Source organism: Microbulbifer celer, assembly GCF_020991125.1.
Classification (GTDB): Bacteria; Pseudomonadota; Gammaproteobacteria; order Pseudomonadales; family Cellvibrionaceae; genus Microbulbifer; species Microbulbifer celer.
Genome location: NZ_CP087715.1, coordinates 1,705,869 through 1,821,211, shown reverse-complemented (window position 1 = coordinate 1,821,211; position 115,343 = coordinate 1,705,869). Strand labels below are relative to the sequence as shown.

Genomic DNA, 115,343 nt, shown 5'->3' with positions numbered 1-115,343 from the left:
CGCGCTTCGGCGTGGAGGAGTACGGCCGTATGGATTATGGCTCCGACAGCTATCCGCTGCTGGCGATCCGCAGCCGTGACTGGAACGACGACCTGCCGGTCGTGCTGGTGACGGGTGGCGTACACGGCTACGAAACCAGCGGCGTACACGGTGCGCTGCAGTTTGTGGATCAGCATGCATTGGAGTACGCGGACCGGGTCAATCTTCTGGTCGCGCCCTGCGTCAGCCCCTGGGCCTACGAGCGTATCCATCGCTGGAACCCGAACGCCATCGACCCGAACCGCTCATTCTACGAAAACAGTCCTGCGGAGGAGTCGGCGGCGCTGATGCAACTGGTGGCACCGATCCGCGATCGTGCGCTGATGCATATCGACCTGCACGAGACCACCGATACCGACGAAACCGAATTCCGCCCCGCACTGGCCGCCCGCGACGGCAAACCGTTCACGCCGGGTGGGATTCCCGATGGCTTCTACCTGGTGGACGACAGCGAGAACCCGCAGCCGGAATTTCAGCAGGCGGTGATCGCGGCGGTAGAGAAGGTCACCCATATCGCCCCGGCCGACGACAACAACGAAATCATCGGCTCACCGGTGGTTGCCCACGGCGTGATCGAATATCCGCTCAAGCAGCTGGGCTTATGCGCCAGCATCACCAACGCCCCCTACAAGACCACCACCGAAGTTTACCCCGACAGCCCCCGCGCAACGCCCGAGCAATGCAATACCGCGCAGGCGGTTGCGGTGTGTGCGGCGATTGACTATGTGCTGGCGCAATGGCAAGACAGTTAATCTCTGGCTGAGCTTGCAAAAGGAGCCCCGTGGTGATCACAGGTATTCTTGTAGTGGCACACTGAATTTGGCCACCTGACTTTGAGTGATATTATCATGCTCAACGAGATCAGGTGAAATAATGACCAAGTCAAAAAAGAAGCGATTTGACCCCGAGTTCAGGCTGGAGGCGGCGCAACTGGTAGTCGACCAGAATTACACAGTGAAAGAAGCTTGCGAAGCCATGGGAGTCAGTAAATCCACGATGGAGTCGTGGATACGGAAGCTGCGGGCGGAGCGAGGTGGAAAGGCCCCAGAAGGCAGGGCTATCACTCCAGAACAGATTCGCATCCAAGAACTAGAGCGGAAGCTGAAGAGGGTTGAAGAGGAGAAAGAAATCCTAAAAAAGGCTACAGCTCTCTTGATGTCGGACTCGCTGAACAGTTCAAAATAATCGAGCGATTGCAGGGGAGCTATGCCGTTCAGCGGTTGTGCGACGTATTTGATATACACCGGAGTAGCTATCGAAGCTGGCGTGACAGACCGTCGGAGCCAAAGCCAGAAGAGGTGCGACTACAGGCGCTGGTTAAGGCTGCCCATAAGGTTAGCAATGGTTCTGCCGGGGCAAGAAGCATCTCAAAGATCGTTACACAGGGCGGTACACCGCTCTGCCGGTACCGCGCTGCAAAGCGAATGAAGCTACTCAGTTTGGAGAGCACCCAGCTTCCAAATCATCGGTACAAGAAGGCTGAGCAACCACACGTTGATGTTCCGAATCATCTGGATCGGGAGTTTGACGTTGCTGCACCAAACAAGGCTTGGGCCGGCGATATCACGTATATCTGGACAGGCGCCCGGTGGGCGTATCTGGCGGTAGTTATAGATTTCTTTGCGCGTAAGCCGGTTGGTTGGGCGCTATCGTTATCGCCTGACACCGCCCTGGTTAAAAAGGCGCTTACGATGGCCTACGAATCACGAGGGCAACCGGAAGGCATCATGTTCCACTCGGACCAGGGATGTCAGTACACAAGCCTCGCGTTCCGACAACTACTGTGGCGCTACAGAATGACGCAGAGCCTGAGCCGTCGCGGCAACTGCTGGGACAACGCACCGACAGAGCGCTTTTTCCGGAGTCTCAAAACAGAGTGGGTTCCGGAAACCGGCTACAAGTCCTTCCCTGCGGCTAAACAGGGAATCACGAGTTACATCATTGGCTACTACAGCCAAATACGCCCCATCAGAAAAATGATGGAATGCCGCCGAATGTGGCGGAAGAGAAATATTGGAATGCTCAGAGTTCGGTGGCCAAAAAGAGTTGACGACTACAGTATTCCAAGTATAAGAAAAATGAGCCACAAAGGGCTATTGACATCAGCTAGATTTTTTAATGTTGATAATCGTGCCAAGTTTTATTTGTTTCCGTTAAAAATCATATGGTCTTATGAGGGTTTGATGATATAAATCTGCTGAGGCATTAAGCGCAAGTATTAGCTTCCTCCATTAAAGATACTTGAAGGCTGCTAAGATTTGGCGCATCTGTTTGTAAACTAAATGTCATGATTTTGAGAGGTTGCTGTTCTGAAAATCGCGTTAAGTGCCTATTGTTTTCTGCGGGGTTAAATGTTTTAACCGTAAAGGTTTAATTGAGTACTATATAGGGGGGGGGGATGCGGTTATTTTTTGTTGCATTATGTTTGGTCATATCTTCATGCGGAGCACTGGAAGATCCAAGGTCGGAAAGAGAAGCTCCTCCCAAGTATATAGTAAGTGTCTCAGCAAATCTAAAAGATCCAGCTTGTGGTTGTGAGCCTCAAAGTAAGTGGAAGTTGTACAATAACCACCCCCGGTTTTCTAAACAGGTTACTTTGAGGAGAGTTGTCACAGATAGAGATAGTGGTTTTGTGGTTTCGGAATCCATTGATCAGTATATTATTGAACCTGAGTTTGAAAGTCTTCTTTCGTGTAAATATGTCGAGTCAAGTAAGCCTTGCGATAGCTCTGTAGCTTACCAAAAAATCGACGAGAAGGTTCTCGGTAGAAACGAGTTAATCGCGGATAACAGCTACTGTGAGTCCGCCTGCTCAGATATCAACAATCCTTTTTGTTACCAGGTTCCTGTGCAGTCGAAGCCTCTCTTGGAGCCATTGTTTAAGTTTTTGGATAATCCTTCTCCAACCCTTCCAGGGCTTCTTGATGAGCTGGGGTCTGATATATCTTTGTCAGCTTGCCAAAGAGAGCAGAAAATCTCTTTTGATTATGAAGAAGGGGTGATTTCCAACTCTAGCAGTCTAGCCGGAAAGAGTTGTCTATTTTCATCAAGGGCATCAGTGTTCGACGTTTCGATGGCTTCTCATGTTGAGGCGAAGGCGATTAAAGCAACGGCGGTCTCACCCAAAAATTTTCTGTCTTTTAGAAATAATTATTCATCTTTTAAGATAAGTTTTGATGATGAGGAAATACTGAGTGATAGTGATTTTGGCGTAGAGAGTTATGAGGCTCTTTATGGTGGGTATGTAAGAAATGTGTCAGAAATGAATGGCGAGATGATAGTCGAGACTTCGAACGGTTGTTTGCGTGCTAAGCGGGGTGATACATGAGAGTCGAATTTTTATTTTTGTTGTTATTTTCTGGGGTCTCTATTGCAGAACCATTTCATTTTTCGATAGATAAACCTTTTTCTTCGGCAGCCTGTCTGGCTCAAGCTATACAAGCGGCTGACCCAAAAGGAGAATGGAGTCAAGATAAAGTTGGTGATTTTGCACAACAGCTGAGGTCGATTGAGTCCTACAGTTATTCTTCGACCGGGGAGAGATTTAATTGTAGCTACGACCAGTCTCGATCTTGCATCAGGGTAGAAAAAAATATATTGGTAGATGTGCAAAGTATAAGCGAAGAAGTTTCCGGGAGGCTCAGGTCGATCAGAAAGAGCGGGTGCTCCTTCTATAATAATGACGGAGTTAGAAGGACGGTGCGGTCGAAAGATGTTTATTTTAGCACGAAAATATCTGGTAAAAAAAGGACTTGCATGAAACTACCATTCGGGGGGGAGTTTAAAACAGATCTGGCTTCAATCTCTGGTAGTGCTTGGGGGAAGGTTGAGATGCTCTCCACCGACGCGAGGATCGAAAACGATAAGGTTGTTGATGGAAAAATGACTTTTGATGTCACAGGTGATGGGGAGGTTGATGCAAGGGTTCTTGGAATTTTTGATTTAAATTTTATAAATGAAATCGGAAAAATCGCTGGGGATGCTTTGACGTATTCATCTTTAGGATTGGTGAAATTTCAGATTAATGATATCACAGGAATAGATGAAATTTCAGATGTTCCTGGATTTGAAAGGCAGTGGAATTTTGGTACCGCGGACTCAAAAATAGATCGGTATGATTCGGCAAATTTAAATTTTTTGTATAGCGGGGAAGAATCAAGATTTTCTGAACGTAATAGTAAGTTGATGGTTGAAGTGAATTACCATTCGGAGTCGAATGAAATTCTTTACGAAGGGGCCAGAAATGCATTGCAAAAGGAAATCGATTTGCTTAATGACTGTAGGTGAACAATGGGTGGTTTCTTGATGGGTTTTGTTTCGGCGGTGATGGCAAGAACCCGAAACCCGAGTTCCAGAAAGCAGTGGACGTAGCGATGGAGAAGGTCATACATATTGCCCCGACCGATGACATTAACGAGATCACCCTGTGGTCAGGATGATTGTCGCTGTGGATAACTACCTTGATACATAGGGCATACGATACTGCTACCAAAACCATTAAAAATCAGAGCGCGCGTTCTTTGATGCGCCATGGGTTGATGCGAAATAGTTTTTTGTGTTCTGCAGGTTAAATTCTGCGATGCGAACATGTATTTGGCACAAGTGTCGTCACACATATGATCTTTTTGTGAGATATTTTAACTCGCACATCGGAATGTAGGGGGCGGCTTTATGTCATTTGCCATGCACTTAACTAACGAGTTTCAAAAGGCTTTGAATGCCTGCAATTCATATAGGCAACAAATTCAAGGGGATACGGAGTTTCTGATCTATCGCCTGAATAGCAGCAACCGGAGTATGGGGAATCTTTTCTCGATGGCCCATCAGACACCTATGCGTACTGGGTTTGGTGGTATAAAGGAGGCGGTTAAAGGAAAAGCAAAAAATAATAGAATAACTCGGCCTCATAGACACCAGGGTGGTGGTCATGCCGAAGAGATTTTTCTACGTTCTATGCATAAGTTTGAGAGTGTCTCGAAAGTTGAGATGTTCATTTCTCTCATCCCATGTGATAGATCTTCAGCTATGCAAATCAACCTAGATAACGAAGATGTATTTGTTCCATCAGGCTGTGGTGCGAAACTTAAATTTCTCGCTGAGCGTTATCCGAATATTTCTTGGGAGATCTGTTATGAAAGGATTTATGACGGGAATACCGGTCAGAGAACCCATCAGTATATGATTAAATTGAGCACATTTCATAACGCCAATGTGTATCGATATAATGCCGGTAGCATTTCATCAATTTCCAGTCCCGTTTAAGTAGAGTGGTTGATTAAGGGGCGGAGTTTCTAAGCTTGTTCTCTATTGGCGCTGACGCAGTCCAGAAAGTAAAGAGTGCAGCATTGACTGGTGCGTTTATCGCTCGTGATTCAGAAGGTCACGGTTGCGGTAATAGTGTCTTGATAGGTGCCGGGAGGCTTTGCGCTCTGTAATGGGGACCCGGCCATACACGGTGAGTGACTGGGCGGCGCCGTTGCCGGTACCGCCCACCAATGTACCGGGGGTATCGCGCCATATCACCGACAAACAGGTCGGCAAGGTGATGAAGGGCTCGCTGATGCGCATCGCGATGGAATACATCCTGAACCGGTGTCCTTAACTGGCGGGCTATCGTGACCATGGGTACCGGCACATCAGCAACGTGCTGGATCGGATCGGTGAGGCCGACACGCTAACGGCGCTTACGCTTTATCTATCAACAGCGCACTGGTCGCGATCTAAACCAGCTCTTAGATGGTCTCAATGTCTGGAGCCAAAACCCCACCTATCTATCCAGTTCGACTCGGTCACCAACGCTCCCTACAATACCACCACCGAGGTCTACCCTGGCAGCCCTCGAGCCATGCCCGAGCAATGCAATACCGCGGCGTGTGCGGCGACCTCCAACAAAACCCGAACCAGAGAGGGCTGATTACCAGCAACCATGAAAGTACCCAAGAGATTACAACCGCTGGTCGACGACGGCATGATCGATGAGGTCGTCGTCCAGTTGATGAGCGGTAAGGAAGCGCAGGTGTATGTGGTGCGCTGCGGCGATGACTTGCGCTGTGCCAAGGTTTTCAAGGAGGCCAGGAAGCGCAGCTTCAAACAGGCGGTGCAGTACCAGGAGGGCCGCAAGGGGCGTAACAGCCGCCGCGCGCGGGCGATGTCGAAGAAGACCCGCTATGGCCAGAAAGAGCAGGAACAGGCCTGGCTGAATGCCGAGGTGGATGCCCTGTATCGGCTGGCGTCGGCCGGCGTGCGCGTTCCCCAGCCTCACGGCTTTGTCGATGGCGTGCTGCTGATGGAGCTGGTGGCGGACGGCGAGGGCTATGCCGCTCCGCGGCTGGATGACGTTACACTGAGCGCGGAGCAGGCCCGCGATTACCACGGCCAGGTGATTGCCGACGTGGTGCGCATGCTGTGTGCCGGTCTGGTTCATGGCGACCTTTCTGAGTTCAACGTTCTGCTGGATCACCACGGCCCGGTGATCATCGATTTACCCCAGGCAGTGGATGCGGCCGGCAATAACAGCGCGGCGATGATGCTGGAGCGCGATGTCGACAATATGCGCGCGTATTTCGGCCGCTTCGCCCCGGAGCTGTTGACTACCGAATACGGTAAAGAGATCTGGGCACTTTATGAGGCGGGTAGATTGCACCCGGATAGCCCCCTTACCGGGCATTTCGAGCATGACACCACCAGTGCCGACGTCGACGACCTGATGGCCGTTATCGATGACGTTCGCGAAGAGCAGGCCGAGCGCATGGCGCCGGCTTGGGACGAGTAGGGCGATGAACTGTGGCCGGTTTGATAGGATAATCGGTCGCTGATGATATCTCTGCGCAGTGGTGCCGGAGATCGAGGCCATCGCTACCGACCTCTGGCCGAGCTGGAAGGGCGGGGGGCAAATATCGAACCGCCCCGATACGCAGCTACGCCTGTTCGGTAAACCGGAAGTATCCGACAAACGCCCGTTAGGTGTCGCCCTGGCGCGGGCCGACGATATCGAAACTGCGCGCGATGTGGCCAATGCGGTGATTGCCGATATTGAGATAAAGCTGTAGCAACAGTATTGGCTGGTGCGTTTATCTCTCGTAATTCAGAAGGTCACGGTTGCGGTAATGGTGTCTTGATAGGTGCCGGGGGGCTTTGCGCTCTGTAACGGAACCCGGCCATACACGGTGAGTGACTGGGCGGCGCCGTTGCCGGTACCGCCCACCAATGTAGCGGGGGTGTCGCCCCACGTCTGTGTACGCGCGGCATCCTGGTAGAGCTGGTAGTCGATGGTGTCCGGGCCCAGCTGCATCTTGCGGTCGTTGATGTCGCCGTTGTTGCCGCCATCCAGCGCGACGGTGTAGGCCCCATTCAATGTGCAGGTCACCGACAGATTGCTGCTGGCGTCTGTCTGTGTGATGTTGGTGACGGTGCCGAATTCGAGCGGGCTCGCGGATATGGTGCAGTTCGGTTCGATCTGTAATTGCGGGGTCATGGTATCGGGGAGGCTGTATACATTGCCCATCGAAGCGCAGCTTTCCAGGGTTGAGCCTTCGCGCACTTCGATACCGCTCAGTATTGACTGGTAGGATCCAACCGGTTTACCGGTTTGTCCCGCAAACAGTCGCCCGTATACCGTCGCCACCAATGTGCCACCGAGCAGTGGAAACTCCAGGATTCGCTGCTGGCCGCCAGCGACATTTCCCCACACCAGAGTGCGCGCGGCGTCGCGAAATAACTGATACTGGACGTCGAATGCGCCACTGGTCATACGCCTGTCGGCGATGGATATTCCTCCGCTGCCAATTGGCAGGCTAACGCATACGCGCCGCAATAAAAGGTTGCTTAGTGTTGGGCACTGGACGGTGATGCTCGCACTCACATCGACCTCGGGGGTTGGCAAGCCGGCGATAGTGCCGAAATCCAGCACCGGTGCCACCGTGTAGTTGCATGCCTGTCCCCAGGCGCTTCCTACTCCCATTAAAAAAAACAGTAACAGAGCACGCCTCGCCATCACGGTGTCTCCATACATTCATCTGGCAACAGCCGCAGGCGCGTGAAGGCCGATGCCGATTCAATATTCGGGCTGACGACATAGTTGCAGACGAGTGCGCGCTGCCGCACCTCGATACGCGCGCCACCAGAAATATCCTCTAGATAGACTTCACCATCAAAACCCACGGGAAGTGCGCGGCTTGAATTGTCTTGATACAGGGTTGCGTCGCTACCGGCATCCAGTGTACGACTGGATCGGTCGAGAAGGGTAATAATCGCGGGTTGCAATCGCGCTACCGGGAACACCACAAACTGACCCGCGTGATCGGCGGGGACCGCGAACTGCTCCAGCTCGTCGACCCGATAATTTGCCGCCAGTTGATCCGGGTCGATGCCGATGCGGTTGTGTTGCCAGCCGCGCAGGTCGGGAATCAGTAGATAGCCTTCGTCATCCGTGTGTCCATAGAGGCGATTTTCACTCAGCACGGGCATGTCCTCGACGCCGGTGTAGACCAGTGCGAAGGCATCGTGGATGCGGCGGCTGGCGATCAGCTGCCCGTCCATGACGGCGACGCTGCCGCCGGCTTCGAGAAAGTAACCGCGCTCGCCGCGATCCCAGTCGACGCCCGCGCGCGCTTCCAGATAACGGCCGCGGGTTTCCACTGCGGCCTGTCCGTAGTCGCCATCGGCGTCGCCCCCCTGTAGCCACCAGCCCCAGCCGCCGTCATACGGGGCGGTGCGCCGGAGTTGGGCTTTCGGTTCGTTATCGCCACCACTGCGGCGTTGCACGCCCACTGATGCGTAGGCCAGATGTTGCAGCGGAATGCTGAAGGTGAGGCTGCCACCGGAGCCGTTTTCATCGTCGTTGAACAGGGCAGCGGAGATCGATAACCGCCGGCCGATATTCTGCGTCCAGCTCAGGCTGTGGGTGCTGAAAAATTCCCGCGGCAACAATTGGTCGCGGTGGTCGCGTCGACGCAGGTAGCTGTAGGCCAGGCTGCCGCGGCCCACCTGTAGCCAGGCGGTGGCCCGGTCCTGGGCATTGAGCCAGCGCTCGGTCAGGGTGCGGTCGGTATCCAGATCCGCCAGGTCGCGATAACCGCGGGAGCGGCGCAGGGTCTGCAGGTCGAAACCGACAACGGGTCCGATCCACTGATAGCCGAGACTGTACTGATGCCCGGATTTGTCGCGCTCACCGGGGCCCTGACCGTCGCTGTAGGCGAGGGAGGCGGACACCAGGCCCCAGCGGTTGCCCGGCGACCAGACGCCGCCGATTCCCCCGACCCCGAGTTCCTCTGCCAGTTCGGCATGTGCCTCGAAGGTAAAGGCGCTGGTGATACCCTGCAACCAGCTGGCACTGGCCACCGGATGCTCGCCGTAGTCGTCCCAGCCGCCCTCGTAATTCGTGCGCAGGACCCCGGCCTCCAGGCTGAAGTCACTGAGGCCCGGCGCCAGGCGGCGGTGGTCTACATACAGGGGTGCGCTGGTTTCGGTGGTGCGCCCGAGTGCATCGGTCACCACCAGTGTGGCCATTCCGGCCCCGCCAATTCTGGGCAGGGCATCCAGTACGAAGGGACCCGGGTCCACCGCATCGTCGTACTGGAGGATATTGTTGACATACAGCTCCACGGTCGAGGGGAGCGCGGCGCTACCGTCGAAACGCGGTACCGGCAGGGTAATCAGGTCCGGGCGCACGCCGAAATTGCGTCGCCACTGGAGGCCCGCCATGCGCACCGGGCGATTCCAGCTGTGACCGCCACTGATCAGGTCGCCGGCGGTCCATGTCCACAATTGCTGCGGATCGCTGTAGGTCCAGTAACTGTCCAGGCGGCGGTAGCCGACGTTTTCATCTCCGCTGCGGCTGACGCCGGAAACCTGCAGGCTCCCATAGCGACCGAACCAGTTCAGCGAAGTGCCCAGAGAGGTATTGTTGCGCCCCTCCCACTGGCGACCGTAAAAATCGTAACTGAACAGCAGTCCGTGATCGCGGCGCACTTCAACCGGTGGCGGCGGCCGGTAGCCCAGGTGTTGGCCCTGGCGGAGGTGGGGCGGCGCGTGCAGTATCAGCGACTGGGTGGGGATGTCGTAGCGGTAGGCGAGCCCGGGTAAGGAGTCCAGCGCGATCCAGCTTGCGGGGTTTTCCTCCGGCAGCTCCATTCCGATTTCTTGCAGATCGCCTGCGATCACGAAAAGCCGATCGTCGCGAAGGCGCGCGTGCACAATCAGCCGGGTGGTGGTTTCGCCATAAAATGCTTCCAAGTACAAATCCTGCTCGCGGGGCGCTGCGGGCAGAAATGCATCGGCATCGTCGGCGGCCAGCAGTTCGCCATTGAGCGGCGGGCTCGCCTCTGCAGTGCTGGCGATTGCGCCGGCGAGCAGGCAGAGAAGCGAGCGTTTCGTGAGGTGGCCACAAAGATTAATGTTGCAGCGGAAGCGTGGTGGGCTGGCCATTGAGCAGTGTTTCCAGTCGCACGTCCCGCGTGAGGTCCGCAGCGGGAGAGACAGAATTTTCTGGCAACGGCCAGACCCTGCGGCTACCGGGTAACACATAACCGAACAGGCCTGCACTCAACGGCAGTGTCCACCCGGAATCATCCGTCAGTTGGCTGGCTCCCAGTTGGGCCGCACGCCCTCCGGAGTTGACACATTCCAGCAGCGCGGCGTCGTCGCGTACGCTGCAGGAAAGTTTAGGGGCGGCGGCATCTTTAGCCCGTACAAACAGGGGTAACACGTAGCGCATGCGCACATTTACCCGGCCATGCGCATCACCGTTTGCTGTTGGCAGTTCGTCCACTACCAGCCTAAAGCTGTGGTCATTGCCCGCGGCGGGCGGCCCGAGCTGCACGAGCCGCACTATTTGCTCCGCGCCGGGCATCAGCTCCACGATGGGTGGGCTGGCCACCACCGCGTCACTCGCCGTCAGTTGATCCTTTCCGTCCACCTGTTGCCAGGCGAACACCCGTACCTGGGCCGACAACTTCGCGTCGCCGCTGTTGGAGAGTCGCAGGCGTGAGGCCTTGTCACCTGCACCAATCTGCAGCAGTATCGGCCCGGCCTGCAGCTGCCCTTTGGCAAGGGCAGGGAGACAGAACAACAGGGCGATGGGAAACGCACACCACAAAGGGAGGTATCGCGTTACTCGCATATCAGAAGGTTGCCGTGGCGGTGATCGTAGAGTTGTAGGTGCCGGCGGGCTTCGGGTTTTGCCCGGGGCCGGTAAGGCCGTATACATCAAAACTGTCGGCACCACCGGTGCTGGTGAAGTCGATGGTGAAGGTACCGCCGCTGCCATCGCCCAGGATCTCTGTGTTCGCTGCGTCGCGGTAGAGGTTGTAGTCGATGGTGTTGGTGCCATCGTCCATCTGCCGGGTGGTAAAGGTACTGGTGCCGCCAGTCCCGGCGCTGAATGCAACGCTAACCGGTGCCAGGCCGGTGCACGTCACTGAGCCGGTGGAGGAACCGGAAATGGATGGGGTCAGGTCGTTGGCGGTCCCGAAATTCAAGTCGTTCACGGAGATGGTGCAATCGTTCTCGATGGTAATCGAGACCTCGAAGGTGGTGTCGTCGGTAGCAGAAAATACCGGTGTCGAAAGCAAGAGCGCAAACAGGGTGAGTGCCTTGTTCTTATTCACAGTAACCTCGGCTGTGGTGAGTGCTGCTGGAAAATTTTGTTCCGCCTAAAGCTAGTTCACTTTCGTAAAGCCGTATGGTTAGCGCGGAAGAAATGGCGGATAAAATACCCTTTGTTAAAATAACCTACGCCATTTTTGAGGTCTGATGACTTGGCTAAGTGGGAGCTGATTGGCGAAACCGTCGCTTTTTTCTACAGAGGGTATGGAAAGTACCGCCGGCGACATCCGTACGGTGTATCTCGGATCTGGCGATTACCATGGCTATTCTTGATGCAGTAATCGAACAGGAATCACAGCCATGGGAAATACGGTTACCCGCAATATCCGCCCGGACTATGATGAGGAAATTCGGAGCATTGCCGACTATGTGCTCGACTACCGCATCACTTCTGAAGAAGCCTTCGATACCGCCCGCTACTGCCTGATGGATACCCTCGGTTGTGGCCTGTTAGCGCTGCGATTTCCTGTATGCCGAAAACTTCTGGGGCCGATTGCCGAAGGCACGGTGGTGCCGCACGGTGCCCGTGTGCCGGGCACAGATTTTCGGCTGGATCCGGTGAAAGCCGCTTGGGATATCGGCTGCTGCGTGCGCTGGCTGGATTACAACGACACCTGGCTGGCGGCGGAGTGGGGGCACCCATCGGACAATCTGGGTGCGATTCTGGCGGTGACCGATTACCTCTCACAGAAACATCTCTCGGAAGGCGGGACGCCGTTCACCATGCGACATGTGCTGGATGCCATGATCCGTGCCCATGAGATTCAGGGCGTGCTGGCGCTGCAGAACAGTTTCAATCGGGTAGGGCTGGACCACGTGCTGCTGGTGAGGGTGGCCTCTACGGCGGTCGCTACAATGTTGATGGGCGGTGACCGAGAGCAGGTGATGGCGGCCGTGTCCCAGGCTTGGGTAGATGGTGGTGCTTTGCGCACCTACCGTCATGCGCCCAATGCTGGCCCCCGCAAATCCTGGGCGGCCGGCGACGCGACCAGTCGCGGTGTCCGGTTGGCGGATATCACCATGCGCGGTGAAATTGGGATTCCCGGGGCGCTCACCGCGAAGCAGTGGGGCTTCTACGATGTATTGTTCAGCAAGACCGTGGCGGATCAGAAACTGAAGCCTGAATCCGAGCGCCAGTTTCAGTGCCCGCGGAGCTACGGCAGCTATGTGATGGAAAACATCCTGTTCAAGCTCTCGTTCCCCGCGGAGTTTCACGCGCAGACTGCCTGCGAGGCTGCGGTGATTCTGCATCCCCAGGTGAAAGATCGAGTGGGAGAAATCGACCGCATCGTGATCACCACCCATGAATCCGCTATCCGCATCATTTCCAAATCCGGCCCGTTGGCCAATCCCGCCGACCGCGATCACTGCCTGCAGTACATGACAGCGGTGACGCTCATCTTTGGCGGTCTGCAGGCAGAACACTATGACGACAGCTTTCACCGCCGCCATCCAGAAATAGACCAGCTGCGGGAAAAGATGGTGGTGGTGGAAGAACCGGGGTACTCCGCCGATTACCTGGATCCGACCAAGCGCTCCATTGCCAATGCGTTACAGGTATTTTTTACCGACGGAACCGCTACCGAAAAGGTGGAAGTGGAGTACCCGGTGGGGCACCGGTATCGCAGGGAAATGGGTATTCCGCTATTGGAAGAGAAGTTCTGGGCCAATTTGGAGACACGCTTTCCAGCGCGGCGCTGTAAAGATATCTTCATGCTCTGCACAGACCAGCAAATCTTGCAGGAAACACCGGTGAATGCATTTATGGATCTATTTGTGATCTAGTTGCCCTCGGCGCTGATAGCGCACCACCACAATATCCCGTCCCGGTTTGTCGTATGTGTCACCGCACCTGCGATGCGGCAGCCGTTTTACCCACGAGCCCCTATCCCCAATTTGGGGGATGCGTGATCGGCCCATTTCGGGCTGAATACTCACTTCTGCTGTGCCTGGTACGTAGGAGAGTGCTCTTGTCTGGTATTCCCTACCGTCGCCAGCACTTCGCAACTCCCATGTTGAGTTTCCTTCAGAAGAAAGAGTGAATTTTATGAAGCATCCTTTTACCCAGGCTCTGTCTGCGCTCACGGCGGCATTAATTTTCAGTTCGCTTACTGCCTGTGGCGGTGGCGGCGGTGGCGGTGGCGACAATGGTGGTGGTAGTTCTAGCAGTAGCTCCAGTAGTGGTGGCGGCAGTTCCAGTAGCTCCAGTAGCAGTGGCGGGAGCGGCAGTAGCGGCGGTGGTGAAGCGCCTCCAACAGAAACCGGGGTTTTTGTTGATAGTTTAGTGGCGAATATTGGCTATCGCTCTTTGAGTAGCGAAGGCAATATCACCCACGAGGGGGTTACAGACGCTAACGGTGAATTTGGTTATGAGCCGGGCGACAGTGTCGTTTTCTTTATTGGTGACCTCGAATTTCCGGCTGTTGCAGCCTCTGAAGTCATTACTCCACTGGACATCGCCGGCACCACAGATACCTCAGATAATTCTGTCGTCAATATGGCACGCCTGTTACAGACCCTCGATACCGACGGGGACCCGAGTAATGGTATTTTGATTAGTGATGCTGCGGTTGGGAGTAAAGATCCGGCGCTGGACGCGGCGGCATTTTTCGACCAGTCGCCTGTAGATTTCGCGAGCTCTGCGGTAGTGAAGACACTGATCGAGAACGGTGGCCAGGATACACCGACTACGGAACTGGTCAGTGCCGATTCCGCTCAGGCTCACCTGGAAACCACGCTTGAAAGCGAAGAACTCGGCTATACCAACGAGACTTCATTGACAGGCGGTTGGGTACTGGACACCAGTGTTGAAACCGGTAACGGCGTTGAGCACTTTATTTTCCTGGCATTTGATGAGGCCACTGGTAACTACATCCATGTGGAAGAGAAGGAGAGTTCGTCAGAAACGGAAGAGGGGCTGGAGTGGGGCGCCTACAGTCTGGATGCCGGAAAGGTTCTGAAAGTGACCGCGAATTTCAGCGATGAGAACGGCGGCATTGGCTTGCACGATCCGGAAGATGGTATTTCCAGCGAGCTGCAAGGCGAATACCTCACCTTTGACGTTGAAGGCAATTCAGGCTCGGTTGATGTTTTTGAGGTTGCGCAGCAGGGCGGAGAGGACACCCTCCTGGAAAGTATTCCTGCTTCGCGTGTTGTGGCGAATGGGCTGCAAGGCGCTTGGGTCGGCGATGTTGCCAATTCAGATGTGCACGATGGTGATCTGCTGATGCTGGCCTTCTTGCCCGATGGAACCTATGTGCAGGCTGAAGACGATGGAGTTGAGGTTGGTAGCTATAGCCACGATATGGAAACTGGTGTGCTGAGCACATCGGGTACCATTGTCGACACTAATGGCTACGGTTTCTCCAGCTTTGTGGGCACTGCGAACCTGAAACTATTTGTTCGCGGTAATAGTATGACCATGCAGGTTATTGGAGAGGGGGAGATACAATTCAATCGCTTGGGCGCAGGCCCAGCAGGTATTCAGGGTAGTGCTAGCTCTGGTGGGGCCAGTAGTGAAGCCATTCTTATCCACGACATTTGGGATATCGGAACTGACCAAGTTGAGGAACACTGCGAGGAGATCCGCTGGGTCGGTGAAAATGAGATCGTTAAGGAGTCCGATGCGACGGGCGAATGGAAAACGGTCATAGAAACGATTGACGGGGAGGTGCACTCCTACCCTGACGCTGACTTTAGCTTTATTTCCGCTGGTTTGGGGAAATGCCCAGCAAGATTTCAAACCGAGTTTCGTTGCGCAGATGATAACTTCATCACCTACGAAGAAACTGCTGAGGCTTGTATCGCGATGGGCGGAGAGCTGCTATAAATCCTGGGGATATGTGTCGGGCACACCTCGCCATTGGGCGATGTTGTGCCCAAATAGTATCCATTTATCACGCCAAATCTTAGAGCTGCTAATTAAACATGTGGACCAAAAATCAAATTGCCTGCGTGGTTGCTGCGGGGACTATTCTGGGGGCGTCACCAGTGACTGCCGAAATTTTTTCCGGGCGCGGTACCGCCATGGCGGGCTCGGGGGTTGCCGGTGGTGACTACACTTACAGCGCACTGATCAATCCGGCAACCGCGACAAACTTCCAGGAAAACGACAATTTTGCTGCGACTTTCGACTTCGGCCTGATCGCCAATGACGAAAACGAATTTCTCGATACCAGCGAGGACCTGACGGATTTTCTCGACGACCTCGACGGCTACACGGCTGACCAGAACGATGCTGACTACATACTGTCGCAGCTGGAAACCCTGGATAACTCCGGCCTGACTCTGGACGCCGGTGCCCAGTTGACCGTCGCCATCCCCAACAACATTGCCTCTGGCCTGCTGTTTGTGCGCCAGTCCGCCTTTGTGGCCGCCGACATACAGCTGGCGGACTCTGATGTAGAGTTGCTGGAAACTTTCGGCGAGCAGATCTTCGACGAATATGGCCTGGAAAGCGTAGTTAGTGCTTTCGGCTATTCCATGCAGGAAATCGGCTTCGCTGCCGCGCGGGAATTCACCTTCGGCGGGCACCAGGTTTCCTTGGGGGCTACGCCTAAATACCAGCGCGTGGAAACTATCGAATACATTGAAGCCATCGCCAACTTCGACAGCGACGACTTCGAGGCGGACGACTACACCCAGGAGCACACCAACTTCAACATCGACTTCGGCGCTACCATCAACTGGGGCGAGCTACAGGGCGGTGTCTCCCTGCGTAATGCTATCGCTCAGGAGTACGAAACGGTTCAAGGCGGTGTGGATATCCAGCTGGATCCACAGTTGGCCGCGGGTGTCGGGTATACCGGAGAAATCTTTACGGTATTGGCAGATCTGGATCTGAATGCTGTTGAACTCTTCGATGGCGCTGGCAAAGTACAGATCGCCCGCGTCGGCGCAGAAGCGGACCTGTTTGACTGGGCACAGCTGCGTGTCGGTTACCGCCATGACCTGAAAGGCACCTATGACGGTGCCCTGACCGCGGGGATCGGTTTTACCCCGTTTGACGTGGTGCATTTCCACCTGTCAGCGATCAAATCCTCCGACGACACGTTGGGCGCGGCATTGCAGTTCGGTTTGGAGCTGTAAACGAGATTTCTGATCGGATGTACTTGGGGCCTTTACGGCCCCTTTTCCCCCAGGTTCAGCGGAAGCTTGCCGTCGCCCCCCCTCTCTACCTTTCAATCTTGCAGGATACACTCTGAACTCCGCGTATATCGTCTGCGCATCCGCCCACTTTCGTGCACTTGAACCACATCCGCGACTCCCCGCTACCGACCAAGGCCATTCATCTCGCTCCAGAGTCACTACTGGCGTTGTTTTGTGACCCATTTCCCATTTTTTGTGCAATCACTTATATTCTGTATCCGTATCGTCCGAACGGGGAATAGCTGTCGGAATACGGCATATCGCAAGATTGATCTCAACAAACAGCAGGATGTGATTCGCACTCTGCTATCCGGCGTCATGCAAGTCGGATAGCCAGGAAATACAACAATGACAATATTAACGCCGACGTTTGCGCCCCATCCCGATGAGGATGCCTGTCTTCCCCTCCCTTCTTTGGGGGGCAACGATTTGTATGCCTACAACCAGCTTGTCAGCACCCTCTACCGCTGCCTGCATGACAATGCCGGTTTCCAGCCCTTCTTCAGCGCCTTTCAACAACACTTCAAAGCACTGCAGGGCGGTATTCTGGGCGTCACCGCCAACCCCCAGCGCATGGTGTATGGCTGGACCTTCGGTTACCCGGAAGGCTTCGAGGAGTGGTATATCAACAGCGACCTGCCAGAACGGGACGAAGCCCTGACCCGTTATGTGCAGCTGCCACCGCGCCAGTTCGATTCCTTTCTGCGCGGTGATACCAGCCGTACCATTCTGGATATTCTCGGCCCGGAAAGCCGCGCCTGGGCGGAAGCCGTGGGCATGGGCGACAGTGCCGGCATGCTGGTCACCCGGGAAAACGGCACCAATGTGGTGTTCATGGCCAACCGCCACCAGGATTTTGGCCCTTATACCGACGACGAACTCCTGCAGATGAACCTGCTGGCCCCGCATATCGAAAATGCCGTCGCCCTGCACCTGAAGCTGTATCAGTCAAACAGTGACAACGAAAACCTGGCCATGGCGCTTAACCATGTGAACAAACCCCTGATGGTGTTCAATGCCCTGGGCAGCATTGCCCAGGCCAACGATGCCGCCCGCAACCTGCTCACTCACACCGGCAACCTCTTTATTGGTGAAGACCAGCGCCTGCACAGCAGCGATAAACGCCTGACCCGCAAACTGCACGACGCCATCTCCACCTGCATCGTGCACTCCCACAAGGGCCATCTGGATACCCGCACCCTGTTTGTCCGCAATGGCCATGAACGCCTGGCCATCTGTCTGACGCCACTGGTGGCGGAAAGCGTTGAAAACAACGGCGTTCTCGCGGAATTGTTCAGCTTTGATAGTGAGCTGGCGCCGGACCTGGAGCGACTCCAGACCCTGTTTCAATGCACCCCGGCAGAAGCTTCAGTGGCAGCCACATTGATCCAGGGCCTGAGCGCTAAGGAAATTGCCGAGGAGAAACAGATCTCCGTTCATACCGTACGCCAGTACATCAAGAACCTGCTGGCCAAAAATGGCTATCGCAAACAGACCGAGCTGGTGGCCATGATGGTCAGGGCGCTGGGGTGAGAATATTCTCCGCGCACAGGACGGGCCCCACCTCATCCCGGGCTTGCCCCGGGGATGACGTTCGTCATATTCAAGGCTTGGGGATAGAGGGTTCGCAAAGCGAATACCCGGTATGACACAGTCATCACAGGAAAAACCATGACTCTGGCACTGCAGAACGAACCCGGCCTGATTCAGGCCCTTTATCAGTCACTCACCGACCGGGAAGGCTTTCATACCTTCCTGGAAAAACTGACCGGTGCCATCAATGGTTGTGCTGCCCAGCTACTGGTAGTTCACCGTCAGCCATTGCGCATGGAGCACCTTTGGTATCATGGTCTGTCCGAGGAGTTCATCAATTGGTATCTCGAAAACAATATGATCGCCCAGGACGTGGTAACCAACCTGGCGGTCAAGCAGGCGCCGGGCCTGTTCCAGCCGGCTCTGCCACTGCTGTCAGACTTCCAGCCAGACGAAGACTATTCCAAATGGGAAAATGAGCAGGACATGCTGGATTCTGCCTGGCTGGTGATTGATAGCACACGAACCCACAGCTTCGTACTGACCATTCAGCGTACCGTTGCACAAGGCCCTTATCAGCAGGCCGAGCTGGATGCGCTCAATCGGCTGGTTCCGCATATCCGCCAGACGGTACACCTTTACCGGCAGCTGGAAACACGCAGTCAGGCCGCATCTTCACTGGCAGCTGTCATTGACGTCCTCCCCGACGCCACCTTTGTGCTCGACAGCCTGGCCACCATCCTCTACTCCAACAAGGCTGCCCGCGACCTGATCGCCCGCGAGCGATGCCTCGGCATTCGTGATGAGCGTTTTTGCTTTGCAGAGAACGATGTGCAAAGCGCCTTTTTTCGAGCCTCTGCCCAAGTGGTGCGGTCCAGCATGGGCAAGGAAGACTATTGCTGCGAGACCCTGTTTCTCAAGCGGGAAGGGCGTAGCCCACTGATCTTCGTTATTCGCCCCATTGAAAGCAGCGAATTGCTGGCTGGCGGCGCCCTGGTCAGCGTGTATGAACCGGACAACCGCTCCCTTCCCAGCGTGGAAAATATCGCTACCTATTTCGACCTGACCCCGGCCGAGGCGCAGGTTTGTGAACGGTTAGTTGCAGGACTGGACGTGCAGGCTATCGCCGAGCAACTGAGTCGCGGGGTTGCAACTGTACGATCCCATATCAAGCAGGTATTCCAGAAAACCGGCTGCTCGCGACAAGGAGAACTGATCAGCCGGATTATGTCGGCATTACTGCGATAGCATAAAAAAACACGCAACGATTCAACGCTCTCTGTCACTCCAGGCTCGCCCCGGAGCGTCACCCCTGCTTCCACTGGGGCATTGCGTATAGAGAACGCAGACTCTCAGGGGAAAGACAGTTATGGTGGTTAGACGGAGTAGTGCATCACCACAATATCCCGCCCCTGTTTTTCGTAGGTATGGAATCGATCGCTGATAGCCGAAGGCTGTCCCTCAGGCTCAACCTCCACGTATCCCAATGAAGTGTAAAATGGCACCAGATGTCGATAGGGGAAGGTGAAGGTCTGCTCGTCGTACTTCTCTGCCATACCGTTCAGCAACAACCGCGCCACACCGCGCCCCTGCCAGTCCGGCGCTACCGCCACTCCGGCCAACAGCTGGCTGTCCGTCAACTGACGCAGGCAACCACAGGCAATAATGCTATTCTGGACATCCCTGACCACCGCGCAGGGATCATGCCGCTTCGCCTTACCGCGAAATTTGTGCGCACGATAGAATTTGTTGGCCAGCGGCATTTCTGCATCCGTGAGCCAGTGCACCGACAAAGTGTCTGCCGAAAGATCATCAGTTACCATCTTCTATGCCACGCCAAATCTGTCCAACCTGCCAACGCCCACTCAAAGTCTGCTATTGCAGCGCGCTGGTCCATATCCCCAACCGAGTCAAGGTGCTGATCATACAGCACCCCATGGAGCAGAAGCATCCGTTCAATACCGGGCGCATGGCGCATCTGTGCCTGGACAACAGTGCGCTGGTGGTGGCTGAGAGCCTGTCAGACGAGGAGCTGGCAAAGCTGTTGAAGCCTCGATCGGTATTGCTCTATCCGTCCCTGAGTTGGTTGCCGGAAGTGGAGCAGGTTGAGCCCGGTGCGCCGCAGGCAGGGGTGTTGGAGCAGCTGGTGGTGATCGACGCTACTTGGCGGAAGTCCAAAAAAATGCTGCATTTGCACTCAGCGCTGCAACAGTTACCGCGGGTAAGCTTGGAGGGTGCGTTTAGATCGAACTATCAGATACGAAGGTCCTCGCTGGAAAACAGTCTCTCTACCGTCGAAAGCATCGTCATGGCGATGGCGGGGCTGGAGCCGGGCAAGGACTTCCAATCCATGCTGCAGCCCTTCGAAAAAATGATCGCGCTGCAATCCCGGTAGTAAACCGGGATCAATGCGTTTTACATCCACGGTTATGTTGGGAAATTGCGCTGGGCTTCCCTACAATACGCCGCTATTTCTCCAATCGAGCCTCCCTTGTGACCACTCCTGACAATAACCACCCCCGCGATTTCCAGTCCCTGCCGCTGGAGCAGGCCCTCCTGAAGAACCTGGAGGACCTGGGCTATACACGCCTGACCGAGATCCAGGCCGCTGCGTTGCCAGCGATTGTCGCCGGCAAGGATGTAATCGGCCAGGCGAAGACCGGCTCGGGCAAGACGGTAGCGTTTGGTCTGGGTCTGCTGCACAAGCTGCGGGTAGAGCGGTTCCGGGTGCAGTCGCTGGTGCTGTGTCCCACCCGCGAGCTGGCGGACCAGGTGGCGCGGGAGCTGCGCAAGCTGGCGCGGGCGATCCACAATATCAAGATCCTGACCCTGTGTGGGGGCATGCCGTTTGGACCGCAGATCGGTTCCCTCAAGCATGGTGCCCATATTGTGGTGGGCACGCCCGGGCGCATTGAAGACCACCTGCGCAAGGGTAATCTCGATCTGAGTAATGTGGAGACCCTGGTGCTGGATGAAGCGGACCGCATGCTGGACATGGGCTTCCAGGCGGTGCTGGACCAGATTCTGGCGGAACTGCCGCAGCAGCGGCAAACCCTGCTGTTCTCTGCTACCTATCCCAAAACCATTGATGCGCTGGCCGCGCGGGTACTGCGCGACCCGGTTACGGTGGAAGTAGCGGCCGGGCATACCCAGAGCACGATTGAGCAGAACTACTACCGCGTAGAGAACAACGAGGCTCGCCCGGCGGCTTTGTATCAGTTGCTGGCCAACTACGACGCGTCCTCCGCGCTGGTGTTCTGCAACACCAAGAAAGAGGCTGATGAAGCCGCCGAGACCCTGAAGCGTGCCGGCTTTGCCGCGCTCGCGCTGCACGGTGATATGGAGCAGAAAGACCGCGACCGCACCCTGGCACTCTTCGCCAACGGCAGCGCCTCGGTTCTGGTGGCAACCGACGTGGCTGCACGCGGGCTGGATATCGAAGAGCTGCCGGTGGTGGTGAACTACCACCTCTCCCGTGACCCGGAAGTGCATGTGCACCGAGTCGGCCGCACGGGGCGGGCAGGGCAGAAGGGCGTGGCGCTGTCACTGGTCAGCAAAAAAGAGATCTACAAGCTGGAGCGGCTGGAAGAGCTGATGCAGCAGAAGATCACCCTGCAGGAAGTGCCGCAACTGCCCAAAGGCTTCGCTCCCACAAAACCTGTGATGTCGACCCTGCAGATCGACGGCGGCAAGAAACAGAAAGTCCGTGCCGGTGATGTGGTGGGCGCGCTGACCGGCGACGGTGGCATCGACGGTTCACAGATCGGTAAGATTCAGTTATTTGATTTCTCTACCTTTGTTGCAGTACAGCGGCCGGTTGCCAAGAAGGCTTTGAACAAGCTCGCCAACGGCAAGCTGAAAGGTCGTAAATTCCGCTCGCGTATTGTGGGTGTGTGAACGCCCTGCGACAGTTAAATACTCCAATTGACCGGGCAATGCCGGATGCATTCGGTGTCACCGTATAGGTCCCCTCCAAAAAAACACCGGGTGCGATAGACTGATTGGCAGAACCAGCGATCAGTCAGCCCGGCAAACTATGAATAATGCCCTGATTCAGGCACAAAACCTCTCCCGCTCTTACCGCAATGGTCGCGAACAGATCAGCGTGCTGCACGGTTTGTCGCTGGAGCTGCGGGGCGGTGAAGCGGTGGCAGTTATCGGTCCTTCGGGATCGGGCAAGAGCACGCTGCTGAACCTGCTCAACGGGCTTTTGCTGCCAGACAGCGGCCAGCTGCAGGTATTCGGCCGGGCGCATTCCGATCTTACGGAAAACGACTGGGCCGAGCTCCGCCGTACCCGTATCGCCACACTGTTCCAGGATGGCAACCTGATCCCCACACTCACTGTTTCCCGCAACATCGCTTTCCGCGCCGGGCTTGCTGGCTTGCAAGCCCACGACGGCGAGGCGCTGCTCGCGCAGCTGGATATTGCGGACGTTGCGCACCGTTATCCCGATCAACTCTCCGGCGGCCAGCGACAGCGGGCGGCGCTGGCCTGTGCTTTTGCCATGCGGCCGGAATTGATCCTTACCGATGAACCCACCGGAAGTCTCGACTACGCCACTGCCCAGCGTGTGGTGCCGTTGTTTTTCGATGCGATCCGCGAGCGCGCGCTGGGCGCACTGATCGTTACTCACAATCCCGAACTGGCCCAGCGCTGCGACCGGATTCTGGAACTGCGGGAAGGAGCCCTGCGTCCATGGGACTCGGCAGTGTCTTCCTGAGCCATTATCTCCGTCATCCCGGTCAGTTGGTCGGGTTGCTGCTGATTCTGGTGTGTGCCGCCATGCTGTGGAGTGGGGTGCGTTCGTTGACGGGCTCGGCGGAGAGTGCGGTGGCAAAATCCCGCGCGACGCTGGAGCCGTTGCTGAGTGTGGTGCGCGAGGATGGCGCTGCCCTGGCGGTGGAGGACTTCACACGGCTGCGTCGTGCGGGTTTCTGTGTGTCGCCACGGTTGGAGGTGCGCTTTGCCGACCGCGACGCCCCTGCGGTGATTGGTATTGATCCGTTCACTGCTGGCTGCTTGCGGCAGTACCGCGAATCGGGAGAAGAAGGGGGTGTAGAAGAGGGTTCAGAGAATGGCGCCAACATCGCAGGAAAATTACTGTCGGCTCTCGACAGGCCATTGCTGCTTGGCAGCTCCCGGGATCTTGCCCGTTGGCAGGCACTGTCGTTACCTGGAGCGGAAGCCATTGAACTCGACGAAAGCGACGGCATTCCGCGCGGGCAGTTACTGACGGATATTTCCGTCGCTGCGGAACTGGCCAGCAGCGGGCGCAGCACGTTGCAGATACTGTTGCCCGCGGTAGAGACAGAGAAGAGCCCGCTCCCCGCGGGTTATCGCGGTGAAGTGGAAGACTACGGTGTGCAGCCGGATCCACTGGTGGAGGCTTTCCTGTTGAGCCTGGACGCACTGGGTGCACTCGCATTGCTAGTGGCGGCGTTGCTGGTGCGCAGCGTATACCGCTTTTCCATGGAGCAGCGGCGCCGGAGCCTGGAAATTCTGGTCCGGATCGGTGTGCCGCTCGTCAAGCTACGACTGGCGCTGCTTTTAGAAGTGTTATTGGTGGCGTTGATCGGCGGTATTGCAGGCGTGTGGCTGGGTGAACGGCTGGCGTCGGCGATGGCCGATGGCTTCCAGGGGACGCTCAGCGGGCTTTTCAGTATCGATACTTTGGCGAAGAGTGTACCGACCACACAAACCTGGCTCGGCATGGTGCTGATTCTGGCGGTGGTGGTGGGCTGGGCCTGCCTGGACCTGCTGATGTTGCGACGGGCACAGTGGGGCGGGGCCGAAGTGAATGGCGCACAAGCTGGCAGGTTGAAGGCCGGCTACTGGCGCTGGTTGGGCGCAATCGGGCTGGTGGCAGTATCCCTCGCGATATTGCTGTGGACGGACAAACTTTGGCTGGTGTTTGCCTCTGCCACCGGCTGTCTGCTCGGAGTAGGCCTGCTACTGCCAGAAATTCTGAACCGCTTGTTGGCGCGCGCAGAACACCACTGCCGGCAACCACTGCCGGAGTGGTCCTGCTCCGAAATGCGCGCGCTGTGCCGTTTGTTGAGCCTGCCGCTCACTGCACTGGCCTTTTCCATCGCCACCGCGATTGGCGTGCAGGCAATGGTCACAGGGTTCGAATCCACTTTTGCCCGCTGGCTCGATCAGCGCCTGCAGGGCGATCTATACGTCGATCCGGGCCGGCCGGTGGCCACTGATGAATGGCGTGCGCAGCTGCGGAACCTCCCGGATGTAACCAGCGTACTGCCCATGGTGCGCGGCCGCGCATTACTGGAACAGGAACCGCCGGCGGATGCAATGCCCGTGGATGTGCTGGCGATCGATCCGGGCTCACCGCTGTTGCAGGAATGGCCATTCAAGGCCGCCGCCCCAGACCTTTGGACTGAACTTTCAAACCGTGGCGTGCTGATCAATGAACAGCTGGCGCAACGGCAGTCGCTGGCAGTCGGCGACCGTATTCGGTTTCAATTGGGAGAAACCAAGCACGCCCGTGAGGTAGTCGGCATCTACGCCGATTACGGCCGGCCTCAGGGTGAACTGATGTTGCCACTGGCGCTGGTGCCGGATTCGCTGCCCAATCGTTATTCCACCTTTGTGCTGGACGTCAGTGACATCCAGCGCACCTCCTGGCAGGACTGGCCAGCACAATATACCTGGATGGCCGGCAGTCGACTGCGCGATCAAGTAGGATTGAAACAGGCGGCCAACGCTGCCTTTACCCGCACTTTCCAGCTGACCCAGCTGCTGAACGTGTTGACCCTGGCGCTGGCCGGTACCGCGCTCGCGCTGATGGGACTGGTGATTTTTCGCATGCGGCAGGGGAGTTATACCTTGTTGCATGTTTACGGTGTGCAGCGCCACAAATTGCGCGGTCGATTGATCGCACACAGTATGCTCGTGACCGGTCTGCTGGGGCTGTTGGCAATCCCGCTGGGCGTATTCCTGGGTTGGGTATTGGTGGCACGGGTAAATCCCGCGGCATTTGGCTGGACGCTGCCGTTGCACTTCTATCCGGGGTTCTGGTTGCAGGTTTGGCTGGTGTGTCTGCTGATTGGCGCGTTGGTGGGGGCATTGGTAGGCAATCCGGTGCGGCTGGAAACGCTGAAGAATGAATAGGAAACAATGAATAGCCTCGGCCGCACACTGTTAATTTCTCTCCTGTTGCTATCGGGTTGCGCCAAAGAGCCCGCCCCTCAGTCCTCTCTCGCTGCACTCAGCGATCCGCCGGCGGGCTTTCGCCAGGCTGCATCGGGTATGACCGTACAATTACCACAGGATCTCGGTCCACACCCGCAGTACCGCCTGGAATGGTGGTATCTCACCGCCAACCTGAAGAGTGCCGACGGCGAACCTTTTGGTGTGCAGTGGACCCTGTTCCGCAATGGTATTCACCCCGGCCCGTTCAAAAACAGAGAGCCGGGCTGGGACCGCAATGAAGTCTGGCTCGCGCACGCTGCCCTGAGCCGCCCCAACGATCACCACTTCGCCGATCGCGCCGCCCGCGGTGGCACCGGCCAGGCCGGCGTCACCGCAAAACCCTTCAAAGCCTGGATCGACCACTGGCTGCTCGAGAGCCTCGATACCGATACCTGGCTGCTAGCGGTGGACGGTGAGGACTTTCGTTACCGCCTGCAGGTTCAGCCCCAGCTACCTGCAGTGTTAAATGGTGAACGGGGCTTCAGTGCCAAGTCTGCAGGCGGCGGAGGCTCGATGTATTTCAGTTATCCACTGCGGGTTGTCGGTGGTGATATCGAAATGAATGGCGAAAAATACCAGGTTAGCGGGCAGGGGTGGTTCGACCGCGAATGGAGCAGTCAATACCTGAAGCTGGACCAACAGGGCTGGGACTGGATGGCCCTGCACCTCGACGATGGACGCCACCTGATGGTATTTCGGGTGCGCGGTGCAGAGGACTTCTATTCGGGGACCCTGGTGGCTGTGGATGGCAGTGCAGAAACACTGGGAGCCAGCGACTTCAGCCTGCGTCCCGTCCGGTATCGCAATAGTCGTTACGGTAGAGTTCCCGTGGCCTGGCAATTGCGTGTGCCGGCGCAGGCGTTAAACCTCAGCATACAGTCCTGGCCGGGTGACTACTGGAGCGCCGGGGTATGGCGATACTGGGAAGGCCCGGTTTCAGTCGGCGGAAGCCATCGTGGTGAAGGTTATCTGGAGATGACTGGATATGAAAACTGAGATACGCGAGTGGGATGCTGAAAAGTGAGATGCAGAGAAAGGACGCTCCTGCTTTTCCTGTCGCACATTTGAAGCATTTTGTTGGCAAACTGTGTTCTTTATTGATGTCTGATTTACCGGTGTATGTTTGTGAGTAAATGCATTCAGTTCTGTAAAACGGTGGTGCTTGCGGGTCTTTGTTTCTCGGCTGTTTCAGTTTCCCACTTGGCTGAGGCGAGTGATGGGGCAAGGTCTTGTGTTCTGGGCGACCGCGGTGGAAATGATCCTGGAGACGTCATCCGCGTGGCCACCTTCAATGCCTTCCTCAACCGCACGAATGAGGGTGACCTGCTGAAGGAGCTGGCGGAACGCGACAGTCCGCAGATCCGTGCGGTGAGTGAAATCATCCAACGGGTTCGGCCCGATATCCTGCTGCTCAATGAAGTGGATCGCGATAGCGAGGGTGAGGCCGCGGCGCTTCTGCAGAAAAATTACCTTGCTGTACCGCAGCGTCAACAACACGCCATCGAGTATCCATACCGCTATTTTGCCCCGGTGAATACCGGTGTCGACAGCGGTTTGGACCTCAACAACGATGGCCGGCTGGGCACTCCTGAAGACGCTTTCGGCTACGGTACCTTTCCCGGTCAATATGGAATGCTGTTGCTGTCGAAATATCCTCTACAGACAGCGAGCGTCCGCACTTTCCAGAATTTTTTATGGAAAGATATGCCCGGCGCCCTGATACCCAACGAATACTACCCGCCGGAGGTATCGGGGCAATTGCGGTTGTCCAGCAAAAGCCACTGGGACATCCCGCTCAATATCCAGGGCAAAACCCTCCATATTCTTGCGGCCCACCCGACGCCGCCGGTATTTGATGGCCCCGAAGATCGTAATGGCCGGCGCAATCACGATGAAATCCGCTTCTGGGCCGACTATATCCGAGGAGAAGACTATTTCTACGATGACCAGGGGAGAGCAGGCGCGTTAGCGCCCGGCGCGCGCTTTGTGATCCTTGGCGATTACAATGCGGATCCCCACGACGGAGATTCATTGAACAATGCCATCGGGCAATTGCTGCAACATCCAGCCGTTGCTGAAGACCGCCCCCCTGCGAGTGACGGAGCCCTGCAGGATGCGGCATCCGCTGGTCAGGTAAATGACCAGCACCGCGGTAATGCCGCTTTTGACACCGGTGCTTTCAACCCGAAAGGTTCTGGCAACCTGCGGCTGGATTATGTGCTGCCATCCCGCCGGGGGATCACTCCGCAGTGTGCTTCGGTGTTCTGGCCCGCAGAGGGGCAGGCGGGAAGGGAGCTGGTCGGGAAAGGACACCCGGTTGTTTCGTCCGATCATCATCTCGTATGGATGGATCTGACGCTGGACGACCTGGATAGCGATTCCGCGGGCGAGGTCCGATAAGCACGACACCCCTGGCACAGATAGATCAGGTAGACAGAAACACCGTGTGAGGTATTGCCGGAGGCAGCGGCAGCTTTATGGTGTAAAAATATCCTCTATCGCTGCCCCAAAACACTTCGCTATTTTAAAGGCCAATGGCAGGCTGGGGTCGTATTTTCCGGACTCGATCGATATTACCGTTTGGCGACTGACGTCCAGAATGTCGGCCAGTTGCTGCTGCGTCAGTTGTTGATTTTTTCGATATTCTCTCAAGCGGTTTTTCATCGTACGTCTCTTGGGCCGCTATATTCACTCGCGGACGAGCTTGTCGGATAACAGCTGCGCTACATGGTCATTCAGCGTTTTGGCTGGGGCATTGTAGGTAAGGTTGAGTTGGTTGCGACTGGACTGGTTATCAAATGCCAGAGGGTAGTTTACGTTATCGGCAATATAGCGCCGGCGCATGCCAATAAGTGGGGCGATAAGCCACAGCAACCATTTTGGCGCTTCACCGGTTGGTAATTTCTGCTCAAGATTGAAGCGCTCAGTGTCAATCAGCCGGGCAATATCCAGTAAGCGGAGGCTTTCTGCCACCGCAATATAGCGGCTCCCACTTTCTCCCCGTAACGCGGCCGTCACATGGGCCTCGGCCGCATCCCGTACATCGACCAGCCCGAGCCACAGTCTGGGTACGCCGCGACGGAAGGAGCCGTTAAGAAACTGTCGCATCATCGTGACGCTGGTACTGTCCATTCGCCGGGACAGCGAGGGGCCAAAGATGGCGCCGGGGTGAATGGTAACCAGGCTCCAGCGTTGCTGCTGTTGCTGTAATTCCCAGGCCAGCGCTTCGGCGCGGGTTTTGGCATAAGCATAAGGGTTGTTTTCAGGCGTGGCGCTGTGGTTGATGTTTTCAGTGTTGACTGCGCGGGCCTTCGCTGCGTGGATTTCGCGCGCACTGTTATACAGCGCGACGATACTGCTTGTCAGTACCACTCGCTGTACTGACGGGGTCCGTTCTACACTGCTGATTACATTCCGTGTGCCTTCCATGGCCGGGCGTAGTAACTGCTCTTCCGGGGACTTTGGTTGTTCAAATAAATAGGGGGATGCACTATGGATAACCAGGTCGCACCCGACGATGGCCCGATCAAAGCTCCGCGGCTTCAGCAGGTCGGCTTCGAATAGTTTTAACTTGCCCGGATATTCTGTTCCGAGCTTTAGCAGGTGGTCGATTTTTTCCTGGTCATGCAGATTACGCACGGTGCCATGCACTTCCATTCCCCGGTTGAGCAGGGAATACACAATCCACGATGCCAGATAGCCGCTGGCGCCGGTTACCAATACTCTTTCTTGCATGATGCGACTTCCTGTCGATATTGATGTTTCCTAGGAACGGTAACCGTGATCGCGGAAGGACAGGCTCAGCGACCACGCCACAAGTGTGATCAGCATCATCCAGAATCCGTTAAAAAGCGGTAGCAGCTGGTTGACCTGTAGTATGCCGATGATTGTGAATAGGGAAAAAAGGAGGGGTAGTGCAATGGCGCAGGCCTGACGGTATAAACTCTGGTGAAACTCGTCACTGCGGCGGTAAAAGAAATACACCAGAAGCACCACACCAAGCGCTGCCAGCAGCAAACCGCTGATAACCAGCCCGCGACTGTTTGGTGTTTCCAGGTACAACGGTGTGAATGACGCTAGAACGCCTGCTCCCAGTAGAATAAGCCCGCTTACGATTCGGATGAGATAGGGCAGGTTTAGCCCCATCACATTTTCGCCTTCCTTGGCCATACAGTGCCTGCCTTTCGGTTTCCCTGATTTCTGGTTGTAAAGTGTGCTTTACATGCTATGGCTGATACGGGGAGTGGTCAAGGCTGCTTTACATTTTAGTGGTGATTTAGGCGCCTGATTTTAAGGCCCCATGGACCACTAGAATCGAATGCGAAGCCCAAGCGCCCCATCTACGCCAAAACCTTCGTCACGGTCGTTGTCACTGAACGCAAAATGCGGCACCGCCTGAATATAGACTTGCAGGTTTGGGGCGAGGCCGAAGTTCAGGCCAACGGGCAGGCGGACACCGGCCCTGTCATCGTGGTGGTGGTTATCTGCTCCCTCAAAAAAACCACCCAGATCAACATAGCCGTTCAGCGTGCCGCGATCGTTGTGGAAGTTCTGAATTCGCATGTCTACTGCCAGGGCATCGCTGTTCACAAAAACCGAGGTGCCGTGATACTGCGCAGTCACACCAGCGCCCAGATCGTAGGCAACGCCGAGACCGAGCTCTGAGTTGCTGTTTGCTTGTGATTGCGCGCTGAAAACTGTCGCCGCAATGGCCAGGGGAACCCATTTAAACTGCATAAATACCTCATGGTGGGCTTGTTGGTGGGCGTGAAAGATCGGGGAGTTTATCGTTATGGGCGCCGCTTGCTTTGTCGCAGGTCACAGGAATGCAACGAATCTGCCTCTGATCTCTCGCATTTATTTGAAACGGGCGAGACGCAGCGCGGCAGAATCTGGATAATGCCGCGCACTCAGCCCTTGTGCCGACAGCGTCTTGTAAACCCGAGCGGCGAAAACCTCCAAACCCGGTAGTCTCCATGGAAATCAACGTCAACTTCCTCGATAACCTGCGCCTTGAAGCCAAATTTGACGACTTCACGGTCATTACCGATCAGCCCATCCGCTATAAGGGCGATGGTTCGGCGCCGAGCCCGTTTGACTACTTCCTGGCCTCTTCCGCCCTCTGTGCGGCGTATTTTGTTCGTGTCTATTGCCTGGCACGGGATATTTCGACCCACAACATTCGTTTATCGCAGAACAATATTGTCGATCCGGAGAACCGCTATAACCAGATTTTCAAAATCCAGGTAGAGCTGCCGGAGGATATTTCGGAAAAGGACCGGCAAGGCATCCTGCGCTCCATCGACCGCTGCACCGTAAAGAAAGTGGTGCAGACAGGACCGGACTTCCAGATCGAGACGGTGGAGAACCTGGCGGAGGATGCCCAGGCATTGCTGATGGTGGAACCGGATGCGGAACACCAGACGATGATCGAGGGCAAAGATCTGCCGTTGGAGCAGACCATTGCCAATATGACGAAGATCCTCGCGGATCTGGGAATGAAGATCGAGATATCCTCCTGGCGCAATATCGTGCCGCACGTGTGGTCGTTGCATATCCGCGATGCGGCTTCCCCCCAGTGCTTTACCAATGGTAAAGGCGCGACGAAAGAGAGCGCGCTGTGTTCCGCACTGGGCGAGTTTATCGAGCGTCTGAGTTGTAATTTCTTCTACAACGACCAGTTCTTTGGCGAGGAAATTGCCAACGCCACGTTTGTACATTACCCGAACGAGAAGTGGTTTCCGCTTGAGGAAGATGACGGGTTGCCGGAAGGGATACTGGATGACCACACCCTGGCCATCTACAACCCGGATGGCGAGCTGGCCGGTTCCAACCTGATCGATACCAATTCCGGCCGCGCAGATCGCGGTATCTGCTCGCTGCCCTTTGTGCGCCAGTCCGATGGCGAGGTGGTGTATTTCCCATCAAACCTGATTGAAAACCTGTTCCTGAGTAACGGTATGAGTGCGGGTAACACGTTGGCGGAAGCCGAGGTGCAGTGCCTGTCGGAAATCTTCGAACGCGCGGTGAAGAAGGAAATTCTGGAACAGGAAATCGCACTACCTGATGTGCCCCGTGAAGTGCTGGAACAGTACCCGGATATCATCGAAGGCATTGACGCGCTGGAAGCGCAGGGCTTTCCGATTCTGGTGAAGGATGCGTCCCTCGGCGGTCAGTTCCCGGTGATGTGTGTCACCTTGATGAACCCCCGCACCGGTGGTGTATTTGCCTCGTTCGGTGCCCATCCGAGCTTCCATGTGGCGCTGGAGCGCAGCCTGACCGAGCTGATGCAGGGCCGCAGCTTCGAGGGGCTGAACGATGTGCCGCCGCCCACGTTCAACAGTCTGGAAGTCACCGAGCCACAGAATTTTGTCGAACACTTTATCGATTCCACCGGCGTGGTTTCCTGGCGCTTCTTCAGTGCCAAATCCGATTACGAATTTGTGGAATGGGACTTTACCCCGGATGTCAGCTCAGGCAATCCCGCGAACACCAACAACACGGAAGCGGCCCGCCTGTTCAAGATTCTTGAAGAAATGGGCAGGGAAGTGTACGTAGCGACATTTGAGGAGCTGGGCGCGCCAGCGTGTCGGATCCTGGTGCCGGGCTACTCAGAGGTGTATCCGGTGGAGGATCTGATCTGGGATAACACCAATAAGGCCTTGGATTACCGGGAAGATATCCTGAATCTGCACCGCCTGGATGATGATGAGTTGGAAGACCTGGTGGAGCGCCTTGAAGAAAGCCAGATCGACAACTACGAAACCATCATCACCCTGATCGGGGTCGAGTTCGATGAGAATACAGTGTGGGGTCAATTGACAGTATTGGAGCTGAAACTGTTGATCTACCTTGCGCTACAGCGTCATGAAGAGGCGCTGGAGCTGGTGGAAGCGTTTCTGCAGTACAACGACAACACGGTAGAGCGCGGGCTCTTTTATCGCGCGGTACAGGCGGTACTGGAAATTGCGCTCGACGATGAACTGGAGCTGGAAGACTTTATCTTCAATCTGGGGCGGATGTACGGTGAGGATGTGATGCAGGCGGTAGTCGATTCCGTCGACGGCTCCGTGCGTTTCCACGGTCTCACCCCCACCAATATGCAACTGGAAGGGCTGGACAAGCACCTACGTTTGATTGAGAGCTATAAAAAGCTGCATGCGGCGCGGGCGGCTGCTCGCTAAACGGGGTGGCCCTTAACTATTAACTGTTAATAGTAGGGTGGATAAGCGCGGCGCTTATCCACCCTGCAAATTCAACACGTCACTCCCGCCTGCACGGGAATGGCGAGGTTGGCTTCAGTGGGCGCTGGCCGATTCTGTTGCCGCTGGTGCGGATTCGGCTTCAATCACGTTGCCGTCTTCATCCAGCTCCACGATCGGCAGCTCCAGCGCTTCCAGATCCTTACGGATGCTGGCCGCGTCACCCACCACGACGATGGCCTGATTCTCAGGTTCCAGAATACCGGTAAACACCTTGTTCAGTGTCTCCCGGTCGGTCTCCTTCAGGATCGCGTTCTGTTGCGAGCGGTAATCCAGCGGCAGATCGTAGTCCAGGATACGGCTCAGCAGGCCGAGCTTGGCACCGGGGGTTTCGTAGTTGCGCGCTTCCTGTTGGCCGATGGCGGAGCGCAGGTAATCAAACTCAGCTTCGGTCATCCCTTCCTTGTCGTAGGTGGCCAGTTCGGTCAGCACCTCATTCAATGCATCTGCCGTTGCCTCCTTCTTCACTTCCGAACTGAAGGTATACAGACCGCTTTCGGGGCCGCCATTCAGGTAGGTGCGTGCACCGTAGGTGTAGCCCTTGTCTTCACGCAGGTTGAGGTTGATACGGCTGGAGAAATTGCCACCCAGGGGGAAGTTGCCCAGGTAAGACAGATAGTAGTTGCCCAGTGCATCGTAGGGCAGCGCGTGCTGACCGGTGCGCAGGCTCGATTGCGCGGCCCCTTCCTTGTTGACCAGGTAAATGGTCTGGCCTTCGATCTTGGGCTGTTGCAGCGCGATTGCGGGACGGACTGGTTTGGTGACTTCCAGCTTCGCCAGGCCGTCGAGTGATTTGACGATGGTGTCATGGGGCAGGCTGGTGCTGGCGGTGACACCCAGCAGATGGTTGGGGAAGTGTGCCTTGTAGTAGCCCTTGACGTCGTCGAGGGTGATATTGGCCACGGTATCCGGCAGGCCGCCCATGGGGTAGCTGAGCGGGTGTTGTGGGCCGCGCATTACTGCACCGAGGGCGCGAGTTGCCAGTCCCTGTGGGGTTTTGCGGGACTGTTGCAGGCCCTCGATGGTCTGCTGCTTGATACGGGCGAAATCTTCCTCAGTAAACGCCGGTTTGAGCATGCGCTCCATCATCAGCGGCATCGCCGCATCCAGATGTTTGGCCAGTACATTCAGGGTGACAGTGGTGTCGTGCGCGCCCGCATTCACGCTGACAGAGGCACCCAGGCGCTTCAGGGCCTCGGTGAATTCCGCCGCACTGCGTTCTGTAGTGGCTTCGGTCATCAGTGACGTCATCATTGCGGTGAGGCCGGCTTTGCCTCGGGGCTCGTCGCGCTGGCCAACGCCGAAGACGGCGCGCACGGTAACGGTGGGGGTTTCGTCGTTCTGGACCGACAGCAGGCGTACGCCATTTTCCAGTTTGCCGTCTTTGATCGCCGGCAGTTCCACTTGCGGGTTGATACCGGGTGTGGGCTGCACGCTGCGGTCGAAGTCGTCTTTTACCGGACGCAGTGCCAGTGCTTCGTCTTCATCGGCGTAGCTTTCGGGAATGGTGCGGTCCCACTCATAGTTCTGTTCCGCTGCGGCCAGTTCGGTTTTGCCGTTGGGCACGATGCTCAGCAGGACCGATGGCTTGCCGGCGACATATTCATCGAATACACGGGTAACGTCCTCGGTTTCAACCGACAGGTATGCGTTGATCTCGTCGTCGATGCCTTTTGGGCTGCCGGTGAAGGTTTCGAAGGCGGCCAGGGTGGAGACCTTGCCGGATACGGACTGCAGGCCGAATACGCGGCCGGATTCATAGCCCGCTTTGAATTTCACCAGGTCGTCTTCGGAAACGCCGCGCTCGACGAAATCGGTCAGTGTGTCGCGCACGGCCTGCTCCATTTCCGCGAGGGATTCGCCGGAAGCCGGGTTCTGGATCACGATAAACCACATCTCGCAGGCCAGCTCCTTACAGGAGTGGGTCACGCTGGCCTGGACCGCGCGGCCGGTCTGTACCAGGCGCTTGTAGAGCATGGAGTCCTGGCCCTGGCCGAGAATGGCTGCCGCCGCATCCAGTGCTGGCTCGTCTTCGTGATTGGCGTACACGGTGGGCAACATCATCGCCAGCGCCGGCAGGTGGATATTGTCCTCGAGGGTTACGTAGCGGTCTTTCTCAAGGGTGGCCGGTTGCTTCGGCAGGTCTTTGACTTCGGGGCCGGCGGGAATCGGGCCAAAGTATTTGGCGACCCATTCCAGGGTTTGCTGTTTGTCGATATCGCCACCGATGGTGAGCACCGCATTGTTGGGGCCATACCAGCGCAGGAAGAAACGCTTGAGGTCGTTGAGGTCGGCGCGGTTCAGGTCTTCCATCCAGCCAATCACCGGCCAGGAGTACGGGTGGCCGTCTGGATAGGTGGAAGCGTACATGGTTTCCAGGGCGCGGCCGTAGGGGCGGTTGTCCACACGCTGGCCGCGTTCGTTCTTCACCGTCTCCCGCTGCACCTCGAATTTCTCTTCGGTCACCGCGTCCAGGAATACACCCATACGGTCGGATTCCAGCCACAGCACGGTTTCCAGCTGGTTGGCCGGGACGGTTTCGTAATAGTTGGTGCGGTCGGTATTGGTGGTGCCGTTCAGGGTGCCGCCGGCTTCCTGAATGATTTTGAAATGCTGCTCGTCACCGACGTTGACGGAGCCCTGGAACATCATGTGTTCGAAGAAGTGGGCAAAGCCGGAGCGGCCCGGATCTTCGCGGTTGGAGCCTACGTGGTAGGTCACATCCACGTGCGCCAGCGGATCGGAGTGATCTTCATGCAGCACTACGGTCAGGCCGTTGGCGAGCTTGTATTTGCTGTAGGGGATGGCGATTTCTGCGCCGTCGCCGTCGAAGGTCTCTACCAGGGTGATGCCATCGGGCAGCCGGGTATCAGCGGCCGCCGCTTTTTCTGCCGGGCTGTTTGCTGGCGATTGCGCGTCGGGCGAGGCTGATTCCTTACCGCAGGCGGCAACAAGCAGCGCTGCGGTGAAAATCAGAGCGATTTTAGTGCGATCCATTGGCGAAGTGCTCCATTTTTTATTGAGACCCTTCGATCCTACCACAGCCCGCTGGCAGTCAAAGCGGCGGCGCGGTGAAGGCCGTTATCCGATCGGCAGGCGGTACCTTTGTACCAGTTAGCGCCAGGCGTTGGGCTGTGGCAATCTTCCGGCGTAGACCTTTGAAGGGTTGCACTACCAATATCAGACCCATTCAACAGCAGAGGCAGGGAAGTCTTGTTGTCCGTTCTGACAGGTGCCGGTCGCGATCCTGTGCACCGTGTACTCGAATCACTCAATACTTCGACGGTAAATGCGTTTACCACCCAATGGGTGGTGTCTGTGTGCCTGTGGGGCTGGCCTGCGGGCGTGGGCGCCGTTTCGTTGTTGCCGCATCTTCCCCAAGGTGCGACCTATTGGCTGTTGTTGGTGGTTTCGTCGACCTGTTGCATATGTGGTCGATGGGCCAGTTCATGGGGCAGATGGTTGTTGTTGCCAGGTGTTGCCGGGTTGGGACTGGGCTGGGGGATCTGGCACGCCCAGGGGCTGATGGACGCCCGTCTGCCGGAGGTGCAGCACGGGTCAGATTTTCCGCTCACCGTCGAGGTGGTGTCGCTACCTGAAGTAAGCCCGGCGACATTTCGTTTCGGGCGGGCGGAGGGGGAGTCCGGGCCGGCATACGATATCCGTTTCACTGCGCGGGTGAATGCGCCCGCGCCCGCGTTTTTACTCGATCGCACCCTGTCCGTTCGTTGGTATGGCGTGCCTGAAGCCCAGCGCCACCAGTTGCGCAATGGCAGTCATTGGCGCATGACCCTGCGGCTGAAGACCCCGCGTGGCAGTATCAATCCGCACACTTTTGATTATGAAGCCTGGTTGCTGCAACGGGGCATTGCTGCCACCGGCTATGTGCGCAGTCGTGACGGGGTCCCTGAGCTGGTCGCTGAGGGGCGGGGGTTTGGATACTTTCGCGAGGTGCTGCGGGACGGGCTTTCTGGTCAATCCAGAGAGGGCGAAGGGCAGGTAATTACTCAAGCACCGGTTATGGCTGCGCTGTTACTGGGCGACAGGAGCGATCTGGAACCGGAGACTCGCGAGTTGCTCCGGAACACCGGCACCGCCCATCTGTTGGCGATATCCGGGTTGCATGTGGGGATGGTGGCGGCCATTGGCCTGCTGCTGGGGAGGCTGATCTCCTGGCTTATCGGTTTGTACCGCCCCCTGTCACCGGGACTGCTGCCGGCGATCACAGCACTACTGTGTGCGGGGAGTTATACACTGGTGGCGGGTGCGCCGCTGTCTGCGCAGCGCGCGCTGATCATGACGGCGGTACTACTGCTGGCCTGGCTCTGGCGCCGACGGATCGGTGCTGGCAGTGGTTTTGCGCTGGCGCTCGCTGCGGTCGTTACTTGGCAACCACTGGCGCCGTTGAACGCGGGGTTCTGGTTGTCGTTTGGTGCGGTGGCCGGTTTGTTGCTGGGCTATAGCGGCCGCTTGCGCATTCCCGCCACAGAAAATGTGGATGAGAAGCGCTTCAAATTCAGAATACGGGACTGGCTGTACAACCTGACGCGTAGCCAGTGGTTGATATTCGTGTGCCTGCTTGTGCCCTCGGCATTGATCTTTTCCGGTGTCAGTTTTTCCGGGTTGCTGCTCAATTTGATGGCGATCCCGTGGGTGGGTTTTCTGGTATTGCCGGTATTGCTGCTTGCCGGCGTCGTACTCTCGCTAGGCTATTTATTTCCCGGAATATTGAATGGCAGCGTTCTACCGGTGCTGCTGAATTATGTGGACTGGCAGCTATCCTGCCTGCTGGATTTTCTCGCCGCTGGTGAACAGTTGGCGCCGGGCTGGCAGCCACTGACAATCGTCGACCCGCTGCTGGCCGGATTGGCGTTGCTTGCGGTTTTATTGCTGATCCTCCCCAGAGGGTTCCCCGGGCGGTATTTGGGTTACGTATTGCCAGTTTTACTTGTATTCGGTTGGACTGCGCGCGGTGAACCCGGGCTGCCTGTGTCAGTACCCGATGGCAACGGCGAATCGCTCAGTGTTACGGTTCTGGATGTGGGACAGGGGTTGGCGATTGCGGTTCGCAGCGGTGGTACCAGCCTGGTGTTTGATACCGGAATCGACAGTCCCTCCGGCTGGAGCGCGGGAGACAGCATCGTCGCGCCCTATCTGCGGGGCGAGGGCGTGCGGCGCGTGGATGCACTCATTCTGAGCCATGGAGATCGGGATCATGCCGGGGGCCTGGCGGGGCTGTTGGCGGTAATGCCGGTTGATCGTGGGTTCGCGCCGGGTCAATTGAAGGCACGATTTTCGGAAGCGGCAATACCGACAGAGCCCTGTATTGCCGGGACCAGTGTGGTGCTCGGAAAACAAGCCGGGGCTTTCAAGCTCGATTGGCTGTGGCCGGAAAGCACCGCGCTCACCGGTGAAGAGAATGCGCACAGTTGTGTGGCGCTGCTGCAATGGCGCGGGCATCGTATCCTGCTGACCGGAGACATCCCCGCATCTGTGGAGCGACGGCTGGCTTCGCAGTATCCGGATTTTGCAGCGGTAGATTTGCTGGTGGCACCGCACCACGGCTCTCGCAGTTCTTCATCGCTTGCGCTTGTGCAGTGGGCGCGGCCGGGCAGGGTGGTGTTCAGTGCCGGCTTTCGGCATCACTTTGGCCACCCACACCCGGATGTTGTGGAACGTTTTGCTGCTGCGGGTAGTCAGATTTTCAACACGGCAGAGATGGGGGCGGTGCGCTTTGAGTGGTCGGGCGAGGCTGAGAATGCAGTGATTCGGCTCGCACGGTGTCGCAATCGATTCTGGTACAAAAATTCCGCTCTGTGCGAAGACTGGAGAATGTAATTGTCTGTTTTTTGTGCGCTGGCGAAATGGTGGTCTGATCACAGCGTTGAAAAAGATGCCGTGTCTAGGCTTAGACGCCGTGCGGAGCTGTGGTAGAGTTTCCCGTCTTGGTTTTTGCGTATGCCTGTTTAGGTCAGTTGTTTTAGGTAAATAGGAAAGTAGGGCAATTAAAAAGTGTTGGAAATAATAAAGTCCGGCGGCTGGTTGATGCTGCCTATCCTGCTCTGTTCTGTTGCGGTTATCGCCATCTGTATCGAGCGTCTCTGGACGCTGAACGAGCGTAAAATTGCGCCGCGTGCATTGCTGGGGGAAGTGTGGGGGTGGCTAAAAAATAATCAGGTGAGCACCGAAAAAATCAAAGAATTGCGCGACTCCAGTTATCTGGGGCGCATTTTCGCCGCCGGCCTGTCCAACTCCCGCCATGGTCGTGAAGTGATGAAAGACAGCATCGAAGAGGCTGCGAGTCAGGTTGTCCACGAATTGGAGCGCTTCCTGGGCGCGCTCGGGACTATCGCCGCGGTAGCACCGCTGATCGGACTGCTCGGTACTGTAGTGGGGATGATCCAGGTATTTACCGCAATCATGCTGGAGGGCACCGGCAACGCCGGCGTTCTGGCGGGTGGCATTTCTCAGGCACTGATCACTACCGCTGCAGGCCTCACCGTGGCAATTCCTGCCTTGATGGCTCATCGCTATTTCCAGCGCCGTGTGGACACCATTGTGGTCACCATGGAGCAGGAAGCGGTGAAACTGGTTGATGCGCTCCACAGCGACCGCCGTGTGGAAGCGGCCTGAGGCCGTCCACGGAGGAGTGCCCGATGCAATTTCGTCGTCAAAGTAAAGAGCAGGACGGAGTCAATCTGACACCACTGATTGATGTGGTGTTCCTGTTGCTGATCTTCTTCATGGTGTCCACCACCTTTACCAAGGAAAGTCACCTGAAGCTGAACCTGCCCGAGGCCGCCGGTCCCAAGGCAGAAAACCCGCCTGCGAGCATTGAAGTGCTGATTAACGCGGATGGCTCCTATGCCGTTGATGGCCGTGCCTTGATCAATAAAAAGCTCAATACCCTCAAATCTGCGCTGTCGGAAGTTTCGTCAGAGGAGTACAATCGCCCGCTGATCATTACTGCCGATGCGACTGCTGAGCATCAGGCGGTAGTTCGCGCGATGGACGCTGCGGGGCAGCTGGGGTTTGTGAATCTCAGCATTACGACCCGGCAGCCTGACGAACAGTAATCTATAAAGTGTTGAATGGCCGGGGTTTCTACCCGGCTTTCTGGCTAACGGCGGGCATGCTGCCCGCCCGGCTGGACAACACGCTGCCAGACTTCTATGGATAAATCCGCACATCCGGTGCTGAAACCTCAGCACGGTGCCCACACTTACCGTCGCCTGCTTTCCTACGCCGTCCCTCAGTGGCCGCTGTTTGTGTTGGCGGTGTTCGGCTTCATGCTGTTTTCCTTTATGGAGGTCACCCTGATTGCGGTGACCGAGCTGTTGCTGGATGCTGTCGGCGCGGGTATTCAGGAGGGCAGGGGCTTCCTTTCCGAAATCGTTGCCCGCCACTTCCCCGGTGGGGTGATGCCGCAGGCAACGGCTCGTTGGCTGGTGCCTGCGGCGATGTTGGTCATCATCATTTTGCGGGCGATCGGAAACTTCGTAGGGAGTTACGGTCTCGCCTATGTGGCGCGGGCGGTGATTCATCAACTGCGTGCGGAATTGTTCCAGCACATCGGCCAACTCCCCAGTAGCTATTTTGATCGCTACACCGGTGCCTTCCTGATATCGAAAGTCGCGTACAACGTCGAGCAGGTAACCAACTCCATCACCAAGGCGTTGAAGACCATGATCCGGTCTTCGTTTACGGCTATCGCGCTGCTCGTTTATCTGTTGATGGTGAACTGGAAGTTGACCCTGACGTTCTTCATGTTTGTACCGGTTATTGCAGTGATCGTCAGTCTCGTCGGCAAGCGTTTCCGCAAGTTGAGCCATCGCATCCAGAACAGCATGGGTGACGTTACCCACGTGACCCAGGAAGCCATCAATGGCTATGAAGTGGTGCGCATGTACGGTGGGCAAAAATATGAGAATGCCCGTTTCGACGCAGCCAGCAATAACAACCGCCAGCAATTCATGAAGCTGGTGGTGGCGGACAACGCCAGTGTTTCAGTAATCCAGACCCTGGTCGGTCTCGCCACCGCGGTACTGGTGTGGCTGGCGCTTGCGCCGGGGATGGTGGAGTCGATGACGCCGGGTGTGTTTGCCTCGTTTATCGGTGCCGCTGCGTCTTTGGCGAAGCCGATCCGCAGTCTGTCAGAGGTATATGCGGAGATTCAGAAGGGCATCGCTGCGGCGGAGAGCATTTTTGAGGTGTTTGATTCCCCCAAAGAACCGGAGGGCGGGAGTGCCCATCTGCCCCAGCCGGTAACCGGGGCGGTCACTTTTGAGCATCTGGGTTTCCGCTACAACGAGAGTGCGCCGGCGGTGCTGAGCGATATCAATATCGAGGTGCAGGCGGGGCAGACGGTCGCGCTTGTGGGTGCGTCTGGCTCTGGCAAGAGCACGCTGGTCAGCCTGATTTCCCGTTTTTATGATGCCACGTCCGGTCGTATCCTGCTGGATGGCACGGATATTAACAGTGTGCCGATTACGGAATTGCGCGAGCAGATCAGTCTTGTGTCGCAGAATATTGTGATGTTCAACGACACGGTGTACCGCAATATTGCATACGGGGAGCTGGAGTCGAAAAGCGAAGAGGAAGTGCTGCGAGCGGTGGATCTGGCCCATGCGCGGGAATTCATTGATGAATTGCCTGAGGGGTTACAGACCCAGCTCGGCGACAATGCGCAGATGCTTTCCGGTGGCCAGCGCCAGCGCCTTGCGATCGCCCGCGCACTATTGAAAGATGCGCCGGTGCTGATTCTGGATGAGGCGACTTCAGCGCTGGATAACACCTCTGAGCGCCATATCCAATCGGCCCTGGCCGAGGTCATGAAGAACCGTACCACTTTTGTGATTGCCCACCGCCTCAGTACCATTGAGAATGCGGACCGTATTCTGGTCATGGACCAGGGGCGTATTGTCGAAAGCGGCAGCCATAGTGAGCTATTGGCAAAAGGCGGGCGTTACGCTCTGTTGTTGCAACAACAATCCGGCGATAGGGCGGAGTGAATAGGAATGGCACTGGAAGACTGGTTAAACAAACGCTGGTATCCCGCCTCTGAGGGCGGGGACAGCGATGCCATGCAGTTGCCACTGCTGGCACCGTTGGAAGTGGCCTTCAAGCAGGCGAGCCGCTGGCGCCGGCTGCGCAAAAAGCCCAAACCTCTGCCGGTGCCGGTGATTGTGGTGGGCAACATTACCGTGGGAGGTGCCGGCAAGACGCCGTTGGTTGCGGAGCTTGGCCGCTGGCTGCGTGAGCGGGGCAAAAAGCCCGGTATTGTCAGTCGCGGCTACGGTGGGCGCGCCTCCACCTATCCTTACCATGTTACCGCGCAGTCCCATCCGCTCGAGTCCGGGGATGAGCCTTTGATGCTTCATCTCATGACCGGGTTGCCGGTCATGGTGTCGCCAAAGCGGGCGGAAGCGGCGCAAGCGCTGATCGATGACCACGGATGCGATGTGATTCTTGCGGATGATGGACTGCAGCATTATGGCTTGTGGCGCAGCCTGGAAATCTGTGTGGTGGACGGCGGCCGTGGATTGGGCAACGAACATCTATTGCCCCGCGGTCCTTTGCGCGAATCTGCAGAGCGCCTGAACACCGTGGACATCGTTGTCTTCAATGGCGAGCCGACTGAAGTGGTGGCTTCCCAGTGCGGAGAGCAGGCGGATTTCGTGATGACCCTGCAACCATCCCGGTGGCACCAGTTCAACCTGGATCAGACTTCGACGTTGAAATTGGAGTCCGGCCCGGAGATGGGGCCGTGCCACGGCGTTGCCGCCATTGGCAATCCCCAGCGGTTTTTCCAGTCACTGCGGGACTTGGGCTACAACGTCATGGAAATGGCATTTCCGGATCACCACCAGTTCAGCCAGACAGAGCTGCAATTGGACGGTATCACCCCCGTCATCATGACCATGAAAGACGCCGTCAAGTGCCGCGATTTCTGGCAAAGCCATTGGTGGGCGCTGGAAGTGCAGGCTACTTTGCCTGACTTTTTCTACCAGCAGATTCATCAGCATCTTGAGAGTTTCGAGCCTGTATGAGCGATTTGCAGCCGGGTGTTCCGGTTTCCTTCGATGTGATCATCCCCGCCCGTTTCGGGTCCAGCCGGTTGCCAGGCAAGCCACTGGCGGATATTGGTGGCAAGACCATGGTGCAGCGGGTTTACGAGCGCGCGAGTGAGAGTGGTGCTGAGCGCGTGGTGGTAGCAACCGATGACACCCGCGTCGCGGAAGCGGTGCAAGCGTTTGGTGGCCGGGTGTGCATGACAGCGCCGGACCATGCCTCCGGTACCGACAGGCTTCAGGAAGTTGCGAAACAGCTGAAGTTGTCTGATGACCGGATTCTGGTCAATGTACAGGGGGATGAGCCACTGATTCCGCCAGCAGTGATCGACCAGGTAGCGCGTAATCTCGCACACAACCGGGCGGCCGGCGTCGCCACACTGGCGGAGCCGATTGAGAGTCTTGAAGATTTTCGCAACCCGAATATCGTCAAGGTGGTGGGCGATAAGTCCGGGCTTGCCCGCTACTTTTCCCGCGCTCCCATTCCGTGGCCGCGCGATGCGTTCGCTGAGGATGCGGGCCACGCGAGCTTGCCCGAAGGGCTAAACCCACGCCGGCATATTGGCATCTATGCTTACAGGGCGGGCCTGTTGCGCCTGTTCGTGTCCTGGCCCATGGCGCCTCTTGAGAGATTCGAGTCATTGGAGCAGTTGCGCTTTCTGTATAACGGTCATGAAATACATGTGGCGGATGCGTGTGCCGAAGTACCTGGCGGCGTAGACACCACTCAGGACCTGGAGCGCATGCGCGCGTACTTTTCCTGAAGCCCCACAGCCAGCACCCGCACCATATCGAGTGCCCCGACCAGCTCTTTGCGCGGGTTTTTTGCCGCCGGGGCTCGCTGAGACAACAAACCGGTGAAGATGATTCAGAAAGACGCAGATCTGCAACCCTTCAATACCTTGACCATTGCAGCCCGCGCGCGCTACTTCGCCGCGGTTACCTCCATTGACGCGTTGCGCGAAGCCCTCACTTTTGCCCGTGACAAAAAGTTGCCCATCCTGCCTCTGGGCGGCGGCAGCAATATCGTTCTGACCGATGACTTTCCCGGTGTCGCTATTCACGTTGGCCTTAAAGGGCTAACGATGTGCGAAGAGGGTGGGGCTACCCGGATTTGTGCGGCGGCGGGAGAGAATTGGCATCAGCTGGTGATGCGCAGTGTGGAAGCGGGGCTCGGTGGTCTCGAAAACCTGGCGTTGATTCCTGGCAATATCGGTGCGGCACCCATACAGAATATCGGCGCCTATGGCGTTGAGCTTAAAGATACCTTTGACAGTCTGCAGGCGATGGATATTGCCACCGGTGACCTGTTGCGCTTCACTGCGGCAGAGTGTGAGTTTGGGTATCGCGATAGCGTGTTCAAGCGCGCAGCCCGGGATCGCTATATCATCTGTGAGGTGACACTGAAGTTGCCCCAAGAGTGGCAGCCGAAAATCGGGTACCCCGCGTTGGCACAATACCTGGCGAGTGCTGAAAGCAGCGCTACACCTCTCACGCCCGAGCAGGTTGCAGAGGCAGTCATTGCGATTCGCAACAGCAAGCTCCCCAACCCGGTGGACATCCCCAATGCCGGAAGCTTCTTCAAAAACCCGATTGTGAGCGATGCCCAATATGTGGCACTCAAAGCACAACATCCAGAACTGGTGGCATTTTCCACGGGTGATGACTGGAAGCTGGCAGCTGGCTGGTTGATCGATCAGGCGGGCTGGAAGGGCCGCTTGCGGGATGGCGTAGGCGTTCATGATCGGCAGGCACTGGTACTGGTTAATCCCGGCCATCGGGAAGGCGGCCAAGTGGTCTCGCTGGCGCGCGAAATTGCTGCAGATATACAGCACAAGTTCGGAGTCACGCTGGAGCCGGAACCGCGCTTTTACCCCTGAGTCCTTAACACCATTGCAGTGGTCCTCTCTTTCCCTGTAGAGCTTTTGACTGTGAGCGGGCTTAGCGCCTACATAAAAAATTACCGGATATCAAATAGTTGAAATAACCCTCGCATGCGAAATGGTACGGGTTACCTTTGCAGAATTCGGTTTGTCTGGTATGTTTTCCAAGGGCTCTGTGGATGGACCCCTGGCTTGTTTTACGCAGCCTGGGCAAAAAAGAAAAATCTGGTTCGCGCAAGGAAAGTCGAGTAGGAAATTCTTGCGTCGGCCTACTGTAGATCCGTGGTTGGGGCTAATTTGATCAAAGTCTTAGTGGTAGACGATCACGACCTGGTGCGTATGGGGATATCCCGTATGCTGGCCGATGTCGGTGATATTGAAGTAGTAGGTGAAGCCAACAGCGGAGAAGAGGCAGTCGCGTTCGTACGCGCCTCTGAAGTTGATGTTATTCTCATGGACGTGAGGATGCCGGGTATGGGTGGTATTGAGGCGACCCGAAAAGTACTCACGCGCTTCCCGGAAGCTCGGGTAGTGGCGGTCAGTGCTCTGGACGATGAGCTGTTTCCCATTCGCCTGATTGAGGCCGGGGCCAAGGGGTATGTCACCAAGGGCGCCGACCTTGAAGAAATGGTGCGTGCCGTTCGCGCGGTCATGGCAGGTGAAACCTATATCAGTAGTTCCATAGCGGGTCGCCTGGTATGGAACAAGGCCAAAGGTAATGCCTCGCCTTTCAGTGACCTTTCCGATCGTGAGCTGCAGACCGCGGTGATGATTGTGAATGGTAGTCGGGTGGCAGAAATTGCCGAAACGCTCTCCGTAAGCCCTAAAACTGTCAATACCTATCGGTATCGTATTTTTGAAAAGCTCGGCCTTCACTCTGATGTGGAGCTGACGTTGCTGGCGGTCAAGCACAATGTGCTGGATCCGGAAGAGGCACTCTAGTCTGAACCGAGCCGGCAACCGGGGTTGAGTGTAGTTGTAGAGAGCAGGGGCCAGCAGGCCCCTTTTTAGTATTAACAGGCTTCCATGTTCGACAGCAAACGCTTTCTCACCACGGTAACCCGCAAGCCGGGCGTCTACCAGATGTTCGATGAGGCGGGCAAAGTGCTGTATGTCGGAAAGGCGAAAAACCTGCGCAACCGTCTCAGCAGTTATTTTCGCGGCAGTGGCCTCACCGCCAAGACCATGGCACTGGTGCAGCGGATTGCGGACATCGAGGTGACCGTAACTCGCAGTGAGACCGAAGCCCTGGTACTCGAGCAGAGCCTGATCAAGTCTCAGCGTCCCACCTATAATGTGATGCTGAAAGATGACAAGGGCTACCCTTACATCTTCCTTTCCAGTAAAGACACATTCCCCCGCATTGCCCTGCACCGCGGTGCCAAACGTAAAAAAGGGGATTACTTCGGGCCTTTCCCCAACGCATCTTCTGTGCGAGACAGTCTCAATTTTCTGCAGAAAACTTTCCGTATCCGGGCCTGTGAAGACAGCGTCTTCGCCAACCGCTCCCGGCCCTGCCTGCAATACCAGATAGAGCGCTGTACCGCGCCTTGTGTGGATTTTATCAGCGCGGACGACTATCAGGCTGACGTTCGCCACGCACAGATGTTTCTGGCTGGCAAGAGCGACAGCATCATCAAGGAGCTGGCGGAACAGATGGACGAGGCCTCCCGTGCCCTGGCTTTTGAGCAGGCGGCGCGCCTGCGGGATCAGATTGTTGCGCTGCGTCGCTTACAGTCTGATCAGATTGCAGAAAGTGGCGGTGCCAATGTGGATGTGCTCGGTGTTGCCACGCAAGGTGGTCTCTGTTGTGTGCATGTCCTGTTTATCCGCCAGGGGCGTATTCTCGGTAGCCGCAGTTATTACCCGAGCGAAAAACTGGGGTTGAGTGACGCGGACTTGTTGTCTGCGTTCATTCCCCAGTTCTATCTGGGGACCCAGCGGGAGTTGCCGCGGGAAATCCTGGTGTCGGAACTGCTGGAGGACGAGGAGGCCATCCAGCAGGCGCTGACTTCCAGCGCGGGGAAGGACATTACCATCGTGCACCGGTTGCGGGGCAATCGCGCCAGTTGGGTGGAGATGGCGCAGCAGGCGGCGGCGCAGAACCTGCAGAGCCGCACCGCTTCTCAACAAAAGCTGCAGGACCGGTTTGAGAATCTGCGGGAAGTGTTACACCTTGAGGCGCTTCCGGAGCGCCTGGAGTGTTTTGATATCAGCCACTCCAGTGGCGAGGCGACCGTGGCGTCTTGCGTGGTTTTTGATACCGGCGGGCCGGTGAAGTCCGACTATCGGCGGTTCAATATCGAGGGGGTTCAGGCGGGTGACGACTACGCGGCGATGGGGCAGGCCCTGAAACGTCGCTATACTCGCCTCTCCAGCGGGGAAGGGCGCTTTCCGAATATCCTGCTGATCGATGGCGGTAAAGGCCAGGTCAGCCAGGCGGTGGATACACTCAATGAGCTGGGAGTTACCGGGGTGCAGATTATCGGTGTCGCCAAAGGCACCACCCGTAAGGCGGGATTCGAGATCCTGCATGTGGTGGCGGATAATCGCGAGCTGGTATTGGAGTCGGACTCGCCCGCACTACACCTGATTCAGCAGGTCCGCGATGAGGCGCACCGTTTTGCCATTACAGGCCACCGCCAGCGGCGGGATAAAAAGCGCCGGGAGTCTCCGCTCGAGGGTATTCCTGGTGTCGGTCCGTCGCGCCGGCGGGCGTTGCTTCACCACTTTGGGGGGTTACAGGAGATACGCCGTGCCTCGGTGAATGATCTTGCCAGTGTTGAGGGGATCAGCCGTAAACTGGCTCAGGACATATACTCAACCCTGCATCAGGAGTAGGGTCCAGCTACTTTAGGGCCCTGAAGCGAACTGACGTTTATTTTCTCATGCCGGCTTGGTAAGTTACGCACTGCCAAATAAGTATGATCAGCGACTGTATAAGGATCTGCATGACTCTCGCCAACCAATTGACCCTTTTGCGCGTGGCGCTGATCCCGGTATTCGTGCTGGTTTTTTACCTTCCTTACCAATGGAGCTACATCGCCTCTGCGGTGATTTTTTCTGCTGCTGCCGCTACCGACTGGCTCGATGGCTATGTGGCGCGCAAGCTCAATCAATCTACCCCCTTTGGCGCATTCCTTGATCCTGTTGCAGACAAGCTGATGGTCGCCACCGCATTGGTGCTACTGGTGGATCTCCACAATGACGCTTTTTTCACGATCGCAGCAGCCATCATCATCGGCCGCGAGATCGCAGTCTCCGCGTTGCGGGAATGGATGGCCGGATTGGGTTTGCGTAATAGCGTGGCGGTCAACTACATCGGCAAGATCAAGACCACCGCCCAGATGGCGGCCATCATCGTGTTGCTGGCATTCGATGTACGCGAATTCCCGGTGATGGAGACCATTGGGTACATCCTGCTTTATGTCGCCGCCGCACTGACCCTCTGGACCATGGTCGTTTACCTCAAGGCCGCATGGCCGGCGTTGATGGACGACTCCCACAACGGCCCTTCCTGAGTCGCAAAGCGCTCTATACGCCGAGTTTCGCGCACCGCAATTGAATCGACACCGTTGCGAACCTGTGTCTGATGGCGACAGGCGACTTCGGCGTTGAGGATTTGGTTCCATTTTTCCAATTAGAGGATTTTCGCGCCACTCCCTCTGAGGTACGATCGTACCTGTTGCACTTTTGTGCTCCGCTGAATGAATAAGGGGGGAAGGATGTCTATTCTGCATTTTCAGCGCTTGAGTTTGTTTCGACCGAGAACTGGCAGGCTGATCGCAGCTGTCGTAGCGGCCCTGTTGAGCGCCATGTCGTTTGCTGACGCTGCAGATGATGTTGCGGATTATGATCGGCACGAATGGTTACCGCGCTGGTCCGACGAAGATCGCGATTGCCAGAACACTCGTCACGAGCTGTTGATTCGCTTTTCACTGGCGCCGGTCACTTTTACCAATGCACGCGAGTGCACCGTTGCCGACGGGTTGTGGATGGACCCATATACCGGCGCTTTCTATGAAAAGGCATCGGACCTGGATGTGGAGCATATCGTTCCACTCAAATGGGCCCACGATCACGGTGGCGCTGGCTGGACTCAGAAGCAAAAGCGTCGCTTCGCCGAAGACCCGGAAAACCTGTGGCTGGTGGATGACGGGCGCAATCAGAGCAAGGGGCAGCGCGGGCCAGACCAGTGGATGCCGCCCTACAGTCCCGTGCAGCGTTTTTATCTGAAGCGTTTTATGGCAGTGGCGAAAAAATACGAGTTGCGGTTCTCTGCCCAGGAAGGGCAGTTGCTTTTGGCCATGCTGGAGCGACATCGGGGTTAGTTTTCACAAAAAGCGGCGGAAGCGTTCTTCAATGGGATACTCCGCCGCGCACCATCCGAGGCGCACTATGGCAGTATTAAGGCTGGGAGCCATCATGATCTTCTGCTCATGATTGCCGAGCATGAAGCAGGCATCTTGTGGTAGATCTGTATATCGCTGCGATTGTCGATCACCGCTGTTCAGCCAGATCTGATAGCCATAGCGGTCGTCGTTGTCGCTGGCGTTTGGGCGCAATGCCCGCGCCACCCAGTCTTCACTGACAATTTGCTGACCGCTGTGTCGGCCCCGGTTGAGCAGCAGTGCCGCCAGCTGTGCCCAGTCGCGTCCCGTGGCGTAGGTGTAAGAACTCCCAACCAGAACGCCGCTTGCATCCATCTCAAATAATGTGTTCGACATTCCCAATGGCCACAGCAGTTCCCGGTAGAGAAAGTCCATACATGCCTGTGTGCCTCCCAGGCGCAGTTGCATCCAGCGGGTCAGCAGGTTGGTGGAGCCGGAAGCGTAGTCAAAGAAGGCGCCGGGCGGATGGATCAAAGGGCTATCGAGCGCCCGCTGCCAGCAGTTGGGATCGGTAAACAGCATTCTCGTGACATCACTGCCGGGAAGATAGCGCTCATCAAACCGGAGTCCGGAGCGCATCTGTAGCAGGTGCTCGAGCGTTATCTCACGGCGTTGGTCATGTTGCCACTCGGGAAACAGTTGGTCGCTTTGCGGATCGGCCAGGCCGAGTTGTTCCATGCGTCCGAACAGGATGGCCGTCAGCGACTTGGTCATCGACCACCCCAGCAGTCTGGTATCGTTGCTGATGCCCGGGCCATAGCTTTCGCTGATCAGCTTTCCGTCGCGGACAACTAAAAGTGCGCGAGTGTCGAATCCATTTTCGATATCTTCCTTCAGAATTTCGTCTGATAATTTCTGGGTTTTGCCATCGATAGCGGTTTCAGTCACGCGCGAATTGCGCGAATTAATGTCACCGGGTTGGAGCAAGCTGGGCAGGTTCAGCCTGGGCTCGCAGCCGCTTGGGAGGAGCGTGCTGCCTGCCTTCGGTACAAATTGTGCGGTGCGTTTGCCTGCTCCGCACAGTTCAGCCTGAACGGAATCGCTCGAATATTTAAAAGAGAGCAAGTGGAAGGCTCTGGAATAGGCCTGAAGGTCGCAGCGTATGTGCTGGGGATCAAACCCGGAGATGAAGTGCGCAGAACAGGCCAGCTTGGCGCCCATTCCTGTCAGCAATTGCAGGGAGTGCTTCAGGTTGAAGAGTGAAGTCTTCAGCCGAATTCTTTCCATCTCGGTTTCCAGGTGGTGATGACGCGACGTCTATCTGTCTGGAATAGGGTAGTTCAGTGCGGGGGAGATGTGTATTGGGTGGTGCCCGGAGCCGGACTTGAACCGGCACGGCCGTGAGGCCGGGAGATTTTAAGTCTCCTGTGTCTACCAATTCCACCATCCGGGCAGAGGGGTAACACGTGGCGAGGAGAAGATTGCCAGTGTTGCAACCAGTCAGATCGATGGGAGACTGGTAGGGAAAATGGAGGCTAGGGTCGGAATCGAACCGGCGTACACGGAGTTGCAGTCCGCTGCATGACCACTCTGCCACCTAGCCATTTTAAACTCTGTAGAGGTTTTGTTCGCCGGTTCGAGTCTCACCGGCCCTCTTTATATCGCCGCTGGCGCGTGGAGCTGCAGTCCGCTGCATGACCACTCTGCCACCTAGCCATTTTAAACTCTGTAGAGGTTTTGTTCGCCGGTTCGAGTCTCACCGGCCCTCTTTATATCGCCGCTGGCGCATGGAGTTGCAGTTTTCTGCAAGGCCACTTTGCCACCTAGCCATTTGCTCTTTCTGGAGCTGCCACCCTTAGGTGGTGAAAACGCCGCGGATTCTACCGGAATGACTGTAAAAATCCTAGTGTTTTCTGATACTTACGTGCCCGTGGGCGTGTAAGAGGGCGCTATTCTATGGTTTGGCCGGGAATAGTCAAGCACAAGTCGCGGGAATCTTTCGCGTTTGCGCGCGAGGCTAAAAACTGAGCGAGGGTTGATTAAGTATTGATCTCTAATAACCAAAAGGTATCGCCCGCTCCCGGCTATAGCTAATCGTTCTAAAATTTTTACTCCGGCAGCTGGCAAATCCACTGTGGTGGCTAATACTGAGAGTAGCTGGCTAGCACACTCCCCCCATGTCGTGTTTAGTAGTGCCGGCCGGACGCCTTCTCTCTCGAGTGCGTCCAGTGTGTTAAGGATGAAATCCTCCAAGTTTCACTCCTAATGGTCTTGGCCCTGACGCTCTCCCCCCCCCCCGTCGTCAGGGCTTTTTTTTGCCTGCAAGAAAGTCTCGGTTGAGTATATCCAGCTCGGTGCCTGCAGCCTCGTTTGATAGCTTGCGCAACTTCTTCAGTGTTACTTCGCCGCGCTTTTTTGCCAGTGCTTTCACTACATCATCCAGGCTCGCCTCACCCTTACTTGCTTCTTGAATGGCCTCATCGAGTTGTTGAAGCACGATGACAGCTCTTGCCGTAGTGGGTCCAGAGGAGCGTTTTACCAGCAGGTTGGGGGATTCCTGTCCCCACTTTGCCAGTTTCTTCAGCGCCTGTTGGTAGCGGTGCTCGCTGATGCCTCTGGTGCGGAGCAGGATTTGTAGCGAGTAGTATTCGGCGAGGCCTTCTACAATCCAGTCACTTTCCTCATCGCCGTGGATGCCAGTCGCAACGTGTACCAGTTCGTGCAGCATGCTGCTTGTCCGGTTGCCGGAGATCAGGGGGCGATCTGCGTGCATATAAAGAGAGCGTGTTCCAGATAACCCGCCGCGCCACATGGGGTCACGGGCCATCACTACAAGTAGCTGGTCGGGAAAGTCGGTGAAAACTTTTTTAAGTTCCGGGAGCGTCCAACTCAGGAAAGCGAGGGTATCCTGGCGACGGATGTCTTTGCCAAGCGGTGCGGCGATTACGGTATCGGTGCCATCGATAATATCCTGGCGACTGCCGATTTTACCGGCAATCATCCAGCCCTTTGGGCGCACCAGGCGGCGCCCCGGATCTTTCAGTTTGAACTGACCAAGCGCGTTTTTGCTGTAGGGGGCCCGTGCACTCCAGTCTTTACCTTTGGGGCCATCAACTTCGAGCGTTGCGCGTGAGTACAAAGTCTTTGGGGCACGAGTGGCAATCGGTGGAATCATTTTGTCGGTGCGCAGGATCGCCCATTTGGGCGTAATGCGGGAATCGTAACTGCCGGAGGCTTTTTTCTCATCAATCACAAACTGGTACTGGATCGCCGCTGTCTTACCCTCAGGTTTCCAGATCGCTTCATCTTCCTCGATGGTGAGATTCTCATTGCCATCAAAGTTTATGTGGCGCTCCGGGTCGATGTGCAATGTCAGCGTGCTGGGAAGAGTGTCGCCCTTGAGCAGGATCTCAACATCGGCAAGGCCGCTTTCCGGATCTAACCGGGCTTTGTAACGCACATCATAAAATTGCTTTTCTGACGCGTTGGCAGAAACAGCGGTGAGCAGCCAGAAGGATACGGCCACGAAAAAGCAGAACTTGGGGAAACGGGAAAGGTAATGCATGAACTCCAGCTATCCGATTTCATCTAATTGAATTGGCAGTAATGAGACCGCGAGAAAGCGTAACAGTGCCGTGGAGCCAGATGCTAGTTGGGATGGAGTTTAAAGAATGTGATGGGGGCGGGAAAATAGAAAATGGTCGGTGAGAGAGGATTCGAACCTCCGACCCCTTCCTCCCGAAGGAAGTGCGCTACCAGGCTGCGCTACTCACCGACTTGTTGAGCGTTGATCTTGTGGAAAGATCTGCTCGGGCTTCGTTGTGAAGCGGGCGGCATTATAACAAGGGTTTTGCTTCTGTAAACCACTGATTTCATTAAATTTAGCACCGGGGCCGTTGAAGGCCCCGGAAGCCGCGTCAGCCTTTGATCTGGCGGATCAGGCCTTCCTGAGTTGTGGAGGCAACCAGGACGCCCTCGCGGGTGAAAATCTGGCCGCGGCAGTAGCCGCGCGCGCCGCTGGCAGAGGGGCTGTCGGTCACATACAGCAGCCATTCATCTGCGCGGAAGCTGCGGTGGAACCACATGGCGTGGTCCAGGCTTGCCGGCATCATGTGCGGGTCGAACAGGCTCATGGGGTGCGGTTGCAGACTGGTGCCTAGCAGCGCCATATCGGACGCGTAGGACAGCGCGCAGCGGTGTTCGATCGGGTCGTCGGAAAGTGGGCTCTCTACCCGGAACCAGAACATGCAGTTGGGCTCTCTGACAGCGGCGTCGAAGTAGCTCATTGGGTCTACCGGGCGGAAGTCCACCATGTAGCGGCGCTGGTTGTGTGCAGGGCCGTTCATGCCGGCTTCCTCGGCCAGTTGTTGGGTGTTCTTGAGCTCTTCCGGGGGGATCAGGCCCATAGTAGGCATGTCTGCCTGGTGGTCAAATCCGGGTTCTTCGATCTGGAACGAGGCCGACATGTTGAAGATGGCCTTGCCATTCTGGCGCGCGACTACGCGGCGAGTGGTAAAGCTGCCCCCGTCGCGAATGGGGTCTACATCGTAGATAACCGGCATTTCACTGGAGCCGGGGCGCAGGAAGTAGGCGTGCAGAGAGTGGGGCAAGCGGTCTTTTACTGTCCGGGATGCGGCCATCAGCGCCTGGCCCAGAACCTGGCCACCAAAGAGGATCTTGCGGTAGTTCTCCACATGTTCCCGGCTGCGAAAAAGGTTGCTATCCAGTAGTTCGACGTCCAGTAGCTTGCTCAAAGAATCCTGCATGAGTGAGGGACACCTGTATTGTGCTTAAGAGGTTGGCGGTGTTGGCTGTCACCGCATTTTGGCGCCCATTTCCACAATGGGGCATTCGGGTAACGTGAAATGATAACAATTATTCGGCTACTGGCTATTGCCGAATCTTTCACCTGTACTGTCATAGGCGAACGGATGGTGTTTCGGGAGGGTAATGGCGAGGAAAAGGCGCAAAGTTAGGCGCATTCGGCGCTCGATGCCTTGAATCGCTTTTCCATTATGGGGGAATTGCCTATCATTCATGAATGAATAGTCAATTTCAGTCTCCAAATTTACGGACAGTTAAGGTCGGAAGTATGGATAAGGCAAAAGAGAAGGTTCAGCGATTTCGCGCCCGGGAACAGCGCATTCTGGACGCGGCACTGGAGCTCCTGCTAGAGCACGGTGAAGAAAAGGTCACGGTGGAGCAAATTGCCGAGCGGGTGGATATCGGCAAAGGCACTATCTACAAGCATTTCATTTCAAAAACAGAGATTTACATGCGTTTGCTCATGGACTATGAGAAGTCCCTGACCGAGCGCCTGAAGAGCGCGGTCGCTACCGCGGAGCAGGGCGATATCACCGCGCCTGCGCGTGCCTACTTCGAGTCCCGTATGGCTGACCCTGCCCGGGATCGCCTGTTCCAGCGCCTGGAGGAGAAAATCATCGCGCTGAACCTGGCGCCAGAGATGATCGCCGAGCTGCATGCGCTGCGTAACTCCAATGCTTCAGCACTCAACCGGGTGTTTGAGCGTCGTATGGAGCAGGGCGTACTGAAGAAGGTGCCCGCGTACTACTACTACTCCACTTACTGGGCGCTGGTGCAGGGCGCTGTGGAGCTGTATCACTCCAAATCCTTTGCCGATGTGATTGAAGATCGCGAGGGGTTGATGGAGTTCATCATGGATGTGGGCGTTCATATTGGTGATATCTCCGGTCGCCGGGGCGGTAGCGAGCCCCAGCAACCACAGGCGGCGCAGGTGCCGTCTGGAAGCACTCCGGGGTCGGGTAGTAGCTTTGGCTGAGCCGCTTTTCCAACAGTTGCAGAAACTCCAGGAGGAGTTCCGCGGCCATCCGCCGGTAGACAAGTGGAATCCGGACTTTTGTGGCGACATGGATATGGTGATCCAGTCTGACGGCCGCTGGATTCACGAAGGCAGCGAGATCAAGCGCCAGCCGCTGGTGAACCTGTTTGCCAGTATCCTCAAGCGGGAAGGGCGCCACTACTATCTGGTGACACCGGTAGAGAAATGGCGCGTTCGGGTGGAGGATGTGCCTTTTCTGATTACCCAGGCCGCGAGGGAAGAGGGTGATGCCAATGGCTGTGGGCAGGTGCTTCTGACCACCAATACCGGTGATGTGATCCCCCTGGATAAAGCGCATCCGCTGGAGCTCAAGCCGTTCGGCGATCCTCCGCTCCCGATTCCCTACGTTGCCGTGCGCCGTGGTCTTCTTGGGCGGATGTCGCGTGACGTCTACTACCAGCTGATAGATTGGGCCGAGGCCCGAGAGCCTCAGGCGCCGCCGGCCCGGTTGTGCCAGCTGTGGCTCAAAAGTTCCGGGGAGGAATTCCTGCTCGGCGAGTATTAGGCGTTAAGATCTTTTTCTGTTCTTTTGGCCCCTTTTCTCCGGCCAACTTCCCTGTCTTTATTTTGTACAAGGCGCCGTTTCCCGAACGGCGCCGAAGCCTTCCTGAAACATTAAAGACACAAAAGATTCACATTAGAATTTTTTTGCTGCCCTTCGGCGGATTTTTTTAAATTGCCGTCTTTTCGTAACATTTTCGCAATACTGCATTCCTAGACTCCCCCTCGTCCAAATTGCTTGGCTTTATAAAAACAGTCACGGATTAACTCACTTCATCCTTGTTAGGGGGATTCATGAAACTTGCATCCAACAAGCTGCTGCTCGCAGCTGCTATCACTGCTTTGCTGGCTGGTTGTGACAGCGGCGGCATCAATATCGAACCGGAGACCAATGACAACTCCGTAGATAACTCCGTGACCAACCCGGGCAGCGGTGGTGACGAGAATAACCCGTGCGCAGTTATCGAGAGCTCTGGTATTCAGGGTTCCTACAATGGCACCCACTGCTCTTACAGCACTGAATTCGTATCTTCAGCCAACCCGCTGGTTGAAGATCTGTACCTGCCGGCTTTGCCGAACGAGGGTGCACACATTTTCGAAGGCAGCCTGTTTGTTGGTGAAAACTTCGATTCCGACGCTGATCTGGCCGCAGCTGGCATTACCGAGGGTGGTGATGGCGTAGCTCTGGAAATCCAGGCGGGCGCAACGGTTGCGTTCGAAGACAACACCGCATTTATGGTGATTAACCGCGGCTCCCAGCTGTTTGCCCGCGGTACTGAATCCGCTCCCATCACTTTCACTTCCGAATCTGACGTTCTGGGTGCCGTAGGCGCTGAAGATGTGTCTCAGTGGGGCGGTATGGTGATCAATGGGTTTGGCGTAACCAACAAATGTGCCTACGAAGGTAACCTGGACGCAGGAACTCTGGCGCTGAAAGGTGAATGCCATATCCTGGCTGAAGGTGCTGCCGGCGACGACCAGTCCAACTACGGCGGTGCGAATAACGAGGACAGCTCCGGTGAAATGACTTACGTTCGCGTAAAACACACTGGTGCTCAGGTTGCCAATGGTGACGAGCTGAACGGTATCGCTTTCGATGCGGTTGGTAGTGGCACTATCGTTAAAAACCTGCAGGCTTATTCCACTTATGACGACGGTATCGAGTTCTTCGGTGGTGCAGTCAACGTAGAAAACTATGTTGGCCTGTACGTGCGTGACGACTCCATCGATATTGACGAAGGCTATCGCGGTACGATCACCAACGCGTTGGTAATTCAGAGTGAAACCGACGGTAACCACTGCATCGAATCCGACGGTATCGGTTCTTACAATGCAGGTGAGGCGCGTAATGCAGAGATTATTTCCAAGGGCATCAACAGCCGTCCGGTCATTGACGGTCTGACCTGTATCGTTTCTCCGCAAGCAGCGGGTACTCACGATCCGGGTGCCGGCTGGCGTATGCGCGAAGGTATCTTCCCGACCATCACCAACTCCATGATCGTTGCGTCCTTCATTGCTGACGAGACTACCGACCCGGAAAGTATTGACAACTACTGCCTGCGGGTGGAAAGCGATGAAACTGTCGCTGCGCTGGAAGCTGGCGATGCGATCCTCGACGCCAACATCTTCTCTTGTGAAGAGAAGTTCAAAGGTGACATGGCGGATCTGGATACCTGGGCTGAAGCCAACAATAACCAGTTCGCGGACAATGCTGTGAATCCGACCAGCACTGTTGCTACTCAACTGCAACTGCTGAGTGGCGCACCGGCCATCTACACGATCGATGGCCTGATCGTTGACGATGAAGCTACTACCGTATCTCCGGTAGAGCGCGCTTACCTGGGTGCGCTGTCTGTAAGTGGTGTCGATTGGACACAGGGTTGGACCTACGGTCTGCACCAGGGCAGCCGTGCCAAGCCACTGTGGTTCGAGTAAGTCTGAGTTGAGATCGGGGCATATCTGGTCCTGATTCACAGGGCGCCGCCTTCAAATCGGGAGACGGCGCCCTCTTTGCTTCTACCACAGTACATGACAGGAAATAATGAGGCCTGGAAAATGAAGAACGTAAAATTTCAGAGAGCGCCGCTGGTATTGGCTATCGCCACGGCCTCAAGCCTTGTGCCGCAAGCCTGGGCGCAAGATGACAATATCTCAGTAGATCAGGTCGCCGCACCGCAGATTGAAGAAGTAATGGTGCAAGGGCGTTTGATGGATTCTGCGGAAACACTGGTATACGAGCGCCTCGAGGAAGAGGTTGTGACCGATATCCTCGGCTCTGAAATGATTGGCCGGGTAGGGGACTCCAATGTGGCAGCGGCCTTGCGCCGTGTCTCCGGTCTGTCTCTGGTCAATGACAAGTTTGTATACGTGCGTGGTCTGGGTGAGCGTTATTCCAGTACCACCCTGAATGGCGCTACCGTGCCTTCGCCGGACCTGACCCGTAACGTTGTGCCGCTGGATGTTTTCCCTACTTCCGTAGTGGAATCACTTGCGGTACAGAAAAGCTACTCCGCTGATAAAGCAGCCACCTTCGGGGGGGGTAACGTCGATATCCGCACCAAGTCTATCCCGGACGATCTGACATACTTTGTTGAGCTCGGTACCGGCATGAACTCCGAAAGCAGCGGTGATGTGCTCAGCTACAACGGTGGTGGTGATGACAGTCTCGGCACTGACGATGGCACGCGCGCTATGCCCGTCGGGATTACTGCTGCACTGCGGCGTTTCCAGGGGGATATCAGCGTAACCAATATTCGCGACACCCTGATCAAAGAGGGGCAGCAGTTCGAGAGCGTTGCACAAGCAGATGCGGCAGCAAAAGCACTGAATCGCGAGTTGGCGCTGAATCTGAATCGCGACATCAGCATCGAAAACGATTCTGTTGATCCTCAGTATGATGCGAAGGGTGCCGTGGGTAATCGATTCTATCTGGGCGAGAACTGGGAAGTAGGCTTCCTTGCAGGTGGTTCCTATAAGAGCCGCTGGAATGAAACCGTACGGTACGCTCGTAACTACGGCAATCCGGAACAGCAGTTCGATACCAAAAATGAATCTACATATTCCGTAGATATGAGCGGCAACCTGAATCTGGGTATCCGCTTCGCCGATGAGCACAGCCTCAGTACTACCAGTCTGTTCCTGCGTAACACGGACGATGAAACTTCCCTGCGCGATTACTTTGATGAAAACCGTCAGATGTCTGACGGCCGTGGTAATCGCGAGTACACGCTGAAGTTTGAAGAGCGTGAAATGCGTGTCCATCAGATCAATGGTCAACACGCCATTGGTCCGGAAACCAAGGCGATGATTCCCGGTGGTGTCCTCAACTGGGTGCCTGAAGACCTGACCATCGACTGGTTCTACTCCGACTCTGTCGCCACTACCGATATTCCCAACGAAGTGAATGTCTACGCGGATACTATTACCGATCCGGATACTGGGCATGTGGAAAGCTCCACCGTCAGCGTCGGTACCAAAAGTGCGGACTACCGCTTCACCGAACTGGAAGATAACGTGATCAACCAGGGCTGGTCTGCAACTCTGCCGCTGGAGTTCCGCAGCTCTACCCTCGAGTTGAGTGGTGGTTTCGCGCGTACCGAGAAGGGGCGCTATTACAAGCAGACCCAGTTGCGTCTGGACGCGTTTGATGTTGCCGACTCTTCTTCAATGGGCGGAGCGCTCGGTGATGTGTTTGGTGATGAGAACATCACCAATCCGGACAATGACTTCGTGTTTGACCGCGTAGGTAGCACTACTAACAAGCAGAGCTACATTGCGGCAACACTGACCGATGCGGTTTTCGGTAAGGTCGACTGGACCCTGAATGAAACCTGGCGCGCCTCCGCTGGGGCGCGCTGGGAGGATTACAACCAGTTGGCCCTTGACTGGAATCCCTACGGTTACACCATCGACAATCCTCAGATCCCGATGGACGAGGAAGAGCTGCAGGACGCCACTTACGTCGACGACGCGGTTTACCCGTCTCTGTCTCTGACTTACATGGGCGCTTTCTGGGCGGAAACTTTCCAGCTGCGCTTCGGCGCCAGTAAAACCGCCGTGCGCCCGGACCTGCGTGAAATCACGGATGCGATCTATATCGATCCGATCACTGATGAGCAGATCAAAGGTAACCCGAATGCACGTCCGTCCGAGATCACCAATCTCGACATTCGTGCTGAGTGGTTCTTTGATGATGGCGACAGCCTGACCGTTTCCACTTACTACAAAGATATCGTGGATCCGATCGAGTTCTTCGAGGCGGGTTCCAGTGATACCAACGTTGCTCGTGAGATCATCAATGCAGAATCTGGTGAAATCACAGGTGTAGAAATCGAAGGTCTGAAAAATCTCGGTTTCATGGGCGGCTTCATGGAAAGCTTCTTCCTGCAGGGGAACGTGACCCTGCAGGAGACCGAGCTGGTTGCCGGTACAGAAGCGGATGCGCCGACCAATCCGGTGCGCGAAATGACCGGAGCTTCCGAGTATGTTGTCAACGGCATGCTGGGCTTCGATTCGCCGGACGGTATGCACTCTGCAACACTGGGCTACAACGTATTTGGCGATCGTCTGTACCTGGCTGGTCGTAACGGAGCGCCGGATGCTTTCGAAAAGCCATTCCACTCCGTGGATCTGACGTACTCCTGGTACCCGACCCAGGAAATTACGGTCAAAGCCAAGATGCAGAACCTGCTGGATGAGTCTATCGATATCGAGCGCGCAGGCGTGATCGTGTTCGAGGAGAAGCCTGGACAGTCGTTCTCTCTGAGTGCGCAATACCAGTTCTAACGAGTGACTGAGTAGCAGCAAGCAGGATACCAGCAGGGAGTCTTGACAACCCGGAGGTCGGAAACGGCTCCCGGGTTTTTTATTGCCGGGTGAAAATACAGTCGGGTAGAGCGGATAAGCGGCTAGCGCATCCGCCGTCACGAGATGGTAGGTGCGCTCAGCGCTTACCCATCCTACGGGTCGGGCTTTGTTGGGCAGTTGAAATAAAAAAGGGCACCAGTGGTGCCCTTGAAACTGACGGATGTCCGATTACATGTTCGGGTAGTTAGGACCGCCGCCGCCTTCCGGTGCAATCCAGACGATGTTCTGGGTGGGATCCTTGATGTCGCAGGTCTTACAGTGCACGCAGTTTTGTGCATTGATCTGGAAGCGCTTGCTGCCTGCCTCTTCAATCACTTCGTAAACGCCGGCAGGGCAGTAGCGCTGCGCGGGTTCATCGTAGATCGGCAGGTTGTGATTCAGTGGTACGTCATCATCCTTCAGGGTCAGATGGCAAGGCTGGTCTTCCTCGTGGTTGGTGTTGGAAATGAACACCGAGGACAGCTTGTCAAAGCTCAGTACGCCATCCGGCTTCGGATAGTCGATCTTTGCGCAGTCCGCGGCCGGACGCAGCTGGGCGTGGTCCGCTTTGCCATCGTTTAAAGTCCAGGGCAGTTTGCCCTTGAACAGGTTGATGTCGATGAATGCGTAGGCGGAGCCGAGAATGTTGCCCCACTTGTGCTGGGCCGGGCCGAAGTTCCGCTGCATGTGCAACTCCTTCCAGGCCCAGCTGTTCTTGTAGCGCTCGCTGTAATCCGTCAGTTCGTCGTTGGCCCGCTCGCCGGCCAGAGCTTCGGCTACGGATTCTGCCGCCAGCATGCCGGATTTCATCGCCGTGTGGTTACCCTTGATCTTGGCGAAGTTCAGGGTGCCGGCGTCGTCCCCGATCAGCAGACCGCCCGGGAAGGTCATCTTGGGTTGGGACTGCAGGCCGCCCTTGGTAATGGCGCGGGCGCCGTAGGCAACCCGTTGACCACCTTCCAGGTACTGTTTGATCACCGGGTGGTGCTTGTAGCGCTGGAATTCGTCAAATGGGCTGACGTGCGGGTTGCTGTAGGAGAGGTCGGTGATCAGGCCTACTACCACCTGATCGTCTTCCAGGTGATAAAGGAAGCCACCGCCGTGGGTGCCGGATTCCTTCAGTGGCCAGCCGGCGGTATGCACCACCAGGCCCTGCTTGTGTCTGGCGCCATCGATCTTCCAGATTTCCTTGATGCCGATGCCGTAGTGCTGTGGGTCACGACCGGCATCCAGGGTGTACTTGGCGATCAGCTGTTTGCCCAGATGGCCTCGGCAACCTTCGGCAAACAGGGTGTATTTGCCGTGCAGCTCCATGCCCTGCATATAGGCATCTTTGTGCTCGCCGTTGGCCCCTACGCCCATATCACCGGTGGCAATGCCTTTGACCGAGCCGTCTTCGTTGTACAGGACTTCGGCAGCGGCGAAGCCGGGGAAGATCTCAACTCCCAGGTTTTCCGCCTGTTCCGCCAACCAGCGGCACAGGTTGCCCAGGCTGATGATGTAGTTGCCCTCGTTGTGCATGGTGGATGGCACCAGCATATTGGGGATTCTGGTGGCTTTTTCCGCGCTGCCCAGCACATAGATGTCGTCGCCTTCTACGGCTGTTTCGAGCGGGGCGCCGCGATCTTTCCAGTCCGGGAAGAGTTCATTCAGGGCGGTGGGCTCGAAAACAGCACCGGAGAGGATATGTGCACCCACTTCGGAGCCTTTTTCCACCACGCAGACGGAGATGTCTTCGTTGATCTGACGCAGTCGGCATGCGGCAGCAAGCCCGGCAGGGCCGGCACCTACGATGACTACGTCGTATTCCATTGACTCGCGTTCCACAGGTCTCTCCTCAGCAAATTGCACTTGGCGCGGTAGCATGCCGCGCGTCTTTAATATTATTCAGCCGCCGAATTATGGCAGGAGACTTATATGTCGACGCATTATATCTATCCTGCATCACCCCGACCAATTGCAGGACAATCCAATTCCGTTGGCCAAAGTCGGCGCGACCACAAGGTTTCCGGATTTCAGGATAGAGCGGATTTATGTCCCGAAATTGATCTGCTGAATGACTGCTAGGATTAGTATTCTGCTATTGATTTTGAAATTTGAAAGGGCCAACATACGGCCGCTCAAACAACTGTTTGAACCGATGGCCGGGCATGAAGTATTGCCTACTTGCCGTGTGGCAGGCCCGCCTATCACCTGCGCCGAGAGGCCGCCCGAGATGCCAATGCTGCGATGGCTCACCTGTGAGCCGTCTGTCGCAGCTTTTAAGTAGACTACTGAGACGGGATTTTCATGAAAGTTCTTGTAGCTGTGAAACGCGTTGTGGATTACAACGTGAAGGTTCGCCCGAAGGCGGACGGTTCAGACGTGGACACTGCCAACGTCAAAATGTCCATCAACCCTTTCTGTGAAATTGCCGTGGAAGAAGCGGTACGCCTGAAGGAGAAGGGGGTCGTCAGCGAGATCGTTGCTGTTTCACTGGGATCCAAACAGTGCCAGGAACAGATCCGTACCGCACTGGCGCTGGGCGCCGACCGCGGTATTCTGGTCGAGACGGATGACGAGCTGCAGCCGCTGGCCGTGGCCAAGTGCCTGAAGGCTGTCGTAGATAAAGAAGAGCCGCAGCTGGTGATTCTTGGCAAGCAGTCCATCGATGGCGACAACAACCAGACCGGTCAGATGCTGGCCGCACTGTCTGGCATGGGGCAGGGCACCTTCGCTTCAGAAGTGAACGTAGAAGAAGGTGCAGTAAAAGTAACCCGTGAAATTGACGGCGGCTTGCAGACTGTAGAGCTGAAACTGCCGGCGGTGGTGACCACCGACCTGCGCCTGAATGAGCCGCGCTACGCTTCTTTGCCGAACATCATGAAAGCGAAGAAGAAGCCGCTCGACACCACCACCCCCGATGAGCTGGGAGTAGACATCGCCCCGCGCACCAAAACCCTGAAAGTAGAGCCGCCGGCCGAGCGTCAGGCAGGTATCAAGGTTGCCGATGTAGCGGAACTGGTGGAAAAACTGAAAAGCGAGGCGAAAGTAATCTGATGAGCATCCTGGTAATTGCTGAACACGATAACGCCGAACTGAAAGGCGCTACCCTGAACACCGTCGCTGCAGCCAAGGCGATTGGCGGCGACATTGACGTGCTGGTTGCGGGCAGTGGCTGCGGCGCAGTGGGCGAAGCGGCTGCAAAAGTTGACGGCGTCACTAAGGTGCTGGTTGCGGATAACGCGGCTTATGAGCACCAGTTGGCCGAGAATGTCTCCAAGCTGGTTGCTGATCTGGGTAAAAATTACAGCCACGTGCTGGCCCCGGCCACTACCACTGGCAAGAATATGTTGCCGCGCGCGGCCGCATTGCTGGACGTGCAGCCTATCTCCGACATCGTTGGAGTAGAGGGAGCGGATACCTTCAAGCGCCCGATTTACGCTGGTAACGTCATCGCTACCGTCCAGAGCTCCGACGCCATCAAAGTGATCTCTGTGCGTACTACTGCATTTGACGCGGTGGCCGCAGAAGGCGGCAGCGCTGCGGTTGAGTCCGTGGACGCTGTGGAAGATGCGGGTGTATCCAAGTTTGTCGGTGAAGAGCTTGCAGAATCTGACCGCCCGGAACTTACTGCCGCCAAGGTGGTCATTTCTGGTGGTCGCGGCATGCAGAACGGTGACAACTTCGAGTTGTTGTACAAGGTGGCGGACAAGCTGGGCGCAGCAGTGGGTGCTTCTCGCGCCGCGGTTGACGCAGGCTTTGTTCCGAACGACATGCAGGTAGGTCAGACCGGCAAGATCGTGGCACCAGACCTGTATATCGCGGTGGGTATCTCCGGTGCCATCCAGCACCTGGCGGGTATGAAGGACTCCAAAGTAATTGTCGCCATCAACAAGGACGAAGAAGCACCGATCTTCTCCGTTGCGGACTATGGACTGGTAGCGGATCTGTTCGACGCAGTTCCGGAGCTCGAAACAAAGTTGTAACACTTTGTCCATAGACTATGTTGTGAAAGGGCGGCCTTGGCCGCCCTTTTTATTGCTCGCCGTTTTGGAAACATTTGCGTTTTGGTTAAAAATTGGTCAATGTGTTGCGCAAGATTGCCTTTCTCCGTGCTAGCCACGAGAATAGGCGCCCAATAACGAAAACGAGCTGTCAGTGGTACAGCAGAGACGAGTTTACGCATGTCTTTGGTAAAACGAACCTTAGGGTCACTTTTTAGCCGTTCCGCCGGAACGTCCAAACGTTCTATACCTCGTAGTCTGTTAGCAACCTGCGGAGTCATCGGTGGTTGGCTGACGGTCAATCTGCTCGCATATGGCGAACTGGCATTTCCCGGCAAAGACGAGGGGAACCTGCTGGCGGACCGCAGTGCTCGAGCCAGCGCTTCACGTCAGTCTGTGAATTTGCCCAATACCCCATTCTTTGGCGTTGCTCCGGTGAAAACCGCCGAGGAGCCGGAACTCGACCTGGAAAACATTCCTTTTACCCAGCTGAATCTGGTGCTCTCCGGGGTTCTGAGTAGTAATGTGAGTGAGCGTGCGAGCGCGTTGATCGCCGAGCGCGGCAAGCCTGCCGAGCGGGTCTATGTGGGAGACACGGTATCAGGCGGTGCCGAAGTCTATTCCGTGGAGGTCGATCATATTATTCTGCGTCGCAACGGTCAGATGGAAAAACTTTCCTATCCGGACGCCGATGGCCGTCCTACCGTTCCCAAGCAATACGCGAATTACGCACGCCAGGCTGCCAGGGCCATTGGCGCAAGTTCCGCTTCTGATCGTGCGGATAAACAGCAGTCCATCCGCGATCGCTTGGAGAAATTGCGGGAAATGGCGAAACAACGCCAGCGCAACACGCACTGACGGGGGCGGGAGCGTAGGTGTGTGCACTCGAAGTACTTGAAGACCAATTAGTCAACGTAAATAAGTAGAATCAGAGTCAGATTTATAATGATGAGCGTTTTTCACCGACGACTGATTTCAGTCGCCATGGGGGTTTTGTTGTCGTTTTCGGTGCTGGCGCAGGCACCCGAGCGAGTCACACTGTCGTTGGATAACGCGGACATTCGTGATCTGATCAACTGGGCGGCGGATTTCACCGGCAAGAACATCATCGTTCATCCGAATGTGAAGGGGAAAGTGACCGTGGTCGCTGGCGACCCGATGACGCACGAGCAGGCATTCGACGTCTTTATGTCTGTACTGCAGGTAAACGGCTTCAGCCTGGTTGAGCAGGGGGATGCCTGGAAGGTGGTGCCGGATGCGCTGGCCAAACAGCAGGCCATCCCAGTTGCCGACGAGCAGACGCGGGCGCCGGGAGAGTCGCTGGTGGTGCGTACCGTCAAGGTCGAGAATATTTCCGCCGCGCAACTGATCGCCATGCTGCGTCCCTTGATTCCGCAAACCGGCCACCTGGCTGCTTACGCCGACACCAATACTCTCATCATCGCCGACCGCGCAGCCAATATTGATCAGATTGTGCGCCTGATCAAACAGCTGGACCGCGCCGGTGCCATCGATATCGAACTGGTGCCATTGGAGTTCGCGTCTGCGAAAGAAGTGAAGCAGGTGCTCAGTGAGCTGCTCCAGGGGGGCGGCAAACAGCAGGGCAACGATGTGCAGCCCCTGCGTATTGCGGTGGATGAGCGTTCCAATAGCATTCTTCTCACCGGCGACCCGGTTACCCGTACCCAGCTCAAGAAAGTCATTCAACGCCTGGATCAGCCGCTTTCCGGCGATGGCAACACCGCAGTCGTGTATGTTCAGTACGCCAGTGCCGCGGAATTGAAGCCCGTACTGGAGGGCATGAGTGGCAGTATCCAGAAGACCGAGAAAGACCAGCAAGTGGCGGATGTCGAGGTCAGTATTCAGGTCAATGAAGAACTGAACGCGCTCGTGCTTACCGCGCCGCCGTCCTTGCTCGAGACCATGAAAGGGGTGATTGCCAAGCTGGACGTGCGTCGGGCTCAGGTGTTGATCGAAGCGATTATCGTCGAGGTCTCCGAAGGCACCGGCAACAATTTGGGTGTGAAGTGGATTGCGGGCGACAACGGCGACGTATTCGCCGGCTTTGAAAACGACTTTGCCGCAACGCCGATCTACGATGAAAACGGCGATGAGATTTCTGAATACAATCCATTTTCCCTGGATCCCGCCAACCTGATCCGCGACGGCCTGAATCTCGGCTTTCTGCAGGGCACCGATTTACGGGTGGCGATCAATGCCGTGGCGTCTGAAAACAACACCAACATCCTGTCCACTCCGACCATTATGGCGCTGGACAATGAGGAAGCGGAGATTCTTGTCGGCCAGAATGTGCCGTTCGTGACCGGTGAGCAGCTGCTGTCGGGCAGTAATAACGATCCGTTCACCACCATTCAGCGCCAGGATGTGGGTACCACGCTCAAGGTCACCCCGCGGGTGAACAACAACGATTCTGTGACTCTTGAAATCGAACAGAAGGTGGAGAACGTGCTGCCTTCCTTCGGTGAGGCGGCAGACATCATTACCAGTAAGCGCGAGATTCGTACCAAGGTGTTGATTGATGACGGCGCGATTCTGGTGCTCGGTGGCCTGATTGAAGACAAGGTCAACGAAGGAAGCAGCAAGGTACCGCTGCTGGGCGATATCCCCGGTATTGGTCGATTGTTCCGTAACACCGACAAAAAGGTAGACAAGATCAACCTGATGGTGTTCCTGCGTCCCAAGATTCTGAGTAGCCAGATTGCCGGATACGAGGAGACCCGCCGTCGCTATCGCGACATGCAGGAAAAGCAGCTGCGTCTGCGCGGTGAGACCAGTCGACTCTGGGACTGGGACCGTGGTGATGTATTGCCGGACCTGCTGCCGCCTCCTGCGAACATGGAAGCAGAGGAAGAAGCGGCGCCGGTGGAGCCCGAGGTCGGTAAATGATGGCAGAGCAAGTGGTCAAGCGGCTGCCCTATGCCTTTGCCAAACGCCATCAGGTGCTGCTGGCGGAGGTGGATGGCGCACCGGTCTGCCAGTATGTGGCGCCGTTGAACCCCCTGGTTCTGGCCGAGGTGCAGCGCCTTTGCGCGTTGCCCGTTGGTATGACGGTGGTAGATGCCGAGACCTTTCAGGAAACCCTGCAGCGCCAGTATGAAAACCGCGAGGGTGGGAATCTCTCTGATGTAGAGGGCCTGGGTGAAGACCTGGACCTGGCCGCGGTCGCTGAATCACTGCCGGAAACCGAAGATCTGCTCGAGCAGGAAGACGATGCGCCCATCGTCAAACTGATCAATGCCATTTTCGCCGAGTCCCTCAAGCAGGGGGCCTCGGATATCCATATCGAAACCTTTGAAAAACGCCTGGTGGTGCGCTTTCGCGTGGACGGGGTTCTGCGTGAAGTATTGCAACCGCGCAGAGCGCTGGCGCCGCTGCTGGTGTCCCGGATCAAGGTAATGGCCAAGCTGGACATCGCTGAAAAGCGCGTACCGCAGGATGGTCGTATCTCCCTGTTGATGGGTGGCCGCGAAGTGGATGTGCGTGTTTCTACTATGCCGTCTTCCGCCGGCGAGCGGGTAGTCATGCGTCTGCTGGACAAGCAGGCGGGCAAGATGGATATGCGCAATCTGGGGATGGCAGAGCACGACCTGAAGGTCATGACAGAACTGTTGGGCCGTCCCCACGGCATCCTGCTGGTGACCGGGCCAACCGGTTCCGGTAAAACCACCACCCTGTATGCCGGTCTCGCGAGCATCAACAATCGCGAGAAGAACGTTCTTACCGTCGAAGACCCGGTTGAATACAACCTGGAAGGGGTGGGGCAGACGCAGGTCAACACCAAGGCGGATATGACCTTTGCCCGTGGCCTGCGCGCCATCCTTCGCCAGGACCCGGATGTGGTGATGGTGGGTGAGATTCGCGACCTGGAAACCATGCAGATCGCCATTCAGGCAAGTTTGACCGGCCACCTGGTGCTTTCTACCCTGCACACCAATACCGCACTCGGTGCGGTAACCCGTCTGGTGGATATGGGAATCGAACCGTTCCTGCTTTCCTCCAGTGTAATTGGTGTGTTGGCGCAACGGCTCGTGCGGGTACTGTGCCCCGAATGCCGCGAAGCACACAAAGCCGACGACTTCGAATGCCGGATGCTGGGGTTCAAAGAAGGTAAGGACGTTACGATTTATCGTCCCAAAGGCTGTGAAAAGTGCAACCACAGCGGCTATCTCGGCCGTGTCGGTATCTACGAACTGGTGCCGGTCAACGAGAAGCTGCGCCAGATGATTCACGACCGCGCGTCGGAAAGCGCGCTGGTAAAAGAGGCGCGGAACCTGGCCCCCAGTATTCGCGAAGACGGCACGGCCAAGGTGCTCGCCGGTATCACTTCACTGGAAGAAGTGCTTCGGGTAACCCAGGAGTCCTGATATGGGTGCGTTCGAGTACACGGCATTAAACAATGGTGGACGCAAGAATCGCGGTACGCTGGAGGCGGACAGTGCCAAGGCTGCGCGGCAGCAATTGCGTGCCAAAGGGCTGATTCCCATTGAAGTCGCTCCGGCTTCCGACTCTCACAGCCAGAGCGGGGGCAACCTGCTCAGTGGCAGCCCGGGTTTGGGGATCAAGCCATTGGCGCTGCTCACCCGGCAGATTGCTACGCTGTTGCGTGCGGGGATTCCACTGGAGGAAACACTCAGCGCAATCGCCAATCAGACGCGCAATCAGAAGGTGCGCCGGATCGTGCTGGCGGTGCGGGCGAAGGTGCTTGAAGGACACAGTTTTGCGCAGGCCCTGGGCAGTTTTCCGCGGGCCTTTCCCAAGCTCTATCGCGCCACGGTGGAAGCCGGTGAGCACTCCGGGCACCTGGACGAGGTGCTGGAGCGGCTGGGGGACTACACCGAAAGCCAGCAGCAGTTCCGCCAGAAAGTACAGCTTGCGCTGATCTATCCGATTGTCCTGGTAGTGGTTTGTGTGCTGGTGGTGACCGGGTTGATGGTCTATGTGGTGCCGGATGTGATCGAGGTATTTACCGGCACCGGCCAGGAATTGCCCCTGGCCACCCGAATCCTGGTCTCGCTCAGTGACTTTATCTCCTCCTGGGGTTGGATGATTCCGCCGGTGCTGATTGCGCTGGCCATCGGGTGGGGATTGCTGTTGCGTCGGCCTAAATTCCGCTATCGCTACCACCACCGCCTGCTGGAGTTTCCGGTGATTGGATGGCTGGTTCGCGGTGGTCAGAGTGCCCGTTATATCGGCACGCTTGCGATCCTGACCGGCAGCAGCGTGCCATTGGTACAGGCTATGGGGATTGCCAGTGGTGTGATGACCAATGACTACCTGAAGGAGCGGCTGCAGATTGCGCAGAAATTCGTGCGCGAAGGTGGCAGCTTGCGAAAGGCGTTGGAAGATGTGGAATACTTCCCGCCAATGATGATTTATATGATCGCCAGTGGCGAATCCTCCGGTACCCTTGACCAGATGCTGGTGCGGGCGGCGGAGAACCAGGAGCAGGATCTGCAGGGCGCGGTGACTGCCTTTGTCAGCCTGTTCGAGCCCATCATGCTGCTGGTAATGGCGGCCATCGTGCTGTTTATCGTGATGGCGATCATGATGCCGATCATGAACATGAACCAGCTGGTCGGTTAACCCCCTCAAGGCTGGTCAAAAAAGACACAATGCGGCAAAGTGCTGCTTTGGGTCCCTATTTTGAGTTCCTAACCGCAAAGTAATTTGCAAGGTAAGTTGCGAGGTGAGTAATGAATAGTCTGCGCAAAAGTCGAGGGTTTACCCTGATCGAGATCATGGTGGTCATCGTGATCCTTGGGGTACTCGGTGCGATGGTGGTTCCGAGTATTCTGGGTAAAACCGGTGAAGCCCGTATCAAGGCCGCGAAATCCGACCTGCGAACCATTGAGACTGCTCTGGATATGTACCGGATGGACAACTTCGTCTACCCGAGCTCTGAGCAGGGGCTGGAGGCGCTGGTCACTAAACCTTCTGGGTTCCCGGAAGCCAAGAACTGGACCGACCCCTACCTGAAGCGCGAAGCCAAAGATCCCTGGGGCAACCCATACCAGTACCTCAGCCCCGGCAGTAGTGGTCCCTACGACCTGTTCAGCCTGGGCGCTGACGGCAAACCCGGTGGCGAGGGCGAAGCGGGCGACCTGTTCGCTTCTGAACTCTGATCCCGCCATTTTAACGCTTATCTGAACCTGCCAATGCGTTCCAGGCGTCGCCAACCGGGGTTTACCCTGATCGAACTGCTCGTGGTGATTGTGATAATCGCCACGCTCGCAGCTATGGCGAGTCTGTCCGTGAGCTCGGCGGGGGGGCGCAACTGGAAGGGGGAGGTTCAGCGCCTGGCGAATCTGTTGCAGCTGGTGGCGGATCGGGCGTTGATCGACAAGGTCCATCTCGGGGTTGTCGTGGAAGAGGATCGTTACTCTATTGTGCGCTACGACTCTTCCACCATGCAGTGGCAGGAAATGGATTTCTCCGGAGATCCCAACTCTACCAATGCCCGTCGCTTTACCGCCCACGAGCTGCCGCCGAATATGCAGTTGGAAGTGATATCCCAGACGGAATTGCCGGGGGCAGACGACCAGCAAGCCGAGTTTGGTCGAGAGACAGGTGGCCGCGGCATGGCGCCTGCAGCGCAGAACTCCGATGATGACGAAGAAATTCTGCCGCAGTTCGCTGCGCTATCCAGCGGTGAGGTGTTGCCTGTAGAAATTGCAGTGCACCTGCTGAGTGAAGGCAACCGCGAGATTGGACGCAGTGCGATCATATCCTACAGCAGTCTGCACGGCATGCAGCTGGAGTGGCTCAGCGATGACCTTTGAGCGACGCCAGCGGGGCTTTACCCTGATCGAGGTACTGGTGGCACTGGTCATTTTCGGTGTCATCGCCGCCAGTGTTTTGAAAACACTGCAGGACAGCGTGCGCCAGCAAACCGCTCTGGAAGACCGCCTGACGGCGAACTGGGTCGCGCAACAGTCACTGGCGGAGATCCGGCTGCGCACGGACTGGCCGCCGCTGGGGAAAAACACCGAGCGCGTATTGCTGGGTGAGCGGGAATGGGAGGTTTCGGCGGAGGTCAAATCCACCAATGAGCCGCGCATGCGACATTTGATTGTACAGGTGGGGTGGCCGGATAAGGCGCCGATCCTGACGATCGATACCTGGATGGCCCAGCCGTAATGGATACACAACGGGCCCCCACATCTCCCGCCCACGGGCGCGGCTTTACCCTCCTGGAGTTGATGGTGGTGCTTATCATCGTCTCCATTATCAGTGTCGGGTCATACTCCCTTCTGGAAACCTTCTTCACCACCGACGAGGTACTTACCGGGCGTGCGGAAGAAATGCGTCGACTTTCCATGGCCATGTACCGCCTGGATGACGATCTCCGTCAGTTGACCGTGCGCCCGGTGAAAAACGCCTACAGTGGCTATGAGCCGGCGTTTCAGGGCGTTGCCACTGAGTTTGAGTTTACCCGCCTGGGCGCCGCCAACCTGACTCGAGAGCCGCGAGGCAATCTGCAGCGGCTGCACTATGGCCTGGGCTATCCGGAAGAAGAAGACCGTCGCGATTACGAGGAAGATGACGACACCGCGTTACTGCTGCGCAGCCGTTGGCGGGTACTCGACCGCGGACCCGACTCCGAGCCGGTGGCGGAGCCGATCCTCGACGGTGTGATTGATTTCTCCATGCGTTACTACGACGGTGAGACCCAGGCCTGGCTTTCCCAGTGGCCACCGGTCTCCGGTACTGTCACCGCGGGTGCGCTGGATCTGCGGTTGCCCAAGGCCATTGAAGTGACCCTGATAACACGCACTGGCGGAGAGATGCGGCGTTTATTCTCGTTACCGGAATATTCCATCGTCGGCAGTGGCGGCGCTTCAGGTGGGGGGGCGTCCGGTGGCGGCCGGGGCGATTCCAATGATGATGGGGGCGGTCGTGAGGACTAAGCACCTGTATCCATCGCTCCACCGCCAGCAGGGCGTCGCGCTGATTACTGTTTTACTGGTGATGGTGATCGCAGTAGCGGCAGTGACCCATGCGGTGACCCGCAACCGCCTGGCTATTTCGCGTACCAGCGCAATTCTGGCAAATACGCAGCTGGCGGAGTTCGTCCATGGCGCGGAAGCATGGGCGATTATTGCGCTGGAAAAAGACTATATGGAAGACCGAGAAGCATCCAGCTCCAGCGACAATCGTGCTGAAGCATGGGCCCAGCGTCTGGCCGAGTTCAATCCGTCTAATGGTAAAATTCGCATACAAATCAAAGATTTACACTCCTGTTTTAATGTAAATAATTTAACTTCTGGTCGAGCTGCGGGTGGCAGTGGTGGAGGCACCGCTGGCGGTGCTTCTTCAGGCACTGGAAATGCCGCGGTACTCGCCAGGCTGGTGCGCAACGCCGGCGGACAACAAGAAGCCGCACTGGCCATTCAAGACTGGGTGGATGCGGGAGATACCCCGCTGGCCTCCGGGACCGAAGATACGGGGTATCTCGGCCTTGAGGAGTCTTACCGCACCCCTGATACCATGATCACGGATGTCTCCGAGCTGCGCGCAGTACAAGGGATGGAGCCGGATGTCTGGAGCCGGTTGGAGCCACAGCTGTGTGCGCTGCCGGCTGAGGGGACCAGTATCAACGTCAACACCGCATCCCAGGAGTTGCTGGAGGCGATGTTTCCGTCTGCGAATGTTGCCGGCCTGGTCAATCAACGGGATAGTGGTACACCGTTTACCCAAGCGGCAGATCTGAGCGGCTTTGGTATCAACAGCGCCGGCACCGAAGTGGACTTCAATAGTGAGTTTTTTGTTGCGCATATCGCGGTACAGCTGGGGCTGGAGCACAGGCAGTACTGGGAGTCTGTGATGCATCTGGATACCGGAACGGGAAAAGTAAAAGTAATACAGCGCCAAAGGCGCGAATTTTCCGGGCAGTTTTTGCAGGAATTACTGGGGGACTAATTGAACCAGGAACTAGTGTTATTGCGGCTTAAAGACGCGCCAACTGCGTCTTCCGCTGGCGTGAGCCTGGAGCGCTGGGACGGCACCGCCTGGCATTCCGTAGCAATCGACGCGGAGTTTGCTGGCGCCTTTACCGATGAGCAGGACGTGCCGCCGGGAACTGTCGGGCACGAAAGCCATCGCGAGGAAGCCGGGAGCGAGACCGAAAGCGCGGCGGCGGCAGAGAACCGGGGCGCACCGCTTGAGTTTGAACCCGGTATGCAGGCGGTGCTGCTGCTGCCCGGCAGCTGGGTCTGGAACGGGCTGGAAACCGTGCCTCGCGCTGCGCGCCGCCAAAGCAGCGCGGTAGGCTATATCGTGGAGGAGCGGCTGGCGGAAGATGTGGAAGATCTGCACTTCACCTGCGACCCGGTTGCCGGCGATCTGTGCAGTATCATGGCCATTTCCCAGAACAAACTCGATGCACTGCATGCCCAGATCATGCGGCTGCAGTGGCCTGTTACGGTGGCAATCCCCGAGTATCGCCTGCTTTCCGCGTTGGGAGGCGAACACGGTATCTGGCTGGATGGAGCGCGCGCGCATCTGTGGCAGGGCAGTGGTATCGGAATGACCGTAGATCGCAGTCTGTTGCTGCCCATCGCCGAAAGTCTGTTCGGTGCGGATGAGGAAACCAGTGAAGAGATCATCGAGGCCAGCGCGGGTTCTGACGAGTCTGCCCCCATTGCCGTGTTAGGTCCGGTCGAAACTCTGGAACAGGGTGGCCTCAGCCAGCTCGGACGTGTTGAGGCTCAAACCGGGCAAGCGGAAACCTACTTGCTGGAGCAGTACTCTCCTGCCGCTACAGGCAACCTTTTGTCCGGTGCCTACCAGGTGGTCCTCGGCACCGCGGAGGGGCCTTGGTGGCGGGTGCCAGCCATCGCGGTCGCAGCCTGTTTTGTAGCGCAACTGGTGTTTTTTGTGGGTGCCGGGATGTATTACAAGGTACAGGCCGGTCACGCGGAAGATGCCGCGCAGCAGTTGTTTCAGGAGATCTTCCCCGGCGTTCGCCCCCAGGCGGACCTGCGCCGGCAAATCACAGGATTCCTGAATCAGTCTCGTGGAGGAGGCAGCGATTTCGCCCGTCAGCTACAGCAGCTCAGCAGTGTGTGGAACGGGGGGAAAAGCAGCGAGCTCAAACTGCAGTCGTTGCGGTTCGACGGCACGCGCGGCGAGCTGGTATTGCAGTTGCGGGCAGCGGACCTGGCCCAGCTGGACAGCGTGGTAAACAAGCTTTCCAACAGTCAGTTCAAGGCGGAATTACTGGCTGCCAATGAGCTGGAAGAGGGCGTGTCAGGTCGAATCCGCCTGCGATAATCAGAGATGGATTAAGACGAATCGGGTATAGATGAGCTCCGTATAGAGAACAACAATGAAGCAACAGATAGAACAGTGGCAACAGAAATGGCAAGCCTTGCCGCCGAATGATCAGCGGGCGCTCGGTCTGCTGAGCCTGTTTGTCGGTGGTATGTTTATCGTGTTTGGCCTGTTCAAGCCCGCTCAGGGGTTTTTCGATGACGCCCGTACAGAGGCGGAGCAGTCGCGCAACCTGGTGCACTGGATAGAAACCCAGCGCCCACAGTTGGCACGTGTACAGCTGCCTTCCGGCGGTGACAACGCGCAAGCCCAGGGCACTTTGCTGCAACGGGTGACCGCGGCGGCGGAGAATCATCGTGTGACCATCAAACGCTTTGAACCTGAAGGCAATGGCCGGATCCGTCTGTGGATCGACGAGGCCCGTTATCAGGACCTGCAACCCTGGTTGAACAACCTACTGCAACAGCAGTTTGTCATCCGTTCTGTGAGCGTGGACGCCTTGTCCGAAGAGGGGATGGTCTCTGCACGGCTGACGTTGGAACGCTAGGCACAGTCTTTCTGTTTTTCGTGATGATTTTGCGGCCAACCTTCCTGTTTATTTGATGCTTTCCCGCGATTATTGGTGGGGAACTTTTTATTTCTTCGTAGAATTGGTGGCCGACCTCTCGTTTTCCGGTCTCGAGACGGGGTTATTTTCTTAGCGATCTTCCCGGGATTGGCGTCCGTTTCTTTCTATACTGAAAACACCATGTCGCTTCCGCTTGCGCAATGCTGACCCCAGCGTCGCGCCGGGTTTAGTGCGAAGCTGCTGACTGTTTTAAGGTGCGGATAGAAATCGGAAGGTATTGTCGATGTTATTCAGAGAAACCGAAAGCAAACACCTGGTAGAAGTGCCGGATATCGTCACCCTGGCCAACCCCTATGAGCTGACCGTTATGGGGCGTTATTTGTGGGGAGAGGAGGTACAGGATCCTGAAGTATTCGATAAGACGCAGTTGAGTTTTCTATCCGGCGAGCCGCTTCCACGCTGCTGGCATGACAGCCGGTATCGAGATCGCGAGGTTCGCAGAGTCAAATGCGGCACCCGGATAAACGACAGCGACTATTATCAGGGGGCATGAGGCGCTGGAAAGCGCAGGAACAACCGGGCTCGGGGTGGCAGGCATCGGCGGAGAGCACATTCGGAAACGGCTTTGTTCTGTCGCACCCTGATATCTTGTCTGTACCGTCTGAGCCCGCTCACCGATGATTGGTTGTTATTTGTACTGATTGCTCGGCTTATGCCAACAGGTATCGATAATTGTGGCCAGTATCAGTGCCAGCACCAGCGCTTGCTGATTCTCCTGCGGCTGAAACCCTCCCCATCCGTGGTGTCACTCCCATACCTCCTATACAATACGCGCCACTTTTTTCCGCTTCGCCTGTTGGCGGTTTGCGGGATCAGCTACATCTGTACCCGAGGTTGACTATGGATTTTGAGACGTTTGAAGAGTATTCATTACTTCTGGGTGTTGGTGGGCTGATCCTTTTCATGGTGTTTATTGTTTGGAACCTGGCAAAGGAATCCAAGGCCGGCCGTTTTGGCACCTTTATCCTGTTTACAGCCCTAGGGCTGGGACTGCTCGGGTTTCTGATCAAGACAGTACTGGTGGAAGTTATGGGGCTTGGTCAGTAGATCGCCCCGATTCAGACCGGTACCGGACAAATCTCTATGCCGCTTTTTGATCGTCCCGAACTAAAGGTCCAGAAGGACCGCCGCGTGTGTCGCAATACGGATACGCGTATGGCCAAGTACAGCCGTCGAGGCATGCTATTTACGCTGATGGCTTTTTCCCTGGCGGTGGGCATGGGGGAACTGCGCACGCTGGAGCCCAAGCTGGTGCTGGTAATGGGTATTGGGCTCGTGGTCTTCACCTTGTGGCGAGGCTACTACGTATTCCGCTTTGATAGCCTTTACTCCACCGGGCCTAAACGCTGGCGGCACCGTTACTTCCTCGCGTCCACCTTAGGGGCCGCCTGGTGGGGCTTGATTCTGGTCTGTCACATTTTCCTGCTCGGGTTTGCGCCAGTATCACAGTTCCTTTGGCTGTATACGGTGATTTTCTGTGCCACTGTGGCTTCTGTATTTGCGCCGTATCACCGTTTCCTTACCTGGTTCCTTGCAGCTTCGTTGGTTCCTGCCGCACTACAAGGGTTTCTCACTTCTGATGTGCTGGGAGCAATCTACGGCGCGCTGACACTGACCTTTGTATGGCTGATGGCCCACCAGGCCCGGCGGGAATCTGAAAATTACTGGGATCGGGTGGCTGCCATGCAGGCTTTGCAGCAAAAAGCGAGCAAGCTGGCGGCTGCGCGCAAGCACTCCGATGCTGCGGTAGAAGTAACCAATGATTTCCTCGCCAATGTGGGGCAGGAGTTTCGCAGTCAGTTGACCGACTCTCTGGGTGCATTGGCGCTGCTGGAAGGTGACCGCCTGAATGAGCGCCAGCGAGAATGGGTACGGCTGGCAAAAAATGCCAACAACCAACAGCTGAAGCTGGTGGATAACGTGGGTATGTTCACCCGCGTCGCGCGCAAAGATATCCACCTTCGTCAGGCACCATTCAACCTCGTGAGGACTATCGAAAAGGCATTCAAATTTGCCGGCCGCGCAGCGCAACGGCAGCGTCTGGAGTTCAACTTTCAGATCAGCGACGCGCTGCCAGTGATGGTCACGGGCGACAATCGCAAAACGGCGCAACTGATCCGTAATCTGGTAGATTCCGCCACCATCATTGCGCAGACCGGCGAGCTATGGGGAGAAGTTGAGTTCGAGCAGACTGGCGCCGGGGAAGGGCAGTTGGTAGTCAAGCTGAATGATAATGGCTGTGGCGAAATTCTACCGGATGAGTCTGAATTGTTTGGTGCTTTTTCTCGCATGGATACTACCCAGGTGACGACCGGGCTCGGGCTGAATATTGCCAAAGGGCTGGCGGAGGCCATGGGGGGGTACCTGCAAATCAACTCCACGGAGGAAGGTAACCGTTACAAAGTCGTAATCAAGTTTGAGATCGAGCCCAACCAGCGTATCTATCTTTCGCCGGATCGTCGCCTGGAAGATACAGAAATTCTGGTGCTGCACCAGAAGGGGTTGTTTGTCAGCGGGACGATCCAGATTTTGTCATCTTTTGGCATGGAAGTGAGTAGCTTCAATTGGGACGATGACAATGAGGCGGCGCAACTGGCGCTGGAGCAGGTCATGGAGCGAAAGGAGCTGGTACTGCTTGCGCCGGCGATGGGCGATACGCGCTTGATGGCAGATGTCACCAGCCGCCTTTCCGCGATGGACCCGGAGGAAGTGGACTTCCCGTTGATTTGTCTTGGCGGTTATGGCCATAAAATGGAGTTTGCCCCGCTGGCAGCGGAGCACCCCAATGCGCAGTACATGGCGCGGCCGATAAATCGTAAAGAATTACATGATGCTGTTGTGCTGCGCCTGTTCGGAGGCTCGAAAAAATCCAGTCGTCGGGTGGTGAGTCACAGTGCCGAGCACAATCGCAAACGCCGTCTGCTACTGATCGAGGAATCCCGCCAGCATCAGGGGGTAACCGAAGAAATGTTGCAAACACTCGGTTATCAGGTGGATGTTGTCCCGTCGGTTGAGGAGTCACTCGAACTGCTGGCAAATGATAAATTCGATTTGCTACTGGTGGACTGCCAACAGAACACCGCGCACAGTGCCGATATCATCGAGCAGATTCGCTACTGGGAGAGTCAAAATTCTCCCGAGGACCGCCTTCCCATCGTGGCGTTGACCAGCACTACGGAAGAGCTGTTTGAGGGGCGCTGTCTCGCTGCGGGTATGGATGATTTTCTGACCAAACCGTTGAGTACAGACAGTCTGGCGGAAACCCTTGACCGCTGGCTGGGTGACTCCTGAAGTCTGCGGGTTTTTCCGTCCTCCGTAACAATAAAAAAGCCGGTGCACTGCACCGGCTTTTGCGTTTTGCTGCATGCGCAGATAGCGTGCCTTAGAAGTTGTACTTCAGGCCCAGCTTCACACGCCAAGTGGACTCTGCTGTCTGGAAGCGAGAGAAGTTCTTGGTGCTACCACCGTTATAGGGCTCCTGATAGACATACTGGCCATCTTCATTCACGTCATAGTCGAACAGGGGCTGCTGCGGATAGGAGAGGTCATAGACCTTGCCCCAGTCCTCGTTCAGCAGATTGGCGAAATTGTCGATGGTCAGGTAAACCAGGCCGCGGTGTTCCGGCATAAATCCGGGTACTTCCTGGGTGATGGCCACATCCATGGTGGTGAGCCACGGCATGTTGTCTGAGTATTTATCTACGTATCCGCCAGCGGCACCGGCAACACCTGCGGCGCGCGCACGATCCATGATTTCCTCGTAGCTCAGGCCATTTTCGAAATCCACTGCAGCATCATCGGCGCCGGAGGGGATGTAGGCCAGATAGACACTGGAGGAGTCAAAGCTCGACTGATCGCCAAGGCCACCATCCCGGTAAGCTCCCAGTGTCCAGGAGAACGGAAGACCGGAGCGGCGCTCAAAGAACATATTGAAGTTGGTGGCGTATCCCTGGAAGAACTCTCTGGTATAACCGAGGTTCAGTACCACACGGTGTTCGACTTCGTAGTAGGCGGTGCCTTCCAGCGGGTGGTTGCGATCCTTTACTACTTCATACTGGAAATTGGATTCCGCGGTGGAGCTGGTACCCGGGTTTACCTCGGTGATGTCCTGGTGGGTGTAAGACAGATTGACCGATAGACCGTTGTCGAATGCCTTGTCAAGAGCTGTTGACCAAAGAATGCTGCGACCTCCGTTGTCGACGTTGGTCAGTTCCAGGTCGTAGTTGCCTTCAAACTCGGTGCCGGCATAAATACTGTCCCAGATAATACGGCCATCCGGTGTGCGCTCGCCATTATCGACACGGGACAGATCCCGCCAGTACACGGAGTTTTCGCGATCCACGTAGGTGAGCTCAGTAGTCCAATTGAAATCCCGGCCGACTCCGGGAATATCAAAGGCATAGTCGGCGGCCAGCTGGTAGCGCCAGTCTGACGGTAGTTTGAAATTCGGGTCTATACTGTTGGTGCTGCCGGCTCCGGGGGCCAGATCATCCAGTGCTACCTGGGGGATGCCGGTGAGGTTCACTTCGCTGGGATCCAGCGTATCCAGATATACTGCGTCTTTGGTGGAGCCGTCGTTGGTATAGGCGTTGGATACCCACACCAGTGGCATGCCGCCACTGAAACGACCGACGCCACCGCGCAGAGTCAAATCGTCGCTCAGGTCCCAGTTGAAGCCGATACGGGGCAGCAGGATATCGCGACCGTCCAGGTTTTCCGTATTGGCATAACCGTAAGTTTCTTCGAAATTGCTGTTGCGGCTGGGGGCACTGTCGATTGCCAGGCTTTCATAGCGCAGGCCCGCTACCACTTCGAATCCGGCCATCGGTTCGAGTGTTGCTTCACCGTACAGTGCATAGGTTTGGCCGTTTACATCGTAAGCAATGTCCTGAATATCGTTGGTGTAGGCATTGCTATATTCAAAGCTGTTGATCTCGCGATTTTCAAACGCCTCGATACTATCAAAGCCCCAGGTGCCAGAGGCGTCGCGACCATAGAGGTTGTAGTTCCAGGTGTCTTCAATCTCCGCACCAAAGCGATATTCCACGGCGTCAGTGATGTAGTTACCGTGTACCCCGAGAGTCCAGACCTCATTTTTCAGTACGTTGGCGTGGCGGTTCTCATCCGCGCCGGCAACGATATCACCGTTCTCGGTGCGGATATTGATTTCCCCCCAGTTGCTCGCCGTCAGTGACGCCTGCTCGAACTCTTTGTAGGAGAGGTTCACTTCGGTACTGAAGGCATCGCTCCAGTCGGAGAACAGGTGAGAGGTATAGTAGGTGGTGTCCTGGGCATTGGTCCACAGGTTGGACGCGAGGTTTACGGTGTCGTCGTACTGGGTGTAGTTGTTGGCGGAGCGGGTTTCCTGACTGCTGTAGGTAAAGTCCGCGCGGTGATTGTCGCTGATATTCCAGTCCAGTTTGACCAGCGTTTTCTCATCGCTGTCGGGCGCCGGGGCAGAGCCGATGGAATCGCTGAGGCCATACACATCCTGCAGGATGCTGAGTACGCGGTCGGTTTCCTCCGGGGTGACATCGTGGTTGGCCAGGGTGTTCAGGTCATAGTCAAATGCGATTTCTTCTTCCCACTTTTCATAGGAGCTGAAGAAGAACAACTTGTCCTGTATCAGCGCGCCACTGAAAGAAGCGCCGTAGGTTTCTTCTTCATTTTCGATGTCGTACTCAGTAACAGAGCCATCACTCGGCAGGCGATCGTCTTTGGCAGTGCCGGCCCAGGGGACAGTCTCCATATAGACACTACCGTGGAATTCGTTAGTACCGGACTTGGTGACCGCATTGATGTTACCACCGCTGAAGCGACCTTTACGGGCGTCAAACGGCGCGTAGGAAATGGAGATCTGTTCGACCGCTTCCAGCGAGATCGGGGGGCGGTTGGTGGGGTAGCCATTGGATTGCAGGCCAAAGGTATCGTTGATGCCCACACTGTCGACGGTCAGAGAATTGTATTTTGGGTTGCTCCCCGCAATGCTTAACTCGGTACCATTGGGGCTGACAACTGCCAGCGGATTGGCGCGGACCACGTCTTTCAGGTCGCGATCAAAGGTGGCGACGGAGCCGATCTGGTCTTCCCCAAATACACTACTCGAACCGCGGTTTTTATTGATCAGTGCCTCTGCAGTAACCACCACTTCTTCCACCTGGTTGGTAGCAATCTCATCGGCAGCCAGATTGATGGGCAGTGTCAGTGGTTCCCCAAGACTCAGGTAAACACCGGAAAGCATTTCTTCACCTGCAGCAGATTTTACGCTGATGGTGTATGGGCCACCAACACGTAGACCGCTGGCAGAGAAGCGACCGGCGTCGCTGGTGCGGATCGTGCTGCGGCTGTTGGATGGCTGGTGAACAACAGTGATGGTCGCGTCGCTCACGGGTTCTCCGCCGGATGTCACCGTGCCGCGGATGGCAGAGGTGGTTTCCTGGGCGAAAGCAGATGGCGCAGCCGCAGCGGCTGTAATAACAGCGGCAGAAATCAGCGTGCGTGGAAAATCAAAGCATTTCATGAAGCTCTCCTGGTCTTGTAAGGCAGCCTATGGATAAGTCCCTGTGGCCGCTGGTAGCCGGCGTCCCCCGTTGGATATAAAAGTCAGATTGCCGGCGCGCCCATTCTTGGGAAAATGTTTTGCAATCTAGTGAAGGAGAGATTGCATTAATGTCGCAAAAAGGTGACAGGAGTGGTAAAGATCCTGTCATCGTTATCCGCTAAGGTGGCGACCATTGAAAATACGGGGGTCGATATGAGAGTACTGATGGCTAAAGGCATCATCGCCGCGGCTGCACTTGTGGTTTCCACCTCTGCCTGGTGTTGGGGGGCTGATGCCCACCGGGTGACGGGCGCTATTGCCTGGGAGTATTTGAGCGAAGAGACCCGTGAGAAAACCCGGAATCTTTTACAGGTGATGGGAGAAGAGAGTCTCGCCGAAGCGGGCACCTGGGCAGATCGTATTAGGGGCAACCCGGAATATGATTGGGCGGCTCCACTGCACTACATCAATTTGTCGGCAACTTGGTCTGGTTATCGTGCGGCACGAGATTGCCCGGAGCAGGGGTGTTGTAGTGGTCAACTCTTTTTGGCCACCGAACTCTGAGCATTCCAATATTTCTCTTCCGCCACATTCGGCGGCATTCCATCATTTTTCTGATGGGGGCGTATTTGGCTGTAGTAGCCAATGATGTAACTCGTGATTCCCTGTTTAGCCGCAGGGAAGGACTTGTAGCCGGTTTCCGGAACCCACTCTGTTTTGAGACTCCGGAAAAAGCGCTCTGTCGGTGCGTTGTCCCAGCAGTTGCCGCGACGGCTCAGGCTCTGCGTCATTCTGTAGCGCCACAGTTGTTGTCGGAACGCGAGGCTTGTGTACTGACATCCCTGGTCCGAGTGGAACATGATGCCTTCCGGTTGCCCTCGTGATTCGTAGGCCATCGTAAGCGCCTTTTTAACCAGGGCGGTGTCAGGCGATAACGATAGCGCCCAACCAACCGGCTTACGCGCAAAGAAATCTATAACTACCGCCAGATACGCCCACCGGGCACCTGTCCAGATATACGTGATATCGCCGGCCCAAGCCTTGTTTGGTGCAGCAACGTTAAACTCCCGATCCAGATGATTCGGAACATCAACGTGTGGTTGCTCAGCCTTCTTGTACCGATGATTTGGAAGCTGGGTGCTCTCCAAACCGAGTAGCTTCATTCGCTTTGCAGCGCGGTACCGGCTGAGCGGTGTACCGCCCTGTGTTACGATCTTCGAGATGGTTCTTGCCCCTGCAGAACCGTTGCTAACTTTATGAGCTGCCTTCACTAACGCCTGTAGTCGCACCTCTTCTGGCTTTGGCTCGGACGACCTGTCACGCCAGCTCCGATAGCTGCTCCGGTGTACATCAAATACGTCGCACAACCGCTGAACGGCATAGCTCCCCTGCAATCGCTCGATTATTTTGAACTGTTCAGCGAGTCCGACATCAAGAGAGCTGTAGCCTTTTTTAGGATTTCTTTCTCCTCTTCGACTCGCTTAAGCTTCCGTTCTAGCTCTTGGATGCGGATCTGATCTGGAGTAATAGCCACGCCCTCCGGCGCCTTGCCGCCTCGCTCTGCCCGGAGCTTCCGTATCCACGACTCCATCGTGGATTTACTGACTCCCATGGCTTCGCAAGCCTCTTTCACGGTGTAGTTCTGGTCGACTACCAGCTGGGCTGCCTCGAGCCTGAACTCGGGGTCAAATCGCTTCTTTTTTGACTTGGTCATTAATTCACCTGATCTCGTTGAGCATGATAATATCACTCAAAGTCAGGTGGCCAAATTCAGTGTGCCACTACAGTGTGTTCTCCAGGCGATTCATCACTATCGCGCACGTTTGGCAGACGGAAGGTTGAGTGAACGGGAAAGGGGCGAGGCGCTGCTTTTTTTGACGCACTTTGTGGAAGATTTGCATCAACCGATGCATGCTGGTTTGCGTGAGGATCGCGGCGGCAATGATGTGGCAGTGACTTTTTTCGGAGAAGAGACCAACCTGCACGCGCTGTGGGACACGCAATTGCCGGAGCGCTTCATTAATGATTGGCAGGTGTATGCCGCGCAGCAGCCGGCCAATATCACCGGCAGTGAGCAGGCAGACTGGGTTGCATCAACCCCGATTGAGTGGCTGGCCGAGTCCCATGGATTTGCCCACAACAATGCGTATGTGTTGCGTCGGGAGCTTGGGCAGGAATATCTTGAGGCTAATCGTCCCGTAGTCGAGCAGCGTTTACGTCAAGGCGGTGTACGTCTGGCGGCAGTGATTGAGCGGGCGCTTTCGAAAGCGGATTGATCACCGATTTTCTGGCAACGTAAACCAGAAAGGCCGACAAAGCTGCCGGCCTTTCTCGCTTGTGCTCTTTGCTGTGCTCTACGATTGAAGCGGCAGTTTGTCAGAGTTTGAATTCCGCCCAGATCGGCGCGTGGTCCGATGGTCGTTCCATACCGCGGATATCATAGTCAACACCAGTACCGACACACTTGTCTGCCAGCTGCTGAGAGGCCAGAATCAGATCGATGCGCAGGCCGCGTTTGGGCTCGCGATCGAATCCACGGCTGCGGTAGTCAAACCAGCTGAAGACATCGTCAGTCTCCGGATTTTGTGCACGAAAAGTATCAACCAGGCCCCAGTTTTGCAGTTTTTCCAGCCACTCACGCTCCTCCGGCAGGAAACTGCACTTGCCATCCCGTAGCCAGCGCTTGCGGTTGGGCTCCCCGATACCGATATCAATATCGGTAGGGGAAATGTTCATGTCGCCAATAACCAGAACCGGTGCGTCGGCTGAACACTCCTTGTTCAGATAGGCATTCAGGTCCGCGTAGTATTTGCGTTTTGCGGGGAATTTCACCGGGTGTTCGCGGTTCTCGCCCTGGGGAAAATAGCCATTGATGACGGTCAAGGGTTGATCGGCGCCAATATCAAACTGTCCTGCCACCAGACGGCGCTGGGCGTCTTCCGTATCGGTGGGGAACCCGTACTGGGATTTCAGAAATGGATAGCGGGAGAGGAGGGCGACGCCGTAGTGGGTTTTTTGGCCGAAGTAGATGACTTCGTAACCCAGATCGCGAATCACATCGACTGGAAAATCCTCATCAGTGACTTTGGTTTCCTGCAGACCGATGATATCGGGCGCGTGTGATTGCACCAGAGCTTCCATCTGGTGCAGGCGCGCACGAATACTATTGACGTTGAATGAAACGACTTTCATTTTATCTCCCCCAGAAATAACGACAAGGCCCGCTATTCCAGAGAATACCGGGCCCGGCAATAGTCGAAAGGCCCCGGTTCCAGCTAAGGGAACCAGGGCTTGTGGTTAGTTAAAAATTGGCCACCTGCGGTGCGCGGGTCTTGCGGCCTTTCAGGCCCAGGAAGTCGGCCATGATATAGCCGGCTTCATTCAGCACCGGATCGTCTTCCAGTGTGATTTCAACCGGTCCACCGACGGGCTCGGTATTTTCTGATTCGTCTTCTTCCATGGCCTCGAAGGACTCATACGGCTCAAGCCCCTTGGCTGCCCGGCGATTGTTTTCCATGACCAGCAGCTGTTCATTGAGCTTTTCACGCTCAGTATTGCGGGTTTTCTCGTTCAGGGACACTGCTTTACGGTCGGCACGTTCGCGCTGAATCTGGAATTGCTCGCGCAGGAATATGAAGTCTGGGTCTTTGGCGGTACGTTGTTCATGCTTGCTGACGAGGTCCGGAATCATGTCCTTCAGGTTGAAGTATTTGGCGTGGCGCACAGCGTGGATACGGTCCCAGGGCAGGGCGGTATCGTAGGCGCTCTCTCCCACTTCGTCCGAGTCGATCAGCTGCGGCATATCGATATCCGGCTTGACGCCCGCGTGCTGGGTACTGTCACCGGAGACGCGATAAAACTTCGACTGGGTAATCTTGAGCTGACCTTCTTTCAGTGGTGCCATGGTTTGCACGGTGCCTTTACCGAAAGACTGATTACCCACTACCAGCCCGCGGTTGTAGTCCTGTATTGCACCAGCAAAAATCTCAGACGCCGAGGCGGACAAGCGGTTGATCAGTACCATGAGCGGACCGCGGTACATCGCGCGGGAGCGCGAGCGGTTGTGACGGGAGATCTGCTCGTTGGCATGGCGGATCTGAACCACCGGGCCCTGATCAATGAACAGGTCGGTGAGCATGGTGGCCTCCTGCAGGGAGCCGCCGCCATTATTGCGCAGATCCAGAATGATGCCGTCCACACCTTCTTCTTTGAGTTCGTCCAGCAGGCGCGCCACGTCGCGGGTAGTGCTCTTGTAGTTGGGATCGCGGCGACGGTAGGCTTCAAAGTCGATATAAAAGGTCGGCAGGTTGATCACGCCGATCTTGTAATTCTTTTCGCCGTCAGAAAACTCGAAGGTGGCTTTCTTGGCCGCCTGGTCTTCCAGCTTCACTTTGCTGCGCTTGATGGTGATAGTGCGGTGAGAGCCATCGCCCCCGGTGGGGATCGTCTCCAGGCGGACGTAAGTGCCGGCAGAGCCGCGGATCAGGTCCACTACGTCATCCAGGCGCCAGCCAACCACGTCGACCATTTCACCTTCTTTATCCTGGCCAACTGCAACGATCTTGTCGTTCGGTTTGACCTTGCCGGTGCGGTCTGCCGGGCCGCCAGCTACCAGGCGCGCGACTTTGGTGTACTCGTCTTCCATCTGCAATACGGCACCGATGCCCTCCAGAGAGAGAGACATGCTCATATTGAAGTTTTCCAGTGTGCGCGGCGACAAGTAGTTGCTGTGCGGATCGTACAATTTGGTCAGCGAGTTCATGTAGAGCTCGAAAACATCATCGGAATTCTGCTGCCCGAGACGTTTCAACTGACCTTTGTAGCGGCGCACGAGAAGATCCCGTATTTCTTCGTCGGTCTTCTCTGTCAGGCGCAGGTTCAACACGCTGGACTTGAGGCGCTTGCGCCACAGGTCATCTGCGGCGCTGATGGACTGCGGCCACTCGCTGTCTTCCCGGTCCAGCGCCATGGATTCGTCTTTGGTGAAATCGAAATCCGGCAGGCCTTTGTCTAGCTGCGAGAGAATATTGTTCAGGCGGTCAGACATCCGCATCCGATATCGGTTGTAGATCTCGAAACCGCGATCCACATTGCCGGCTTTCAGGTCGTCATCGAGCTCGGTGCGCCACTGGCGGAACTCGTTGATATCGGAAGCAAGGAAATAACTCTTGGTGGGGTCGAGGCTGTCGATATATTCATCCCAGAGACCAGCGGACATCTCGTCACTGACTTTGAGTTTGTTGTAGTGCAGCATCTCAAGCTTGCTGACGATCTCTCGGGCGGTGTTGCCCTGATCTTCCTCGGGCTTGAGTTTCTCGGTCTCCGCCAGACCAGCAGGCGATACCAGCATCAGTAGCGAAAGGGTCAGACCGGAGAAGAGCGTGGCTGTACGGTTGCTAAGCATAAGGAGTCTCTTTATACGTCCTACATCAAGGCGCCCCACTGTGACTCCTGTGATTGGTTGACCCAAGGGTGGAGACAGTGGCGACTTATAGCTTAGGACAAGTATAAAGGCTGAAAGCTCCGAAAGGCATGATTTGCATCTTGAACAAGGCGAGAAGTCTTCAAATTAAGGTGGATAGACGGATGTTTTTCCCGCCACATTTGGAAATAGCGCACCTTTTTCCCAAAAAAATAACGACAGTATGGCGCGATCAACGGAAAACCCGAGATATTCGCACCTTTTTCGCACTGGAACAGGATGGAATGACGTGTCTATGCGATCAGACTTCTGAGGTCGCGGTAAATCTAATGCAAAATACCGGGCGTACCCTGGGCACATTGGTGGGTTCAGGCTGGTATTGCGCCCTGGCGCAATGACGGTGAGGTACGCAGCATCTCGATGATGGCATTGACCTGGCGTTCTCCGACCTCTGCGAGGTCGTAGTCTTTCGGGTTCATCAGCCAGTCGTGTAGGAGCCCGAACAGAGAGCTGTGGAGAATCGGGACTGCGGCCCGGATGTCCAGATCCTCCGGGAGTTGCCCCATGCGTACCGCGCCTTCCACCAGTTTGCGCAAACGGCGGGTACCTTCGCGGTGACCTTCCGCACAGCGCTGGTGAATGCCACCGCTTTCCGGGACCAGCTCGCAGCGCAGCAGCAACACCTCAAATATCAATTGCCATTGGTGATTGGTTGCTACGTTCTGATAGAGGGACAGCCAGCGGTTGCGCAGCTCCCCAAGCGGGTCACAGATGTCTTCCAGCTCTGCCTGGCACAGGGATTCATCCGGCAGGTCAATCCGAGAGGTGAGTGCGCTGAACAGATCGGCCTTGTTTTCAAAGTGTCCGTACACCGCGCCACGGGTGACGCCGGCGAGCTTGGCGACTTCCGTCAGGGAGGGGCGGGAAACCCCGTGCTTGTGGAATACCTCGATGGCCGCATCGAGAATTTTCTCGCGAGTCTCCTGCGCTTCTTCTTTGCTGCGTCGTGCCATCGGCTGAATTCCTGCGGTCTGTCCCGTCAGTAACAGGGGCTGGGAAGGGTCACGCTACTGTGACCGGGGTTTTACGGCGGCAGAAAATTCCGCGCCATCTATACATATCTTAACTTACATGCACGTATGAATAAATAGTTGATATTCATGCATGAATGTATTTAAATTGCGGATTAGCGTCAGACTGTACTGAGCTGACTATCCGTTACGCCTGATCGGATTACGGCCGACGGCGCTGAACCGAGTACAGCCCTTTATTAAGAGGTTTTCATGTTGCACAAAAAACGATCGTTGATTGCCGGTAGCCTGCTGTTCACCGCGGCACTTCTGACTGCCTGCGGAGAAAAACAGCAGCAGATGCAGGGAGGGGTTCCGGAGGTAACGGCGGTCACTCTGGAAACTCAGGCAGTCACTCTGACTCGGGAACTTCCCGGTCGCACCAACCCGTTTAAAGTGGCGGAAGTGCGCCCTCAGGTGAACGGACTGGTTAAAGAACAGCTGTTTGCTGAGGGGGGGCTGGTTGAGTCCGGGCAGGCGCTGTATCAGCTGGATGATCGCCGTTATCAGGCGGACTACGACAGCGCCAAAGCAGCACTGGCGCGGGCCGAGGCTCAGCTGAAAGTGGCGAGGTTGAATGCCAACCGCTCGGCAGAACTCGTAAAGACCGGTGCAGTGAGCAAACAGGAAAACGATACCGCCACTGCTTCACTGCAACAGGCGGAGGCCGATGTGGCGGCAGCCAAGGCGAGCCTGCAGGGAGCCCGGGTACAGCTGGAATTTGCCCGGATCAGTTCGCCCATCTCGGGCCGTATCGGTATTTCGGCGGTAACCCAGGGTGCCCTTGTGACGGCGAACCAATCCGCGGCGCTGGCAACAGTGCAGCAGCTGGATCCGATTTATGTCGACCTGACACAGTCCGTGAACGAACTGCTGTCTTTACGCAAGGCGCTGGAGTCCGGGGTGGTCGAGGACACCGAAAATTTCCCGGTGAGCATTCTGCTGGAAGACGGCAGCAAGTACCCCCACGATGGAAAACTCGAATTCTCTGAAGTGAGCGTGGATCCGTCTACTGGCAGTGTGCGCCTGCGAGTCGTGGTGCCAAACCCCGATCATCTTCTGCTCCCGGGGATGTATGTGCGCGCGAAGATCGGTCGTGGTGTTCGTGATCGCGCGGTATTGGTGCCACAGCAGGGCATCAGCCGCGATCCAAAAGGCAATACTACCGCAATGGTGGTCGACGAAGACGGCAAGGTGGCAGTCCGTCCGGTGAAGGTTGGTCAGACTGTTGGCGATAAATGGCTGGTGGAAAGCGGCCTCAATGCCGGTGACCGCGTCATTGTCGAAGGTTTGCAGAAGATTCGCCCGGGGGTTCAGGTAAAGGTTGTCGATGGCAACGCGCCGGCCAATCCAGCGGCTGCGGCGTCTCCGGCAGCCACTGACACTGCTCAACAACAAACCACCGACGCGAAGAAGGGGTAACAGCGATGGCCGGTTTTTTTATTGATCGCCCGATTTTTGCGTGGGTGATCGCGATCGTCGTGATGCTGTTCGGCAGCCTCGCGATAACCAAGCTGCCGGTGGAGCGCTATCCCGATATCGCGCCACCAGTAGTATCGATTAATGCGAGCTACCCCGGTGCCTCGGCGAAGGTGATTGAAGATACGGTCACACAGGTGATCGAGCAGAATATGAAAGGGCTCGATGGCCTGATCTATATGTCTGCTACCAGTGAATCTACCGGCAGCGTAGGCATCACGCTCACTTTTGAGAATGGTACCGACCCGGATATTGCCCAGGTGCAGGTGCAGAACAAGCTGCAGTTGGCCATGCCGCTGTTACCAGAGCAGGTGCAGCAGCAGGGTATCACCGTGGGTAAAGGACGCAGCGGTTTCCTGATGGTCGCCGGCTTCGTATCGTCGGACGGCAGCATGGAAAAGGCAGACATTGCAGATTTCATTGTCTCCAATGTGGTCGATCCGCTGAGCCGTGTACCTGGTGTGGGCAGCGTACAGGTATTTGGCTCCAAGTACGCCATGCGAATCTGGCTGGACCCGAACAAACTCGATGCCTATACACTGACACCGTCCGACATCATCGCCGCCGTGCGTAATCAGAACCAACAGGTGGCGATCGGCAGCCTGGGGGGGACCCCGGCAATCGACGGTCAACAGCTCAATGCCAGTATTACCGCCCAAAGCCGCATGCAGACGCCGGAAGAGTTCCGCAATGTGGTTATCCGGGCAAATACCGATGGCTCCGTACTGCGGTTGGGTGATGTGGCGCGGGTAGAGCTCGGTGCGGAGAATTACGCCAATATTACGCGCTACAACCGCGCACCAGCGACCGGTGTTGCCATCTCATTGGCCACCGGTGCCAATGCGCTGGATACCTCACAAGCAGTCAAAGCCAAACTGGAAGAATTGAGCCCCTTCTTTCCAGAAGGATTGAAAACGGTCATTCCGTTCGACACCACACCGTTTGTGAAGGTATCGATTGAAGGCGTAATGCACACGCTGATTGAAGCGGTAGTGCTGGTATTCCTGGTAATGCTGCTGTTCCTGCAGAACCTGCGCGCTACCGTTATCCCGACCATTGCCGTGCCTGTTGTCTTGCTGGGAACATTTGGTGTGCTGTCGTTGATGGGGTTCTCCATCAACATGCTCACTATGTTTGCCATGGTACTGGCCATCGGCCTGCTGGTGGACGACGCCATTGTGGTGGTGGAGAACGTCGAGCGGGTGATGCATGAAGAGAAGCTTTCGGCCAAGGAAGCGACCAAGAAATCCATGGGCCAGATTACCGGTGCCCTGGTGGGCATCGGCGTGGTGCTGTCAGCGGTTTTCGTGCCGATGGCATTTATGGATGGCTCCACCGGGGTGATCTATCGCCAGTTCTCGGCGACTATTGTTGCAGCGATGACTTTCTCGGTACTGGTGGCCATCGTGCTTACCCCAGCACTGTGTGCAACCATGCTGAAGCCCGGGAGCCACGGTTCCACCAAGGGGTTTTTTGGCTGGTTTAACCGCAATTTTGATCGCGGTGCGCAGTCCTATCAGCGCGGCGTGCGCGGGATTCTCGCCCGCAGCGGGCGCTTTATGGGGATTTTTGTATTGCTGGCCGGAGTGATGATATTCCTGTTCATGCGGTCACCCAGCTCCTTCCTGCCGGAAGAGGATCAGGGCGTACTGTTCTCGCTGGTGCAGACGCCAGTGGGGGCTACCCAGGAGCGCACCATGGAATCCGTGAAGAAACTGGAGGATCACTTCCTCAATAACGAAAGTGATCTGGTGGAATCCGTATTCTCTGTCCAGGGCTTCAGTTTTGCCGGTAGTGGACAGAACAACGCCATGGCGTTTATCAAACTGAAAGACTGGGATGATCGGGAAGAGGACTCCGAGTCTGCGAGTGCGGTAGCCGGGCGTGGTATGGGTGCGCTGAGCCGGATCAAGGATGCGATTGCCTACGCGTTCTCACCGCCTGCGCTGCCTGAACTGGGTACGTCCGCCGGTTTCTCAATGTATTTGAAGGACAACGCGAACCAGGGGCACGAAGCACTGATCGCCGCGCGTAACCAATTGCTGGGCATGGCAGGGCAGAGCCCGCTGTTGACCGGTGTGCGTCCGAACGGCCAGGAAGATACGCCGCAGTTCAAGCTGAAAGTGGACAATGCCAAGGCTGCGTCTCTCGGTGTATCCATCGGTGATATCAACAGCACCCTGGGCGTTGCGTGGGGTGGCCAGTACATCGATGACTTTATCGATCGCGGCCGCATCAAGCGTGTTTACATGCAGGCTGATGCACCCTATCGAATGGACCCGGAAGACTTCCGCCTGTGGTCCGTGCGCAATAGCAATGGTGAGATGGTTTCCGTTTCTTCTTTTGCCACGTTCGATTGGGAATATGGCTCACCGCGGCTTGAGCGTTATAACGGCGTGCCGGCAGTGCAGATCCAGGGGCAGGGTGCACCTGGCGTCAGCTCCGGAGATGCGATGGCGGAAATGGAACGGCTGGTAAGCCAGTTGCCAGAAGGCTTCGGTCTGGAATGGACTGCTCTTTCCTATCAGGAGCAGCAGGCGGGCTCTCAAACCGCGCTGCTGTACGCGTTGTCGATCCTGATTGTATTCCTGTGTCTGGCAGCGCTGTATGAAAGCTGGACGGTGCCCACCGCGGTACTGCTGGTGGCGCCACTGGGTATTCTCGGTGCAGTGCTCGCGAGTAACTTGCGCGGTTTCGACCGGGATATCTATTTCCAGGTGGCGATGCTCACCACGGTCGGTCTGACCAGTAAGAACGCGATTCTGATTGTGGAGTTTGCCAAGCAGAATCTGGAAGCGGGCATGGAGCTCATTGAAGCCACCATGCACGCCGTGCGCGACCGCCTGCGCCCGATCATCATGACCTCGCTGGCATTTGGCCTCGGCGTACTGCCGCTGGCTCTGGCCACGGGTGCTGGTTCCGGTGCGCAGCAGGCCATTGGTACCGGTGTACTGGGCGGCATGATTGTGGGCACGCTACTGGGGATTTTCTTCATCCCGCTGTTCTTTGTGGTGGTGCAGAAGCTGTTTGGTGGCCGCAAGGCTGCCGCGGAGCACGGTGATAATTTTACCGACTCTCTCGCGCTGGAAGGCGCGAAACCTGAACGCAAAGCATCCGAAACGGATCCCGCGTAATCAGTCAGATGATCTTGTAAACCTTGGCCGGGTCTCGCGAAAGCAGCCCGGCCTTTTTTATGCCTGTTATTTGTCGAGAGGCTGAACTGGGGAGTTGGACAAGTGGCGAGTTAACGGACGATGGCCACAGACTTGATCTGTGCCCAGACCTCGCTACCCGCCTTGAGGTTCAGCTGATGGCAAGAGCGGCGGGTGATTCGGGCGATCAGACGGGTGCTGCAGTCCGGGGAATCGGTGTCACTGTCACGTGGGAGTGGCTTCAATCGCACCAGTAACATTGCCGGGTCACGGTCGGCGGTGATTTCCTGAATGCGCACCGGTAGCCGGTTAAGGATGCTGGAGGCAGTATCTTCCTGCAGTGTCAGGCTGAGATCCCGGGCGAGTACGCGCAGTCGAATTGGAACGCCGAGCGCCTCTCCGGTATCTCTCAACCACAGTTTTCCACCGTCAAAGTGTGCCTGGATCAATTGCCAATGTTCGTCCCGATCACAGATGCTGGCTTGAAGCAGTACGCCCAGATCATCTCCCATCTGAACGGGAAAGTCCTCGCGGGACAGTAGCTCGTGTGTAGGGCCCTCATTCACCAGCTTTCCGTCTTCCAGCAGCAGCAGGTGGTCGGCCAAGCGTGCAATTTCATCGATGGAATGGCTGACGTAAAGGATAGGAACCTTCAGGCTTTGGTGGAGCCTCTCCAGGTATGGGAGAATTTCACGTTTGCGCGGTAGATCCAGCGATGCTAATGGTTCATCCATAAGCAGCAGTCGCGGTTTGATCAGCAATGCACGGGTGATGGCTACCCGTTGCTGCTCACCACCGGAAAGTGCCGCTGGCGACTGTTCGAGCAAATCGCCGATACCCATCAGGTCGATGATCTGCTGGTACTCCTGGTCGCTGACCGGTTCAGTGGCGCGTTTACGCGCGAACTCCAGATTTCCGCGCGCAGTCAGGTGGGGAAACAGGCTCGGTTGCTGGAATACAAACCCCAGTGGACGGCGATGCGTGGGCAGGCTACGGTGGCCGTCTTGCCAGGTATCGCCATTGATGGTCAGTCGCCCATTCGGACACTTTTGCAAGCCTGCGATACAGCGCAGCAATGTAGTTTTGCCCGAGCCAGACGGCCCGAAGATACCGGTAACCCCGGATCCCGGCACGGAGAAGTTGACGTCCAGAAAAAACGCATTGGAGCTCGTATGCGCGTGAGCACGGCGCAGTGGCAAATGGAACTGGCCGTGGATGCGATTCCGCGTTTCCGTCGCTTTTTCATAGCCCATAGCGCAGCCCCGTAGCAGACTTGCGCTGTTGTAATCGATACAGCAGCAATAACACGGCAAAAGAGAACAGGATCATCGTCGCCGATAACCAGTGGGCCTGGGTATATTCCAGGGCTTCAACATGGTCGTAGATTTGTACTGAGGCAACCCGTGTTTCACCGGGAATATTGCCGCCGATCATCAAAACCACCCCGAACTCTCCCACAGTATGAGCAAACCCCAGCACTGATGCTGTGAGAATGCCGGGCTTTGCCAGTGGCAGGGTCACATGCCAGAAGCGATCCCATGGGCCTGCACTTAAAGTGGCAGCAACCTCCGCTGGGCGTTTACCCTGGGCTTCAATAGCATTCTGAATTGGCTGGACCACAAACGGCAGGGAGTAAAGCAACGAGGCAACCACCAACCCCCAGAAAGTAAAGGGCAGAGTGCCAAGACCCAATGCTTCAGTCAGTTTACCCATTGGTCCTGAAGGTCCCATGAAAAGCAGCAAATAGAATCCGAGTACAGTAGGAGGAAGGACAAGGGGGAGCGCTACCAGCGCACTGACGGGTCCCTTGAGTCTGGAGCGCGTACTGGCGAGCCAAAGAGCCAGTGGTGTGCCCAACAATAAAAGCAGCAGGGTAACCGTTGTGGCAAGTCGCAGAGTGAGCCAGATGGCGGCAAGGTCGGCACTACTCAAAATTGTCGGTCTCTATCTATTTGTTATTCTGGCTCGATTGTGGCTCGATGAGTGGAGACATCGTAGCCAAAGCGCCGGATGATGGCCTGCGCTTCCGGGCCTTTCATATACTGCCAGAAGGCATCCATTGCGGGTGAGTTTGTCAGCTGAACAGCGTCCTGTCGAACCGGGGCGTAAAGGTCTTCCGGGACCAACCAGGCGGACCCTCTTGAAGTCTGACCGTCACGGGTAATCTGAGACTGCGCCACCAGGCCCAAGTCCGCATTCCCTGTGGCGACAAACTGGTATGTCTGCGCGATGTTTTCGCCCTGGACCCAGCGCGCGCGCGATGTTTGCACCAGATTCAGGCTTTCCAGCACTTGTACCGCCGCTGCGCCGTAGGGGGCAAGTTTTGGGTTGGCGATTGCGAGTTTATTGTAATCGTCCCCTGCCAACACCTTGCCCTGATTATCCACGAACCCCGGTTTTCGCGACCAGAGTACCAGTTTACCCTGGGCATAAGTAAACCGGCTTTTTGCATCTGCAAGACCTTCCTCAACCAGACGGAAGGGCTTTTCCTGGTCTGCGGAAAAAAAAGCCTGGAAGGGGGCGCCGTGGTTGATCTGGGCATAGAGTTTGCCCGACGAGCCAAAAGCGAGGTGCACTTTGTGCGTACTTTGATCTTCAAAACTTTGCGCAATTTCACGCATAGGCGCGGTAAAGTTGGAGGCGACAGCAATCATCAGCTCTTCGGCAGATACAGATATCGCGATGGAAAAGCCGCTCATTGTCAGTAGCGTCGCTAAGAAATGACGTGCATACTTCCTTCCAGCACTGACTCCAGGTGTATCTAAAACCACGCTAACAGTCATTTCCGGCTCCTCAGAGTTGCTCTGTACGCACTGCATCCTCGGGCTTTCCATACCAGAAGCGATAGTAGTCCTCAGTGACTTTCTGCTCGATGTCGGTAGCCTCTTCCCTGGGACAGAACAACGTAACGGTGAGGACATCGTGCCCCAACTCGTTGGTGGTGACGGCGATTTTGGGTTCGGTACCTGCCAGCTCAACCCCCATGCGATTCTCAATCAATTTGCAGTACCGCTCTGCCACATCCCTGAATGAGTCGCAGTGTTCCAGTACGCGCTCAGTGATATGGGATTTGGCCGCAAACGGGTTCTGACCTTTGTTTTCTCGCACAATGGAAAAGCTGTGCTCGATATAGCGGCGCATAAAGTTCAGGTTTTTTACCGGCTTGGTGAAGAACGCGCTATTGGGAACGTACAGCGTTGTTCCGGTATAGCCGTTGCCAAGTCCATGGGGGTCGATTTCCAGCAGGGTCGTGCTGAGCCAGTTGTTGTCGATGACCTCGCCAAACTCTTCGCCAATTTTGACCCAGTCGCCCACCGTAAAGGAGCGCATGCTCGCCTGATAGATACCGCCTACCAGGCAGCCCACGACATCGCGCAAGGCAATCACAATGGCCACAGAAAATGCGGCGATGGAGAGCGCGAAGTCCCGCAACTCGGAAACCCAGATGACAAACAACCCCACCACCATCAACAGGTTGCTGAAGTTGTGTACTGCGTGCACCCGGCGGCGAATATCCTGCCGCTGCCAGCCTGACTTGCGGAACAAAGTGGTCAGCAAATAGCGGACCAGCAGGATGCTGGCTACCAGCAGCAGGCTTTGAGCGAGCTTGTGTTGTGACAGTTCTTGAAGCAACTCAGTGGGCATTGATTGGGATCCAGCTTTTCATAGCCTGAGAAGAGAAATGCGAGGCCAGAGAAGGATAGACCGATTGCAGGTCTAATTGAACCTCTTATATGGACCACTTCCTGGTCTACGCCAATCGACTGAGACACCGCAGGCGCAGACATGAAAAACCTGAGGGTTTCCACATGCCCGAATAGAAGCTCACAGAAGCCCCGCCATCTTCTCCATCAGTACATTGGCGGCATTCTCAGTCAGTTGTTGTCCCTCTTCGATGTACTCCCACACCGTGGCGTCACTCTTCCAGCCGCCTTGTTTCTTGATCAGCTCAAAGTCGACCTTTTCTCGTGCGGCAGACGTCGACAGGCCGCGACGAAAGCTGTGGCTACTGAGGTCCGCCACAAAATCAAAGTTGCAAGCGTTACCAAGCTGCTTCAGCAGTGTATTGACTGACGCTGCCGATAGCGGGTTGGGTTGCACCTGACCCCAGCGGTTTATCGCGCGAAATATCGGGCCTTCGGTGATGTCGGCAGCGTCCAGCCAGGCTTTCAGGGCGGTGCAAGGACAAACACGGCGGTCGCCGTAGGGGAGGGCGCGAGTGAGACCAAAGCCTTCCTGGTCAGTTTTTGAGCGCGGGAGGCGTACCAGCAGGCCGTCTTCATCCCAGGTGAGGTCAGAGACCTGAATGGCCACCAGCTCGCTGCGCCGGAAGGCGCCAAAATAACCCATGAGCAGTATCGCCAGGTTGCGCAACGTCTGAAGGCTTTCCGGCTGTTGTCTCAAATAGCTTGTCATGCTGGCGATGTGCTCAAGACGCAAAGCCTTGGCCTTTCTCTTTGCCGTTCCGTGGGTGCGGCGAATCCCTTGCATTGTTTTTTGTACCACCGGCTCCAGGACCGGGTTGGCAATCTGCTGATATCGATGCCACTGGCCGATTGCCGTCAAATGCAGGGCCAGCGTGCGCGGGTTCACTCTTTCTGCCTGGTCGAGCAGGTAGCGCACGATAACCCGGCTATCACAAGGCAGCCGACCTCCCCATTTTTCGAACTGGCGAATCGCCGAACGGTAGGCCTTGCGCGTGTTACCGGATGTTGCGGCCTGCAGGTATGTCTGCAGTTCCGTTTCCCGCTGCACGGGAGAGGTGCTGGTGGTGGCAGCTACCTGATTTACCGGGGTTTGCTGTGTTGGATTTTGTGTGACGTTATTTTTGTCCATAGCCAGTCTGTGCAATGTCGAATTTCGTACCGGGAGATAGATGATCAGTGACTGCGCATCAAGTATAACCTGCGATAAGTTTGATTATCGAAGGTTATAAATGAGAGATCAACAGCTGCTTTAAGATACAAATATTATGTAATAATACGTAACATGTAATACGGTACAAAATAATCAACAGGATACATTCAGGGAGACCTCATGGCGCGCACCGGAGTTGGGTATATTGATATCGTTAACGCGGCAGAAGCACTTAAGGAGCGTGGAGAAGAGCCCACGGTCGACAGGGTTCGTACGGAGCTGGGTACCGGGAGTAAAAGTACGATTGCACCGCTATTAAAACGCTGGCGCGCAGAAGCCGAAGGTGCCAACGTGGACACGGGTGGACTACCCCGAGAATTGGTGGATGCGCTCAAGTCGCTGTATGAGAGCGTACAGGCGCAGTCGGCGCAGGAAATTCAGCAGGCGCGCGAGGAGTGCGAGGAGGCAGTGGGCAACCTGGAGCGCGAGCTTGCTCAGGTAAAAAGTACGCTGTCCGAGCGAACCCAGTCCCTTGAAAATGTGGAGCAGAAGTTGCAGGCATCCACAGAGGAGGGAGAAGAATTACAACGACAACTGAATCAGGTGCGCTCCGCGCTGGAGAAAAGCGAGTACCAGCGAGAGGAGGGGAGTGCCCGCATCGTTGAACTCAAGGCTGCCGTGAGCGAGCTTAAGGCCGAAAACCGGGATGTTCGCGAGCATTTCGAGCACTACCAGCAGCGGACTGCCGAAGACAGGCAGCAGGAGCGGGATCAGGCGCGACTGGCCGCCGAGCAGGCGCGCAGCCAAATGGCCAACCTGAGTGACCAACTTGCTCTGACCAATCGCAAACTGACAGAGAGTGAAGCGCAACTGGAGCTCGAACGGCAACGTATCCGCGAGCTCGATGGCGAGCGACAACACTGGCAAGAGCGGGATTCGGCCCACAAATCAGAGATAAAGGCGCTAAAGGGCAGACAAGCAGACTTGCAGCGCCAGCTTGAAGAGAAAACCACTGAGCTCGCCAGTGCGCAAGACAAAGTCTCTGCGCTGCAAATGAGCCACGCATCCGCAATGCGCGAGGCCGAATTACGCGAGGCGGCGGCGAGTAAGCTGGAGGCGGAGCTGCACGCTGCACGAGAAAGGCTGGAGTCCATACAGGATGAAAACCGGCTGATCCTGCAGGAAAAGGCGGTATTGCAGGGGCAATTTACGCAACTGGAGCGCTCGCTGAACACTGCTGAGGCCGACTAGGCAGAAACTCAAGAACATAGATCGAACCTCCTTAGGCAATTAAAAAGGAAAGCATATGGAAGACTGTCGCGAACACCAGCTCAGTATGAGCATCCTGATGACGCCGGACATGGCGAACTTTACTGGCAAAATTCATGGCGGCGATTTGCTGTCTTATCTCGACAAAGTGGCCTATTCCTGCGCCAGTCGCTATGCGGGCTGCTATGTGGTGACGCTGTCGGTGGATCGGGTGGTATTTCGCCAGGCCATCAATGTCGGTGAACTGGTGACCTTTCTGGCATCGGTCAACTACACCGGCAACACGTCGCTGGAGGTTGGGATCAAGGTCATCACCGAAGACATTCGAACCCGCGTCGTGCGTCACACCAATAGCTGCTATTTCACCATGGTCGCTCTGGATGACGACGGTAAGCCCTCGCCAGTACCGCCGCTGAAGCCAAAGACGGTGGTGGAGAAACAGCGCTTCGAGGCTGCCATGTTGCGCCGCAAGTTACTGCACGAGCAGGAAGCCGCGCACGATGCGATCAAGCTGAAAGTGCGCGGCGAGAATGCAGTGTCTGACTAATAGAGGAGAGGTATTTCGTGGTCAACGCCTTCGTCTAACCGCTCTTAAGGGTGGTTACCCGGGGCGAGGAATGTGGTTTTCTTTGCGGTCGAGATCGATCCCCCTTGAAAACTGAAGGTCAAATCCGTTTTGGCGAGATCCGGGTTGGGTGCGCATACTCGATAAGGTATCCAGGTTGCGCTATCGATTGCCAAGTCAATTTTTTGGGGGCCGCGCATCTTATAATGGTCGAGGCCCGAGATTGAGACATCGATGAAACGTATTTTTTCATTGAACCCCTCGACCTTGAGCTGGTAAACGTTACAGACGGTATCCTGATTCACCTGCCTGTAGGTCGCACTGCGGTCACGCCTGATCTCGACCAGCAGATCTGTGGTTCCAGTAAAACCGTAAATAACGGCAATGAAGGCGATTGCCGTGACTGCGCCATAGCCAGTCAGGCGTGGGCGAAAAGTGCGAGCCTTGGTGCCCTGAAGCTCTGTTTCAGACGCGAAGCGAATTAACCCTTTTGGTCTCTCCACTTTTTCCATCACGCTGTCACAGGCATCGATGCATGCCCCGCAATCAATACAGGCGGCTTGCAAACCATCGCGAATGTCGATGCCAACTGGGCAGACCTGAACGCACAGGGCGCAGTCGACACAATCGCCACTGTTAGCGATTCCCTTCCTTCGGTTTGCTCGTGGCTCTCCGCGCTGGATATCGTAGCTGACTGTCCGTGTATCATTGTCGAACATGACCCCCTGGAAGCGCGAATAGGGACAGGCGTGCAGGCAGATCTTCTCCCGAACCAGGCCCGCATTGGCATAGGTCAGGCCGGCCATAATCGCCAGCCAGCCGGCAACAGCCACTGATAATTCCAGTTGCAAACTGTCCGCTACAATTTCTCGAATGGGAATGAAGTAACCTGTAAATGTGGTCGCCGTCACCAGTGCAAACAGAATCCACAGGAGATGTTTGGCGATCCTGCGCAGCAGCCGTAGCCCCCTGAGAGGCTGACCATCCTGCTTTGTCCTCTTGACCGCGTTACCTTCGATCACATCCTCAATCCGGATAAACAGCCAAGTCCAGATACTTTGGGGGCAGGCAAAGCCACACCAAACACGTCCCCAGGCGACAGCGAGAAAGAACAGTAATGAAGCTCCGGCGATCAGGAGCCCGGCAAGCAGGGAGAGATCGCGCCAGGAGAGGGCGTTGCCAAACAGAAATATACGGCGCTGCTCAAATGAGAACAGCAGCCAGGGTTGACCGTCAAACTGCACCCACACCAACCCGAAAAACAGCGCAATGAGGGGCCAACTGATCAGTCGCCGCAGATTCTGAAAGCGCCCTTTCGTGAGCCGAACGTGAAGCTTTTTGTCATGATTAAACGGAGGCGTGAAATCCTGTACTACTGGGATTTTTTCCATGGTGACTTTTCCGCTAGAGATCTGATAGGGCCACAGGTTACGCGGATACAGTCGATAGGGTCAGGCATAATAAAAATAAATATAATGGGTACAGATTAGTTGATTGAGGGGAAAATCAGTGACTGGGGAATTCCGCTACCAGCAGCTGGAGGCCTGGCTGTTACAAGGCCTCAGGGAGCAACGATGGCGCCAGGGGGAGCGGCTGCCATCTATCCGGACCCTGTGCCGGGAGCACGGGGTATCCAAGGCGACGGTACAGCACGCGCTGCAGAGGCTGGAGGCCCAGGGGCTGGTGGAGGCGCGCCCCAAGGCGGGTCATTTTGTCGCGCCGCAGCCGGCGGCAGTCGCGCAACCGGTCGCTCGGGCGCGGATTGAGGCTCCCAGACCGGTTACCGTCAGCGATCTGTTGCTGGATATCATGAGCAGAAGCGCCGCCTTCGACCTGCTTCCCGACCTGCATACTGGTGAACTCCCGCCCGGCGTCGTCGCGCTGAACCGTTCGATCGGGCGGGCGCTCAGGCGTCAGGACGGAGAGAGCTTTCAGTATTACGACGAGCCCGCCGGCGATCGCGGCTTGCGCGAGCAGCTGTCGCTGCACCTGGCCCGGCGTGGCTGGAGGGCCGATCCAGAACGGCTGTGTGTCACATCGGGCTGCCAGAATGCGCTGTTTCTGGCATTGATGGCGTGTTGCGAGCGCGGTGATGTAGTCGCTGTCGAATCGCCGGGTTTCTATGGCGTCATGCAGTTAATCCAACAGCTCGACCTGCAGGTGGTCGAGGTGCCCACGTCCAATGACAAGGGCATGGATATTGACGCGCTGGAGGAGGTGCTGCAGCGGTGGAAGGTGAGGGCCTGTGTTGTGTCTCCGGCATTCGCAACGCCCGGTGGCACCTTGATGCCGGATTCCGCGAGAAAGCGTCTGTTGGCTCTGGCCGAGGTGCACGACCTGGCCGTGATTGAGGACGATATCTATGCCGATACATCGCTCGGCCCGGTACCCGACCCACTCAAGGCACTGGATACCGACAATCGGGTGATACTCTGCAGCTCCTTCTCCAAGTGCCTATCCCGCGACCTGAGGCTGGGGTGGGTTTCCGGAGCGCGCTGGCATGGGCGTATCCTGCACCTCAAGCTGGTGACCCAGCTGGCCAGTAGTCGCTTTGTGCAGCAAGGGGTGGCTGAGTTTATGGCGGACGGCGGTTTCGCTGCACACTTGCGCCGTCAGCGCACCGAGTTGCGGGAACGGCGCGATCGCCTGATTGCGCTACTGCAGGCCTGGCCCGCCGGTGTCCGGGCGAGTGTGCCGCAGGGCGGGCTGGCTGTCTGGGTCGAGCTGCCGGGTGCAGTGGACACCCTGGCGGTTTATCCAGAGGCACTGGAACAGGGGGTGGTGATTACACCCGGCCCCCTGTTTTCCGCGTCGGGCCAGTTTAAAAATTGCCTGCGTATCAGCTTTGCTCACCCGTGGAACGGTGCGCGTATAGCGGCACTTGATCTATTGCCGCAGCTCCTGCTCCAGCGCTGATGCTTTCGGGGTGCTTCTCTCTGCGCGGTTATTTCTGAGATCAACAGCATCCTCAGTCAGCCTTTACCCAGGGGTGGGTTTCGCGAATGGAAGTCAGTGGCAGTACAGTCCAGGGCGAAGCAGCCGTGGAAACACTTGCCGGATCGGCTAACCTGACGGTGGGCAACGCGTTCTAGCATCTGCGCCGGGCTGAACCGTGTCGCAGTGGTCCGGATATACTTGAAACAATGCGGCTCCTGGAACATCCTCGATTGGTAATTCAGCAGTCACTTTGCGGGGATTTTAAATGAAAGCATCGGATTTGTTTGTGCGTGCCCTGGAAGCGGAAGGCGTCGAGTACGTTTTCGCCATTCCCGGGGAGGAAAACCTGGATCTGCTTGAATCCCTGCGCGGCTCCAAGATCCAGCTGGTGGTTACCCGCCACGAGCAGGCAGCGGGGTTTATGGCCTCAACCTATGGCCGACTCACCGGGAAGTCCGGTGTGTGCCTGTCGACCCTTGGGCCCGGTGCCACCAATCTGGTAACGGCTGCTGCCTACGCGCAGCTGGGTGCCATGCCGATGGTGATGGTCACCGGGCAGAAGCCCATCAAAAGCTCCAAGCAGGGGCAATTCCAGATTATCGATATCGTCGACATGATGCAGCCGCTGACCAAGTTCACGCGCACCATCGTCAGTGGCGACAACGTGCCGGCCCATGTGCGTGAGGCTTTCCGGCAGGCGCAGGAAGAACGCCCTGGCGCCACCCATCTCGAGCTCCCGGAAGATATTGCACGCGAGCGTTCCAGCATGCCGGTACTGGAACCCAGCTACACCCGTCGCCCGATTGCGGAAGAGAAGGCGATCCGACAGGCGGCAGAAGCCATTACTGGCGCACGCAAGCCACTATTGCTGATCGGCGCCGGCGGCAACCGCAAGCTGACCGCCAAAATGCTGCGAGAATTTGTTGAAAAGCTGGGCATTCCAGCGGTTACCACACAGATGGGGAAGGGCGTGATCGACGAATCCGGCCCGCATTTTATTGGCAATACCGCACTGTCCGATCACGACTTTGTCCACCGCGCCATCGATCAGGCGGACCTCATTATCAACGTCGGCCACGATGTCGTGGAAAAGCCTCCGTTCTTCATGCGCCCCGGTGGCGCCGAAGTGGTACATATCAACTTTAGTTCTGCCCAGGTAGATCCGGTCTATTTTCCGCAGATTGAAGTGGTAGGGGACATTGCCAACAGCCTGTGGCAACTGAAAGAGCGGCTGGAACCGCAGAAACACTGGAGCTTCACCGATGCGCACCGTATCCGCGATGCACTGCAGCAGCATATCCGTGATGGCTGCGTCGATGACAGCTTCCCGATCCGTCCGCAGCGGCTGGTCAAGGAAATCCGGGATGTAATGCCAAAAGACGGTATCCTCGCCCTCGACAACGGCATGTACAAAATCTGGTTTGCGCGCAACTATCCCGCGCACTCCCCAAACTCCGTATTGCTCGACAATGCGCTCGCCACCATGGGCGCTGGGCTACCATCAGCTATGGCAGCCAAGCTGGTATTCCCCGAGCGCCAGGTGCTCGCCATCTGTGGTGACGGCGGTTTCATGATGAACTCGCAAGAGCTGGAAACCGCGGTGCGCCTGAAGCAGGATCTGATCATACTGCTGGTGCGGGACGACGGCTACGGCATGATCAAATGGAAACAGAAGCAGATGGACTTCGACGATTTTGGACTGGAGTTCGGTAATCCGGACTTTGTTGCCTATGCGGAATCCTACGGTGCAAGTGGCCACCGCGTTGAAGCCACCGCCGAACTGAAGCCCCTGATTGAGAAATGCAGTAAAGAGGGTGGGGTGCATCTGATTGATGTGCGTGTGGATTACTCCGATAACGATCGAATTTTGAATCGAGAGATTCGCGAGTTATCAGACAAGCTTTAGGGCACCTCATTATTAAATTGTTGTAGGTGTAACCGTTCCGATGCCGTCTTCACTACGATTAATGTGAGAACCTCAGAAAGCAGGGCCTGTGATATGAAGAATTTTCATAACATTCTGTATGTCAGCCACGCCACCGGAGACGAGACGGCGGGGCTGCTGCAGGCGCTCGCTATCGCGCGCAACAACAGTGCGGCAATAAAAGTCCTGGTGGTTTGTCCAGAGATGCCTGAGGGGTTTGAAGAGTTTAACCAAGCCTGTACAGGAGCGCTGGAAACACGAGTTCGGGAGTGTGTCGCTGTGGTGCGTGAACAGCTCAATCTCACGGAGGAGCAGCTGAATGTGGACGTGGAAGTGGACTGCGGCAGTCGGCCGGCGGAGCGGGTCATCAAAAGAGTGTTGAGCGAGAGTTGCGACCTGGTAATCAAAAATGTTGAGGGGCACACCCATGACATAGGATTCAAGGCCATGGATATGGAGCTTCTGCGCAAATGTCCCTGCCCGGTTTGGCTGTGCCGGCCGATATCCAGATCTCATAGTGAAATTGACGTGGCGGTGGCTGTAGATCCCGAGTGCGCGGAAGAGAGTGCCCGTGACCTGGCGGTCCAGCTGTTGTGCTGGGCCCGCGAGCTCGCAGATACCTGCAGCGGTGAATTACATGTGATCTCCTGTTGGGACTACGATGTGGACACGTACCTGAGGCATAACTTCCCCATCAGTGCCTCAGACGAAGAACTGGACAGGGCCACCGAAGCCGCTTCTGCAAAGCATCGCGCCAAGCTGGATGCTTTGATCCAGGCTTCCGGTATCGGCGGTAAGTTGGATATCCACCATGAAATCGCAAGTCCGGATCGCTTTATTCCAATGCTGATCGATGAAAAGAAATACAACATTCTGGTGATGGGCACAGTGGGTCGCACGGGGATTCCCGGCTTTATCATGGGCAACACGGCAGAGAACATCCTGCAGAAAGTCAGCTGCTCTCTACTGGCCCTGAAACCCGGTGACTTCATTTCTCCGATCAAAAGCTGAAGTCTGGTATTGGAGCGGGGGCGAGAGAACATAGGTCTTATCAAATGCTCGGCTAGGAGTATGCCCCTGCCGGGCGCCCCTTAAGGTCCAGGATACTCATAACTTGTAAACCCACTGGGTTGGAAGCAATGAAGATGTTTAGTAGTAGACTTTTTTGGTTCTTCGTGTCCGCCGTTGGTGCTAGTTCTGCTTATTACATTTGGACTTCGACCGAGACGTCTGAATATCCACAAGTAGAGGTAAATCAAGTAAAGGGAAAAACAGGGACAGCTGTTCCCCCTGAAAAGAACGAAGAAAAAATAAAATACGGAACGGTTTTTGGTGAGAGTATTGAATCGCGGAAACTCCCAAAGGAAAAAGCGCGATTGGTAATTGATGTTTACGGCCAGGTTGACGTCAAGGGTTATGAAGACAATTGGTGTGCCACTCAAGAACTTACTGAGGAGAGTCACGTATCGGCTAGCTCGGAATGGAATGAGTGGCTCCGAGGGTTGGGGTATGAGGCTTTTGGAATCCAGCGCAGGCCAAACTCCACAAGCTATCAATATTATGATTTACCAACGTTGAATACCCTGGCGAAACAGGGGGATTTGCAGGCAATACACCAACTCTTGGAGCGTCCAGAGGTCGGGCAGGACGAAAAAAAATCTTTGGCCTACCATGCACTGGTTTACGGTGCTACGACGTCGATAGCCGAGTTTGCAACGGCGTCATATCCCGATCTTTCCCACTTGATCAAATCTGGGAAACCTGAAGCGGCGAAGAACTTAGTGATAGAGCAGCTGGCCTGGGAGGAATACGCTGCAATGAGGGGAGATCATATAGCATTTAAAGTAGGGATAAGAGGCTATCAGGAGCGTTTGGAACGATTTGGTAATACCTTACGGCTTAACGATAGTGATCTAGCTATGATTTCCTCAAAGGCGAATGAACATCTTAATGCCATAAACATGAAGCGTTCGGAATTAGGGTTGGGAGAATTACCTGAATCGCCAAAATATGCAAAAAAAGTGTTTGAAAGAACCGTCGGAGAGGTGTTGAGTGAAGGTTATGAAGAAAACTATGGCCGAAAGTTTTTGCAAACCAACGAATGCATCGATAAACATATCGAATTCTTTACCAAGCTCAGGGAGTCCAGAGAGGAGAGGCTGACGGCCAGTAGCGAATAACTGGAGAGGAACACATTTTTGATCAGGCTTGTCAAACTGGCCAGCAAAATTCGAGAGTTTCGTCAGGGGGGGCTGCTGGTCATTTTACCGCAGCCCCCGCGCAGCAAGGGCTCTCACTATGTCCGATACGGTTTAGTATTCGACATAGTGGCTCTGAAGCTTTAGAATGGGTTTTCCGCTGAAATCCCGGACTTCAGGCACCTTTTACGATGGCAACTCCCAAACCCGTTCCATTATTTCCGGCTTATGTTGAGCTGAAAAATCTCCGCTTTAGCGACTATCCCGATCTGCAGGCATTTATGGATTCCGGTGCATCCTGGTGGATGGATCACTGGCGCTGGGGTCAGGAGTTTCTGAATTACACCGGCCGAAACAAGTCTGAACATACCTTTACGCGGTTCCGTAACGAAACCGAGCGCTTTCTGCTGTGGTTATTCCTGGTCAAATCCAAGCCCATGGATCAGCTGCGCAAGGCAGACATCCTCGAGTACGCGGATTTCTGCTGGCAGCCGCCGGTGACCTGGATCTCACTGGTGAACTGCGACAAATTTCAGTTCAACAACGGTTACTTTGTGTTCAATAAGGCCTGGGCCCCATTCAAGCTGAAATTGCCCAAAAACAGCCAGTCTGACGATACCGTTGCGGACAAAAAGAAGTATCGGCCCTCGCAACAGACGCTCACGGCGACATTTACCGGCATTATCGCTTTCTACAAGTACCTGATGAATGAGGAGTATCTGTACGGGAATCCGGCGCAGATTGCCAAATCGGATTGCCGGCACTTCATCAGGGATGCCCAGGTGAAGGAAATCCGCCGCCTGACAGACGCCCAGTGGCAATATGTGTTCAATGTTGCCCAGGATATGGCGGATGAAGACCCGGTTTATGAACGCACATTGTTCATTATTTGCGCGTTGAAAACGCTGTTTTTGCGGATCTCCGAGCTCTCCGAGCGTAAAAACTGGACGCCGATCATGAGCCACTTCTGGCAGGATTCCGACGGCAACTGGTGGCTGAAGGTCTTTGGTAAAGGACGAAAATTACGGGATACCACGGTCCCCCCGAGCTTTATTCCGTATCTCAAGCGCTACCGGGCGTATCGGGGGCTGAGTCCGCTGCCTTCTGTGGGTGAGAACCACCCTATTGTCGAGAAAGTTCGTGGCCAGGGCGGCATGACATCCCGACAGCTTACCCGCATTGTGCAGCAGGTTTTTGACCGGGCCTACGACGCCATGCGCTCCGCCGAAGGGGAAGACAGTGCGCGCAAGCTGAAGGAAGCTTCCACCCATTGGCTCAGACACACTGGCGCCAGTATGGAAGTGGAACGTGGTCGCGCGCTGAAAGATCTCTCCGAGGATCTGGGCCATTCGAGTATGGCGACGACAGATACGGTCTATGTGCAGACAGAGAACCGGGTGCGTGCTCGGAGCGGTAAAGATCGCGAGGTAAATTAGCACGTCAGCTAAAAGCGTTTTGCGCCTCAATAATTGTCGTGTCCGGCAATCGCAACAATCCCGCAAAAAGTTGTCGCGAATTACCTGATTCTGGCGTGAAAAGCACTAGGGAAAACGCGTGCTCTCCATTAGCATGCGCCCTCTTTTTTGAGGGGGGACAATCATGACTGCAAGCATGACTACAGGAGAACAAATTTTTCACGCTATTGAGCGGCTTTCCGTTGCGCTATCCAGTTGGGATGAATTCAAGTCTTCATTGAAAGACGCATTTATCAGTGAGGGCGCAGAGTACCAGCTTGCGGAACAGCTCGTTGGCATTATTGATGAACATCTGAAAGCCAATCACGGAGGCGATTACCACCTGAGCCTGGTTCGGTTGATTGCCAGATACCGTGATTCAGAGCCGGCTATTCTGCAGGACGACGCTGCGACCACTGCGCTCCATCAATACATGTCGTTCTATGTTGATGCGTCTATTCCCGAGCCTGCATACGCAATCAACCACTGAGCCGAAAGTAAGCCAAAAGATAGAAGTTTTACTGCGTTGGTTATTGTAATATTATTGACTGCAGGTGAGCCCTGTTTCCTGTAAAAATTCCGGTATCCGACGCTCCAGCCAGTACTCCGGCCGCCACAGGCTACCGGCAATAAACCCGACATGGCCGCCCTGCTTGCTGATTTCGAGCATTACGCTCGAGCTGATTTCACTGGTTTCGGGAATCGCGCTGGGACAGACAAACGGATCATCCTCGGCGTGAATGATCAGTGTCGGCCGTCGGATATGCTTCAGGTATGGTTTGCTGGAGGCGCGGGTGTAATAGTCATCCACGCCATCAAACCCATGCAGCGGCGCGGTGAAATAATTATCGAAGTGTCGAAAGTTACTGAAAAAACGGGGTTGGTCGAGCGGAGGCATCTGGCTCGCCAGTTCGGCGTTGCGGGCTTTACTGACCAGGCTCTGCTGCAGGCTTTTAAGCAGGTGACGCTGATAGACGCGGGAGAATCCCTGGTTCATTCGCCTGCTGGAGGCATGCAGGTCGAGTGGCGCGGACACGGAGACGGCGGCACTTAGCGGGCTATCGTCACCATCTTCCCCCAGCCATTTCAGTAACACGTTGCCACCCAGTGAGTAGCCCACGGCAATCAATGGTGTTTCGGGAAGCTTTGCTTTGAAATGCTGTGCCAGCCAGCGTGGATCTTCCGTTTCACCACTGTGATAGGCCCGTGGAAGAAGGTTTGGAATACCGCCACAACCGCGGAAATGCATCACGGCCACCTGGAGCTTTTCGGCAAGCAGTGCCTGCATAATCCCCTGCATATAGGGTGACTCTACCGAGCCTTCGAGACCGTGCAGAACCAATACAATGGGAGAAGCTGGGTCGTTCTTCAGCGGTGCCGGCGTATGCAGGGCAATCCGGTCTCCGTCGGGTGTGTCCAGCCACTGGCATTGCGTAGGTATCCAGGGACGCGGGCGATGGTAGCGGGGGAATATCGTCTGTAAATGACAATTTCCGAGACCGATCGCCGGGGTGAAGTGGTGACCACCAGAGGCACTGGCGGGGGTGCTGGGGCTATACTTGCTGGATGTGGGCTTTCTGGACATGACGCATCACTACTACGGGGTCGCCTCAGCCTAACGATCTCACGCGTGCAATGCCAGTCAACTTTTCTCTGGGGCGTTGACGGTTTCGTACAAGCGATATTCCCCATCACGCATGATCAGAAATACGTTGTAGGGCTTGAAGTCTTTTCCTCTGTACATGCCAGGGCTTCCCTCCGGCATCCCCGGTACGGCGAGGCCGATGCCCTTTTTCGGTGGGTTGGCGAGGAACTTGCGAATCAAGCGCGCGGGTACATGGCCTTCAAAGACGTATTCGCCCTTCCATACCCCGGTATGGCACCCCTGCATCCCCTGGGGAACCCCTTTCTGCTGCTTGATCTCGGCTGTATCCAGACCATTTTCACTGGCAACGGTAAAGCCACTTTGCTCCAGATGTTTGATCCATTCCTTACAGCACAGACAAAACGGTGACTTGTAAACCACCATTGCAGGCTGTGTTGCCGGGCTGTCAGCCAGAACCTGCGGTACAAACAGGCAAGCAACCAGCATTGATCTCAGTGTATTGGACCAGGTCTTAAAAAATTTCTGCGTAACAAATGACATAGTGATTGTTGGTATCCGTCCAATAGTGTTTTTGTTGGAAGCCTGCCTTATTCAGCAGGGAGGCGAGAGACTCCAGTGTGTACTTATGGCTGTTTTCTGTGTGGATGGACTCGCCTTCCAGAAATGGAATGGACAGGTCGGCAACCCGTACTTGCTGGTCTTTGAGGCTGACCAGGTGCATCTCTACACGCTGGCGCAACGGGTGATAGAAGGCCCTATGGGAGAAAGCATCCAGATCAAAGTCTGCGCCCAGTTCACGGTTGATTCGGCGTAACAGGTTTTTATTGAATGCTTCGGTAACATGGCGATCATCGTGATAGGCGCGCTCCAGAACGACCGAATCTTTTACAAGGTCGACGCCCAGTAAAAGACCATCTCCCGGGGCCATTTGCGCGGCGAAATGTTGGAGCAGGTTCTGCGCCTGCTGATGGGTAAAGTTGCCGATGGTAGAGCCCGGAAAGAACACCACTTGTCGATTGCCGGGTTCCTCGTCGCCCCACCGATCCATCTGTGTGAAGTCACCAATAACGGGCCTCACCAGAAGCTCCGGCTGGGAAGCTTCAAATCGGGCCCGTGCACCGAGCAATATTTCCGGTGATATATCGATGGGGATATAGGCCTCCGGGGACTCCATTATTGCCAGTAGCGGTTCAGCCTTTTCGCAATTGCCGGCACCCGGTTCGATCAGCGTGACACCCGTGCCCAGCTCTTTGGCTATATCCGGAAGATGGCTGGAAAAAATCTCTGCTTCAGTGCGGGTCAGGTAGTAATCTTCCAGTTCACAGATCTGCTCGAAAATTCTAGAACCGGCTTCATCATAGAGATACTTGCACGGCAATGTTTTTTGCGGAGCCGTAAGCCCGGCGATGACATCCTTTGTGAACTCATTTGGTGGAGTCCCCTCTTCTGGTCCAACAGAGGAAGGGTTTTCTTTCGCTGATACGGGAGGTGTCTGCAGTGCAATATTCAATCTGGATCTCCTGCCAGTCGAATGCCGGTAAATTGCCAGGCCTGATGCGGGTAGAAAAAGTTTCGGTAGCTGATACGGATATGACTGGCGGGCGTTACACAGGAGCCGCCTCGCAGCACCATCTGATTACACATGAACTTGCCGTTGTATTCGCCTACGGCATCAGCACTGGCACGAAACCCCGGATAAGGAAGATAGGCGCTGCCCGTCCATTCCCATAGATTGCCGAGAAACTGGGGTTTACCGGAGCACTCTGCCGTGGCTTGATAGAGACGCTTCTCCAGCATATTGGCATCTGCAAGTGTGTCTGGCTGGCGGTGGAGCCAGGCTGCCACCTCCCATTCAAATTCCGTCGGCAGGCGCATGCCTGCCCAGCTGGCGAAGGCGTCAGCTTCGTAGAAGTTTACGTGAGATACCGGGGCGTCCAGTTCGAGGGGGTGTAGTCCTGACAGGGTAAACTGGTACCACTCCCCTTCCCGCTGCTGCCAGTACAAGGGGGCGTGAATATTGTTTGAGCGAACCCACGCCCAGCCATCGGATAGCCACAGCCGCGGTTCCTGATAGCCTCCTTCTTGTATGAATTCCAGGAACTCACGATTGGTAATCAGGCGGGATGCGACTCGGCACTCCCTGAGATATTGCTGATGTGGAGGTCCTTCATTGTCGTACTGAAAATCTGTGCCGTACTGAAAAGCCGTGCCATCACCACCCACGGTATAAGTGTCTTCGGGGACGCGTAGCCAGTTCAGCGCGGTCGTTTCAGATAGCGGCTCCCCGTCATTTTGTGTATCGCTGTAAGCGGGCAATAGCGGGTTGCACGAAAACGCGTGCTGAATGTCAGTAAGCAGCAGTTCTTGATGCTGTTGTTCGTGATTGCCGCCCAGTGTTATCAGTGCTGCAATCTCCGCGGGGCAATCGCCCTCCGTCAGTAATTGCTCGATGGCGCGGTCTACGTGTCGCCGATAGTCGTAGACCTGGTCGATATCCGGGCGGGAAAGCAGACCGCGCTGGGGGCGGGAGAAAGGCTGGCCGAGTGAGTTGTAGTAGGAGTTGAAGAGATGGTGGAACTCGGCATCGAAAAGTCGATAGCCCGGCTGGTAGCGCTGCAGGATAAATGTCTCGAAGAACCAGCTGGTATGCGCCAGATGCCATTTGGTGGGGCTGGCGTCCGGCATGGACTGCAGCTGCATGTCTTCTGCACTGAGAGGATCTGTCAGCTTCTCGGTCTCAGCGCGGATATGCTGATAGGCGTTTAGCAGTGAAACGCGCTCATCGAGGGGCAGATCAATATAGGTAGAGGAGGCGTCTACAGGGGAAACTTCTGCAGACGCGGCGTCCGCCGGGGTATCTGTAACCTCTGATCCAGCCTGCGTAATCAGATTCATTCCTGAGCCTTGCTAACGGCGACAAGTGTTTTTGATCATACCTGCATTGTGGTGGATTCCCATGAACGTGGGGCAATAGTCGCGGAAATAGGTGCCAGGAATTGTGTCAATTTACGCACAGATACAAAAAAGGCCAGCAAAGCTGGCCCTTTTGTGGATTGCAGATGACGCAATCAGAAGCGAACGGTAAAGTCTGCTCCATAGGTGCGGGGCATAAAGCGCCATGCGGGGCTGGCACCGATGGCGGCACCGGTACCGCCGTAACCACCGGCGATTTCTTCGTCGGTTACATTCTGCACCCACAGGGCCGCAGAGTAACGGTCGGAAGCGCTGTTCCAGCCGGCACGCAGGTTCATCAGCTGATAATCCGGAATGACGCGGGCCGGATCACTGATGGAACCAACACGCTCGTCGGTCCAGTTGTAGTCGCCGCGCAGAGTTACGTCACCACCTTCAGCCAGAGCCCAGGTGTACTCGGCCATGATGTTGAACTTGTTCTCCGGAGTGCCGACGCGTGGCTGACCTACCCGGGAGTGTTCCTCTTCCGTCTCACCGATGGATTCGATGATCTGGTAGCGAGTGTACTCGGTATCCAGCAGGGAGTAGTTACCGGCAATAAACAGGTTGTCGGTTGCCGCCCACTGCACTTCGATCTCAGCGCCCTGCCCTTCGGCATCGGCGTTGCGCAGGTAGTAGTTCGGGATGGGAGCACCGACCAGGTCCAGCTGTTGCAGGTTGTCGTACTCGTAGGCGAATACCGACGCGTTCAGGCGCACACGGTTGTCGAACAGGCTGCTCTTCATACCGATTTCGAGGTTGGTCACGCTCTCCTGATCGAAGGACGGATCAATACCCGGTGCCGCACTGAAGCTGTTGAAACCACCCGCCTTGAAGCCGTCAGCGAGAGAGACGAAGGTCATCACGTCATCGTTCCAGCGGTAATCCAGTACGATTCGGCCTGAGAGGTCGCTCCAGCTGTCGTCCAGCTTCTGGTCCAGATTGGCAATACCGTTGTTGTTGAACGCCATGCCGAAAGGAATCTCGGCAATTTGGCCGGAAGGCAGCGTGATAGTAGTTAAGGGGTTACCATCCGCATCAACCAGATACACCGGACCGCCTGCAAGCGCGATTGGTAGCGTATTCTGGTACATGCTTTCGATAGTGAAATCTTTTTCATCGGCGGTATATCGTGCGCCGACGGTCAGATCCAACTTATCGGTAAGGCTCCAGGTCGCATCACCGTAGATGGCGGCAGAGCGGTAGTCACCGGTATTGGTAACGGATTCGGTCCAGGGGGTGTCTGCCATCACCCAAGGCGTGATCCCCGCCATCAGCTGACCGATCATTTGCTCGCGATGGAGCATATCGGCGGTAACGCCTTCGGCTCCCAGTTGCTGAAGCAGTGCATCAGCCTGACCAGATTGCACCATCAGGTCATAGATGAAGGTAGATACCGCAGCACCTTCCATGCCCGCAGCAATCATCTGCTGGCGCTGAGCATAAGCGGCTTCTTCGAGCTGGGTTGTGCTCAGCCCCATGCCATCAAGCTCTGCTTTTACACCTTCATATACCGCAAAAGATTCCAGAGAACCGGCGGTGAAGTATGCATCGGTAACGTGCTCCAGCTCTTCGCGGGAGTAGGAAGCACCCAGGGTCCACTTCAGGGTGTCAGTGAATCCGTTCAGGCGGAATTCCTGAGAGAATTGGGTCTGGTCGTCGAAGTTCGCGGAGCCGAACATGTAGTCCGGGTTGGCGGTGCCATCTTCGTCCTGCTGCAGGTGAGCATCAAAGCCACGGTACGCGGTGATGGAGGTGAAGGTGAAGTCGTCGAAATCGTGGGTGACACTGAGGGAGGTGCCCCAGGAATCCCGGTCTTCAATGGTTGGCGTGTCCAGCGCGTAGTCACCAAACACGTCAGTGCCGCCAGCTTCCGCCTGCAGGGACGGAACGATGGAGGTACGCAGTGCACTGCCCTGATCCATGATGCCGTAGTCGGCGCGCCACAATACTTCGGTGGCTGCAGTCGGTTCCCACAGCAGGGATGCGCGATAGGTCTGGGTATCCTGGTTGCCTGCGGTAAAGCCGCCGGCGAGGTTGTCGGCAAAGGAATCGCGGCGGTTGGTGGATGCAGTAAAGCGACCGTAAACATTGTCGCTCAGTTGGCGATTCAGTAGCAGGTCGGTAGACATGCGACCGTAATTACCGGCGGTCAGGTTCAGTTCTGTGGTGTCGTCAGCTTGTGGTTTCTGACTGATGATATGGATCGCCCCGCCGGTGGCGTTACGACCGAACAGTGTGCCCTGGGGGCCTTTCAGTACCTCGACACGTTCGATGTCCGCCAGCGGAATTTCCGCGCCTGCGCCACGGCCGGTGTAAACGCCGTCTACATATACGGCTACTGCGGGGTCGGAACCTACGGTGAAGTCACCGGTTTCGATACCCCGGATACTGTAGGTGGGCTGCAGCGGCGTGTCGTTGTTCATCTCAACGCCCGGGGTAAATTTACCCAGGTCGGTAAGGTTCTTGACCCCCATCGCCTTCATGCTGTCGCCGGTGAAGGCAGAGATGGCAATAGGTACGTCTTGCAGGTTCTCCGCACGTTTCTGAGCGGTTACTACGACTTCCTCGATTTCTGCGGCGTATACCGTGCTACTCAGGGCGGTAGCTACAGCGATAGCGCCGGAAAGCGCAGAGAGGTTGAAGGGTCGGTTTTTAACGGACTGATCGGCGTTGTGCATCATCGCGTCCTCGCGGTTGTTGTTATAGAAAAAGCGTGATG

General features: G+C 56.2%; 92 protein-coding genes, 3 tRNA genes and 1 pseudogene (1 of these 96 only partly in view). 63 read left to right on the top strand and 33 right to left on the bottom strand.

The genetic code is table 11. The features are described from left to right. The 8 genes and pseudogenes from LPW13_RS07630 to LPW13_RS07595 all read left to right on the top strand — a co-directional run. Positions 1-791 carry the 3' portion of a M14 family metallopeptidase gene (locus LPW13_RS07630; protein ID WP_230438843.1) on the top strand. The gene continues 142 nt to the left of window position 1, outside the view, so only the last 791 of its 933 coding nucleotides appear in the window; its start codon lies off the left edge, out of view; it ends in the stop codon at positions 789-791. A gap of 121 nt (positions 792-912) precedes the next feature. Next, positions 913-2,089, top strand: a pseudogene (locus LPW13_RS07625) (IS3 family transposase). A 348-nt stretch (positions 2,090-2,437) separates the two neighbouring features. Next, positions 2,438-3,367 (top strand): hypothetical protein, encoded by a 930-nt coding sequence (locus tag LPW13_RS07620; RefSeq protein WP_230438842.1) that lies wholly within the window; start codon positions 2,438-2,440, stop codon positions 3,365-3,367. Further along, entirely contained in the window at positions 3,364-4,326 is a 963-nt protein-coding gene (locus LPW13_RS07615) for a hypothetical protein (protein WP_230438841.1), read from the top strand. Before LPW13_RS07620 ends, LPW13_RS07615 begins: the two co-directional genes overlap by 4 nt. A 384-nt stretch (positions 4,327-4,710) precedes the next feature. After that, positions 4,711-5,301, top strand: coding sequence for a hypothetical protein (locus LPW13_RS07610; protein WP_230438840.1), 591 nt, complete (start codon positions 4,711-4,713; stop codon positions 5,299-5,301). A gap of 172 nt (positions 5,302-5,473) precedes the next feature. Continuing rightward, positions 5,474-5,641 carry a hypothetical protein gene (locus LPW13_RS07605; protein WP_230438839.1) on the top strand — a complete coding sequence of 56 codons (168 nt, stop codon included), beginning with the start codon at positions 5,474-5,476 and terminating at the stop codon, positions 5,639-5,641. Positions 5,642-5,965: 324 nt separating this feature from the next. Then, positions 5,966-6,811: a PA4780 family RIO1-like protein kinase gene (locus tag LPW13_RS07600; protein ID WP_230438838.1), complete on the top strand. Its 846-nt coding sequence runs from the start codon at positions 5,966-5,968 to the stop codon at positions 6,809-6,811. A gap of 58 nt (positions 6,812-6,869) precedes the next feature. Continuing rightward, the gene (locus tag LPW13_RS07595) at positions 6,870-7,088 is read left to right on the top strand and encodes a hypothetical protein (protein ID WP_230438837.1); all 219 of its coding nucleotides are present in this window, start codon (positions 6,870-6,872) and stop codon (positions 7,086-7,088) included. Positions 7,089-7,123: 35 nt separating this feature from the next. Here the strand turns inward: LPW13_RS07595 and LPW13_RS07590 are convergent, their stop codons facing one another. Genes LPW13_RS07590 through LPW13_RS07575 form a run of 4 tightly spaced genes read right to left on the bottom strand, consistent with a single transcriptional unit; the run spans position 7,124 to position 11,645 of the window. Next, positions 7,124-7,999 carry a Csu type fimbrial protein gene (locus LPW13_RS07590; protein ID WP_230438836.1) on the bottom strand — a complete coding sequence of 292 codons (876 nt, stop codon included), beginning with the start codon at positions 7,997-7,999 and terminating at the stop codon, positions 7,124-7,126. 32 nt (positions 8,000-8,031) lie between these two features. After that, positions 8,032-10,464, bottom strand: a complete 2,433-nt coding sequence (locus LPW13_RS07585) for a fimbria/pilus outer membrane usher protein (RefSeq protein ID WP_230438835.1) — start codon at positions 10,462-10,464, stop codon at positions 8,032-8,034. Beyond that, the gene (locus tag LPW13_RS07580) at positions 10,430-11,158 is read right to left on the bottom strand and encodes a fimbrial biogenesis chaperone (RefSeq protein ID WP_230438834.1); all 729 of its coding nucleotides are present in this window, start codon (positions 11,156-11,158) and stop codon (positions 10,430-10,432) included. The genes LPW13_RS07585 and LPW13_RS07580 overlap by 35 nt, the downstream gene beginning before the upstream one ends. Position 11,159: 1 nt before the next feature. After that, positions 11,160-11,645 carry a Csu type fimbrial protein gene (locus tag LPW13_RS07575; RefSeq protein ID WP_230438833.1) on the bottom strand — a complete coding sequence of 162 codons (486 nt, stop codon included), beginning with the start codon at positions 11,643-11,645 and terminating at the stop codon, positions 11,160-11,162. Between the two features lie 298 nt (positions 11,646-11,943). Between LPW13_RS07575 and LPW13_RS07570 the strand changes: the two genes are divergently transcribed. The 5 genes from LPW13_RS07570 (at position 11,944) to LPW13_RS07550 (ending at position 19,572) form a co-directional block, all read left to right on the top strand. Next, entirely contained in the window at positions 11,944-13,428 is a 1,485-nt protein-coding gene (locus LPW13_RS07570; RefSeq protein ID WP_230438832.1) for a bifunctional 2-methylcitrate dehydratase/aconitate hydratase, read from the top strand. A gap of 262 nt (positions 13,429-13,690) precedes the next feature. Beyond that, positions 13,691-15,472: a hypothetical protein gene (locus tag LPW13_RS07565; RefSeq protein ID WP_230438831.1), complete on the top strand. Its 1,782-nt coding sequence runs from the start codon at positions 13,691-13,693 to the stop codon at positions 15,470-15,472. 161 nt (positions 15,473-15,633) lie between these two features. Further along, entirely contained in the window at positions 15,634-16,731 is a 1,098-nt protein-coding gene (traF, locus tag LPW13_RS07560) for a conjugal transfer protein TraF (RefSeq protein ID WP_230438830.1), read from the top strand. A gap of 408 nt (positions 16,732-17,139) precedes the next feature. Continuing rightward, a complete protein-coding gene (locus tag LPW13_RS07555; RefSeq protein ID WP_230438829.1) occupies positions 17,140-18,324 on the top strand; it encodes a helix-turn-helix transcriptional regulator in 1,185 nt (394 codons plus the stop codon). Positions 18,325-18,462: 138 nt separating this feature from the next. Beyond that, positions 18,463-19,572 (top strand): helix-turn-helix transcriptional regulator, encoded by a 1,110-nt coding sequence (locus LPW13_RS07550; protein WP_230438828.1) that lies wholly within the window; start codon positions 18,463-18,465, stop codon positions 19,570-19,572. A 128-nt stretch (positions 19,573-19,700) separates the two neighbouring features. Here LPW13_RS07550 and LPW13_RS07545 read toward each other — a convergent pair whose 3' ends face one another. Next, positions 19,701-20,147, bottom strand: a complete 447-nt coding sequence (locus LPW13_RS07545) for a GNAT family N-acetyltransferase (RefSeq protein WP_230438827.1) — start codon at positions 20,145-20,147, stop codon at positions 19,701-19,703. A gap of 5 nt (positions 20,148-20,152) precedes the next feature. On the opposite strand from LPW13_RS07545, the gene LPW13_RS07540 reads away from it, so the two are divergent. From LPW13_RS07540 to LPW13_RS07515, 6 genes are all read left to right on the top strand, one after another. Further along, positions 20,153-20,719: a tRNA-uridine aminocarboxypropyltransferase gene (locus LPW13_RS07540; protein ID WP_230438826.1), complete on the top strand. Its 567-nt coding sequence runs from the start codon at positions 20,153-20,155 to the stop codon at positions 20,717-20,719. Positions 20,720-20,817: 98 nt separating this feature from the next. Beyond that, the gene (gene dbpA, locus LPW13_RS07535) at positions 20,818-22,221 is read left to right on the top strand and encodes an ATP-dependent RNA helicase DbpA (RefSeq protein ID WP_230438825.1); all 1,404 of its coding nucleotides are present in this window, start codon (positions 20,818-20,820) and stop codon (positions 22,219-22,221) included. Positions 22,222-22,360: 139 nt separating this feature from the next. Beyond that, complete coding sequence (locus LPW13_RS07530; protein ID WP_230438824.1) at positions 22,361-23,047, top strand: ABC transporter ATP-binding protein; 687 nt, start codon at positions 22,361-22,363, stop codon at positions 23,045-23,047. Further along, the gene (locus LPW13_RS07525; protein ID WP_230438823.1) at positions 23,023-25,455 is read left to right on the top strand and encodes an ABC transporter permease; all 2,433 of its coding nucleotides are present in this window, start codon (positions 23,023-23,025) and stop codon (positions 25,453-25,455) included. The genes LPW13_RS07530 and LPW13_RS07525 overlap by 25 nt, the downstream gene beginning before the upstream one ends. Positions 25,456-25,593: 138 nt before the next feature. After that, positions 25,594-26,532, top strand: a complete 939-nt coding sequence (locus tag LPW13_RS07520) for a lipocalin-like domain-containing protein (RefSeq protein ID WP_230438822.1) — start codon at positions 25,594-25,596, stop codon at positions 26,530-26,532. 282 nt (positions 26,533-26,814) lie between these two features. Beyond that, entirely contained in the window at positions 26,815-27,936 is a 1,122-nt protein-coding gene (locus LPW13_RS07515; protein ID WP_230438821.1) for an endonuclease/exonuclease/phosphatase family protein, read from the top strand. Between the two features lie 75 nt (positions 27,937-28,011). On the opposite strand, the gene LPW13_RS07510 is transcribed toward LPW13_RS07515, so the two are convergent. The 4 genes from LPW13_RS07510 to LPW13_RS07495 all read right to left on the bottom strand — a co-directional run bounded on the left by LPW13_RS07510 (position 28,012) and on the right by LPW13_RS07495 (position 30,273). Continuing rightward, positions 28,012-28,200, bottom strand: coding sequence for a helix-turn-helix transcriptional regulator (locus tag LPW13_RS07510; RefSeq protein ID WP_230438820.1), 189 nt, complete (start codon positions 28,198-28,200; stop codon positions 28,012-28,014). A 24-nt stretch (positions 28,201-28,224) separates the two neighbouring features. After that, positions 28,225-29,271 (bottom strand): NAD-dependent epimerase/dehydratase family protein, encoded by a 1,047-nt coding sequence (locus tag LPW13_RS07505; RefSeq protein WP_230438819.1) that lies wholly within the window; start codon positions 29,269-29,271, stop codon positions 28,225-28,227. Positions 29,272-29,301: 30 nt separating this feature from the next. Further along, the gene (locus LPW13_RS07500; RefSeq protein ID WP_230438818.1) at positions 29,302-29,706 is read right to left on the bottom strand and encodes a hypothetical protein; all 405 of its coding nucleotides are present in this window, start codon (positions 29,704-29,706) and stop codon (positions 29,302-29,304) included. Between the two features lie 138 nt (positions 29,707-29,844). Further along, on the bottom strand, positions 29,845-30,273 hold the full coding sequence (locus LPW13_RS07495; protein WP_230438817.1) for a hypothetical protein: 429 nt from the start codon (positions 30,271-30,273) through the stop codon (positions 29,845-29,847). A gap of 239 nt (positions 30,274-30,512) precedes the next feature. Here LPW13_RS07495 and LPW13_RS07490 point away from each other — a divergent pair, with 239 nt between their 5' ends. After that, positions 30,513-32,720: an OsmC domain/YcaO domain-containing protein gene (locus LPW13_RS07490; RefSeq protein ID WP_230438816.1), complete on the top strand. Its 2,208-nt coding sequence runs from the start codon at positions 30,513-30,515 to the stop codon at positions 32,718-32,720. Between the two features lie 114 nt (positions 32,721-32,834). Here the strand turns inward: LPW13_RS07490 and LPW13_RS07485 are convergent, their stop codons facing one another. Next, positions 32,835-35,795 carry a M16 family metallopeptidase gene (locus tag LPW13_RS07485; RefSeq protein ID WP_230438815.1) on the bottom strand — a complete coding sequence of 987 codons (2,961 nt, stop codon included), beginning with the start codon at positions 35,793-35,795 and terminating at the stop codon, positions 32,835-32,837. 219 nt (positions 35,796-36,014) lie between these two features. On the opposite strand from LPW13_RS07485, the gene LPW13_RS07480 reads away from it, so the two are divergent. From LPW13_RS07480 to LPW13_RS07430, 11 genes are all read left to right on the top strand, one after another. Continuing rightward, the gene (locus tag LPW13_RS07480; RefSeq protein ID WP_230438814.1) at positions 36,015-38,636 is read left to right on the top strand and encodes a DNA internalization-related competence protein ComEC/Rec2; all 2,622 of its coding nucleotides are present in this window, start codon (positions 36,015-36,017) and stop codon (positions 38,634-38,636) included. A gap of 174 nt (positions 38,637-38,810) precedes the next feature. Then, on the top strand, positions 38,811-39,431 hold the full coding sequence (locus LPW13_RS07475) for a MotA/TolQ/ExbB proton channel family protein (protein ID WP_230438813.1): 621 nt from the start codon (positions 38,811-38,813) through the stop codon (positions 39,429-39,431). Between the two features lie 23 nt (positions 39,432-39,454). After that, the gene (locus LPW13_RS07470) at positions 39,455-39,874 is read left to right on the top strand and encodes an ExbD/TolR family protein (RefSeq protein WP_230438812.1); all 420 of its coding nucleotides are present in this window, start codon (positions 39,455-39,457) and stop codon (positions 39,872-39,874) included. A gap of 96 nt (positions 39,875-39,970) precedes the next feature. Continuing rightward, positions 39,971-41,809 (top strand): lipid A export permease/ATP-binding protein MsbA, encoded by a 1,839-nt coding sequence (gene msbA, locus LPW13_RS07465; RefSeq protein WP_230438811.1) that lies wholly within the window; start codon positions 39,971-39,973, stop codon positions 41,807-41,809. 6 nt (positions 41,810-41,815) lie between these two features. Continuing rightward, positions 41,816-42,847 carry a tetraacyldisaccharide 4'-kinase gene (lpxK, locus tag LPW13_RS07460; protein ID WP_230438810.1) on the top strand — a complete coding sequence of 344 codons (1,032 nt, stop codon included), beginning with the start codon at positions 41,816-41,818 and terminating at the stop codon, positions 42,845-42,847. Further along, positions 42,844-43,632, top strand: coding sequence for a 3-deoxy-manno-octulosonate cytidylyltransferase (gene kdsB / locus LPW13_RS07455; protein WP_230438809.1), 789 nt, complete (start codon positions 42,844-42,846; stop codon positions 43,630-43,632). Before lpxK ends, kdsB begins: the two co-directional genes overlap by 4 nt. 99 nt (positions 43,633-43,731) lie before the next feature. After that, positions 43,732-44,748: a UDP-N-acetylmuramate dehydrogenase gene (murB, locus tag LPW13_RS07450; RefSeq protein WP_230438808.1), complete on the top strand. Its 1,017-nt coding sequence runs from the start codon at positions 43,732-43,734 to the stop codon at positions 44,746-44,748. 300 nt (positions 44,749-45,048) lie between these two features. Continuing rightward, a complete protein-coding gene (locus LPW13_RS07445; RefSeq protein WP_230438807.1) occupies positions 45,049-45,693 on the top strand; it encodes a response regulator in 645 nt (214 codons plus the stop codon). Positions 45,694-45,777: 84 nt separating this feature from the next. Further along, positions 45,778-47,592: an excinuclease ABC subunit UvrC gene (uvrC, locus tag LPW13_RS07440; protein WP_230438806.1), complete on the top strand. Its 1,815-nt coding sequence runs from the start codon at positions 45,778-45,780 to the stop codon at positions 47,590-47,592. Positions 47,593-47,702: 110 nt separating this feature from the next. Then, a complete protein-coding gene (gene pgsA, locus LPW13_RS07435; RefSeq protein ID WP_230438805.1) occupies positions 47,703-48,272 on the top strand; it encodes a CDP-diacylglycerol--glycerol-3-phosphate 3-phosphatidyltransferase in 570 nt (189 codons plus the stop codon). Between the two features lie 204 nt (positions 48,273-48,476). Next, positions 48,477-49,082: a GmrSD restriction endonuclease domain-containing protein gene (locus tag LPW13_RS07430; protein WP_230438804.1), complete on the top strand. Its 606-nt coding sequence runs from the start codon at positions 48,477-48,479 to the stop codon at positions 49,080-49,082. Positions 49,083-49,085: 3 nt separating this feature from the next. Here LPW13_RS07430 and LPW13_RS07425 read toward each other — a convergent pair whose 3' ends face one another. The 6 genes from LPW13_RS07425 to LPW13_RS07400 all read right to left on the bottom strand — a co-directional run bounded on the left by LPW13_RS07425 (position 49,086) and on the right by LPW13_RS07400 (position 53,848). After that, positions 49,086-50,369: a serine hydrolase domain-containing protein gene (locus LPW13_RS07425; RefSeq protein ID WP_230438803.1), complete on the bottom strand. Its 1,284-nt coding sequence runs from the start codon at positions 50,367-50,369 to the stop codon at positions 49,086-49,088. A 79-nt stretch (positions 50,370-50,448) separates the two neighbouring features. Further along, positions 50,449-50,535, bottom strand: a tRNA-Leu gene (locus LPW13_RS07420). 76 nt (positions 50,536-50,611) lie between these two features. Next, positions 50,612-50,685, bottom strand: a tRNA-Cys gene (locus tag LPW13_RS07415). 699 nt (positions 50,686-51,384) lie between these two features. After that, on the bottom strand, positions 51,385-52,647 hold the full coding sequence (locus LPW13_RS07410; protein ID WP_230438802.1) for a hypothetical protein: 1,263 nt from the start codon (positions 52,645-52,647) through the stop codon (positions 51,385-51,387). A 133-nt stretch (positions 52,648-52,780) separates the two neighbouring features. Then, a tRNA-Pro gene (locus LPW13_RS07405) sits at positions 52,781-52,857 on the bottom strand. Between the two features lie 142 nt (positions 52,858-52,999). Further along, entirely contained in the window at positions 53,000-53,848 is an 849-nt protein-coding gene (locus LPW13_RS07400; RefSeq protein WP_230438801.1) for an acyl-CoA thioesterase, read from the bottom strand. 326 nt (positions 53,849-54,174) lie between these two features. Between LPW13_RS07400 and LPW13_RS07395 the strand changes: the two genes are divergently transcribed. The 4 genes from LPW13_RS07395 (at position 54,175) to LPW13_RS07380 (ending at position 60,228) form a co-directional block, all read left to right on the top strand. Beyond that, positions 54,175-54,882 (top strand): TetR/AcrR family transcriptional regulator, encoded by a 708-nt coding sequence (locus LPW13_RS07395; RefSeq protein ID WP_230438800.1) that lies wholly within the window; start codon positions 54,175-54,177, stop codon positions 54,880-54,882. Then, the gene (locus LPW13_RS07390) at positions 54,875-55,447 is read left to right on the top strand and encodes a DUF1285 domain-containing protein (protein WP_230438799.1); all 573 of its coding nucleotides are present in this window, start codon (positions 54,875-54,877) and stop codon (positions 55,445-55,447) included. The genes LPW13_RS07395 and LPW13_RS07390 overlap by 8 nt, the downstream gene beginning before the upstream one ends. 290 nt (positions 55,448-55,737) lie before the next feature. Beyond that, a complete protein-coding gene (locus tag LPW13_RS07385; RefSeq protein WP_230438798.1) occupies positions 55,738-57,378 on the top strand; it encodes a serine/threonine protein kinase in 1,641 nt (546 codons plus the stop codon). A 120-nt stretch (positions 57,379-57,498) separates the two neighbouring features. Next, complete coding sequence (locus LPW13_RS07380) at positions 57,499-60,228, top strand: TonB-dependent receptor domain-containing protein (protein WP_230438797.1); 2,730 nt, start codon at positions 57,499-57,501, stop codon at positions 60,226-60,228. A gap of 249 nt (positions 60,229-60,477) precedes the next feature. On the opposite strand, the gene LPW13_RS07375 is transcribed toward LPW13_RS07380, so the two are convergent. Then, positions 60,478-62,100, bottom strand: a complete 1,623-nt coding sequence (locus tag LPW13_RS07375; RefSeq protein WP_230439168.1) for an electron transfer flavoprotein-ubiquinone oxidoreductase — start codon at positions 62,098-62,100, stop codon at positions 60,478-60,480. 477 nt (positions 62,101-62,577) lie between these two features. Here LPW13_RS07375 and LPW13_RS07370 point away from each other — a divergent pair, with 477 nt between their 5' ends. From LPW13_RS07370 to LPW13_RS07295, 16 genes are all read left to right on the top strand, one after another. After that, the gene (locus tag LPW13_RS07370) at positions 62,578-63,327 is read left to right on the top strand and encodes an electron transfer flavoprotein subunit beta/FixA family protein (RefSeq protein WP_230438796.1); all 750 of its coding nucleotides are present in this window, start codon (positions 62,578-62,580) and stop codon (positions 63,325-63,327) included. Next, the gene (locus LPW13_RS07365) at positions 63,327-64,256 is read left to right on the top strand and encodes an electron transfer flavoprotein subunit alpha/FixB family protein (RefSeq protein ID WP_230438795.1); all 930 of its coding nucleotides are present in this window, start codon (positions 63,327-63,329) and stop codon (positions 64,254-64,256) included. The genes LPW13_RS07370 and LPW13_RS07365 overlap by 1 nt, the downstream gene beginning before the upstream one ends. A gap of 198 nt (positions 64,257-64,454) precedes the next feature. Next, entirely contained in the window at positions 64,455-65,132 is a 678-nt protein-coding gene (locus LPW13_RS07360) for a type II secretion system protein N (protein WP_230438794.1), read from the top strand. 87 nt (positions 65,133-65,219) lie between these two features. Then, positions 65,220-67,181, top strand: coding sequence for a type II secretion system secretin GspD (gene gspD, locus LPW13_RS07355; RefSeq protein ID WP_230438793.1), 1,962 nt, complete (start codon positions 65,220-65,222; stop codon positions 67,179-67,181). After that, positions 67,181-68,659, top strand: a complete 1,479-nt coding sequence (gene gspE / locus LPW13_RS07350) for a type II secretion system ATPase GspE (RefSeq protein ID WP_277611279.1) — start codon at positions 67,181-67,183, stop codon at positions 68,657-68,659. The genes gspD and gspE overlap by 1 nt, the downstream gene beginning before the upstream one ends. A gap of 1 nt (position 68,660) precedes the next feature. After that, positions 68,661-69,878, top strand: a complete 1,218-nt coding sequence (gene gspF / locus LPW13_RS07345) for a type II secretion system inner membrane protein GspF (RefSeq protein WP_230438791.1) — start codon at positions 68,661-68,663, stop codon at positions 69,876-69,878. A gap of 110 nt (positions 69,879-69,988) precedes the next feature. Further along, positions 69,989-70,417, top strand: a complete 429-nt coding sequence (gspG, locus tag LPW13_RS07340; protein ID WP_230438790.1) for a type II secretion system major pseudopilin GspG — start codon at positions 69,989-69,991, stop codon at positions 70,415-70,417. A gap of 33 nt (positions 70,418-70,450) precedes the next feature. After that, on the top strand, positions 70,451-71,074 hold the full coding sequence (locus LPW13_RS07335; RefSeq protein ID WP_230438789.1) for a type II secretion system protein: 624 nt from the start codon (positions 70,451-70,453) through the stop codon (positions 71,072-71,074). After that, positions 71,064-71,432 carry a type II secretion system minor pseudopilin GspI gene (gspI, locus tag LPW13_RS07330; RefSeq protein WP_230438788.1) on the top strand — a complete coding sequence of 123 codons (369 nt, stop codon included), beginning with the start codon at positions 71,064-71,066 and terminating at the stop codon, positions 71,430-71,432. Before LPW13_RS07335 ends, gspI begins: the two co-directional genes overlap by 11 nt. Then, positions 71,432-72,202, top strand: a complete 771-nt coding sequence (gene gspJ / locus LPW13_RS07325) for a type II secretion system minor pseudopilin GspJ (protein ID WP_230438787.1) — start codon at positions 71,432-71,434, stop codon at positions 72,200-72,202. Before gspI ends, gspJ begins: the two co-directional genes overlap by 1 nt. Beyond that, positions 72,192-73,214 carry a type II secretion system minor pseudopilin GspK gene (gspK, locus tag LPW13_RS07320; protein ID WP_230438786.1) on the top strand — a complete coding sequence of 341 codons (1,023 nt, stop codon included), beginning with the start codon at positions 72,192-72,194 and terminating at the stop codon, positions 73,212-73,214. Before gspJ ends, gspK begins: the two co-directional genes overlap by 11 nt. Beyond that, a complete protein-coding gene (gene gspL, locus LPW13_RS07315) occupies positions 73,215-74,567 on the top strand; it encodes a type II secretion system protein GspL (RefSeq protein ID WP_230438785.1) in 1,353 nt (450 codons plus the stop codon). Positions 74,568-74,622: 55 nt separating this feature from the next. After that, positions 74,623-75,114, top strand: coding sequence for a type II secretion system protein GspM (gene gspM / locus LPW13_RS07310; RefSeq protein ID WP_230438784.1), 492 nt, complete (start codon positions 74,623-74,625; stop codon positions 75,112-75,114). Positions 75,115-75,418: 304 nt separating this feature from the next. Beyond that, entirely contained in the window at positions 75,419-75,688 is a 270-nt protein-coding gene (locus LPW13_RS07305) for an acetyltransferase (protein WP_230438783.1), read from the top strand. A 347-nt stretch (positions 75,689-76,035) separates the two neighbouring features. Further along, positions 76,036-76,242, top strand: coding sequence for a DUF2788 domain-containing protein (locus LPW13_RS07300; protein WP_230438782.1), 207 nt, complete (start codon positions 76,036-76,038; stop codon positions 76,240-76,242). Positions 76,243-76,278: 36 nt separating this feature from the next. Next, the gene (locus LPW13_RS07295; protein WP_230438781.1) at positions 76,279-78,486 is read left to right on the top strand and encodes a hybrid sensor histidine kinase/response regulator; all 2,208 of its coding nucleotides are present in this window, start codon (positions 76,279-76,281) and stop codon (positions 78,484-78,486) included. A 91-nt stretch (positions 78,487-78,577) separates the two neighbouring features. Here the strand turns inward: LPW13_RS07295 and LPW13_RS07290 are convergent, their stop codons facing one another. Further along, positions 78,578-81,715, bottom strand: a complete 3,138-nt coding sequence (locus LPW13_RS07290; RefSeq protein ID WP_230438780.1) for a TonB-dependent receptor — start codon at positions 81,713-81,715, stop codon at positions 78,578-78,580. Between the two features lie 171 nt (positions 81,716-81,886). Here LPW13_RS07290 and LPW13_RS07285 point away from each other — a divergent pair, with 171 nt between their 5' ends. Continuing rightward, positions 81,887-82,300 carry a S1/P1 nuclease gene (locus LPW13_RS07285; RefSeq protein ID WP_230438779.1) on the top strand — a complete coding sequence of 138 codons (414 nt, stop codon included), beginning with the start codon at positions 81,887-81,889 and terminating at the stop codon, positions 82,298-82,300. On the opposite strand, the gene LPW13_RS07280 is transcribed toward LPW13_RS07285, so the two are convergent. Further along, positions 82,273-83,450 (bottom strand): IS3 family transposase gene (locus tag LPW13_RS07280; RefSeq protein WP_407941935.1). Its coding sequence is split into 2 segments (ribosomal slippage): positions 82,273-83,183 and positions 83,183-83,450, totalling 1,179 coding nucleotides; the frame shifts between segments, so codons are not numbered across the junction. The genes LPW13_RS07285 and LPW13_RS07280 overlap by 28 nt on opposite strands. A gap of 46 nt (positions 83,451-83,496) precedes the next feature. On the opposite strand from LPW13_RS07280, the gene LPW13_RS07275 reads away from it, so the two are divergent. Next, the gene (locus tag LPW13_RS07275; RefSeq protein WP_329957938.1) at positions 83,497-84,012 is read left to right on the top strand and encodes a S1/P1 nuclease; all 516 of its coding nucleotides are present in this window, start codon (positions 83,497-83,499) and stop codon (positions 84,010-84,012) included. A gap of 100 nt (positions 84,013-84,112) precedes the next feature. On the opposite strand, the gene xthA is transcribed toward LPW13_RS07275, so the two are convergent. The 3 genes from xthA to LPW13_RS07260 form a co-directional block, all read right to left on the bottom strand. Next, on the bottom strand, positions 84,113-84,928 hold the full coding sequence (xthA, locus tag LPW13_RS07270; protein WP_230438778.1) for an exodeoxyribonuclease III: 816 nt from the start codon (positions 84,926-84,928) through the stop codon (positions 84,113-84,115). A gap of 109 nt (positions 84,929-85,037) precedes the next feature. Beyond that, positions 85,038-87,140 (bottom strand): carboxy terminal-processing peptidase, encoded by a 2,103-nt coding sequence (locus LPW13_RS07265; RefSeq protein ID WP_230438777.1) that lies wholly within the window; start codon positions 87,138-87,140, stop codon positions 85,038-85,040. Between the two features lie 386 nt (positions 87,141-87,526). Beyond that, the gene (locus LPW13_RS07260; RefSeq protein WP_230438776.1) at positions 87,527-88,171 is read right to left on the bottom strand and encodes a TetR family transcriptional regulator; all 645 of its coding nucleotides are present in this window, start codon (positions 88,169-88,171) and stop codon (positions 87,527-87,529) included. A gap of 270 nt (positions 88,172-88,441) precedes the next feature. Here LPW13_RS07260 and LPW13_RS07255 point away from each other — a divergent pair, with 270 nt between their 5' ends. Both LPW13_RS07255 and LPW13_RS07250 read left to right on the top strand, forming a co-directional pair. After that, entirely contained in the window at positions 88,442-89,650 is a 1,209-nt protein-coding gene (locus LPW13_RS07255) for an efflux RND transporter periplasmic adaptor subunit (protein WP_230438775.1), read from the top strand. Between the two features lie 5 nt (positions 89,651-89,655). Continuing rightward, positions 89,656-92,841: an efflux RND transporter permease subunit gene (locus LPW13_RS07250; protein WP_230438774.1), complete on the top strand. Its 3,186-nt coding sequence runs from the start codon at positions 89,656-89,658 to the stop codon at positions 92,839-92,841. Between the two features lie 110 nt (positions 92,842-92,951). On the opposite strand, the gene modC is transcribed toward LPW13_RS07250, so the two are convergent. The 5 genes from modC to LPW13_RS07225 all read right to left on the bottom strand — a co-directional run bounded on the left by modC (position 92,952) and on the right by LPW13_RS07225 (position 97,695). Next, positions 92,952-94,112, bottom strand: coding sequence for a molybdenum ABC transporter ATP-binding protein (gene modC / locus LPW13_RS07245; protein ID WP_230438773.1), 1,161 nt, complete (start codon positions 94,110-94,112; stop codon positions 92,952-92,954). After that, a complete protein-coding gene (modB, locus tag LPW13_RS07240) occupies positions 94,102-94,794 on the bottom strand; it encodes a molybdate ABC transporter permease subunit (RefSeq protein ID WP_230439166.1) in 693 nt (230 codons plus the stop codon). The genes modC and modB overlap by 11 nt, the downstream gene beginning before the upstream one ends. A 20-nt stretch (positions 94,795-94,814) precedes the next feature. Next, a complete protein-coding gene (gene modA, locus LPW13_RS07235; RefSeq protein WP_230438772.1) occupies positions 94,815-95,642 on the bottom strand; it encodes a molybdate ABC transporter substrate-binding protein in 828 nt (275 codons plus the stop codon). 10 nt (positions 95,643-95,652) lie between these two features. Next, the gene (locus LPW13_RS07230; protein WP_230438771.1) at positions 95,653-96,504 is read right to left on the bottom strand and encodes a mechanosensitive ion channel family protein; all 852 of its coding nucleotides are present in this window, start codon (positions 96,502-96,504) and stop codon (positions 95,653-95,655) included. Positions 96,505-96,684: 180 nt separating this feature from the next. Further along, entirely contained in the window at positions 96,685-97,695 is a 1,011-nt protein-coding gene (locus LPW13_RS07225; RefSeq protein ID WP_230438770.1) for a site-specific integrase, read from the bottom strand. A gap of 201 nt (positions 97,696-97,896) precedes the next feature. On the opposite strand from LPW13_RS07225, the gene LPW13_RS07220 reads away from it, so the two are divergent. Both LPW13_RS07220 and LPW13_RS07215 read left to right on the top strand, forming a co-directional pair. Then, positions 97,897-98,967 carry a DNA-binding protein gene (locus LPW13_RS07220; protein WP_230438769.1) on the top strand — a complete coding sequence of 357 codons (1,071 nt, stop codon included), beginning with the start codon at positions 97,897-97,899 and terminating at the stop codon, positions 98,965-98,967. 55 nt (positions 98,968-99,022) lie between these two features. After that, positions 99,023-99,532, top strand: a complete 510-nt coding sequence (locus LPW13_RS07215) for an acyl-CoA thioesterase (protein ID WP_230438768.1) — start codon at positions 99,023-99,025, stop codon at positions 99,530-99,532. A 44-nt stretch (positions 99,533-99,576) separates the two neighbouring features. Here the strand turns inward: LPW13_RS07215 and ccoG are convergent, their stop codons facing one another. Continuing rightward, entirely contained in the window at positions 99,577-100,941 is a 1,365-nt protein-coding gene (gene ccoG, locus LPW13_RS07210; protein WP_230438767.1) for a cytochrome c oxidase accessory protein CcoG, read from the bottom strand. 118 nt (positions 100,942-101,059) lie between these two features. On the opposite strand from ccoG, the gene LPW13_RS07205 reads away from it, so the two are divergent. From LPW13_RS07205 to LPW13_RS07180, 6 genes are all read left to right on the top strand, one after another. After that, entirely contained in the window at positions 101,060-102,466 is a 1,407-nt protein-coding gene (locus tag LPW13_RS07205; protein ID WP_230438766.1) for an aminotransferase-like domain-containing protein, read from the top strand. Between the two features lie 286 nt (positions 102,467-102,752). Then, positions 102,753-104,393 carry an acetolactate synthase large subunit gene (locus tag LPW13_RS07200; protein WP_230438765.1) on the top strand — a complete coding sequence of 547 codons (1,641 nt, stop codon included), beginning with the start codon at positions 102,753-102,755 and terminating at the stop codon, positions 104,391-104,393. Positions 104,394-104,486: 93 nt separating this feature from the next. After that, on the top strand, positions 104,487-105,422 hold the full coding sequence (locus LPW13_RS07195; RefSeq protein ID WP_230438764.1) for a universal stress protein: 936 nt from the start codon (positions 104,487-104,489) through the stop codon (positions 105,420-105,422). Between the two features lie 128 nt (positions 105,423-105,550). Beyond that, a complete protein-coding gene (locus tag LPW13_RS07190) occupies positions 105,551-106,591 on the top strand; it encodes a hypothetical protein (RefSeq protein ID WP_230438763.1) in 1,041 nt (346 codons plus the stop codon). A gap of 209 nt (positions 106,592-106,800) precedes the next feature. Beyond that, on the top strand, positions 106,801-108,045 hold the full coding sequence (locus tag LPW13_RS07185) for a tyrosine-type recombinase/integrase (protein WP_230438762.1): 1,245 nt from the start codon (positions 106,801-106,803) through the stop codon (positions 108,043-108,045). Positions 108,046-108,208: 163 nt separating this feature from the next. Then, positions 108,209-108,553, top strand: coding sequence for a hypothetical protein (locus LPW13_RS07180; protein ID WP_230438761.1), 345 nt, complete (start codon positions 108,209-108,211; stop codon positions 108,551-108,553). Positions 108,554-108,604: 51 nt separating this feature from the next. Here the strand turns inward: LPW13_RS07180 and LPW13_RS07175 are convergent, their stop codons facing one another. The 5 genes from LPW13_RS07175 to LPW13_RS07155 form a co-directional block, all read right to left on the bottom strand. Next, complete coding sequence (locus tag LPW13_RS07175; protein ID WP_230438760.1) at positions 108,605-109,648, bottom strand: hydrolase; 1,044 nt, start codon at positions 109,646-109,648, stop codon at positions 108,605-108,607. 57 nt (positions 109,649-109,705) lie between these two features. Beyond that, positions 109,706-110,155: a DUF411 domain-containing protein gene (locus LPW13_RS07170; protein ID WP_230438759.1), complete on the bottom strand. Its 450-nt coding sequence runs from the start codon at positions 110,153-110,155 to the stop codon at positions 109,706-109,708. A 25-nt stretch (positions 110,156-110,180) separates the two neighbouring features. After that, positions 110,181-111,179, bottom strand: coding sequence for an L-histidine N(alpha)-methyltransferase (egtD, locus tag LPW13_RS07165; RefSeq protein ID WP_268932688.1), 999 nt, complete (start codon positions 111,177-111,179; stop codon positions 110,181-110,183). Next, a complete protein-coding gene (egtB, locus tag LPW13_RS07160; protein ID WP_230438757.1) occupies positions 111,176-112,564 on the bottom strand; it encodes an ergothioneine biosynthesis protein EgtB in 1,389 nt (462 codons plus the stop codon). The genes egtD and egtB overlap by 4 nt, the downstream gene beginning before the upstream one ends. Before the next feature lie 173 nt (positions 112,565-112,737). Further along, the gene (locus LPW13_RS07155) at positions 112,738-115,305 is read right to left on the bottom strand and encodes a TonB-dependent receptor (RefSeq protein ID WP_230438756.1); all 2,568 of its coding nucleotides are present in this window, start codon (positions 115,303-115,305) and stop codon (positions 112,738-112,740) included. Between the last annotated feature and the right edge of the window lie 38 nt (positions 115,306-115,343).

Coding starts and splice junctions, on each gene's coding strand:
- LPW13_RS07620 (WP_230438842.1), top strand. CDS start 2,438: ATGCGGTTATTTTTTGTTGCATTATGTTTGGTCATATCTTCATGCGGA.
- LPW13_RS07615 (WP_230438841.1), top strand. CDS start 3,364: ATGAGAGTCGAATTTTTATTTTTGTTGTTATTTTCTGGGGTCTCTATT.
- LPW13_RS07610 (WP_230438840.1), top strand. CDS start 4,711: ATGTCATTTGCCATGCACTTAACTAACGAGTTTCAAAAGGCTTTGAAT.
- LPW13_RS07605 (WP_230438839.1), top strand. CDS start 5,474: ATGGGGACCCGGCCATACACGGTGAGTGACTGGGCGGCGCCGTTGCCG.
- LPW13_RS07600 (WP_230438838.1), top strand. CDS start 5,966: ATGAAAGTACCCAAGAGATTACAACCGCTGGTCGACGACGGCATGATC.
- LPW13_RS07590 (WP_230438836.1), bottom strand. CDS start 7,999: ATGGGAGTAGGAAGCGCCTGGGGACAGGCATGCAACTACACGGTGGCA.
- LPW13_RS07585 (WP_230438835.1), bottom strand. CDS start 10,464: ATGGCCAGCCCACCACGCTTCCGCTGCAACATTAATCTTTGTGGCCAC.
- LPW13_RS07580 (WP_230438834.1), bottom strand. CDS start 11,158: ATGCGAGTAACGCGATACCTCCCTTTGTGGTGTGCGTTTCCCATCGCC.
- LPW13_RS07570 (WP_230438832.1), top strand. CDS start 11,944: ATGGGAAATACGGTTACCCGCAATATCCGCCCGGACTATGATGAGGAA.
- LPW13_RS07565 (WP_230438831.1), top strand. CDS start 13,691: ATGAAGCATCCTTTTACCCAGGCTCTGTCTGCGCTCACGGCGGCATTA.
- LPW13_RS07555 (WP_230438829.1), top strand. CDS start 17,140: ATGACAATATTAACGCCGACGTTTGCGCCCCATCCCGATGAGGATGCC.
- LPW13_RS07550 (WP_230438828.1), top strand. CDS start 18,463: ATGACTCTGGCACTGCAGAACGAACCCGGCCTGATTCAGGCCCTTTAT.
- LPW13_RS07545 (WP_230438827.1), bottom strand. CDS start 20,147: ATGGTAACTGATGATCTTTCGGCAGACACTTTGTCGGTGCACTGGCTC.
- LPW13_RS07540 (WP_230438826.1), top strand. CDS start 20,153: ATGCCACGCCAAATCTGTCCAACCTGCCAACGCCCACTCAAAGTCTGC.
- LPW13_RS07530 (WP_230438824.1), top strand. CDS start 22,361: ATGAATAATGCCCTGATTCAGGCACAAAACCTCTCCCGCTCTTACCGC.
- LPW13_RS07525 (WP_230438823.1), top strand. CDS start 23,023: ATGGGACTCGGCAGTGTCTTCCTGAGCCATTATCTCCGTCATCCCGGT.
- LPW13_RS07520 (WP_230438822.1), top strand. CDS start 25,594: ATGACCGTACAATTACCACAGGATCTCGGTCCACACCCGCAGTACCGC.
- LPW13_RS07510 (WP_230438820.1), bottom strand. CDS start 28,200: ATGAAAAACCGCTTGAGAGAATATCGAAAAAATCAACAACTGACGCAG.
- LPW13_RS07505 (WP_230438819.1), bottom strand. CDS start 29,271: ATGCAAGAAAGAGTATTGGTAACCGGCGCCAGCGGCTATCTGGCATCG.
- LPW13_RS07500 (WP_230438818.1), bottom strand. CDS start 29,706: ATGGCCAAGGAAGGCGAAAATGTGATGGGGCTAAACCTGCCCTATCTC.
- LPW13_RS07495 (WP_230438817.1), bottom strand. CDS start 30,273: ATGCAGTTTAAATGGGTTCCCCTGGCCATTGCGGCGACAGTTTTCAGC.
- LPW13_RS07490 (WP_230438816.1), top strand. CDS start 30,513: ATGGAAATCAACGTCAACTTCCTCGATAACCTGCGCCTTGAAGCCAAA.
- LPW13_RS07485 (WP_230438815.1), bottom strand. CDS start 35,795: ATGGATCGCACTAAAATCGCTCTGATTTTCACCGCAGCGCTGCTTGTT.
- LPW13_RS07470 (WP_230438812.1), top strand. CDS start 39,455: ATGCAATTTCGTCGTCAAAGTAAAGAGCAGGACGGAGTCAATCTGACA.
- msbA (WP_230438811.1), top strand. CDS start 39,971: ATGGATAAATCCGCACATCCGGTGCTGAAACCTCAGCACGGTGCCCAC.
- lpxK (WP_230438810.1), top strand. CDS start 41,816: ATGGCACTGGAAGACTGGTTAAACAAACGCTGGTATCCCGCCTCTGAG.
- kdsB (WP_230438809.1), top strand. CDS start 42,844: ATGAGCGATTTGCAGCCGGGTGTTCCGGTTTCCTTCGATGTGATCATC.
- murB (WP_230438808.1), top strand. CDS start 43,732: ATGATTCAGAAAGACGCAGATCTGCAACCCTTCAATACCTTGACCATT.
- uvrC (WP_230438806.1), top strand. CDS start 45,778: ATGTTCGACAGCAAACGCTTTCTCACCACGGTAACCCGCAAGCCGGGC.
- pgsA (WP_230438805.1), top strand. CDS start 47,703: ATGACTCTCGCCAACCAATTGACCCTTTTGCGCGTGGCGCTGATCCCG.
- LPW13_RS07430 (WP_230438804.1), top strand. CDS start 48,477: ATGTCTATTCTGCATTTTCAGCGCTTGAGTTTGTTTCGACCGAGAACT.
- LPW13_RS07425 (WP_230438803.1), bottom strand. CDS start 50,369: ATGGAAAGAATTCGGCTGAAGACTTCACTCTTCAACCTGAAGCACTCC.
- LPW13_RS07410 (WP_230438802.1), bottom strand. CDS start 52,647: ATGCATTACCTTTCCCGTTTCCCCAAGTTCTGCTTTTTCGTGGCCGTA.
- LPW13_RS07400 (WP_230438801.1), bottom strand. CDS start 53,848: ATGCAGGATTCTTTGAGCAAGCTACTGGACGTCGAACTACTGGATAGC.
- LPW13_RS07395 (WP_230438800.1), top strand. CDS start 54,175: ATGGATAAGGCAAAAGAGAAGGTTCAGCGATTTCGCGCCCGGGAACAG.
- LPW13_RS07385 (WP_230438798.1), top strand. CDS start 55,738: ATGAAACTTGCATCCAACAAGCTGCTGCTCGCAGCTGCTATCACTGCT.
- LPW13_RS07380 (WP_230438797.1), top strand. CDS start 57,499: ATGAAGAACGTAAAATTTCAGAGAGCGCCGCTGGTATTGGCTATCGCC.
- LPW13_RS07375 (WP_230439168.1), bottom strand. CDS start 62,100: ATGGAATACGACGTAGTCATCGTAGGTGCCGGCCCTGCCGGGCTTGCT.
- LPW13_RS07370 (WP_230438796.1), top strand. CDS start 62,578: ATGAAAGTTCTTGTAGCTGTGAAACGCGTTGTGGATTACAACGTGAAG.
- LPW13_RS07365 (WP_230438795.1), top strand. CDS start 63,327: ATGAGCATCCTGGTAATTGCTGAACACGATAACGCCGAACTGAAAGGC.
- LPW13_RS07360 (WP_230438794.1), top strand. CDS start 64,455: ATGTCTTTGGTAAAACGAACCTTAGGGTCACTTTTTAGCCGTTCCGCC.
- gspD (WP_230438793.1), top strand. CDS start 65,220: ATGATGAGCGTTTTTCACCGACGACTGATTTCAGTCGCCATGGGGGTT.
- gspE (WP_277611279.1), top strand. CDS start 67,181: ATGGCAGAGCAAGTGGTCAAGCGGCTGCCCTATGCCTTTGCCAAACGC.
- gspF (WP_230438791.1), top strand. CDS start 68,661: ATGGGTGCGTTCGAGTACACGGCATTAAACAATGGTGGACGCAAGAAT.
- gspG (WP_230438790.1), top strand. CDS start 69,989: ATGAATAGTCTGCGCAAAAGTCGAGGGTTTACCCTGATCGAGATCATG.
- LPW13_RS07335 (WP_230438789.1), top strand. CDS start 70,451: ATGCGTTCCAGGCGTCGCCAACCGGGGTTTACCCTGATCGAACTGCTC.
- gspI (WP_230438788.1), top strand. CDS start 71,064: ATGACCTTTGAGCGACGCCAGCGGGGCTTTACCCTGATCGAGGTACTG.
- gspJ (WP_230438787.1), top strand. CDS start 71,432: ATGGATACACAACGGGCCCCCACATCTCCCGCCCACGGGCGCGGCTTT.
- gspM (WP_230438784.1), top strand. CDS start 74,623: ATGAAGCAACAGATAGAACAGTGGCAACAGAAATGGCAAGCCTTGCCG.
- LPW13_RS07305 (WP_230438783.1), top strand. CDS start 75,419: ATGTTATTCAGAGAAACCGAAAGCAAACACCTGGTAGAAGTGCCGGAT.
- LPW13_RS07300 (WP_230438782.1), top strand. CDS start 76,036: ATGGATTTTGAGACGTTTGAAGAGTATTCATTACTTCTGGGTGTTGGT.
- LPW13_RS07295 (WP_230438781.1), top strand. CDS start 76,279: ATGCCGCTTTTTGATCGTCCCGAACTAAAGGTCCAGAAGGACCGCCGC.
- LPW13_RS07290 (WP_230438780.1), bottom strand. CDS start 81,715: ATGAAATGCTTTGATTTTCCACGCACGCTGATTTCTGCCGCTGTTATT.
- xthA (WP_230438778.1), bottom strand. CDS start 84,928: ATGAAAGTCGTTTCATTCAACGTCAATAGTATTCGTGCGCGCCTGCAC.
- LPW13_RS07265 (WP_230438777.1), bottom strand. CDS start 87,140: ATGCTTAGCAACCGTACAGCCACGCTCTTCTCCGGTCTGACCCTTTCG.
- LPW13_RS07260 (WP_230438776.1), bottom strand. CDS start 88,171: ATGGCACGACGCAGCAAAGAAGAAGCGCAGGAGACTCGCGAGAAAATT.
- LPW13_RS07255 (WP_230438775.1), top strand. CDS start 88,442: ATGTTGCACAAAAAACGATCGTTGATTGCCGGTAGCCTGCTGTTCACC.
- LPW13_RS07250 (WP_230438774.1), top strand. CDS start 89,656: ATGGCCGGTTTTTTTATTGATCGCCCGATTTTTGCGTGGGTGATCGCG.
- modC (WP_230438773.1), bottom strand. CDS start 94,112: ATGGGCTATGAAAAAGCGACGGAAACGCGGAATCGCATCCACGGCCAG.
- modA (WP_230438772.1), bottom strand. CDS start 95,642: ATGACTGTTAGCGTGGTTTTAGATACACCTGGAGTCAGTGCTGGAAGG.
- LPW13_RS07230 (WP_230438771.1), bottom strand. CDS start 96,504: ATGCCCACTGAGTTGCTTCAAGAACTGTCACAACACAAGCTCGCTCAA.
- LPW13_RS07225 (WP_230438770.1), bottom strand. CDS start 97,695: ATGGACAAAAATAACGTCACACAAAATCCAACACAGCAAACCCCGGTA.
- LPW13_RS07220 (WP_230438769.1), top strand. CDS start 97,897: ATGGCGCGCACCGGAGTTGGGTATATTGATATCGTTAACGCGGCAGAA.
- LPW13_RS07215 (WP_230438768.1), top strand. CDS start 99,023: ATGGAAGACTGTCGCGAACACCAGCTCAGTATGAGCATCCTGATGACG.
- ccoG (WP_230438767.1), bottom strand. CDS start 100,941: ATGGAAAAAATCCCAGTAGTACAGGATTTCACGCCTCCGTTTAATCAT.
- LPW13_RS07200 (WP_230438765.1), top strand. CDS start 102,753: ATGAAAGCATCGGATTTGTTTGTGCGTGCCCTGGAAGCGGAAGGCGTC.
- LPW13_RS07195 (WP_230438764.1), top strand. CDS start 104,487: ATGAAGAATTTTCATAACATTCTGTATGTCAGCCACGCCACCGGAGAC.
- LPW13_RS07190 (WP_230438763.1), top strand. CDS start 105,551: ATGAAGATGTTTAGTAGTAGACTTTTTTGGTTCTTCGTGTCCGCCGTT.
- LPW13_RS07185 (WP_230438762.1), top strand. CDS start 106,801: ATGGCAACTCCCAAACCCGTTCCATTATTTCCGGCTTATGTTGAGCTG.
- LPW13_RS07180 (WP_230438761.1), top strand. CDS start 108,209: ATGACTGCAAGCATGACTACAGGAGAACAAATTTTTCACGCTATTGAG.
- LPW13_RS07175 (WP_230438760.1), bottom strand. CDS start 109,648: ATGTCCAGAAAGCCCACATCCAGCAAGTATAGCCCCAGCACCCCCGCC.
- LPW13_RS07170 (WP_230438759.1), bottom strand. CDS start 110,155: ATGCTGGTTGCTTGCCTGTTTGTACCGCAGGTTCTGGCTGACAGCCCG.
- egtB (WP_230438757.1), bottom strand. CDS start 112,564: ATGAATCTGATTACGCAGGCTGGATCAGAGGTTACAGATACCCCGGCG.
- LPW13_RS07155 (WP_230438756.1), bottom strand. CDS start 115,305: ATGATGCACAACGCCGATCAGTCCGTTAAAAACCGACCCTTCAACCTC.